Genomic DNA, 114921 nt, shown 5'->3' with positions numbered 1-114921 from the left:
GTCGCCCGGCGGCACCAGCCGGACTTCGACCACCCCCTCACCGGCTGGCACGGACACGCGGAGCCGTTCGCCATGGCGGGTACGTACACCCCTGGGGCGGACATCAGCCGGGCCCGGATCAGCACTCCCCCGCTGTTGTCACTCCTCGCCCTCGAAGCCGCGCTGACGGCCTTCGACGGCGTGGACATGACGGCCGTACGGGCGAAGAACCTCTCCCTGACCGGGTTCTTCCAGGAGTGCGCCGACGAACTCCTCGACGGCCTCGGCTTCACCATGGCGACCCCGCGCGACCCGGCCCGCCGTGGCAGCCAGGTCGCCCTGCGCCACCCGGAGGCGTACCCGCTGGTGGCCGCGCTCACCGCCCGCGGTGTGATCGGCGACATGCGGGCCCCGGACCTGCTCCGGTTCGGATTCAACGCCCTCTACGTCACCCACGCGGACGTCCTGCACGCCGTCCGCGAACTGCTCGCCGTCGTGACCGACGGCGACCACCACAACTCCGAATTCCGGCAGCGCCCCACCGTCACCTGATCGGCCCGCGCGCCCGCCCCCGTGTGTCCCTGGGGCGGGCCCGCGCGCCCGCCCCAGGGGCACACGGCACATCCCGCTCCCTTCCTGCTCCGATTGGACCGTCAGATGCGTCCCCTCCGCAGAAAAGCCGCCCTCGCCGCAGTGGTCGCCGCCGCCACCACGGCCACACTCCTCGCTCCCGGTGTCTCCGGCGCGGGCACCACCAGCGCCACGGCCGCCCCCGCTGTCGACCCCGACATCCTCGACGCGTGCGAGGACCGCCGCCCCGGGCCGGCCGACCCCGGTTCGTACGGCATGCAACTGGACGGCAGCTTCCGGCACCCCGCGCTCACCCCGGTCGACGAGCAGAACGAACACTCCTTCCCGGGCCGCAACGAGAAGTACGACACCCGTGCGTACATCAAGAACATGAAGGTCGAAGCCGCCTACGAGGGGGCCGGCTTCACCCCCGACTACTTCCACACCTGGCAGAACATCGTCGACTTCGACGGCCGCCGCTACCTCTTCCAGTACAGCCGCTCCGACGGCCGCGTCTACGACATCACCGACGTCAAGAAGGTCAAGGTGGTCGAGAGGATGAGCCGCGACGACGTGGGCGGCGACGAGGCCCGGGCGAACGGTGACTGGGCGGCACACGACTACTGGGGCGCGTCCACCATCCAGTGGAACAAGAAGCTGAACGCATACGTCATGGTCCAGAGCTTCGAGAGCAGGCGCCAGATCTCGGAACTCTCCGACCACCCGCCCAAGGACAAGTACAACAATCCGGAGGGCGTCGCGAAACTGCGGGCCAAGCCGGGGCTCAAGGGCTTCAAGGTGTTCCGCCTGGACGGCCCCCGCAAGAAGGACTGGAAGCTGCTGACGACGGTTTCCACCGACTCCACCCAGGCCGACCCCCTGAACACCGACCCGGCCACGGCACAGCAGGGCTCCGGCTCGATCGACGTGCCGCACTGGACCGGCGAGAAGTACATGTTCATCGCCACCGCGCCGAACGACACCTACTCCGGCACCGAGTACCCCACCAATCTGCACTCGGCCGGCTACCAGTCCTGGGACATGTCCGACCCGGCCCGCCCGAAGCTCCTGGACACCTGGCACCTGCCGGGCCAGCGCACAGGCGAGGAGGCCGCGTACCGGAACAACCCGCGCTGCGGGAACCGGACCAGCTGGATGGGCGCCCGGATGCCGCTCTTCCTCCCCAAACCCGTCGAGAAGGGCGGACGGTACGCCTTCGCCGCCATGGGCGGCTACGGCCTGACGGTACTGGACGTCTCGAACCCCTCGAACATGAAGACCGTCAGCCACCTGGACCTGCCGGCCTCCGTCGCGGGCACCGAGGGTGACAACATCGACGTCTCCCAGTACGAGAAGACCGGAATGATCTACTACTCGGGCTACCCGCTCACCGAGGACTGCTACGAGCCCTACAAGGACATCTACCAGATCGACGCACGGGACCCGAAGGAGCCCCGCGTCGTCGGCGTCCTTCCCCGCCCGACCCCGCCGAAGGCCGCCGGCATCAACGACTACTGCCAGCGCCGCGGCAGCTTCGGGCCCAAGCGCACCGGCTACTACACCAACCCGGGCCGGCACACCCCCGGTGTCCTGAGCTACGGCTTCTACAACGCGGGTGTGCAGTTCTTCGACGTCTCCAAGCCCGCGTCGCCGGAGATATCGGCGTACTTCGTCCCGAAGGCGTACGGTCCCGCCACCGCGGACTACGCGTACGGCAACCAGACCCACGGCGTGTACGTGGAGTGGGACCGCAACATCGCGTGGACGCTGACCAACCACGGCATCTACGCGCTGTCCTCGCGGAAGGTCTTGGGCAAGCCGGACCTGAACGCACCGGCGGAGCCGTTCCGCAACAGCGAGTTCTGAGTCGCTGTCCCTCTCCCACCCTCATCACCTTCCAGAAGGGCCCACCGCCATGGCCGCACCCAGCGACTCCGCACCGCTCGCCCCGTCCTCCGAAGCCGACGGCGCCAGACCGTCGGCCGCCGGTGGAGGGCTGGTCCGCTCCCTCACCCACCGGCAGACCACCATGATCGGGCTGGGCTCCGCGCTCGGCACCGGACTCTTCCTCGGCTCCAGCACCGCGATATCCGTGGCCGGCCCCGCCGTGATCGTCGCGTATGCGATCGGCGCGGTCCTGGTCGCCATCATCGCCGTCCTGCTCGGCGAGATGTCCGCCGCCCACCCGGTGCAGGGTTCCTTCGGCACCATCGCGCACCGCTACCTCGGCCCGTGGGCCGGGTTCCTCAGCCGGTACCTGTACTGGTTCAGCGCCGTCGTCGTCATCGGGACGGAGGTCGTCGCTTCCGCGCTCTACATCCGCTGGTGGTGGCCCGAGGTGCCGATGTCGGCGGCGATCCTGGTGATCGCCGCGATCGTCCTCGCGGTCAACATCATCAGTGTGAAGTCCTTCGGCACCACGGAGTTCTGGCTCTCCAGCATCAAGGTGGTCGCGCTCTGCGTGTTCATCCTCTGCGCCGCACTGCTGGTCTTCTTCGGTCTGCCCGACACGGAGGCTTCCGGCTTCGCCAACCTCTCCGACGACGGTGGCTTCATGCCGCACGGCCTGGAATCCATCTGGCTGGCCATGTCCGTGGTGATGTTCGCGTACGCCGGGTTCGAGGTCGTCGCCATCGCCTCCGCGGAAGCGGTCGACCCGCAGCGGACCATCCGTACCGCGATGCGCCAGCTGGCCTGGCGGCTGAGCTTCTTCTACCTTCTCGCCATCACCCTGGTCCTCGCCCTGATCCCGTGGCGCAAGCTGGCGGAGGGTGACGGGAGCGTCGAGGCGAGCCCCTTCGTGCGGGTCTTCTCCGAGGTCGGCGTGCCGGCCGCGGCGACCCTCACCAACGCGGTCGTTCTCATCGCGGCCATGTCGGCCGCCAACGCCCACCTGTACGGCGCGTCCCGGCTGCTGCACTCGCTCGGAGACGACGGCCTGGCCCCGGCGCCGACGGCCAAGCTGAGCAAGCGCGGCGTCCCCGCGATCGCCTTGGCCGTCTCCTCCCTGGGTATCGCCGTCGCCGCCTTGCTGGCCTTCTACGACGTCAGCGGCCTCTTCAACATCATGATGTCGATCGCCATCTTCGCCGTCCTCCTGGTGTGGCTGCTGATCGTCGCCTCGTACATCGCCTTCCGACGCCACCGCAAGGCGAACCCCGAGGAGTTCACCGGATTCAGCGTTCCGGGCGGTGGGAAGCTGGCGGTCGTGGCCGTGGTCGGAGTGCTGGCCGTCGCCGCCACGGCGGTGGAGGTCCCCGACATGCGCCAGGCCGCCGGTATCGGCCTGGCCTTCACCGCGGTGCTCTTCGCTTGCCACGGCCTGCTCACCTTGCGCCGGACACGGCAGAAGTAGGGCCCGCCCAAGGGGCACCACCAGCTGCACGGTTCACGTCTCGCACCTCGCAGGGCGTCGCTGTTCCCCGGCGGCGCCCCGCAGGACGTCCGGGCCGATAACGCGGCCGGATGGAGCCCACGCGGAGGGCCTGGGAAGTGGCCTTCCCCGGTCCCGCGAAGTAGCGGTCCAGCACCAGCTCGACCAGCTGGTCGATCGTGGACGGCACCAGCCCGGCCGCGCGTCGCGCCCAAGGAATGGCGCATTGGCTGGAGGGAGCGGGCGTGGTCACGGTGGGCCTGGCCGGCCACGGGGTGGGCAACGCGGACTTCGCCCTCGGTATCACCGAGCTCGGCTCGAGCACCACTTCGGTTCAACCGGAGTCGCGGTCGCACCCGCGTTCGGGCCGGTGTCCCCATCGGCTTCGGGGGCGCCACTCCTGCTCCTGTCTCCGGGGGCGCTGTCGCGGTGTGCGTTGTTTAGTGGGATCCGTACCGGAAACGCGATGTCCCGACGCCCCCGGGACGGAAGTGGAGGAGTACGCCATGCCGGCTGGATCCAGCAAGAAGCGTGAGCGGCAGTACGAGCACATCAAGGAGAGCCAGGAGGAGCAGGGCGCGTCGAAGAGCCGCGCGAAGGAGATCGCGGCCCGGACCGTCAACAAGGAGCGCGCCCGGTCGGGCGAGTCGAAGACGGCGAGCAAGACGTCGACGCAGGACAGGAAGTCCGCCTACGAACGCGGCGGCGAACGTTCCCACAAGGGCGCGCAGGGGCCCACCAAGGACCAGCTCTACGCGGAGGCCAGGAAGAAGAACGTCGACGGGCGCTCCTCCATGAACAAGGAGCAGCTCCGCAAGGCCCTCGGACGCTGACGCACCCACCGGCGGTCCGGAGCCGGCCGCCGCACGACGGAGGGAACAGGACATGCCCGCAGACGCACGCGGCGACGACGTGTACCAGCCCCAGGACGACGATGGCGGCGATCCGCCGAACGACGAGCTCGACCTGGAGAACACGCTCGACGAACGGGACCTGGACGATCGGATGGAAGAGGGTTACTCCCCACCCGACCGCCCCTTGGCCGTGAACAGGTTCGGCACGACCGGGGCCGAGGTGCGCCACGGTGAATCCCTGGACCAGCGGCTCGCCCAGGAGACCGACGACGTGGAACCGCCCGACGGGGACGGCATCGGCGACCTCGCCGAGGGTGAGGGCGAGCCCCTGGAACGGGCCGAGCGCGAGCCCCGGGCAGGCCGGCTCAGCGCGGCGGACGACGCGGCCGGGCGGGAGAACGACGTCTTCGCCGAGGACGTGGGCATCGACGGTGGCGCGGCGTCGGCGGAGGAGGCGGCCGTCCATGTCGCGGGCGAGGACATCCAGGGGCGCGAGGCCTGACGGCCGGTGAAAGCGGGAGACCATGACTGGCGCGGCGATCTTCGATGTGGACGGCACGCTCACCGATACCAATCACCTCCACGTGGTGGCCTGGTGGGAGGCCTTCCGGCAGGCCGGGCACACCGTGCCGATGCCGGAGATCCACCGGGCGGTCGGCCTCGGCTCCGGTGATCTGATCGAGCGGCTGCTGGGGCCCGACCGTGACGCGGGGCAGGACGCGGCCATCAGCTCCGCACACACGGTGCTCTACGCGACGTATTTCGACCGCCTCCCCGCCTTCCGGCACGCGGGCGACCTGCTGCGCACCTTGGCAGGCCGCGGTTGGCGGGTTGTCCTCGCCACTTCGGCGAGCGGGACGGAGCTCGCGGCTCTGCGGCGGGCGGTGGATGCGGACGAGGCTGTCCGGGCCACGGCGAGCTCGGACGACGTCGACCGGGGAAAGCCGTCCCCGGAGCCCGTGGAGCTGGCGTGCCGGCTGGCCGGAGTCAGTGCGGGGCAGGCGGTGTTCGTGGGCGACACGGTGTGGGACATGGAGGCGGCGGCCCGGGCCGGGGTGACCGCGGTGGCTCTCCTGTCGGGCGGCATCCCTCGCGCGGACCTGGAGCGGGCAGGAGCGGAAGCGGTCTACCAGGATGTCGCCGATCTGCTCGACCGCCTCGACGACAGCCCGTTCGGGCCGGGCTCCGACTGACGCGCGGACCCCGAACCTCCCGTCGGGTGGCCGTGCGGGCTGGACATGCCGGCCTCGCACGGCTGCCGCCGAGCATCACCCGGGCGGGCCAGGTCCCGGCCGTGTCGTCCCGCGCTGTCCACGCCTTTGACCGTTATGTACGGAGAACAGGGGGTACCCCTGTGCGGAAGATGCAGCCACGACGCGTGCGGAACGAGGATCACATGCAGGTGGGATACAAGCTGGCGGCGGAGGCGTTCGGCCCGGCGGAGCTGGTCAGGCAGGCCGTGCTCGCCGAGGAGGCGGGATTCGACTTCGTCGAGATCAGCGACCATTACCACCCCTGGCTCGACAACCAGGGACACTCACCGTTCGCCTGGACGGTGCTGGGAAGCATCGCGGCGAAGACGTCGCGGATCGGTCTGGCGACCGGGGTCACCTGCCCCACCGTGCGCTACCACCCCGCCGTCATCGCTCAGGCGGCCGCGACACTCGCCCTGCTCTCGGAAGGCCGCTTCGTCCTGGGTGTCGGCTCGGGGGAGCGGCTCAACGAACACGTCGTCGGTCCCGGATTCCCCGACGCGGTCCACCCCCGGCACGAGATGCTCACGGAAGCCCTGGAGATCATCCGGCTGCTCTGGAGCGGGGGGTACCGGTCCTACGAGGGAAAGCACCTGCGGCTGCAGGACGCCCGGGTCTTCGACCTCCCCGACGAACTGCCTCTGATCGCCGTGGCCGCCAGCGGTCACCTGTCGACGCGCATCGCCGCCGAGCTGGGCGACGGCCTGTTCGCCACGGAGGACAAGCCGAGCATCGTCCGGCATTACCGTGACGCCGGCGGAACCGGCCCGTGCTACGGCGAGGTTCCGATGGCCTGGGCGCCCGACGCGCACACCGCCGCGCGCGCCGCCCTGGAGACGTCGCGGTGGGCGCTGACCGGGTGGAAGGTGATGAGCGAGCTGCCCAATCCGGTCAATTTCGATGCCGCGACCACCACCGTGCGCGAGGAGGACATTCTGGAGAAGTTCGCCTGCGGAGCGGATCCCCAACGCTACATCGAGGTCGCCCAGAGCTACGTCGACGCGGGTTTCGACAGGCTGGTCATGCAGAACGCGGGCCCCGACCCCGACGGCTTCATCGACTTCTACCGGCGTGAGCTCGACGCGCGCATCCGACAGCTCGAGCCGGGCAGCGCGCGAACCTGAAAGCCGGCCCCCGGGCGGGTCGTTGTCCGAGGCGGCGCCCGCAGGTATGACACGAGGCCGCCCGGTGACAAAGGAGCGAGCATGACAGAGGCACCTCCGCGGATCCACACCCTCGTCATCGACGCTGACAGCCCCGAGCGGCTCGCCGCGTTCTGGTCCGAGCTGCTCGGCCGTCCGATCGTGGACCGTACCGGCCCCTATGTCTGGCTGCGGCGGGAGAACGGGCTGGGCCTGGGCTTCCAACAGGCCGGTGAGCCCAGGCCCGGGAAGAACCGCATGCACGTCGACATCTCCTCCCCCGATCCGGCAGCCGAGCAGCGGCGGGTCGAGGCGCTCGGAGGACGACGCCTGGAGGAGTACGCCGACGGCGGTTTCCTGGTGATGGCCGACCCCGAGGGCAACGAGTTCTGCGTCATCCCCGAGGGCCCCGGTTCCGTCGGCCTCGATGACCAGGGGCGCGCCCACTACCTCGATTGAACTCCGAGGTTCGGGACGGCCGGCACGCTGCGGGCGGGACGGCACCGCAGCGCCTTCGAGTACCGGTGTCAGAAGGTGACGTCGTCCGTGGAGGTGACCCGGGCTCCCATGTTGCGTTCCATCATGCGCAGAGCCGCGTCGGCGAGGTCGCTGTGGATGTGTGCCACGGCGTCCCTCGGGACGGTGACGTGCAGCTGCCGGATGTGGGCGTCGAGGGCTGAATACAGCACGCACTGTTCGGTGACCTGCCCGCAGAGCACAAGGTGGTCGGCGCCCAGTTGGGAGAGCAGATAGCTGAGCGGCGTCTCGTAGAAGATCGAGTGCCGGGCCTTGACGACGAAGAGGGACTCATCGTCCGGCAGGACGGGTTCGACCAGCTCCGCGTTCTTTCCCGCGAGCGTCTTCTCGACGATCTCTCCGTGGTGGGACCGCCATTCTCCGAAATTGTCGTTCACATAAATGACCGGTACACGCTCCGAGCGGGCGCGGGCGATGAGCCGCGCGATGTGGGGCAGTGCGCTGCGGACGGATGGAACGAGCAGGTCGGCATCGGCATGATCGTACGTATTGATCATGTCGACCACGATGAGCGCGTTGTTCCTCATCCATGCATCATCGCAAAAGGGCCACGCGTGTTCCGGCCCACGACCTGCCTGGGTGTTTCACGGTCGGCCGGGTGGGAACCCGGCACACCGGCCCACTGAATACCGGCGACGGAAGGAGCGGACCCGTGCGCGCACTGACCTACCAGGGAAAGCGGGACGTCCGGGTGGAGACGGTCCCGGACCCACGGATCCAGGAGCCGACGGACGTCATCGTCAAGATCACGTCGACCGGGATCTGCGGATCCGACCTTCACCTGGGCGAGGTTCTCGGGCCCTACCTCGACCCGGGCGACATCCTGGGCCACGAACCGATGGGGGTGGTGGAGGAGGTCGGCCGCGAGGTGACCGCCGTCGCTCCGGGGGACCGGGTCGTGATCCCCTTCAACGTGTCCTGCGGTCACTGCTACATGTGCGGGCAGGGGCTCCACTCGCAGTGCGAGACGACGCAGGTGCGCGAGCGCGGCATGGGCGCCGCCCTGTTCGGGTACACCAAGCTCTACGGGCAGGTGCCCGGGGGCCAGGCCGAGTACCTGCGGGTGCCCTTCGGCAACGACCTGCCCATCAAGGTCCCGCACGGCCCGTCGGACGACCGGTTCGTCTATCTTTCGGACGTCCTGCCGACCGCCTGGCAGGCAGTGGAGTACGCGGACATCCCGCCCGGCGGCAGCGTCACCGTCCTGGGCCTCGGCCCGATCGGCGCCATGGCCGCCCGGATCGCCCGCCACCGGGGCGCCGATCTCGTCATCGGCGTGGACCTGGTCCCCGAACGGCTCGACCGGGCAAGCAGGTACGGCGCCACCTGCCTCGACCTGCGTCGCTACGGCAAGAACCTCGGTGACGCCGTCCGCGACCTCACGGACGGGCGCGGCACGGACGCGGTGATCGACGCGGTCGGCATGGAGGCCCACGGCTCCCCCGTGGCCAAGGCGGCACACACAGCGGTCGGGCTGCTCCCCGACACCCTCGCGCAGCGCATGATGGAGACGGCGGGCATCGACCGCCTCGCCGCACTGCACATGGCGGTCGACCTGGTGCGCCGGGGCGGCACGATCTCCGTCTCGGGGGTGTACGGCGGCTCCGCCGACCCGATGCCGATGCTCACCATGTTCGACAAGCAGATCCAGCTCCGCATGGGCCAGGCCAACGTCAAGCGCTGGGTCGACGACCTGGTGCCCCTGCTCACCGACGACGACCCGCTGGGCGTGGACTCCTTCGCCACCCACCACCTCCCCCTCGAAGAGGGGCCCCAGGCGTACGACACGTTCCGGGAGAAGGCCGACGGCATGATCAAGACCCTGCTCATCCCCTGATCCGGAGACGGGGACCGGGCCGCTGCCAGGAAGGAGACCCGGGCATGGAGAACAGCAGCCGGCATCCCGGCAAGCGCGTGGTGGTCACGGGCGCCACCGGCAACGTGGGAACCAGCGTGGTCCGCGCGCTCGCCGCGGAACCGGACATCGGATCCGTCCTCGGGCTGGCCCGCAGAAAGCCCGCGCTCGAGATCACGAAGGTGGAGTGGGACACCATCGATCTGTCCCGGGCCGACAGCGAGGACCGGCTCGCGGGTCTGCTGCACGGTGCCTACGCCGTCGTCCACCTCGCGTGGCGTTTCCAGCCCACCCACGATCCTGTGGTGACGTGGCGGAGCAACGTGCTGGGCTCCCGGCGCGTCTTCGACGCCGTGGCACGCGGCGGGATCCCCGCCCTGGTGCACGCCTCGTCCGTCGGCGCTTACTCCCCGGGCCCCAAGGACGAACCCGGCGTCGACGAGCAGTGGCCCACGGACGGCTGGCCGGATGCGGCCTACTGCCGGGAGAAGGCCTACCTGGAACGTGTCCTCGACACCTTCGAGCTGCGCCACCCGCAGATCCGGGTGGTCCGGATGCGGCCCGGGTTCCTCTTCAAGGAGACCGCCGCCCCCGAGCAGCGGCGGATCTTCGCGGGCCGCTACGCCCCCGGCCCCCTGCTGCGGCCCGATCTGCTGCCCTTCGTACCCGACCTGGACGGGCTGCGTTTCCAGGTCCTTCACACCGCCGATGCCGCCGACGCCTACCGGCTGGCCGTGCTCCGCGATGTGCGGGGCCCCTTCAACCTGGCGGCGGACCCGGTCATCGACGCCCGCACGCTGGCGGACCTGTTCGACGCCCGGATCGTGCGGATCCCCAGGGCCCTGGTGCGCACCGCGCTCTCGGCCGCCTGGCGGGCCCGTGCCGTACCGGCCTCCCCGCACCTGTTCGACGCGGTGCTGCGACTGCCCGTACTGGACTCCACCAGGGCGCACGAAGTGCTGGGCTGGCAGCCCACCCGTACGGCGGAAGACGCGCTGAGCGCTTTTCTGCGCGGCGTACGCACCGGAGCGGGCGAGGACACCGCACCGCTGGCAGGCCGGAAGACCGGCTGAGCCAACCGGCCGTGCCGTCGGCAGAGCTCCAGCGGGCCGGCCCTCAGAGCCCGCGGGCTCCGGGCGCCTCCGGTGTACTGGGCTTCTGCGACGACGGACGACGTAGGAAGGACCATCATGGCGAGCAGTGAACAGCCGCAGGACCCCCAAACGCTCCATCCCCGCCCCGACTTCCCCCAGCAGGACCAGGCACCTCCCGGCTGGACCGGCCCGATGGACCCGCCGCCCGACCACGGCGAGGAGTCCTACCGGGGCTCCGGCCTGCTCGACGGCCGGAAGACCGTGATCACCGGGGGCGATTCCGGGATCGGCCGTGCGGTGGCGCTGGCCTTCGCACGCGAGGGCGCTGACGTCCTGCTGACCCACCTTCCCGAGGAGGAGCAGGAGGCTCGGGAGACCGTTCACCTGGTGGAGCAGGCGGGCCGCAGGGCGGTGCCCGTCGTCTGTGACATCCGGGACGAGAAGCAGTGCCGCTCGCTCGTCGAGCGCGCGGTGTCCGAGTTCGGCCGCATCGATGTCCTGGTCAACAACGCGGCGTATCAGATGTCGCAGCCCGACGGTATCTCCGCGATCTCGACCGAACAGTTCGACCGCGTGCTGCGCACCAACCTCTACGGCATGTTCTGGCTGTGCAAGAGCGCCCTGCCACACATTCCGGCAGGGGGATCGATCATCAACACCACCTCGGTGCAGGCGTACAAGCCGAGCCCCCATCTCCTCGACTACGCGATGACCAAGGGCGCGATCGTCACCTTCACGCAGGGCCTGGCCCAGATGCTGGCCTCCGACGGCATCCGCGTCAACGCCGTGGCGCCTGGCCCCGTCTGGACGCCCCTCATCCCGGCCACGCTGCCCGACACCACCGAGTTCGGGAAGCAGAGCCCGCTGGGCCGGCCCGCGCAGCCTGCGGAAATGGCGCCCGCCTACGTCTTCCTGGCGTCGGCCAATGCCTCGTTCATCACCGGCGAGATCATGAACGCCACCGGCGGTACACCGCTCCCCTGATCCGGGGAGGGGTGGCTGATTTGACCGCGCGTCGGCCGGGAAGGCGTGTCGTATGACCATGAACCATCACGAAACGCCGGTTCTCGACGCTCTGACCGCCTATCGTGACAGGGGCGAGCTGGGCTTCTCCCCGCCCGGTCACAAGCAGGCCCGAGGCGCTCCCCCAGCCGTGCGGGCCCTGCTGGGCGACGCGATGTTCTTCGGCGACGTCCTCGCCACCGGAGGGCTGGACGACCGCCGGGAGAAGTCCTCCGTACTGCAACGGGCCGAAGACCTCATGGCCGACGCCGTCCACGCGGAGCACACCTTCTTCTCCACCTGTGGCAGCTCCCTCTCGGTCAAGGCCGCCATGCTCAGCGTCGCCGCACCCCACCAGAAGCTGCTGGTCGGCAGGGACGCCCACAAGTCCGTCATCGCCGGCCTCATCCTCTGCGGCATCGAGCCCGTCTGGCTGGAACCCCAGTGGGACAAGGAGCGGCATCTCGCACACCCGCCCTCCCCCGCCACCCTGGAGGAGGCCTTCACCCGGAACCCGGACGCACGCGGCGCCCTGATCACCAGCCCCACCCCGTACGGCACTGCGGCCGACCTGCGCGCCATGGCCGACGTCTGCCACCGGCGCGCCAAGCCGCTGATCGTCGACGAAGCCTGGGGAGCCCACCTGCCGTTCCACCCCGACCTGCCGTCCTGGGCCATGGACGCCGGCGCCGACGTCTGCGTCACCAGCATCCACAAGATGGGCAGCGGCCTCGAACAAGGCTCCGTCTTCCACCTCCAGGGCGACCTGGTGGACCACGACACCCTCGCCTCACGGGCCGACCTCCTCGGCACGACCAGCCCCTCCGTACTGCTCTACGCCGGGATCGACGGCTGGCGCCGGCAGATGGTCCTGAACGGCCACGGACTGCTCTCCCGAGCGCTCGACCTCGTGGCGACGGTGCGCCGCCGCATCGAGGAGATCGAGGGAATGCACGTCAACGGGCCGGACGACTTCTGCGGACCCGGCGCGGCGGCGGAATTCGACCCACTGCCCGTGATCATCGACATCGAGGCCATGGGCACCACCGGCTACCGGGCCGCCGACTGGCTGCGCGAGCACCACCGCATCGACATGCACCTCGTGGACCACCGCCGGATCAGCGCCCAGTTCACCCACGCCGACGACAAGGACACCGCCGACCGGCTGCTGACGGCCCTGCGCGACCTGGCCCGCCACGCGCACACGCTCCGCCCCGCTCCGGAGGTGTGTGTGCCCACGCCCGCCGAACTCCGTCCCGACCAGGTGTGTCTGCCGCGTGACGCCTACTTCGCCCGGACGCAGGACGTCCCGGCGTCGGAAGCCGTGGGCCGCGTCGCCGCCGAGATGCTCACGCCCTACCCTCCCGGCATTCCGGCCGTGCTGCCCGGCGAGCGGATCACCGAACCCCTCGTCCGCTACCTGCGCTCCGGAGTCGAGGCAGGCATGAACGTTCCCGACCCCGCCGACCCCACCCTTCAGACCATCCGCGTCCGCACCGAGGACCCCTGAGAACCAGGCCCGATCAGCTCCGGGCCCGACCGACGCGCCCGTACCCGGGAACACCCGTGAGGGACCCAGCCTCCGGCCCGCCCCTTCAGATCAAGGAGAAGCCCCCGCCATGCGTGCTCTCGCCCTCGTCTGCACCCTGAACGCCTCACCCGCCCCCTCCAGCAGCCAGTACCTCGCCGAGCAGGTCATGGCCCGGTTCGCGCACCATGACGTCCAGGGAGAGGTCGTCCGGGTCGCCGACCACGACGTCCGTCCGGGGATCGGGGTGGACCTGGGCGACGGCGACGCCTGGCCGGCGCTGCGGGAGAAGGTCCTGGCCGCCGACATCCTCCTCATCGCCACCCCCATCTGGCTCGGGCACCCCTCCAGCGTCTGCCAGCTGGTCCTGGAGCGCCTCAACGCCGAGTCCTCAGAGACCGACGACCAGGGCCGCCCGCACACGTACGGCAAGGTCGCCGCCGTGGCCGTCGTCGGCAACGAGGACGGCGCGCACAAGGTGAGCGCCGACGTGTTCCAGGGACTCAACGACGTCGGCTTCTCGCTCGCCCCCGGCGCCGTGACGTACTGGGTCGGCGAAGCCATGCACGGCACCGACTACCAGGACCTGGACGAAACCCCCGAAGCCGTGGCCTCCACCACCAAGGCCCTCGCGGCCAACGCCGTCCACCTGGCCCGGCGGCTCACCGGCAGCCCCTACCCGGCAGCCTGATCCGCGCTCGCGGCGAGGACGAGGTCGTCGGGAACGCCAGGAACATCAAGGGGATGGTGGTGCACATGCCGGTGGACCGGATCGCTGAGCCGTGGGGGACGCGCACGCCGTACGGGCGGCACGAGACCTGGCCGACGAGGGTCGACACGTTCCTGGCCGAGGGGGTGAGGTCCTCGGACGTCGAGCGGTGGGTGCAGACCGCTTCGATCCTGCACTCCGACGGTGACGCCATGGACGTCGCCGTCAGGGACGGTTCGATGGTCGGCGTACGGGGCAGGGCCTCGGACCGGGTCAACCGCGGTCGGCTCGGCCCCAAGGATCTGTTCGGCTGGCAGGCCAACGCCTCACGCTCCCGGCTGACCAGGCCGCTCGTTCGCCGCGGCGGACGGTTGACCGAGTGCGACTGGGACACCGCGATGGAGGTGATCGTCTCGCGCTCGCGCGGGCTCCTCGAAAAGCGCGGTCCGGGATCGGTCGGCTTCTACACGTCCGGCCAGCTGTTCCTGGAGGAGTACTACACGCTCGCGGTTCTGGCCCGGGCCGGCATCGGCACCAACCATCTGGACGGCAACACCCGCCTGTGCACCTCGACGGCGGCCGAGGCCCTCAAGGAGTCCTTCGGCTGCGACGGCCAGCCCGGCAGTTACGACGACATCGACCACGCCGACGTCATCGCGTTGTACGGTCACAACCTCGCGGAGACGCAACCCGTGCAGTGGATGCGCATCCTCGACCGGCTCGACGGCACCGATCCTCCGCGGCTCATCTGTATCGATCCACGCCCGACAGCCGTCGCACGACGTGCGGCCGTCCATCTCGCTCCGCGCGGCGGGACGAACGTGGCGCTGCTCAACGCCTTGTTGCACGAGATCATCCGTACCGACCGCGTCGACCCCGGCTACATCGAGGCGCACACGGTCGGCTTCGCGGAGTTGTCGGAGGAGGTCGAGCCATGCACCCCCGAGTGGGCGGCCGACGTCTGCGACGTCCCCGCAGCGAAGATCCGGGAGGCGGCGGAACTACTCGGCACCGCCGACCGGCTCCTGTCCACCGTGCTCCAGGGCGTCTACCAGTCCCACCAGGCCACCGGCGCCGCCGTCCAGATCAACAACATCCACCTGATCCGCGGCATGCTCGGTCGGCCGGGTGCGGGCGTCCTGCAGATGAACGGGCAGCCGACGGCGCAGAACACCCGCGAGTGCGGCGCCGACGGCGACCTTCCGGGCTTCCGGAACTGGCAGAACGACGAGCACGTGGCCGACCTGGCGAGGGTGTGGAACGTCGATCCCGGGACCATTCCGCACTACGCACCGCCCACGCACGCCATGCAGATGTTCCGCTACGCCGAGCAGGGCTCGATCCGCATGCTGTGGATCAGCGGCACGAACCCCGCGGTCTCCCTGCCCGAACTGTCACGCGTTCGTTCGATCCTCTCCCAGGACCGGCTGCTGGTCGTGGTGCAGGACCTCTTCCTCACCGAGACCGCGCAACTGGCCGATGTCGTGCTTCCGGCCGCGACCTGGGGCGAGAAGACGGGGACGTTCACCAACGCCGACCGCACCGTGCACCTGTCCGACAAGGCTGTGGAGCCACCCGGGGAGGCCAGGCCCGACCTGGAGATCTTCCTCGACTACGCCCGGCGGATGGATTTCCGGGACAAGGACGGCGCTCCCCTGATCACCTGGCACGACCCGGAAACCGCCTTCGAGGCGTGGAAGCGCTGCAGCGCGGGGCGGCCCTGCGACTACACCGCGCTCACCTACGACAGGCTGCGCGGAGGCAGCGGTATCCAGTGGCCGTGCGACGATCGGGCGCCCGAGGGCACCGATCGCCTCTACACGGACGGTGTCGCGTGGGCCCACCCGGACGTGTGCGAGACGTACGGCAAGGACCTCGTCACCGGTGCCTCCACGTCGGAGACCGCGTACCGGTCCCGCAACCCGGAGGGCCGGGCCATGCTGAAGGCCGTCCCGTACCTGCCTCCGCACGAGGCCCCGAGTGACGCGTTCCCCTTCCAGCTGACCACCGGCCGCACCATCTTCCAGTTCCACACCCGCACCAAGACGGGACGTGCTCCCCAACTGAACGCCGCCGCACCGGACGTATGGGTGGAGATGTCCGCCCCCGACGCGGCTGAGCAGGGGATGGGCGAGGGCGATCTCGTCGAGGTCGCCGGACCGCGCGGCGCCATCAGGGCCCGGGTGCGCGTCACCGGCATCCGCCGCGGGCTGCTCTTCGTACCGTTCCACTACGGCTACTGGGACACGGTCTCGGGCTCCGGACCGGACAGCACGACACCGGGCCGGGCGGCCAACGAGGCCACCGTCACCGACTGGGACCCGGTGTCCAAGCAGCCACTGTTCAAGACCGCCACCGCGGCGGTGAGGCTGCTGGAGAAGAGCACGGGGCAACAGGCTCCCGCACCGACGAACACCGCGTCGGCGCCCACCCGCCGCGACGGCGTCCGAGCTACCCGCGGCGGTGCCTCGGCCCACGTCCAGGAGTCCCCCGGGGCTCCCGTCGACCGCACCCCGGGAGACACCCGATGAAGGGCGTCGCCCTCACGATGCACGCGCTCCACCGGGGCGAACAGGCCCTGGCTGAGCAGCTGACCGTCATCGCCGCACGGCACCCGCGTGAGCACGAGGTGTGCCACGTCACCAGGGAGCTGGCTCTCTGGTCGCACGAGCACTGCCGACGCCTGGCCGAGACCGGTCGGCACTACGGCTTGCGTCTCGACGGGCCGTCGCCGTCCCCATTGGAGCCGTCGGAGCCGTCGGAGCCGTCGGCGAACGACCGCCGCCGCGCCGAGGTTTTGAGCCGAACGCCGAAGTCCGTACCGGAGCTCCTTCGAGACCTGCGAGAACTGCATCTGGGCGCCGCCGGAAACTCACTGCACTGGGTGATGCTGGGCCAGGCCGCGCAGGCGGCGAGGGACACCCGCCTCCACGATGTCGTCTCCTTCTGCCATCCCCGGACGCTGCGCCAGATGCAGTGGTCCACCACCATGATCAAGAACCTGGCCCCGCAGCTTCTCACCGCCGGTGACGCGCAGGATGAGTGACAGGCGCGCCGCGCTACGCCGAGCGCGGCTCCGTGTTCGGCCCCGGCCCCGGCCCCCGTCGCCGTCGCCCGAGCTGCCGGCCCGGTTGCGTGAGCCGACTCTGCGCGTGACGGTGGTGCCGGGAGCGCGGCCCACAGCGGCGCGGTCGTCAGGAAGCGAGGAGAGTCGATGCACCACAGCCCAGACGGGCTCCGGGCTCGGAGTGCGCCCGACCACCCTCTGCGCGGGCGGGTCGCGGTCGTCACCGGCGCCGCTCGCGGTGTCGGCGAAGCGCTCGCCCGCAGCCTCTCCGGCGCCGGCATGCAGGTCGCCCTGCTCGGCCGGGAAGAGGCGACCCTACTGAGGGCCGCCGAGGCCCTCCCCGGCCGGAGCATGTGCGTCGAGTGCGACATCACCGACCGCACGGCGCTGGCGGACGCGGCACGCCGCGTGGAGAGGGAGCTCGGGCCGGCGAGCGTGGTCGTGGCCAACGCCGGCATCGCGGTGAGCGGCCCGTTCGACCGTACCGCCGCCGAGCTCTGGCAACGCGTCATCGACGTCAACCTCACGGGCTCCGCCAACACCGCCCGCGCCTTCCTTCCCCAGCTCACCACCACCCGCGGATACTTCCTCCAGATCGCCTCCACCGCCGCGTTCGGTGCCGCACCCATGATGAGCGCGTACTGCGCCTCCAAAGCGGGAGCGGAGTCGTTCGCGCTCTCCCTGCGCGGCGAGGTCGAACCGGACGGCGTCCAGGTCGGCATCGCCTACCTGCACTGGACCGGCACCAACATGCTCACCGGCATCGACGACGACCCCGTCCTCGCGGCACTGCGCCGCAATCAACCCCGCCCCGCCCGCCGCGTCCACAGCGCCGCCCAGGTCGCCCAGTGGCTCACCCGAGGCATCGCCCGCCGCAGCCGTCATCTCTACGCCCCGCCCTGGCTCCGCTGGTGCCAGCCCCTCCGGCCCCTGTTCCCGGCCCTGGTCGCCCGGACCACCCGCCGCGAACTACGGGATCACCCCGACGGCGCCGCGTCTTCCCGCGGCACGGTCCTGGGCGTCGGAGGGCGCGCCGACTGGAACTCCTACCGGGCCTCCCGCTCCGCTCCCCCGTCCGACCCGTAGAACGAGCAGCCCATGTCCACGACCACGGCCCGAGTCCTTGAGAACCCTGGACAGGTCAGAACGGGATGTTAGGGATAGGCCCGACGGGATACCCGCCTACCGGGCCATCTCTCGGCCGGCCCGGAAGCCGTGCCGACGGCAGGACGCGGAGGAGCGTGGTGAGCGCGATGGGAAGAAGGAACCTGTACCCGTTGAACCTCCTGCCGACGTCAGGGGCCGTATATGAATGACGCGTCGAAAGCGCCGACCGGCGGCGCCGCGGAGGCTCTTCGTTCCCCCGTCGCTTCGCACAATGAGTGGGATCCGCTCGAGGAGGTCGTGGTCGGCCGTCTCGACAGGGCCACCACCCCCTCACGGCATTCCGTCGTCTCCTGCAATGTCCCGCCGTGGGCCGCACGGTTCCAGCGGCTCACCGCCGGACGCAGATATCCCCAGGCCCTGATCGGGCCGGCTCAGCGGGAACTCGACCAGTTCGTCAGGCTTCTCCAGTCCCTCGGCATCACGGTGACCCGCCCCGACGCGGTCGACCACCGGCGGCGGTTCTCCACACCGAACTGGTCATCGCGCGGTTTCTGCAACACCTGCCCCCGGGACAGCATGCTGGTGATCGGGGAGGAGATCATCGAAACCCCGATGGCCTGGCCGTGCAGATACTTCGAGACCCACTCCTACCGTGCACTGCTCAAGGACTACTTCCGCAGGGGCGCCCGCTGGACCGCCGCGCCGAAACCCCAGCTCACCGACGCGCTCTACGACCCCGACTACCAGCCTCCCCGGCCGGGCGAACCCATGCGTTACCTCCTGACCGAGTTCGAGCCCGTGTTCGACGCGGCGGATTTCGTCCGTGCGGGCCGGGATCTGTTCGTCACCCGGAGCAACGTCACCAATCGCATGGGCATCGAATGGGTGCGACGCCACCTGGGACCGGACTACCGGGTCCACGAGATCGAGAGCCGATGTCGCACCCCCATGCACATCGACACCACCTTTCTGGTACTCGCCCCCGGCAAGGCCCTGATCAACCCCGAGTACGTCGACGTCGACCGCCTGCCCGACGTCCTGAGTTCCTGGGACATTCTCATCGCGCCCCAACCCGATCCGATTCGCGATCCGCTCCTGCGGCTCACTTCCCTGTGCGGAAAATGGCTCAGCATGAACATCCTCATGATCGACGAGAAGCGCGTCATCGCGGAACGGCATCACACCACCATGCTGCGCGCCCTGGAGAGTTGGGGATTCGAACCCATCCCGTGCGACCTGCTGCACTACGCGCCCTTCGGCGGATCCTTCCACTGCGCGACACTCGACATCCGTCGTCGTGGCAGCCTGGAGTCCTACTTCGACCGGTAGGCCGCTTCCTCACCGGTCCGGCTCCGGCGGGCCAGCAGTCGTTGCGCGGCGGAGAGCACGGTCGTGGTGCCCCGTCCGGAGCGGAGGGCGGCACGGGCGGCGTTGGCGCCCGGAGCGCCGTGCACCCCGCCGCCCGGATGCGCGGACGCGGACGCCAGGTACAGCGCCTTCACGGGCGTCTCGGGGCGGCCCGTTCCCGGCACCGGCCGGAACACCAACTGCTGGTGCATCGAGGCCGTACCTCCGTTGATGGCGCCGTTGCGCAGATTGGCGTCGGCGTCCTGCAACGACGCCGGGGACAGGATCCGCCGGGCCCGGATCCGGCTGCGGAAGCCGGGAGCGTAGCGCTCCACCTGGTCCTCCATCCGGTCGGCCATCCGCTCCCGCTCGTCGGCGTCCCACCCGCCGGTGAGCCCGTCGGCGCCGGCGTCCGCCTTCACCGCGTGGGGCACGTGGGTGTAGGCCCATGCTGATTCGGTGTCCAGCGGCGACCGGGTCGCGTCGGCGGTGGTCATCTGCCCAAGCAGGAGGAACGGGCGGTCCGGGATCAGACCGCGGGCGATCTGGGACGCGCATCTGGTGAGCTCGTCGACCCCGTCGGCCAGGTGGACGGTCCCTGCCGAGGCAGCGGCAGCGCTGCTCCACGGAACAGGGCCGTTCAGCGCCCAGTCCACCTTGAACGTGGCGAAGTCCCACTCGAACCGTCGCATGTCGCCCAGAAGCCGGCCGGGCAGGTGCTCGGCGGCGACCAACGCCCCGTAGAGGCTCGGGGCGGACACGTCGGCCAGCACGGCCCTGCGGGCGGGGACCGCCTCTCCGGTCGCCGTACGGACACCGACGGCGCGCCCCCGCCGCACGACGACCTCGGTGACCCGCTGCCCGCACCGCACGCTTCCTCCGCGCCGCTGCAAGCGGCGCACCAGCGCCTCGGTGAGAGCCCCCGCACCGCCGACGGGGACCGGGAAACCATGGAACTGCCCCAGCATCGACATCAGCCAGCCGAAGCCGCCGCTGCCCGCCGCCTCCGGCGCCAGATCGGCGTGCAGGGCGTTGCCCGCCAGCAGCAGCCGCCCGCCCTCCCCGGCGAACTCCTCCTCGCCCAGCCTGCGGACCGGGAGGAGGAGGCTCCGGGCCAGCCGCAGCCCGCCCGCCGCCCGGAGCCGTGCCGCGAGAGCGGTACCGGCCCGGACAGGGGGGAAGGGCGAGAAGAGGGCGTCGACGATGTCCTCGCCCAGCCGGTCCCAGATCCGGCAGAGGGCCAGCCAGCCCTCGCCGTCGCCGGGTGCGAAGCGGTCCAGGCCGGCGGCGGTCGCCGATCGGTCCCGGTCCAGCACCGCGCAGGCGCCGTCGAGCAGCGGGTGCGCGAGCACCTGGGGCGCGTGGCTCCAGCGAAGCCCCTCCCGGTGCAGGTCCAGCCTGGCCAGTACCGGAGAGGCCGCGGCCAGGGGGTAGAAGGAGCTGAACAGGTCGCTGACGTATTCGGGGTGGACACCGCGGTCGCTGCGGACCGCGCCGCCCGGCTCGTCCTGCGCCTCCAGCACCTCCACCGACCAGCCGGCGTCGGCGAGCAGATTGGCCGCGACCAAGCCGTTCGGACCGCTGCCGACCACTACTGCGTCGACCATGGGAGCGTCACCCTCCGTTTCGACGGGGCGAACCCTCACCGAGGGGTTCGCGTGCAGCGGGAACTCATGGGCGGTCGGCCGGCGCGACGATACGTCCGCCCGTCCTCGGCGTCGTGCGCTCGGTCAACCGGGCGAGGCGGGCCAGCATGGTGCGGTGGCGAATCTGGATCAGCGAGTCCAGCAGGACGTTGTGGAGCGTGCCGCCGATGCCGCGCAGCGGGTGTTCGTCGACGGTCACGAGCGTCTTGTCGCCCCACGGCCGGATGTCCAGGGCGATGCGCGCCGAACCCAGCGGGCCGGCTTCGGCCTCCAGCTCCAGGGTCCGGGGCCTCTCGACGCGCCGGACCACCGTGCGCCCGGTGAACTCCTTGGGCCCCAGCCGCACGCTGTAGGTGATCGAGGAGCCCAGCTCGGGCCAGTCGCCCTGCTCCCTGCGGGACTCGGATGTCCCCACCACCCAGTTGCCGTACAGACCTTCGTCCTCCAGCACCGCCCACACGGCGGACGGGGGGCGGTCGATGAGATGGTGCCGGGCGGCCATGTTCCTCCTCGGTTCGTCGGTCGGAGCGTCCCGAACGCCGGACGTCTTGCCGCTACTGGGTACCACCGATACGGGAGAACAAACCCGTCCCTCGCGGACCGGCGGGCCCGCTCATGATCGCGCGTGTTTCCGAACGCCCAGGCGTTTCACGACCCGCGATCGGTCTACCCGTACGGAACAGCGGCACTCCGCCGCACAGGAGACCTACTCGCCGGGAGGCGCTCATGACCACCGTGGTCGAGGACATGCTCAACACCTACCCCGCCGACCTGGGCGGGGTGGACCGCCGGAAACTCGCCCGCTGTATCGAGGAGTGCGTCACCTGCTCCCAGGCGTGCACGGCCTGCGCCGACGCATGCCTGTCGGAGGAGATGGTCGCCGAGCTGACCAAGTGCATCCGTACCGACATGGACTGCGCCGACGTCTGCGGAACGACCGCGGCCGTGCTCTCGCGCCACACGGGGTACGACGCGAACGTGACGCGCGCGCTCCTCCGAGCCTGCGCCACCGTCTGCAAGGCCTGCGCCGACGAGTGCGAGGCCCATGCGGACCGGCACGATCACTGCCGTGTCTGCGCCGAAGCATGCCGACGCTGCGAGCAGGCGTGCGACGACCTCCTGTCCACACTGGGCTGACCGCTCGTCGGTCCCGGGCGGACACGCGCCCGGCGGGCCGCCAGCAGCCATCGACGGACGATCCAGCGCAGAAGGGAGCGCACCATGGCGAAGAAGAAGCTGTCCAAGGGCGACGACGTCGTCTGGCGAAGCCACGGGCACGATGTCGAGGGCACGGTGACCGGGAAGATCGAAGGGCGGACCGAGAGGGCCGGCCGAACGGTCGACGCCTCCGAGAAGGAACCGCAGTACGAAGTACGGAGCGACAAGACGGGCAGGAAGGCCGTCCACCGCCCGGAGTCACTGGACAGGAAGAAGGGCGGAGGCCGGTCGCGAGCGACGAAGAACGGCAGGTGACCCCTCGACCGCTTGCCTGAGGCGGACGTCGGAGACAGCCCACCGGGGGCGGACGCGCGGATCGGGCCCGCCTCAGCCCGCCACCCCGGCTGCTCGACTGCTGCGGCGGAACGTCAGGTTCCCGGTTCCGTCAGCGGATGTTCGCCGTCCGTGGGCCAGCGCAGCAGCGCGCCCAGGCCCCCGACCGGTTCCGCCGGCATCGGTTCGGCAGCCCTGCGGTTGTCCGCTGCCAGATCCTCTTCGGGGGCACGGTCCTGAGCGGCCGCCGCACCGCCCACGACGACGGCGTCCGCTCCGGTCAACGCCGCCGACCTCAGGAGCGCATCGTCGGCGCGGACGGTGAAGGGTTCCGGCTCACCGAGCGAGCGGGCATCGGTCCGACGGAGCGCGAGCTGTTCCGGCGCGGGGCCGGCCCAGACCTCGCGATGGGTGTCCGGCCCGTCGGGCCGGAGCAGAAGGGTGTCGATCCGATGCTCACGTGCCGCGTCGACCAGTGCCGGGACGCCGTCAGCCGCGTCGGTCCGGCCGCCGTCGCGGGCCTTGGCCGCGGTGAACCGTTCCAGCGTGTCCGCCGCGTACCGACGGGAGTACGCGCGACGCTCTCGCGCGATCCACTCGTCGAGGCGGGTGGTGTCCGAGCCGGCCGCTCGCCCCCCGTGCTCCGTCTCGACGACGAGCGCCGGGAACCGGCCGGGCAGAGCCGCACGGACGGAATGCCGTTCCCGCGCGTCGCCGACCAGCACGATCAGGCGGGCGCCGGTCGTGCCGACGGCGTCCTCGACCGCCGCCGCCACGGTACGGGCGTTCTCCTCCCAGGTGTTCTCGACGCTCAGCTGGAAGTGGCGCTCGGACCAGTCGGCGGTGGCCGTACGGTGCACCGGCCAGTCGCGGCCCCGCACCGTACCGAGCGGGCTGCGTGCGGACGACGTCCGCAGCTCGATGTCGGCGCCGAGGCGATCGACGTGCACGACCAGTGTGTCCGGTTCATCGGGAGTCAGCTCCACGAGGGGAGCCACGTGCGGGAGAGGCGCCCAGACGCTGGAGGACTCGCCGGGCGGTGGAACGCTCAGCACGGGATCCAGTACGACCTGGCCGTGGGCGGCGAAGACCGCCCTGCCCGCGGTGTGCCGGCCGAAGTCGTACGAGTCGATCGTCCGGCGCACCGCCCGGCAGGTCTCCTGATCCGCCCCGTGCGCGGCCAGCTCCTCGCTGATCTGCCGTCCCGCGAGCTCGCGGCGGCTGAGCGTGGCCTCGTCGGCGACCGAGGTGTCGAGGTAGGCCGTGGCCCACGGGCCCGGGCGCTCGTACAGAGGTGTCAGGTGCGCGAGATCCATGATTTCCTCCCGGTTTGTCGAGGCAGGCTCGACCCTGCCGGGTACCCCGGTCGGCCGTAACCACACACCTGCCGAGTCGCACGCCGACGCAGTGTCCGGATGCGATGTTGATCCCGTTTGGGGTTCCCGCGGAAGGGAACTCGGCTTGGCGGCCGAGCGGTGGGCCGTGGGACCGGGTCGCGGAGCACGGGGTTCAGGGGTCGTGCCCGCGACCCGGCCTCGCACGGCGGCCGGACCGGGCGGTGCGCTTCCGCTTTCCGCACCTCGCTGAGGTGGGGCGCGTTTGGCAGGCATTCGTACGGGTATGCGAGTAATGTGCTTCGGACATGAGGTGCGCCCGTGGGAGTTCCGGGCGGCAGGTGTCCGGCCCCCGTGCCCTCCTACGGCGACTCAACGCAACGGCCGTCGAGGAGTGAAACGCGCATGCAGACTGCATCTGGCCAAGAATCACGCACGGACGGGGACGACTCGGCGGCGCACGAGGCTCTCCAGAGGCTGAGCGTGCTGCCTCCGGGCCAAGAGCGGGATGAGTTGCGCAGCGATCTGGTGTGTGCGTGGCTGCCGATGGCTCACCGGATAGCGTCACGGTTCCGCGACCGCGGGGAGGCGATGGACGACCTTCGGCAGGTGGCCGCCATGGGCCTCGTCAAGGCGGTGGACCGCTACGACCCGCTCCGCGGCAAGGCGTTCGAGACGTACGCGGTTCCGACGATCACGGGCGAGCTGAAGCGGCACTTCCGCGATCACACGTGGGATGTCCACGTACCGCGCCGTGTCCAGGATCTGCGCAACCAGGTCAGGACGGTCCGGCGTGATCTGAGCCAGACCTCGGGCGGGCGCGCTCCGACCTGCGCCCAGATCGCCTCCGCGGCCGGCCTCAGTGAGCAGGACGTGCTGCTGGGCATGGAGGCGCTGGAGAGCTACAGCGCCCTCTCCCTGGACGCCGAGCCGACAGGGGTAGAGGGCGGCAGCCCGCTGTCCGAACGGCTGGGCTCCACCGATCGGGCCCTGGACGTCGCCGTCGACCGGGAAGCCGTGAAACCGGGTCTGCGCAAGCTGCCGGAGCGGGAGCGCACGATCCTCTACCTCCGCTTCTTCCGTGACATGACGCAGGTGAGCATCGCCGCACGGCTCGGCATCTCCCAGATGCACGTCTCGCGGCTGCTCAGCCAGTCCTGCGAGCGGCTGCGCGACGACGCCCTCCAGGGAGCGGCATGACCGTCCCCGCCCCGCGTCCACGCCGACGGGGCGACCGGCGGCCGGTCGTCCCGCTCAAGCCCACCGCGCCGGCAAGCAGGCCATGAGGACGGCGCTCGCCCGCGTGACACCGCGCCTGCGCCGGCCCGACGCGTACCAGGTGACGCAGTCCCTGAAGGCTGCCGCCGCGGCCATCGTCGCCTGGGCGCTGACCGGCTGGTGGCTGACGGCACCCATGGCGCTGATGGCTCCCTGGGCGGCTGTGGCACTGGTGCAGGGGACCGTCTACCGGTCGGTGCGCACCGCGACCCAGCTCCTCCTGATGATCACGGCCGGGACCCTGCTCGCCGCCGGTGCCGCCGCCCTCACGGGCAACACGATGGCGGCCATGGTCATCGCCCTCCCCCTCACCGTGCTGCTCGGCAACCTGGCGCCCGTCGGCGGCCAGGGCTTGTACGCCCCGACCACCGCCCTCTTCGTGCTGGCCTACGGCTCGTACTCGTTGCCGGCCGTCGGGCACCGGCTGCTGGAGACGGCCGTGGGGGCCGCGGTGGGCATCGCGGTGAACGCCGCGGTCCTGCCGCCCGCCCACTCGCTCCACGTCAGCAGGCTGGCGTGTGCGCTGCCGCGCGACTGCGCCGAGCTGCTGCGCGACATGAGCGACGGCATGGGCGACGGCATGCGGAAGTACGACGCGCAGCGGGCGGAGCGCTGGCACCGGAGCGCGCACGACCTGTTGGGCGCGCTGTCCGAGCTCCACGTGGCGCGGGGCTGGGACGCCGAGAGCTTCCGGCTCAACCCGGGTCACCGGCTCCGTCGCCGGACGCCCACTCCGTCCACCGCGTGGGACATCGTCTGGGCCCGGGTGGCGAATCGGCTGCTCGCCCTCACCCTCACGCTGTGGGAGACCACCTCCGAGCAGCGATGCCTGCCGCTGCCGCCGCACCGCGCCCTGGCCGAGGTCGGCCGGCTCCTGACGGCCGTGGGGGAGGTCTGCTCGGCCGACGAAGCCATCATGGCGCACGGCACGGACGAGGAGCGGTGCGGCCGGAGGAACGACGCCCTGGCAGCCGCCCACCGGGCCCTCGCCGATCTGAAGGAACACCTGCACGGTCAGGGCCCCGAGGTCGGGGCCGCGCTCGGCAGCCTGACGGCCGACTGCCAGGCGCTGCTCGACGACCTGGCACCCGATGGAGCGGACACGGACGTTCCGCCCGCCCGTGCACGACGAGGAGAGGGACCCCTCTGATGCCGTCACCCTTGGACACCCGGTTGGACGACCTGCTCCGGCCCCGAGGCGAAACGGGGCGCGTCCTCGTCACCGGCTGGTTCAGCTTCCTGGACGGGGAGGTCACCGCCGGCGACGCTCTCGCCCAACGGGCGGTCTCGCCTCGCTCGACCGGCTGGGCATCGTGCACGACACGGCATGGAGCCCCGCATTCGTCCCGGGCGGACTGAGCCTCGACGAGGCGCTCCCATCGCGTTATGAGCAGCTGCTGTTCGTGTGCGGCCCGGTTCACGGTGCACCGTTCACGCGGCTTCACGAACGTTTCGCCTCCTGTCGTCGTGTCGCCGTCGGTGTGAGCGTGGTGGACCCCGACAGCCGGGCGGTCCGGGGGTTCCACCGCGTCCTGGCCCGCGACGGACCGGACGCCGCCGCGCTGCCGGATCTCGCGACGGATGCGCCGGCCTCGGCTGCCGCTCCCGTCGTGGGGGTGGCTCTCACGTACGGCCAGGGCGAGTACGGCGACCGCCGCGCCCACGACCGTACGGCCGAGGTGCTCCTCCCCTGGCTGGCCCATCAGGACTGCGCGAGGATCGACGCCGACACCCGTCTGGCCCACGACGACTGGCGCCATTGCCGCACGCCGGACCAGTACCTCTCCCTGATCGGACGGCTCGGCCTCGTGGTCACCGACCGGCTGCACGGCCTGGTGCTCGCTCTGCGGGCCGGCGTCCCGGCGCTGGCGGTGGACCCGGTTCTCGGCGGGGCCAAGGTCACGGCGCAGAGCGGGATCCTGCGCTGGCCGGCGACGGTGGGCAATGAGAATCTGTCCACCGTGCTGCTGGACCACTGGTGGAAGTGGTGCCTGTCCCCGGCGGGGAGCGCGGCCGCGCACCGCCGGAGTACACGCCTCTCCCCGAAGTCCGGTCGGCCGATGGAGACCGCGCGCTTCTCACGTTTGGCTCCGGCCGACGGTGGTACCCGCCCGACGCCCGGAGCGGGAGCGGGCCCCTGCCCTTCGCCGACACCGCCCATGGAGGAGACATGACCGACGACAGCGTCCCGGTCGCCCTGGTGACCGGGGCGGACTCGGGCATCGGCAGAGCGGTCGCCGTCCGGCTCGCGCGGCAGGGGATGGACGTGGGCATCACCTACCACCGCGATCGTCGGGGCGGCGAGGACACCGCCGCCGAAGTCCGCGCCGCCGGCCGACGTGCCGCGGTCGCCCGGCTGGACCTCACCGACCTGCCGGCCGCCGCCGACGTGGTGGATGACCTGGCTGACGAGCTGGGCCGGGTCGACGTACTGGTCAACTGCGCGGGCACCGGAACGTCCACCCGGTTCCTCGACCTGGACCACGCCACGGTGCGGCAGGTGATCGACGTGGACCTCATCGGCCCCTTCCTGTGCTCGCAGCGTGCGGCCCGCCGCATGATAGCCCAGGGGGACGGCGGGCGCATCGTGAACGTCACCTCGGTGCACGAGCACCAGCCCCGGGTCGGCGCGGCCCCCTACTGTGCCGCGAAGGGCGGGCTCGGCCTTCTGACGCAGGTGATGGCCCTGGAGCTCGCCGAGTACGGCATCACGGTGAACGCGGTGGCCCCCGGGGAGATCGCGACGCCGATGACAGGCCAGGAGGACACCGAGGTGGAGGGCGTGGACCGGCCGGGCATCCCGCTCGGGCGACCCGGCGACGCCCGGGAGGTCGCCGCCGTGGTCGCCTTCCTCGCCGGTCCGGAGTCGTCCTACACCACCGGAGCCTCCTGGGCGGTGGACGGCGGAATGCTGCGCATGGGGCCTCAGGCCGGCTCCCACCTGCGCTCCGACGACTGGCGCCGCCCCTGACGCGACCGCCCCCGCCGGCACCCCGTCCGCGCGCACCACGGAGGAAACCATGGCCGACAGCACTCTCCCGCTCCTTCTCCAGGGTTACGCCTGGCTTCCCGACCGCAGGCGCCGCAGCGGCGGAGCGCCTGTGCGTACACGCCTCCTGGGCAAGCGGGCCATCGCCCTGCACGGCCCGGCCGCAGTGCGGTTCTTCTACGACGAGAAGCACATCCTGCGCCACGACGCCCTGCCGCAACCGGTGATCGACACGCTGTTCGGCCGGGGCGCGGTCCACACGCTGGACGGCGAGCGCCACCGGGTGCGCAAGGCGCTGTTCACCGGCCTGCTCAAGGACCCGTCGGCGGTGCGGGACCTCGCGCGGCAGGTGGGCGGGGAACTGGAGCGGGCACGGCAGGAATGGTCGCGCGAGGACCGCGTCGTCCTCTTCGACGCGTTGGCGAAGGTGCTCACCCGCGCGGTGCACGCCTGGGCCGGCGTCCCCCTGGACGAGAACGCGCTGACGCGCACGTCGCGCGACCTGATCGCCATGGTCGACGGCTTCGCCGCCGTCGGCCCCCGCCATCTCGCGGCACGACGGGCTCGCGGGCGCCAGGAGGAGCGGCTGGCCTCCCTGGTGGAGGCCGCTCGTGCTGACGCCGGTCCTGGCGGCGGCCTCAGCCCCACGGTGTTCCGGACGATCGCGGCACACCGGAGTGCGGACGGGTCACCGCTCACGCCGCGCACCGCCGCGGTCGAACTGCTCAATGTGCTGCGGCCGACGGTGGCCATCACCTGGTTCGCCGTGTTCGCCGCGCACGCGCTGCACCGTCACCCCGAACACCGGGAGCCCCTGGCAGACGACGACGCCCCCGAGTCCGCGTGGGCGTTCGCCCAGGAAGTCCGCCGGTTCTACCCGTTCGCCCCCTTCGTGGGAGGCCGGGCCGCCGAGCGGCTGGAGTGGGCCGGGCAGACGATCACCCCCGGCACGATGGTGCTGCTGGACCTGTACGGGCTCGATCACGACGCGGATCTGTGGCCCGAGCCCTATCGCTTCGACCCGTCACGCTTCCTGGCGGGCCCCGCCCCGGCCGACGCGCTTGTCCCCCAGGGCGGTGGCCCGGCGGAGGGCCACCGTTGCCCTGGGGAGGACGTGACCGTCGCCGTCCTCGCGACGGTGGCCCGTTTCCTGGCGCGACTGCCGTACGTCGTCACCGAGCAGGACCTGCGGATTCCGCTGCGGAGGATCCCTACGGCCCCCCGCAGCGGATTCGTCATCAGCGATGTCGCGGCACCATCTGCCGCGGGCCCCACGGAGGGGGCGGCCCTCGCCTGACCCGTACGGAGCGGCCCGCTCCGTACGTCCGTGCCATCGGCTGTGTCGGCTCTGCGCGAGCATGCCCTCGCGGAGCTTGGCCAGGAGGCGGTTGAGGAACTGTGGGCGGGCAGACTTCGCGATGGAAGGAAAGACATATCCGTAGGGAACGAGAGCCGGATCCTGGTGGCCGACGCCGGGTCGTCCAGCCTGCGTCTGACGGTATTCGGCGACGGCGGCGAGATCCTGGCCGACCACCGCGGCGACTCACCGCCCGGTGACGACGCGGCGGGCCCGCTCCGAGGACTTCGGCGTACGACGCTACGGCTTCCACGGGCTGTCGTACGCCTGGGCTCTGGACCGGGCCGCCGAGCTCCTCGGCAGGCGACCGGAGGACCTTCAACCTGGTGATCGCACACCTCGTCCGCGACCGCGCGGCGGGAGACGAGCGCGCGGCCCTGGCTCTGGACGTCTTCACCCACCACTGCCGCAAGGGCGTCGCCGCGATGGCCGCCTCGCTGGAGCGGCTGGACGCCCTCGTCTTCACCGGGGAGATCGGCGAGGACCAGCCCGAGGTGCGCGAGGAGGTCTGCGCCCGGCTGCCCGCGCTCGGCCTCGCGGGCGGGCTGCGGGGGATCGTCGCCGAACGCCCCGAAGTCGTCAGTGGGCCGGGAGCGCGGATTCCCGTCATCGTCGTACCTACCGGAGAAGCTCAGCAGGTCGACCGTGAGACCCGGGCGCTTCTGGGCCGCCGGCACGGGGCCCGCGCAGCGGCTGACGGGCCGTCGACGCGTGGGGCGGTGGGTGGCGGAGCAGGGTACGGCGACCCCGTGCCATGCGCGCGCCACACCGAGTCGCCGTGTGGCGCTCGTCGAACCGCGGCGGGCGCTACCGGCCCGGTGTGCGGCCAGGAGCTCGGCGGCCCGGTCCATGACCCCGCCGGGGCTGTGGCCGATCGCCACACCGGGGCGGGTGGCCGGTGTGTCCCGCAGGTCCGGCCGGGCGCTCGATGGTTCGCAGAGGACCGGACCACCCGTGACCGCCCCCACAGTCGATCGTTGCCCATACGGTACTGGCGGCCGGAGCCGCGGAGGCCGACGAACGTGGACAGGACAGCGAAGCTGATGAGTGTGGACAGGAAAGTCTGCCCCGGACAACCGGTCGTGCCGCCCGGCACGGGGGTACTCGCCCCCTCCCGCGCCCTGCGGTTCTGGCTCGACCCGGCCAACCTCGCGGCCCGTCTGGAGCAGTCGGGTCCGGTCGTCCCCACCAGGACGGGCCCGACGACCGCCTTTCAGGTCAACGACCCGGCACTGCTGCGCAAGGTCGGCAGTGATGAGGACACGTTCCAGTTCTGGGGCCCTGACCCGAGCCTGCGCGACTTCAACGCGCACGGGGTGGTCGGCCTCGAGGGCGCCGCCCACCGGGAGCGGCGCGCACTGATGAGACCGGCGTTCACCGCGTCCCGGCTCACCGCTCTCGGCCCCAGTGTCCAGGCCCGTACCCGACAGCTGCTCGCCGAGCTGCCCGCGGACCGACCGCTCGACATGCGGGTGGAGATGAGCCGGCTCGCCTGCGGTCTCCTCGTCAGCTGTGTCCTCAACAGCGAGCTCGCTCCCGACACTCTGTCCAAGATCGCATCCGCCCGCTCCACCCTGTCCGGCGGCATCTTCTGGCGCTACGCCCTCGCACCCTGGCCCTGGGTGCCCGTGCCCCGGCGCCGCGCCAGCCGCCGTGCGCTCGCCGAGCTGGACGAAGCCGTCCGCCAGGTGCGAGCCCACCACCGGCCCGACCCGGACGGGCAGGACCTGGTGTCCGTACTCGAAGCCGCCGCTCCCGGGAACCCCCATGTGGTGCAGCGCGACATTCGTGCTCTGCTGATCGCAGGCATGGAGACCAGCGCCTCCACCCTCGCCTGGGCCTGCTACGAACTGGGCCGCCACCCGCACTACCAGCAGGCTCTCCAGGACGAAGCCGACGCGGCACCCGATACGGACCGCCTCCAGGCACACCAGCTCCCGCTCGCGACCGCCTTCGTCCAAGAGGTCACCCGCCTCCACGGCATTCCGTTCCTGGTCCGCCGCACCCGCCACGAGACCTGCCAGGGAGGTGTGCGCATCCCGGCCGGAGCCGTGGTCACGCTGCCCCTGGGGGCCCTGCGCCGCGACAGGAACCGCTACCGCGACCCGGGCGTCTTCGACCCGCAGCGCTGGCTCCCCCACGCCGAGCCGCCACCGGCCCCCACCGCGCTGCTCGCCTACGGCCTGGGTCCCCGATACTGCCCCGGCGCAGCTGCGGCCGATGCGATGCTGCCCGTCGCCCTGGCGACCCTGGCCGGCTCGCGCACGCTGCGCCCGGCGCGGCCAGGCCGCAAGATCGGCGTGAGCCTGGAACTCACACCGACGCCCAAGGGCCTGACCATGTACGCCACACCATGCGAGCTCCGGCGCTGAAGCGTGTTGCACAAAGCTGTTCGCGGACGACGAGCTCGGCGGCATCCTGGCCTTCTCCTCCACCCATCACACGCCTCCCGAACTGCTGCCGCTCGTTTGTTCGCCGAGTGCTGGCCACTGCCCGCCCCTGCGATCCTCACGGCGGGCCGGGCCGTCCCTCCACCGCTCGCCTCTGGCCTGCCTGCCCGGGCGCGGGCGACCGGTGCTGGGGGCTTGGGGCTTCTCCCGTGCCCGATTCAGGCGTCGTGTGCTCACGGATACGGCGGCAGGACTCCGTGATGAGGCGGGACACGCGAAGTGCAGGATGAGGTCGTAGGGGCCTGCCAGTTCGTCCGCAGCCCGGCCGGAAGAGACGTCGCAGCGAGTGAACCGGAACCCCTGACGGCCCTCCAGATGAGCGATGTTGTCCATGGACCCGGACAGCAGGTTGTCCGCGCAGTCGACTTCGACTCCTGCGTCCAGCAGCCGCTCGCACAGATGAGAGCCGAGGAATCCGGCGCCTCCGGTGACGACGGCGCGACGCCAGGGGGCTGGTGTCGTCATCAAGGACATGGGTCCGCCTTTCGCCCGTGCAGGGGTGTCACACACGACCCCTGGGCAGCACCAGGCCTCTGGCGGCCAAGGGGCGGCAAGGGCCGGGCCGGGATGCTCCGCCGAACAGTGCGGCACCATGGCAGGCGGTAACCCAGGACGCCCGCCGTGGTCCCGACGGGCACGGCGGGGTGAGTTCCCCGGCGCGTACGTTTCACACACGGAAGTCCGCCGGTTTCCGCGGTATCCCCCGAACGGCCCGCCGCGGTGGACATGTGCTTCGGCGGCGGGGCGCGTGGGGGCCCGCCTGCTCCCCGTCTGCGGCGGGTGGGGAACAGGCGGGCCCGTAGCGATCCGGCAGTGGCCTCAGTCGGTGGAAAGCGCCTCGATGAGGTCTCCGACCTGGGGGTCGGGCAGGGCGCGGGCGACGTCCGCGGTGGCGACCATGCCGACCAGGGTGTGGCCGTCGATGACCGGCAGCCTGCGGACCTTGTGCGAGGTCATCGTGCGCAGGATCTCCTCGGCGGGGTCGTCGGCGCCGATGGTCACCGCCTCCCCCTGGGCCAGCTCGCCGGCCGTGCAGTCCGCCGGGTCCTTGCCCGCGCCGAGCACCTTGATCACGATGTCGCGGTCGGTGAGGACGCCCTTCAGCTTGTTGTCGGTGCCGCAGATCGGGAGAGCGCCGACGCCGAGGTCCTTCATCTTCTTCGCGGCGTCCAGGATGTTCTCCTTCTCCCCGACGCACTCCGTGCCGCTGGTCATGATCTCGCGTGCGGTAGTCATGGGTCTCGTTCCCTTCCTGGGATAGTGCGGATCGTCCGTGGCGCGGCGGGTTCCCCATGGGAGACGTTCCTAACGCCCGGCTCTTCCGTTCGGGCGTATGCGACCCGCGGAGCCGCTACAGGGGGGTGCCGCCGCCGCGTCGACGACTCGGCGGCCCTGTGGCCCTGCGGGTCCTGTGGCCCGGAACGAAGCTCGGTTGCCGGAAAAGGCCGCTGCGTCCACGTGTGCCTCGGCGCGAAGGGGTACTCGGAGTGCATGAGCACAGGAAACCCGGACCCGGATCCGCGCGATACGCCAGGCCTGGAGCCCGGCGGCGGAATCACCCCCGGCGACACTCCCCCCGGTGAGAGCAGCACCTCCGAAGCGGGACCGCGTCACGCACCGCCCAAGGGCTGGGCCATGGGCCCGCTGATCGCGATCATCACGGTCACCGTGATGGTGGCTGCCTTCTTCCTTGTCTACGCCCTGCTCCTGTGACCGCGGTACCCGCTTCTGTAGGAAGCTCCCACCGACGACGGCTCTTCAGCCCTCGACGCCGGTGGCGTCGTGCGAGGCGCCGACCGGCTTGGATTCCGGGGAACCGCGCTGGCGCAGGTAGACCGACAGGATGACCATGGAGGCCACCGCGAGAAGTTCGGACTGCCAGTTCTGCAGCGTACGGCTCCAGAAGTCGGCCGACAGAAGGTACCCGCTCCAGCCGACGGGCGGCTGAAGGTTCCGGAGCCGCTGTTCGTTGTAGGCCGCCGTGCCCGCGACGGACTGGGCCAGCCACGACAGGAGGAACAGCGCGGCCATGACCAGGCCCAACGAGCGCGAGAACAGTTTCTGGCGGATTCCCCCGGCCGCCGCCCAGCGGGGGGAGTCGTCACGGGCGTGGGCTCCGACCCGCTGCGTCTCGTCGTCCTCCGGTCCCGCCCTGTCCATCTCCTTCGACTCGGGGGAGCCGCGCTGGAGCAGCCAGACGGTGCCGAAGATGTAGAGGAAGAACTGCAGGTACTCCGACTGCCAGTTCTCGGTCACATCGACGGCGAAGTCCGACGACATCAGGTAAGCGCTCAGGGACACCGGCGCCAGGGAGTCGACGAGCAGCCCGTTGTTGAACTCGGCGTGGCCCACGAGTGCCTGTCCGGCGAGGGTCAGCAGAAAGGCCGCGGCGAAAGCCAGCGTGAGCGAGTTGTCCCGCAGGAATCTACGCACCGGACGCGGCCTTCCCTCTCGCACGTCCTCGTCGACGAGGCGGCAGCCCCCTCATCTGTGCATCAGACCCAGCGCGGTGAAATAGGCGAGCCCGCAGACGACGACGGTGAGACAGAGGACGAACAGCGCTTTCGTCACGGTCACCCGCCTTCGACGACGCAGGTGTACGGCCGCCCCGGGTCCGGCGTACAGCCGGCGGCCACGATCTTCCACCCGTCGGGGAAGCGTGACAGGAACAGCGTGTCACCGTCGAAAACGGTACGGCCCTGGTTCCCGTACACGTCAACGCCGCGGACCGGGCCGGCCACCGGCAGCTCTTCGCCCGCGATGACCGCGACACACGGCTTGCCTTCGGAGGATTCGAGCGTGTCGCGGGTCGCGGGGGCCAGCAACGCGCACGTCGCCGCCGCATTTTCGGTGCGCAGCCCCTCTCGGAAGGCCACGGCCGCGTCCCGCACCTCGGCCGTGCGGCCGCCCGCCCCGCCGCACCCCGTCAGCAGGAGCGTCGCCGCGAGCAGGGGAGCCAGTAGCGGAGCCGCGCATGCTCCTGGGGAGCGGCAATACGCCATCGTGTCTCCGTCCGCCGACCGGCCCTCCGGGGACATCATGGGCGTGTGAGGACGCCCGCCGCCCCTCCGACACGCCTGGGCGCGGAATCCCGGGTCGGCCGCCGGCGGCGGCGCTCCCGACGGCCCCCGCGGCTCGGCCCCTGGGGCCGTCGGCCGGTACTGCGGGCGGGCCGTCACACAGGAGGCCACCGACGACTCCCGGGGAAGGCCCGATACGGCGCCGCTCCAGCAGTGCCGTCACGCACGGCGCCGGGGCGTCGCTCACGGGTGGTCCGGGCGCTCCTCGGGCGGGACCCCGCCGCCGGGGCCTCCGCCCTTGCCTCCCTTGTCCGTTCCGTGCGCGTGCGCGCCCCCGCCCCGGGGCGTTCCAGGCTCTCGCGCCTTCCTTTCGGCGCTGTCCTGCGGGGTTGCCCCACCCTTGTCGCTGCGCCGCTGTTCCGGTTGCTGCGGGTTCGACATCGCGATCGCTCCCTCCGCTTGGATCGGTGTGCCACCCGAGTCCCCGAGTGGCTTCCTCCCAAAACATGTCTCCGCCCTGATCCAGTCTCTGCCCGATCGAGGAGGACGTCTCACGCCTGCGCCTCTCCTGGCGCCCTTGCCGGCCGGTCCGGCTTCCGGCGTCTCGCGGAGCGGAGCGGCCTCCGCCCGGTCGGGAGGCATCTCGTTCGCCATGCCCTGAACCTGAATTTCGGTTCTGGCCGGCTTCCCGCGACTGCGTCCGGCCCCGCCGCGTTTGGCAGCCGACCACGGTGGTACCCGGCGACAGCAGGGCCGCTCGACGCGCACCACGTCGCGCGCACCACTGGTGGTGAGCTACCGCGCAGACGCCTCCACCGAGCCGCGACCGATCTGGGGAGATGACGTCATGACCGACCCCCGCCCCTTCTTCGGGCAGGACGAGTCCTACTGGATGGATACGACGGATGCGTCGCCCTACTCGCGCCTGACCGAGGACATCGCCGTGGACGTCGCCGTGGTGGGCGGCGGCATCGCGGGGCTGAGCACGGCGTGGGAGCTGGCCCGGGCGGGCCGGAGGGTCGCGGTGCTGGAGGCGGACCGCATCGCGTCCGGCGTCACCGGCTACACCACGGCCAAGGTGTCGGCGCTGCACTCGCTCGTGTACGACCGGCTGCGGCGGGCTCATGGCGCCGAGGCCGCCCGGCTGTACGCCGGCTCGCAGCTGGACGCGGTGGAGCGGCTGGCGGCGATCGTCGACGAGCTGGGCATCGCCTGTGATCTGGAGCGGGTGAGCGCCTACTCCTACGCGGCAGGGCCCGCCTCCCGCGCGGCCGTCGAGGCTGAAGCCCGTGCCGCTGCCGCAGCGGGTCTCGAGGTCTCGTACGTCACCGAGACGGAGCTGCCCTTCCCGGTCGGCGGCGCGGTACGCCTGGACGGACAGGCGCAGTTCCACCCGCGCGCCTACCTCCTGGCTCTGGCCGAAGACTTGCTGGGTCTCGGGGGCCTCGTCTTCGAACGGACCCGGGTCACCGGACTTTCGGAAGGGCAGCCGTGTCGTCTGACCACGGAGGACCAGCGGGTGGTGACGGCCCGGGACGTGGTCGTCGCCACCCACTACCCGGTCTTCGACCGCGCGATGCTCTTCGCGCGGCTGTCGCCCCGGCGGGAGTTGGTGGTCGCCGCGCCGGTGGCCACCGACCGGGCTCCGAAGGGGATGCACATCACCGAGGACGAGGGAAAGCGGTCGGTGCGTACCGCGCCGCTCGACGAGAGCCGCCGTCTGTTGATCGTCACCGGGGAGAGCTTCACGCCGGGCACGGGTGACCCGCGGGAGGGCTTCCGCCGTCTCGACTCCTGGATGCACGAACGCTTTCCGGTGGGCGCCACCACCTATCGGTGGGCGGCACAGGACAACGACCCCAGCGATACCGTGCCGCTCATCGGCCCCCTCCATATCGGGGCTCGTCATACCTACGTGGCAACCGGCTTCGGTGGCTGGGGAATGACCGGCGGCGTCCTTGCGGGCCGGCTGTTGACCTCTCTGATCACCGAGTCCGAAGCCCGGCCGGCCTGGGCGGAGCTGTACGATCCGCGACGTATCGCGGGTGTCCTCCGCGAGGGCGCGGCGCTGCTGAAGCAGCAAGCCGATGTGGCCAAGCACTTCGCCGGGGACCGGATGCGGGTGACCCACGTCGACTCGGTGAGTGACATCGCGCCGGGCACGGGCGCCGTCGTGCGGGTGAAGGGGCGGCGCTGCGCCGTTTACCGGCATCAGGACGGCACGCTGCGGGCCGTCTCCGCCCGCTGCACCCACCTCGGCTGCCTGGTGTCCTTCAACGACGCGGAAGTCACCTGGGAGTGTCCGTGTCATGGGTCCCGGTTCGGAACCGACGGCGCCGTGCTCCAGGGGCCGGCGACACGCGCTCTGGAAAGGCTGGAGGTCCCCGGCGAGGCGGAGTGAGCCCAGTCGGAGGGCGTCGGCTCCCACCGAACCGTGACCCGTCCGAGAGGCGGACCCATGCGATTCCGGGATCGAGAACAGGCGGGCCGTGAGCTCGCCGAACGGCTTCTGGCGTGGTCGGCCGACCACGGGATGACCGACCCCGTCGTCCTCGCGCTTCCCCGCGGCGGCGTCCCCGTGGCGGCACCCATCGCATCGGCGTTCCAGACCGCGCTGGACGTCCTGGTCGTACGCAAGATCGGGCTGCCCGGCCGGCCGGAGAACGGTATCGGTGCGGTCGTCGGCGACGACCCGCCGCTGTTCGACAGAGAGGCACTGGAGATGTTCGGCCTCTCCGAGGACCGTCTCGGCCCCCAACTGGCCCGGGAACGCGCGGAGCTGCGCCGTCGCGAGGAGCTCTATCGGGACGGCCGGCCCGAGCCCCGGGTCGCTGGCAGGACCGTGGTTCTGGTCGACGACGGCCTCGCCACCGGGCTCACCGCCCAGGCCGCGCTGCGTCACGTGCGCCGTCGGGCTCCGGGCCGGCTGATTCTCGCCGTACCGGTCGGCGCTCCCGGCAGCCGAGAGCGCCTGCGCGGGGATGCGGACGATGTCCTCTGCCTCCAACAGCCGCCGGGCCTCCGGTCGGTGGGCGAGTGGTACGACGACTTCGACCAGGTGACGGACGGCGAAGTCCTCGCCCTCCTGCGCGGCCGCTGAGAGCATCGGCCGTCCTCGGCGGCATCGGATGGACCTGCATGTGAGCGCGGACGAGCGCGTTCATGCAGGTCGCCGCAGTCGAAGTCGACAGGAGCTTCGGCTGACGGGGGCGGCCCGGCTGGGCGGGGCGCGATGCGCTGTGCGGCTGCGCCGCTGCGCCGCTGCGCCGCTGCGCCGCACCAGCTTTCGCAGCGCGGGCCGGTCGCCGATCTCCGGCCACCCGGGCGCGGCGACGGTCAGTTGGCCGCGCTGCGGGCTCGTCCCGTGGCTGCCGTGTCGACGAAGGCGCGCTCCTGCGCCCGCGGATACGCCACTCGTATGCTGCCTGCCGATCAGGGAACTTCCGTCGTGTTTTTCGTGTCTTATCTGACTTTCGTGACGATTCATGGCATGTCTTAGGCGATCAGGTGATCAGTACGACAATCATCTCGGCTTGAAGGAGCCTTCATGCGCATCTCCAGTTCCGTCCGCTCCCGCAGCGCCCGCACGGGCGCCAAGGTGGCCGTCGCAGTCGCGGTCGCCGGCGCCACCCTGGCCGGAGCACCCGCCGCCTACGCCCTCCCCGGCGACAGCGGCAACATCGACATCCGCTCGGTCAGCTGGCACTCGCGCAGTGACCGCGACGGGGTCGAGGTCTGCAAGTTCGTGCTGGCTGCGAGCAACTTCGAGTCGTTCCCCTCGGTCCCCTGGACGATCACCGAGCAGCCCCCGACCGTTCCGCCGGGCACCACCCTGATGGACAGGCTTCCGCTCATCAACGGCAGTGCGCGCAGCGAGACGTACCTGCTCCCGGAGGGCACGTACCAGCTGGTGTGGGTTGTCCCGGCGGGCCCGAAGCAGAAGAGCTTCAAGGTCGAGTGCCCCGACCGCGGTCACGGCGGCGGCAAGCCCCACAAGCCGCAGAGGCCGATCGGCGGTGTCCCCGCGGGCGGCGGCGGTGTCCCGGACATGGAGCCCGTCAGCTCCGAGAGCGACTCGAACGCCGGAGCGGCCGCCGCGCTGGCTGCCGGCGCCGCCGGAGCCGCGGGCCTGGTCATGATGCGCCGGTCCGCACGTCGCCGTGCCCGTGGCGAGGCGTAACGCCCGCTGCCGACGGCGACGACGAGGACCGACGCGCGCGTGCCGTCTCACCATGACGCTGTGCGTGACGTTCTCCCTGGTGACCGGCATCGTCTGGGTGTCCTCGGGCTCCTCCGAGGACACCCGGACGGTCGCCGCCGCCCGCGGCAGCGACGCCGCGGGCGGCGGGAGGGAGCCGTTCCGGCGGGCACCGCACGAACCGGAGAAGCACGTGCCCGCCTCGCACGCTCCCCTGGTGCCCTCCCGCCCGCTGAAGGTCGCCATTCCCGCCATCTTCATCGAGGCCGCGGTCACCGGACTCGGACTCGACGCGAAGGGCCGGCTGGGAGCCCCGCCGTTGAGCAAGCCCAAGCTGACGGGCTGGTACGAGAAGGGGCCGTCGCCCGGTGAGAACGGCACGGCGCTGCTCGTGGGCCACCGGGACACCAGGACCGGCCCCGCCATCTTCCTCAACCTCAACGCACTGCGCCGGGGCGACAAGGTCAACGTGGTGCGTGCGGACCGCAAGACCGCGGTGTTCACGGTGGATGCGGTGAAGACGTACACGAAGGACAAGTTCCCCGACGACAAGGTGTACGGGGAGACCGGGCGGCCTGAACTACGGCTGCTGACCTGCGGCGGGCGTTTCGACGAGAAGGCGGGCTACTCGGCGAACGTGGTGGTCTTCGCGCATCTCACGTCATGGAAGAAGGCGGCCTGAGCGCCGCTCGGGTCGGCCGGTACCTCGGGGACAAGGTGCCGGCCGCCCTCACGACCGAGGCGGGGCCCTCACTCAGAGGTTCCCCGCCCCGTACTTCAGCCGGGCGGGCGGCCGGCAACGGCCGGGTGAGGGCCGGTAGGACACGAGGGCCTCATGTCCGTCGCTGTGCCCGTGGCTGTGCCCGTGTCCGTGGCTGTGCCCGTGGTGCCATTGCGCCGGTGGGCGGCCCGAGCGCAGGGCCCGTACCGCCGTCACTACCAGGACCGCTCCCAGTGCCGCGATCAACGCACCGCTGATCGCGCCCAGCCATGCCAGTAGTCGTTCCCCGGCCAGGCCGACGCCCGCGGTGAGGATCAGGCCCATCGCCAGGACCCCGGCGGTGTGGGTGGCCGTGACGGTCGTTCCGACCGCGAGCGCGGCGCGTACCCCGCCCTCCCGTCTGGCCAGGCAGGCCGCGACCGCCAGTTTGGCGTGGCCGGGCAGTGCGGCGTGGCCCGCGCCCAGCAGCAGGGTCAGCAGGACGGCGAGAAGGCCCACCGACCACGTGAGGTCCCGGCCCGCGGTCAGACCGGTGAGCCGGCGCTCCAGAGCGAGGAAGAGCACGGTGCCCCGGTCCAGCGCCTGAACCGCCGGGGGCGCTCCCGGCGCACCCGCTCCCGGTGCGCCGGGAGCAGCGGCCGCGCCCCTGCCCGGCTCCGTACGCAGCTTCGCGGCGGCCACGGCGAGTGGCTGTTCGTTCCCCGCCGGGTAGTGGCGCAGGACGTCGCTCGGGCTGTCCGCGGGAACGGACGATGTGGCCAGCCCTACACGGTCACCCGGGACGGCGGTGATCTCCTTCCAGCCGGCCCGTTTCGCGTCCGCCCCCGAGGTGAAGGTGATGTCGGCGGGCCGGGAGAGATCGGCTTCGGCGCGCAGGGCACAGGTCAGCCGGGCTACGGGGACGCCGGCGGCCCCCTTCCCGTAGGTCAGGGTGGAGCGTGTCACGTGCCAGGCGACGCGCCTGCCGTCCACGGCGACGCGGGTGCGGTCGGCGAGCAGGGCGCATCGATCGGCTGCCCTGTCCGCCGCTTCGGCCGGTGCGATCGTGCCGTCGTGGTCGGTGTCCGTCGCTTCTTCGTCCTGCGCGGTGGGAATCTCCGCGCTGTCGACGACCGCGGTGTCGTCGATCCGGTCGTGCGACAGACGCAGTCCGTCGTAGTGGTTGACGCTGAAATTGCCCAGCGGGTGGGCTTGGGCCGTCGGTACCGCGGTGAGGCCGGACAGCACGAGCAGGGGCGCCGCGACGACCGCCGCACGGCAGGGAAACTTCATCGACTACCCATCTGCGTCGGGTCGGTACAGGGAGAGATACGGGTTCAGGGCATGGGCCTCGCTCAGGCGGCGGGTTCCCTCGGGCAGGGCGAGGGACTGCTCGATCGTGCCCCGGTGGTAGCGGAACAGAGCGTTCTTCCAGCCGGTGGCGGCCGCCCGGCGCGCATAGGTGAGGGCTTCGGTGTCGCGGCCCGCGCGATGCAGGGACCAGGCCAGCGCATCGGCGACGATGACGCTTCGGACGTGCTTCCACTCCCTGCGCGCGAGCTCCACCGCGACCTCGGGGTCGCCGTGGTCGGCCGCGTAGAGGATGAGATGCGGGTCGACGGGTCCGTCGTCCGCACGGGCCATCCGCAGCTGCGCCGCCAGGACCGCCCGCTCGCTTCCCCGGTGGGAATCTCCGCTCGCGCGCCGAAGGTCCAGGCTCTCCAGCAGGAACTGGGGCAGCGGCATCCGCTCGACGAGCCGTGTGTACAGATCGAGCGCCTTGTCCGGGTGGCCGCGCGCGGCGGCCACCCGGGCGAGTCCGGCCTGCCCGTAGGGGTGGGTCGGCACCACGCCCAGGGCGCGCCCGTAGTGTCGTGCCGCCCGGTCGATCTCGCCCCGGGACCAGGCCAGGTCGCCCAGGCGGGCCTCGGCGAAGGCTCGTTCGTCCTGGGTGACCGCGCTGTCCACGGCTCGCTGGAGTGCGATGGCGGCGTCCTCGGGTCGCCCGCCGGTCTCCAGGTCGTAGGCGGCTCTGCTGTAGGCGGCCGTGGCCGGGGCGATGTCGAGCATCCGCTGTACGGCGTGCCGCGCCTGCGGATAGTTCCCGAGCTGGATCTCGGCGTCCGCCAGTACGGCGTATCCGTCCGGCCGGTCGGGTGCCATCCGGGTGGCGCGCAGCCCGTGCAGGCGGCCCTCGCCGAAGTCGTGCCGGGCGTTGGCGAGCAGTCCCCGGCCTGTCACGGCCCGGTAGTTGTCCGTGCCGTCGAGGGCGAGGGAGCGGCGCAGCGCCGTGTCGGCTCCATCGAGCAGACCCGCGTCGAAGGTGGTGCGGGCCCGTTCGATCTCGGCGTGCGCCAGGTCGGCCCAGGCCGTCGGGTCGTCGGGGTGGGTCTCTGTCCTCTTGCGGATGGTGCCGACGGAGCCGGCGCCCTCACTGGAGGCGCCCGCGGGCGCGGTGGTGGCCGACGGCCGGGAGGTGTCGGGGCCGAGGAGGAGAAGTCCCGCCACGCACCCGGCCACGGCCGCCGCCGCGCCCGCGGCGGTGATCAGACGCCTCACGGGCCCGCGTGGGGCAGATTGAGGTACGGGAACGTGGCCTGCGCGTCGGCGGGTTGCAGGCTGAGGACCGGCCGCGGGAGCAGGTTCGCGGCGGACGGCCCGGCGGGCTCACCCTCCAGCATGCGGATCAGCGGCCCGTCGATGTTGTCGTTCAGCCGCCGCCCGTTCGGGAAGCCCTGGAGGTCGCCGTCGAGGACACCTTGGCTCTTCGGATCCGCGGTGACGGGAGTGCTGAGGTTGAGGCGCAACTGCTCGGCGAGCACGATGTGTTCGGGGTCCACGTCGGCGTTCATCGTGTGGGTGTTGAGGTCGAAGCCGAACGTGGATCCGTTGTCCTTGCCGATGCCCTTCATGAACAGGGCCTGGATGTCACGGCGCGGGGTGGCCGGCGCCGTACGGCCCTGGGCCCTCTCGATCCGGTGCGGCGGTACCGGGTCGAGGGTGGCGGCCAGGAAGTCGCCTTCCAGGTGGTCGTCCTTCGGCAGACGCGCCTGGAAGCGGTCTTCGGGCCCGCCGGGCCGGGCCAGGCCGACGGTGGAGCCGAACAGGGCGAACGCGATGTGCGGGGTGCCCTGCCGGGACACCTGCCGGAAGGTGGGGGCCTGCTTCGCAAGGCTGCGCTCCAGGTCCGCGCCCTGCCGGGAGACGGACGCCCACACGCCGACGACCGGGTTGCGTTCCGGGTCGCCCTTCAGGGCGATCTCCTTCTTGGGGACTTGCAGGATCAGGCTGTTCACGTTCAGCGCCGAGAGCGGCTGGGCGTCGGGCAGCCATCCGGGCACGGGTCCGCTGGTGCCGACCGTGTACAGGCCGAAGACCTGGGTGTCCGCCTTGAACGCCTCAGCCGCCTGGGTGGCCACGGTCCGTCCGCCGCCGGGGAGTTGGCGGGTCGCCTGCCTCCGCAGCTTGCCGTAGTCGGGCATCAGGGTCCGCCCGGTGTGGGTGGGTGAGGCGATCGCGTCCTTCAGGAGCGTCCGGCCGGCGCCGTCCGCGTCGATCTTCTCCAGAATGTACTTCTGGCGTACCCCGAGCGACCGGTCGTCGAGCGAGTTGACCGGCAGCGGCCCGACCTTCGGTCCCACCCCGAAGGGTCGGCGGTCCTCGTCCCGGAAGGTCCAGCGGTAGGTGGTGTCGGACGCACCGTCGCCGTCGGCGTCCGTGTGGATCTCGTACCGGGCGCCGGTCGCGAACGGGAAGTCCACCAGCGCGTTGGCCGCGGTGCCGGGGAGCTGGAAGGGGCGGACGTTCGCGATGAGCGTGACCATGTCCGTGTCGTCCGGGCTGGTGAAGGCGTACACGTCGGTCAGGTCCGCCGGGGAGTCCAGCACGGCCGAGGGGGCGTCGATGTGGCCGCCCGCTCGGCCGACGCCCATGAACTGTCCGGACAGGGCGGCTGCGGTGAGCGCGGCCGTGGTGGCGGCGAGGAGACCGATGCGTGGACGGGCCGGTGAGCCGCTCGCGGACGTTCTGGGGGTTGTGGGCACGCGAGTCTCCAGGGCTGTCGTGGGAGGGGAGTCACCACAGCCAACGGCGCGAATGATCTTGGAGTGACTGCTCCGCGTCGCTCGTCACTCGCCGCGTGGAACTTTCCCACCGGATGGACTAACGACCGGCCCGCATGGTCGAAAAACCATGCATGGGTAGGCATACTCATCGCGAAGTCGATCTTCGACCGGCTTGTCGTCCCGACGCCGAACTCTCTCTTGTTCCCGCGTTCGTGGACCCTCCGGGAAGAGCATCTGACGCCTTCCCCCCACACCCTCCTCACAGACTGGACCCCCCATGGGTACGCACGCGATCCGCCGTCTCATCGCCGTGGCCGCCGTGGCCGCGCTCTCCGTCCCGCTCGGCCTGACGTCGTCCGGGGCTGCCGCCCAGCAGCCGGCCGGCGCCGTCAGGACTGCTGCCGCCGCCCCGCTGCCGGGCGCCTACATCTCCCCGTGGGGCTCCGCGCAGGTGACGATCGGTGACGAGACCCTCGCCTGGATGGAGCGCGAGGGCATCGCCCTGGAGGCCATCAGCCCGTTCGTGATGGACGCCGACGGCCGGGGTTTCAGCATGCCCATCGGTTCGACGGCCGGTGACGGGCTCGACGCCAAGGGGCGCATTTTCTACCCCGGTGGACTCAGGATCAAGCACCAGGCGTCCGGCAAGAGCATCACCCTGCAGTCCACGTTCATCCGTGTCATGCCGACACCCGCCTACTCCGCGGGCGTGTCGATCGACGGCAAGAAGCTCCTTGAGGAAGTGGTGATCGCCGAGTCCACCTACGTCGAGGTCATGGCCGGCGCCCGTCCGAGCCCCACCGGTTTCCGCATCAAGAAGGCGCCGTTCTACGTCACTCAGGAGGCCGCTGACCTCTTCGCGACAGCCACCGGAGCGACGGCTCCCCGGGCCGGCAGCCTCTTCGGCACGCTCACGCCCAACTTCGACTACGTCCCGGGCGCGGCGACGCCGCCGGCGTTCCCGACCTTCCCGTAACCCGTAGCGCCAACGCGCAGCCTCGACCGGCGTCGTGGGTCACTGAACCGGACGACGCCGGTCGAGCAGCCGCTCAGACGGCGTGGACGACCAGCTTGTTCCGTTCGCCGTCGAACACCTCGCCCAGGGCACGGGCGTCCGGGTCGTTCGCGGCGAAGATCCCTGTCCGGTCGACGTGGACGGACAGGGTGCTGTGACGGTCGATCACGTCGGAGATGCCGCGTCCGTGGATGGTGTCCGCCCAGGCGTCGAGGTTCCGGCCGAACCAGTCGGGCAGCCCGCAGGGCCCGGTCACCGCGTCCCAGAAATCATCGAGCGTCTCGATCCGGCGGCCACGCAGGTCGATCAGCAGCTCACTTTCCGTCATATCGGCATCCTATCCGGACCGCCCTCTCCTCTGACCCGTACCAGGGGGACCGCCCGGTGGTAGCGCCGTTCGGGTTCCCTCTACGCCGATGACCAGCTCCGGAAGAAGTTCAGCCGGAGCGAGCCGTATCCCCGGCGCTCGCAGGCGGTTGCAGAAAGCATGACTACCCTGCGCAACCTTCGCCATGTGGCGGCCGCCGCCCTGATCCTGACCGTGTTCGCGGCCCCGGCCGCCTCTTCCGCCGCTCCCCTCCAGACCCCGGCACATCTCGCTGTGCGGTCGGCCGACATCATCGAACCGGCTCTGCCGGTCGAGGAGTTCCCCGGGCAGGTCCAGGAAGCCTGCGAGATCTGGAAGGACCTGACGTGGCCGCAGTCCTCCCGGCCCACCGACTACCCCGTCGCGGACACCCGTCTGGTCATCCGCGGCAGCAACGTCTACCGCAACCGCTCCGGGGACCTGCCCCTGGAGGGCCGCTACCGCGAGTACGACGTCAACCCCCGCGACCGGGGGGAGCACCGCGACGCCGAACGTGTCGTCCGTGACCAGGACACGCACACCGTCTGGTACACCGGCGACCACTACGACAACTTCCAGGAGATCTCCTCCGGTTGCGAGTGACGAGGACTACGGGCGCGGAGAGGGGGTCCCCACCGCGGTCTTCACCAGCTCCCTCACCTGGCTGACGATGTCCGCCCGGTTCCGCTCGAAGTCCGGGTCGGTGACCGTGCCCGTCCGCGGGTCCGTGTTCTCCGCGCCGAACCGCAGCACCGGAGTGTGGAGGTGACCGCCCGGCAGGTCGGGCAGGACCAGCCGGTCACGCAGCAGGGTGGCCCGGTAGGCGATCTCGTTGGAGAGGTAGTCGCCGCCGCCTCCGGCCCGCGACACCGAGCCGGCCGTGGGCCCGTCCGGCCTGGTCACCGGCTGGCTGCCGCCCGCCGGGATCTCGGTGACCTCGGTGTTGTCGTACACCGGGAAGCGGCCTGTGTCCGCTTCGGTGAGCTGCCGGTACGGGAGCGTGGTCGTCGTCCACTGCGGCTGCGAGCCGGGGTCGTCGACGGGGACGGTCCCGGTGCTCGCCACGTTCTCGTTGTCGGGGAAGCCGCCGCGCCAGGCGCCGTTGGTGCGCTCCACGTCGAAGCGGCCCTGGCGGCCCTGGCTGACGGTGGTGAACAGGTCCAGGCGGGGCAACTGCCGGGCGAGGGCCCGCTCGACGGCTCCCTCCGCGAAGTCCGCCCAGCGCACCGGGAAGACAACCGTCTCGATCCGGGCCGGTCCCTCCGCGGTCCGTATCAAGGTGCCGTCCAGGGCGAGCGCGCTCGCGCCCGAGGGATTGCCGATCCGGACGTCCCTGTCCAGGGTGAACGGGTCGAAGCCGGTGACGAGGACCCGCTTCACCCGGTGGCCCGGGAAGCGGATGTCGTGCTGGCCGCGCGAGGAGGTCTCCAGGGCGGTTTGCAAGGCCTTGCGTTGCTCGTCGCTCAGCCCGAACCAGGAGCCCCACGACCGGAGTTCACGGCCGAGCGCGAGTCGGGCCCAGTACAGCGGGCGGTCATCGCCCCGGCTCAGGTCGCCCGTGGCCGGCCCTCGGCCCTGAGCGCGGTCCACGGCACGCCGCCACAGCGCCGAGCCGTGGCGGGTGACTGCCCGCTCGGCCTGCGCGTAACCGCCGGAGTCCCGCAGGGCACGCTCGAAGCGCGGGGCGAAGGAGTCGAATCCGCTGCGCCGCAGGATCTCCTGCGGCGCGGTCCGATCGAGGCGCTGCTCCTCGACGGTCACCGCCGCGGGGGTGGGGGCGGCGTCCGCCGGGGAGGCGGCGGCGGGCAGGGTGGGCCCCGCGAGGACGAGCAGGAGCGCCACGCCGCCGAGGCCGAGGCGGGTGGTCGCGGAGAATGGGTGCGTCACGTGGGTCCCTTCGGGTCAACGGCTCGTCGCAGTATCGCGGCACCGCCGGAGACGAAGCCATGGGGCAAGAACCGCGCAAGTCCGTGGAGAAGGGGACGGAGTACGCAGAACATGCCCGCCCCCTCGCGGGCGGTGCTCCGCGGGCGCCGCCCGTCCCCCAACTCCCGCAACGCGTCGGCGGGAACCCGACCGGGCGCGGGGCCCGTTTCGGCCCCCTCCGTGCGCGCCGTCCCCTCGCTCCCGGGAGGACATCTGCCCGGCCGGGATGGACTCGGGCAGCGCGGCCCCTACGAGCGGCCGCAGCGCCTCACCGAGCTTCGGCACGGACCGGGGCGTACCGTACCTGGTCTACGAGGCGGGCGACCGGCTCGGGGGCTCGATCGCCGTCGCACGCGGCTGACGGCGGCAGGGGTGCGCCGGACGAACCGGCGCACCCCTGCCGTTCCCCGCCCTACCAGCCGACGCCGAGCCGCCGCGGACTGCGGGAGGTCGTCCCGGTCCGCCACACGACCGTGTCGACCGGGGCGGCCAGGCGCAGCTCCGGGAAGCGGGCGGCCAGGCGGTGCAGGGCGAGCTGGAGCTCCGTGCGGGCCAGCCATGCGCCGAGACAGTAGTGGGGGCCGGCGCCGAAGGATAGCGTGGGGGCCTCCAGTGGGGCGAACAGGTCATGGAGGGTGGCGGGCGGGAAGACCTCCGGGTCGCGGTTGGCCATGCCGCAGTCGGCGAGCACGATCGCGCCCGCCGGGATCGTCACTCCTCCCACCTCGACGTCCTCGGCGGCGTGGCGGGTGCTGCCCCGGTCGTCGCCCAGCGGGACGAGGTGGACGAGGCGGTCCACGAGACGCCCCGCGGCCTCCTCGTCGGCGCCGAGGCGGGACCAGGTCTCACGGCGTTCGCCCAGCAGGTAGAGCAGTGCGTTGCCGAGCATGGTCATCGTGCTGTCGTGGCCGCCGACGACCAGCCCGCACACCAGGGTGACCAACTGGGTCTCGGGAACGCCCCCTTCCTCGTCGGCCGCCGCGACCAGACCGCTGATCAGGTCCTCGCCCGGGATCCGGCGCCGCTCCTCCAGGAGGTGCGCGCCGAACGCGCTGAACTCCTTGAGGACCGCTGCCACCTGATCGCGCTCGTGGGTGCCGTCGGAGAAGGCGTGTTCGCTCCAGTGCCGTATCCGGTCCCACGCGGACTCGTCGAGCCCCATGAGGCGGCTGACCACCGCCGCCGGCAGCGGGAGGGCGAACTCCGCGACGATGTCGACCGGTTGGGGCCGGGTCTCCAGCCGGTCGAGGAGCTCCTCCACTATGGCGGCGATCCAGGGCCGCCAGCGGGCGACGGCCCTCGGGGTGAACGCGCGCCGCAGGGTGCGGCGCAGCCGGATGTGGTCGGGGCCATCCTGGTTGAACATCAGGTCGGGGTCGTTCACGAGGTCGGGTACGCCGGAGAGGGGCGGCGCGTCGGGGGCGTACAGCTGGGCCCGGCCGAACCGGGGGTCCGAGAGCACCTGGCGGACGTCCTCGTACCGGCTGACCAGCCAGGCGGGGCCGCCTCCCGGCAGCTCGGCGGGGCGGGGCGGCCCGGGTTCCTCGAAGAACAGGCGGTGGAGCGGTTCCGGGGGCTGGTGCGTGGGGTCGGTGGTGGTCAACGTGCCTCCTGGGCAGCACCGTTGGATCGAGCGGAGGGAGGAGGGCGCTCAGAGTTCGACGAGTACCTTGCCCCTGTTGGCCGCCCGGTCGCCGTAGAGGCTGCCGTAGGCGGCGGGGATCGCGTCGAAGCCGTGGTGCAGGGTGTGATCGCAGACGACCTCGCCGCGCCGGACGCGGCCGCCCAGGTCGGTGTGGAGGTCCTGCCAGTTCTGTTCGGTGAACCATTCCAGGGAGAAGATGCCGCGCACGGTGGCGCGCGGGAACATCAGGTAGGGCAGGAGCCGGGGGCCGGTGCCCTCGTTGCCGACCTGCGTCGCCCACTGCCAGCACACCGCCACCTGGCTCCCGATGTTGAGCAGGGAGAACACGGCGTCGGTGACCGCGCCGCCGAGGTTGTCGAAGTAGCGGTCGACACCGTCGGGGGCGGCCCGGACGAGTGCGTCGCGGACGGTCTCCGCACCGTCCCCGTGGCGGTAGACGATCACGGCGTCGAACCCGAGCCCGGTGAGGTAGTCCGCCTTCTCCGGGGAGGAGGTGGTGCCGACGACCCGGGCCCCGGCGAGCGCGGCGAGCTGGCCGACGAGGGCGCCCACCGAGCCGGAGGCCCCGCTGATGACGAGGGTCTCGCCGGGGCTGATCGTCATGTACTTGGTGAGGGTCCCCCAGGCGGTCATGCCGGGGCCGCCCATCACGCTGAGGGCGGTCGTCAGCGGCAGGGCGTCGTCGTACCACCGGGGGTCGAGCCTGCGGTAGGCGGGGAAGACCATGGGGAACGTGCCGGTCTGCCAGAGTTCGGGGACGCCGGTGCTGATCAGATGGGTGCGCCAGCCGCCGAAGCCCTGGACCAGGTCGCCGACGCGGTGGGCGGCACGTGGCCCGGCCTCCACCACCTCCATGATCGAGTCGGCGCCCATGTGCCGGCCGATCGGGGTGTCGAGGGCGATGCCCTGGAGGTAGGGGTCGACGGAGACGTACAGGGTGCGCAGGAGCATCTCGTCGGGGGCGAGGGTGACGTCGACGTTTTCGACGACTTTCTCGTAGACGCGGTCCACGTCGGGGACTCCTTCGACGTGTTCGCGGACCACCCATTTCGCGATCTTCATGGTTTCCTCTCGGTCGGTGCGGCGGGGCGCACGGGCACGGGGATGACGCGGTGGGTCGGTGGTGCTGCGGTGAGGTCGAGCGACGCGGTGAAGGGCCGGTCGTCGTCACGGCAGACGAACTGCATGACGTGGCGTCCGGCGGCGGCGGCCCGGATGAGCCCGCCGGTGGTGGCCCAGACGCCGGACTGGTAGAAGTCGCGCAGTCCGGGGAGGCCCGGGCCGTGCTTCTTGATCAGCTCTTCGAGGGTCTCGCCGCTCTCGACGAAAGGCTGCCAGCCCAGCACGGTGCCGTCGTAGTTGCCGGTGTAGCGGACCTGGGTGAGGGGGCTGGAGACGTCCCGGACGACGATCGCGTCCCGCAGGCCGGGGTAGCGCTCTTCGAGGAAGCCGACGAGTGTCTCGCGGGCCCGGCGTTTCGCCGCGTAGTAGCCGCGCCCGTGCCGGACGGGCAGGGTGTGCAGTTCCTGGCCGCCGCGGGTGCGGGTGATCTGTTCGGGGCCCTCGTCCAGGGCGCGCCAGGGGGCGATGTCGCAGAAGTAGGTGGCGTAGACGACGGTGGTGCCGTCCGGGGACAGTTCGGGGTAGTGACGGCTGCGGAACTGGACGTTGATGCTGGGGTGGCGGATGCCGGTCAGTTCGGCGGCCGTCGCCCCGTCGAGGAGGTAGGTGGTGCAGGGGTCTCCCTCGGGGAAGGGGCGGGAGAGACCGAGGAAGAGGGTGAAGTAGCCGGGGAAGACCATGCCGGGTTCGTGGATGGTCTCGGTGTAGAGCTTGCGGTAGTCCTCGCCCAGGTACTTGCCCTCCAGGAACTTCATGGTCGTGGTGTAGCCGTCGCAGGCCGACACGATGATGTCGGCGCGCAGTTCCTGACCGTCGCTGAGGCGGACGCCCACCGCCCGGTCGTCCTCGACGATCACCGTCTCGACCTTGGTGTTGTAGGAGACCTCGCCGCCGAGCCGGCGGTAGCGGGCCTCGATCGACTCGGCGAGGCCGAGGGAGCCGCCTTCGGGGACTCCGGCGGAGAGGTTGGCGTGCGAGGCGAGCTGGAAGTGGAAGGGGAGGACGGGAAAGGCCGGGTGCTTCTCGTACAGGATGAAGTTGAAGGCCTCCCGCAGGAGGGGGTCCTTGAACTTCTGGGAGAAGTCGCTCATCAGGACGGTGATCGTGGTGCGGACGGAGTTGAAGTACGGCAGGAACGAGGCGAGCATCCGCCAGCGCTCCCGGCGTCCCATCAGTCCGACGGGCTTGAGGAAGGGGTAGACCGCGAGCGCCTTGCGGAAGCTGCGCAGTTGCGCGCAGAACTTCCGTACGAGGCGGGCGTCGGCGGGCGAGATGCCGATGAGGTGGGCTTCTAGCCGGTCGGGGTCGGAGTAGAAGTGGACGGCCCGGCCGTCCGTGCCGCGCACGATGTTGAAGACGTCGAAGTGGCGGATCTCCTTGCCCTGGAGGGCGCCGAGCTCCAGCCAGATCTGGTGCATCTCGTTGCCGGGGCCGCTGCCGAGGAGCCAGCTGACGCAGGCGTCCAGGGTGAAGCCGCCGCGCTCCCAGGCGGTGCAGCAGCCGCCGGGGATCTCGTGCATCTCCAGGATGCGGGTGCGGTAGCCGTTCATCTGGGCGTAGCAGCCGGTGGAGAGCCCGCCGAGACCGGCCCCGATGATGATCATCGTCTCCCGGGGCCGGCGTGCGCCGTCGTCCCGGGGTCCGTTCGTGTCGCCGCTCATGAGCCCTCGCTCTCCCGTGCGGACCACCGGTCGAGCTGGGGCAGGTGTCCCAGCTTCCCGGGGTGCCAGGGTTCGGCGCCCTCGCTCTCCCAGGCCCGGAACTCCAGGCCCAGGTCGCGGCAGAGGTACTGGACGGCGAAGCGGCCGGTGGAGGCGGCGCGGATCAGACCGCCCATGCCGACCCACTGTCCGGCCATGGAGAAGTTGCTCAGTCCCGGCAGCCGCATCCGGTCCTTTCCGACGAGGCGCGCGGCGACGTCGTCGGCCTCGGAGAACGCCTTCCAGGCGAGGATGGAGCCGCCGAGGTTGCCGGTGTAGCGGTGGGTGGTGGCGGGCGTGGCGACCTCGACGATGTCGATGCGGTCCGCGATGCCGGGGGTGCGGCGCTCCAGGAAGTCGCGGACGAAGTGGGCGACTTCGCGCTTGCGCCGGCGGTACTCCTTGCGGTCCCTGGTGCGCAGGTCCTTCCAGTGGGCGTAGTCGCTGAAGTAGGTGCAGTGCAGGACGGAGTGGCCCGGCGGTGCGAAACCGCCGGAGTAGCGGGAGCGTGCCTGCACGACGAAGCTGTCCTGGAGGGCCCCGGGGAGGTGGGCCGCGTCGTCCGGGCCGAGGAGGTGCGTGGTGCTGTGCGCCTCCTCGGGTTCCAGGTCGCCGCGGAGGCCGACGAAGGCGGAGACGACGGCGGGGAAGAGGGTGCCGGGACGGTGGAGGAGGTCGGTGTAGAGCTTGTCGATCCGGTGGCCGGTGTACCGGCCGCCCAGGAGTCCGTAGACGGTGGTGTGGCCGTCGCAGGCGGAGACGACGTGCTCGGCGAAGTACCGTCTGCCGTTGCGGAGTTCGATGCCGATCGCCCGGTCGTCCTCGACCAGGATCCGCTCGGTGCGGGCCCGGTAGGTGACCGTTCCGCCCAGGCTCTTGTAGCGCTCCTCGACGGAGCGGGCGAGGCCGAGCGAGCCGCCCTGGGGGAAGCCCGCGTTGCCGTGGTGGGCGGCCGCCATGTTGAAGAGGTACGGCAGCATCGGGAAGCCCTCGGGGTCCTGGAAGAAGATGTTGCGGAACGCCTTGCGCAGCAGCGGGTCCTGGAACCGGTCGGCGAACACCTGCATCGGGGTGGCGGCGGTCCGCCAGAACAGCCGGAAGACAGGGAGCACCGTGCGCAGGGTCCGGGCCCTCTCCCCTACGGTCCTGAGCGCGGGCGCGGTCAGGAACGGGTACAGCTCGATGTCGATGAAGCGCCGCAGGTCCCGGGTGAAGGCCCGGATGAGCGGGGCGTCGGCGGGTGAGACCTCCAGGAGGTGGGCCTCCAGCCGGTCGGGGTCGTTGTAGAACGTCACCGACCGGCCCGAGGCGTCCTCGACCTTGTTGAACAGTTCGAAGTTGGTGACCGTCTTGCCGTCGAGTGCGCCGAGTTCGCTCCACACCCGGTGGGCGTCGTTGCCCGGGGCGGTGCCGATGAGCCATTCGATGCAGTAGTCGAAGAGGTACCCGTCGCGCGACCAGGCGGTGCAGCAGCCGCCGGGCAGCACGTGCTTCTCGAAGATGCGGGTCCTGGCTCCGCTCATCTGCGCGTAGACGCCGGTGGAGAGGCCGGCCACGCCCGCGCCGATGACGATGACGCGGGGCGGGGTGCCCGGAGCGCGTTCCCTGCTGGTCCAGTCGGTGGGGCCGTCATCCGCCATGGGCCGCGTCTCCCCTCAGGACGGAACGGACCAGCTCGGCGTTGCGGGGCAGGTGTTTGGCGTCGAGCATGTCGGCGTGGACGCCGGAGCCGCGCAGTACGGCGGTGGCGCCGGTGGAGCTGCCGTGCCAGGTGCCGTGCTCGCCGGCGGCGTAGAGGGCGGCCTTCTCCTCGTCGGTGATCACGCTGACCGTCGCGGCGACCGTGCCGGTGTTGGGGGTGCGGCCGCAGAAGGCGAGGTATTCGGCCGCGTGGGCGAGGGTCTCCCGGGCGACGGCCTCGGAGCCGGTGTGCTTGCGTACGTGGTCGGCGAGTTCACTCTCGAAAGCGGCGATGCCCGAGGCGTCCGGTTCGTAGGCGGCGAGGATGCGGCGGGAGTCGAGGATGACGACGTGGGCGACGTCCCGGCCGCGCCGCTCCAGCTCCTTGGCCGTCTCGAAGGCGAGGTTGCCGCCGAGGGAGTAGCCCAGGAGCAGATACGGGCCGTCGGGCCGGGCGGCCTCGATCAGGTCGGCGTACCGGCTGACCTTGTCGTCGCCGGGGAGGTAGTTGAAGCCGGTGACGGCGTAGTCGGGGAGCTGGGCGGCCAGCCCCCGGTAGACGAGTCCGTGGCCGCCGGCGGGCGGGAAGCAGAAGAGGGCGGGGGCCTGTCCGGCGTTGAAGGTGAGGCTGGGCAGTTCGTCGGCGGTGGTGCCGAGCAGGACGTCCTCCACGGTGGCGGCCATGCCGTGCAACGTGGTGACCTGGTAGAGCCTGCTGACGGGGACGCCGACGCCGAACTCGGTGCGCAGATGGTGGAGGAGTTCGATGAGCTTGATCGAGCTGCCGCCGAGTTCGAAGAAGTCGTCCTCCAGACCGATCTGTTCGCGGCCGAGCAGGGTCTTCCAGTGGCGGGCGACGCTGACCTCGTAGAGCGTCACGGGTTCCTCGTGCGGCCGGTCCCCCGCCCCGGCCCGGGGGGCGGGCAGGGCGGCCGTGTCGACCTTGCCGTTGGCCGTCAGCGGCAGGGCGGGCACTTCGGTGAAGTGGGACGGGATCATGTACGAGGGCAGCGAGCGGGCGAGGTGGCGGCGCAAGGCCCGGACGTCCAGGGACGCGCCGGGCGCGGGGACGCAGTAGGCGCAGAGTGTCGCCTCTCCCCCGGTGTCCGTGCGTACGGTGACGACGGCCCGGGCGAGCGGGGGCCACTGGGCGAGCTGCGCCTCGATCTCGCCGATCTCGATGCGGTGGCCGCGTAGTTTGACCTGTCCGTCGGTGCGGCCGAGCAGGTGGACCCGGCCGTGCGCGTCCCAGCGGGCGATGTCGCCGGTGCGGTAGAGGCGTTCGGGCCGGGCGTCGGCTCCCCGGCCGAGCGCCCGGGTGACGAAGCGCTCCTCGGTCTGTTCGGGGTCTCCGGCGTAGCCGAGGGCGACGCCGTCGCCGCCGATCCACAGTTCGCCGGGCACGCCGGGCGGGACGGGTTCGCCGTGGGCGTCGAGGACGTGGAGGGTGCTGTTGGGCAGGGGCCGGCCGATCGGGACCATCGCACCGGGTTCCAGGTCGTCGACGGGCCCCTCGAAGAACGCGCTGTCGATGGTGGCCTCGGTGAGGCCGTAGGAGTTGACGAGGCGGGTGCCGGGTCCGCACAGCTCGGCCAGCCGGCGGTACTCCCCCACGCTCCAGGCGTCCGAGCCGACCACCAGCAGGCGCAGGAAGTCCAGCCGCAGCCCTTCCCGTGTGCAGTGGTCCATCAGGCCGCGGACGACGGCGGGGACGAACTCCGCGCAGTCGACGCGTTCCTGACGCATCGTCCGGTACAGCCGGGTGGTGTCGAAGAGGAGGTCTCGGTCGGCCAGGACGAGGGTGCCGCCCGAGCACAGGGCGCGCACCAGGTCGCCGGTGAACACGTCGAAGGACGGTTCGGCCATCTGGAGGTGCGTGCGGACGTCGGTGTCCAGCCGGTACTCCTGGCGCCACGCGGCGTGGGCGGAGGCGAGGTTGCGGTGGCTGACGCGGACGGCCTTGGGGCGGCCGGTGGACCCGGAGGTGGTGATGACGTACGCGGGCGCTTCGGGGCCGGGCTCGGCGGGCGGTCCCTCCGGGTGCGGTTCGGTGCGTACGAGCGCGGCGAGGGTGAGCGTCGGGACGGTCAGGGCTCCGGTCTGCTCCGGCGTGGCGTCGTCCGCGACGAGGACGAGTGCCGCGCCGGTGGTCGTCACGAGGTGGGCGAGCCGGTCGGCGGGCTGGTCGGGCCGGAGCGGGAGGTAGGCGGCGCCTGCCTTGAGGACGCCGAGCAGGGCGACGATCAGCTCGGGCGACTTGTCGAGGCAGAGCACGACCACCGAGCCCTGGCCGACGCCGAGCGCCCGCAGCCGGGCGGCGGTGCCGGCGGCCCGCCGGTCCAGCTCGGCGTAGGTCAGCCGGTGCGCCCCGCCGTGTGCGGTGGGCAGGGTGACGGCGACGGCCGCGGGGTGTTCGGCGGCGACGCGGCCGATCAGCGTCTGGACCGGGACGAACGGCTCCGTCCCGGGTCCGGCGGACGGCAGGGCCGGGCGGCTCCACTCCCCGACGAGCCGCTCACGCTCCCGGTCGCCGAGCATCTCCAGCCGCGAGGCGGGCTGTTCGCCCGGCGCCCGGGTCATCCGGTCGAGGAGCCGGGTGTAGTGGGCGGCCATGCGGCGCATGGTCTCGGGGAGGAAGAGGTCGGTGTTGTACTTGAACACGCAGTGGAAGCGGCCCTCGGTCTCGTCCTCGTAGGCGGACAACGTTATGTCGAACTGCCCTTCCTCCTCCGGGAGTTCGATGTACTCCAGCCGGTAGCCGTACTGCTCGGTGGCCACCTTGTGGGTGAGGAGGATGAACATCGCCTGGAAGACGGCGGAGCGGCTGGGGTCGTGCTGGAGGCCCAGCTCCTCGACGAGGAGGACGAAGGGGTACTCCTGGTTGTCCAGGCCGCCGAGCACGGTCCGGCGGACCTGTTGCAGGAGTTCGGCGACGGTCGGGTCCTCGGACAGGTCGGCGTGCAGGGGCAGGGGGTTGACGAAGTAGCCGTAGACGGAGGCGAAGTCCTGCCGGGTGCGGCCGGTCACCGGGCTGCCGACGACGATGTGGTCCTGCCCGGAGTAGCGGTGCAGCAGGAGGTAGTACGCGCTCAGCAGCACCATGAACGGCGTGACGCCGTGGGCGCGGGCCAGGGCGTGGACGCGGGCGCTGAGGGCGTCGTCGAGGACGAAGAACTCGGAGGCCCCGTTGTGGGTCTGGACCGCCGGGCGCGGTTTGTCGACGGGCAGGTCGAGGAGCGGGACCTCGGCCGGCAGGTGGGAGCGCCAGTAGTCGAGCATGCCCGCCGCCCCGGGCCCGGCCAGGAAGGCGTTCTGCTGGTTGAGGAAGTCGAGGTAGCGGGCCTCGATCGGTGGGAGCTGGGGTTCCTGGTTGCGGCGCAACGCCTCGTAGACGGCGAGGAGTTCCTCGATGAAGGTGAAGGTGGAGATGGCGTCGGAGACGATGTGGTGGACGGCCTTCATGATGATCCAGCGGTCCGGGCCCCGCTTGAAGAGCCGGAAGCGGACCAGTGGGTCGTGGGCGAGGTCGTAGGGTTTGCGGTACTCCTGGACGATCGTCGCGTGGATGGACTCCCAGTCCTCTCCCTGGACGTCGAAGAGGGCGAGGTCCGTCGCGGCGTTCTCGGACACCCGCTGCACGGCCTGCCCGTCCGCCAGGAGGAAGTTGGTGCGGAGCGCGGGGTGCCGGGCGATGAGCCGGCGGACGGCCTCGAACATCAGGTCCGGTTCGAGCGTGACGGTCACCTCGACGGCGCCGCCGATGTTGTACGCGTAGCCGTCGGGGTTGAGGTGCTTGAGGAACCAGAGCGCTTTCTGGTTCTGCGTCAGTGGGTACTGCCCCTCGTCGCTGTGGAGTTCCACCGCTCCCGGGGCCCCGTCGGCGGCGTCGGTCGAGGCCAGGGCGGTGAGGCCGTCGTGGAGCTGGGCGGCGAGTTCCCCGGCCGGGGTGCCGCTGAGCAGGGCGACCACGGGGAGGGCGACGCCGAGCTCGGCGTGGATCCGGGCCCGCAGCTCCATGGCGAGGAGGGAGTCGAGGCCGAGTTCGCCGAGTCCGGTCGCGGGGTCGATGCGGTCCGTGCCGGTGCGCAGCACGGTGGCGGAGATCGCGGCGAACCGTTCGGCGACCAGGGTGCGGCGGCTCTCCTCGTCGGCGGCGCGGAAGGTGTCGAGGAATCCGTTGCCCGAGGCGGCGTCGGCCGGCGGGGCGGCGGCCGCGGCGAGGTCGGCGACCAGCGGCGGCGGGGACGGGTACCAGGCGAGGAAGACGGGCCAGTCGACGACGGTGGCGACGACCAGTTGGGCGTGGTCCTGGCCGATGACGCGTTCCAGGACGGCCATGCCGGCGTCCGGGGACAGCGAGCTCATGCCACGGCTGTGCAGATAGTGGTCGACCAGTCCGAGTTCCTCGATCATTCCGGTGGCCCAGGGGCCCCAGTCCAGGCTGAGCGCGGGCAGTTGCTGGGCGCGGCGGTGGTGGGCGAGGGCGTCCAGGAAGGCGTTGCCCGCGGCGTAGTTGGTCTGGCCGGCCGTGGTCAGGAGGGAGGCGATGGAGGCGAAGAGCACGAAGTGTTCGAGGGGCTCGTCGCGCAGGTGCCGGTGCAGGAGGTGGGCGCCGACGGTCTTGGGGTCGTGGACGGCGTCGAAGGCGGCCCGGTCCAGATCGGCGACGAGGGTGTCGCGGACCTGTCCCGCGAGGTGGAACACCCCGCGTACGGGGGGTGCCCCACTCTGCCGGTGGGCGTCGAGCCAGCCGGCCAGGGCGTCCTCGTCGGTGATGTCGAGGGTCGCGAGGACGGGCTGCGCGCCGAGCGCCTCCAGCTCGCGGAGCAGGGCCACGGCCCGGCCCTCGGCGGTGGCGGGGTCGGTGCCGGCCCACTTCTCGCGGGCCGGGGCGGGGGTGCGCCCGACCAGGATGATCCGGCGGGCCCCGCAGCGTACGAGGGTGCGGCACAGCAGTCGGCCGAGCGCGCCGAACGCGCCGGTGACCAGATAGCTTCCATCCGCCCGCAGGCGCAGCGGCAGCGGCCGGGTCAGACCCTCGGCGGGGCGGAGGCGGCTGGTGCGGCGGCCGCCGCCGCGCAGGGCGATCTCCTCCTCGTCTTCGCTGAGGACTTCGCCGAGGAGCGCTTCGGCCTCGGCCCGGTCGCCGTCGGGGCCCGGCTGCCGCCCGGGGTCGAGGTCGATGAGTTTGCCGGGGTGTTCGATCAGTTCCTGGTGCCGCAGTACGCGGCCGATGCCCCAGGCCGGTGCCCCGAGGGGTTCGGGCCCCTCACCGGGCAAGGCCGGTTGGGCGCCGCGGGTGACGATGTGCAGGCGGCCTCCGGAGCCCCGGGCGGACAGGAGCCGGGCGAGGGCGATCAGTGAGTACGCTCCCGCGCCGGTGTGGTCGGTCAGGGAGGCCCGGTCGCACGTGGCGAGGGCGGGTGCGTCGAGGTTCCACAGGTGCAGGACGGCCCCCCGGAAGGGCCCCCCGTCGCGGTCCAGGTCGGCGAGGAGCCGACGCAGATCGGCGTCGGACGCGGGGTCCACGGTGAACGTGGCGCCGTCGCCGGACGCGGTGTAGGCGGCGCCCCGGCGCACCAGGCGGCAGCGATCGCCCCGGGCGGCGGCCAGGACGGCGAAGGCGTCCGCGACGCCGCCGGTGTCGGCGAGGACGAGCCAGTCGTGGTAGCGGGCCGCGGGTGCCGGTCGGCGCCCGGCGGTGCTTCCCGACGCTTCGCCGCGTACGTTGTCGCCGCGCATGTCACCGTCGTTCGCGTCCTGCGGCAGGGCGGGGGCGTCCTCGGCGGGCAGCGGCGGGCAGTCGGTCCAGACGGGTTCGGCGAGCCAGGAGTCGATCGTGGTCCGGGCGACGGCGGTGGCCGCCTTCTCCACGTCGGCGGCGCGGAAGCCGAGGACGCGGCCGAGCGGCGCCCCGTCGTCCGCGTAGAGGGCGATGTCGCCGAGGGTGGTGTCGGCGTCGCCGGGGAGCAGGGTGGCGTGGGCCCAGAACGGCTGGTCGCCGATGGGTTCGAGGGCGACCTCGTCCAGGGAGAGCGGCAGCCTGATCCCGGTGACCGGTGCGGGATCTTCGGGGGCCGGCGGGATCAGCGGAGTCAGGAGAGTCTGGAAGCAGGCGTCGAGGAGGACGGGGTGGAGGTGGTGACCTGCGGCGTCGTCGCCGATCGCCCGGGGCGGGCGGATCCGGGCGAGGACCTCGCCGGCGCCGATCCAGACCTCCTCGATGGCCTGGAAGGCGGGGCCGTAGTGGTAGCCGAGGGCGGCCAGCGCGGTGTAGCAGTCGGGGCCTTCGAGGTGCCGCAGGGACCTGGCGCGGAGCGCGGGGACGTCGAGCGGCGGGGCGGTGCGGCGGCGTTGCCCGGTGCGGACGATCCCGCTCGCGTGCACGGCCCGTTCCCCGTCGTCCCCGGTCGGGGAGGCGATGGTGAAGGCGGCGTCCTCCAGGGAGAGCGACACCTCCACGGTCCGGTCCTCGCCGTCGGGCAGGAAGAGGGCCTTGCGCAGATCGATGTCGGCGAGGACGGCGGTGGTGCCGCCGGTGAGCTTCAGGACGGCCTGGGCGGCCATTTCCAGATACCCGGCGGCGGGGAAGACCACGGTGTCCTGGATGCGGTGGTCGGCGAGGTACGGCAGGTGCTCGGTGTCCAGGCGGGCCTGCCAGGTGGGCTCCGTACGGTCGGTGCGGCGGCCCAGGAGTCGGTGGTCGCGGTGGCCGAGCCGGACCTGGGCGACCGGCCGGGGTTCGGTCCAGTGACGGTCGCGCCGGAAGGGGTGGCGGGGCAGGGTGACCGGCCGGCCGGCCGGCTGGAGGACGCTCCAGTCGATGGGGACGCCCAGGTTGTGGAGCGAGCCGAGTGAGGCGGCGAAGCGCTCGCTCTCGTTCTCCCGGCGGCGGATCGAGGGCAGGGTGAGTCCGCTCGTCCCGCCCGTGTCGAGGCATTCGCGGATCGCGTGGCCGAGGACCGGGTGCGGGCCGATCTCCAGGAACACCTGGTGGCCGTCGTCGGCGATGCGGTCGACCGCGGAGCGGAAGCGCACCCGCTCGCGGACGTTCTTCCACCAGTACGCGGCGTCCAGTTCCTCGCCCCGGGCCCTTCCCTCGACGCCCGTCAGGTACAGCGGGACCCGGGCCGCTCGCGGCTCCAACGGAGCCAGCTCGGCGAGCAGTTCGTTCCTGATCCGCTCCATCACGACGCTGTGGTAGGGGACTTCGACGGTGAGGAACTTCGCGAACTGCTGCTCGGACCGCAACTCCTCGGCCAGCAGGGTCAGCGCGGACTCGTCCCCGGCCAGGGTGATCGCGGTGGGGCTGTTGACGGCGGCGATGGAGACCCGGTCGCTGTAGGGGCGCACCCGGCGCTCCGCCTCGTCCTCCGAGAGGCTGACGGCGAGCATGGCGCCGGTGCCGGCCAGGGTCTGCTGGAGGCGGCTGCGGTGCACGACGATCCTGGCCGCGTCCCGCAGGGAGTAGACGCCCGCCGCGTGGAAGGCGGCGATCTCCCCGGTGCTGTGGCCGACCACGGCGTCCGGGCGCACTCCGTGGGACCGCCACAGGGCCGCCAGGCCCACCTGCACGGCGAAGTTCGCGGGCTGGGCGAGCCAGGTCTCCGCCATCCGGGAGACGGACTCGTCGGCGGTCATCTCCTCGATGAGGGACCAGTCGGCGAACTCCCGCAGGGCCCGGTCGCAGGCGGCGACGGCGTCGCGGAAGACCGGCTCCTCCTCCAGCAGTTGGCGGCCCATGCCCCACCACTGGGGGCCCATGCCGGTGAAGACCCACACCAGCCGCCGGTCGGCGGCGTCCCGGGCACGGCCGTGGACGACCCGGGGGTGGGCCTCGCCGCGCGCGTGGGCGGCGAGGGCCTCGTCGAGGGAGGCGCGCGAGGTGTAGGCGACGGACAGCCGCTCGGGGAGGTGCTGGCGACGGTGGGCCAGGGTGTGGCCGAGATCGTCGAGGGCCACCGCCGGGCCGTTGTCGCCCGCCAGCTCGCCCCGGATCCCGGCCGCCATCTCCGTCAGGGCGTCGGGGTTGCGGGCGCTGAGGGGCAGGATGCTCCAGCGTCGCCCGGCGGGGCGGAGGTCCGGCAGGACCTCGGGGGCCTCCTCCAGGACGACATGGGCGTTGGTGCCGCCGAATCCGAAGGAGTTGACCCCGGCGCGGGCGGGCCCTTCGTGTTCGGGCCAGGCGGTGGGCCGGGTGGGGATCTCGTAGGGGAGGGTCGCCGGGTCGATTGCGGGGTTGAGGTTCTCCAGGTTGATGTGGGGCGGGATCGTGCGGTGCTTGATGCTCAGGACGGTCTTGATCAGCCCGGCGATCCCGGCGGCGGATTCGGTGTGGCCGATGTTCGTCTTGACCGAGCCGACGTAGGCACGGGCGCCCGGGGCGCGTCCGACGGCCAGCGCGCGGGCCAGGGCGTTCGCCTCGATCGGGTCGCCGACCGGGGTGGAGGTGCCGTGCGCCTCCATGTACTGGAGGTCGCCGGGGGTGATGCCCGCCTCGGCGCAGACCCGGCGGATGAGGTCGACCTGGGCGTCGGCGTTGGGCACGGTGATGCCGTTGGTGTGCCCGTCCTGGTTGACTCCGCTGCCGGCGATCACCGCGTGGATCCGGTCCCCGTCCCGTACGGCGTCGTCCAGCCGCTTCAGCGCGACCAGGCCGACGCCTTCGGCCCGTACGTAGCCGTCGGCGGCGGCGTCGAACGTACGGGAGCGGCCCTCGGGCGACAGGAACCCGCCCTTGGTCTCCGCGATGGTGTACTGCGGGGCCATGTGCAGCAGGGTGCCGCCGGCCAGCGCGAGGTCGCTCTCCCCGTTGTTCAGTGCCTGGCAGGCCAGGTGGACGGCGACCAGGGAGGAGCTGCACGCGGTGTCGATGGAGAGGCTGGGGCCGCGGAAGTCGAAGCAGTACGAGATGCGGTTCGACACCATCGTCATCATGGTGCCGGTCGCCGTGTGGGCGGCCAGCGAGGTGAAGTCCAGGTCGGCGAACTGCAGGATCTTGTAGTCCAGGGTGAACGCGCCGACGTAGACGGCGACGTTGCCGCCGGCGAGGTCGGCGGCACGCTGGCCACCGTCCTCCAGGGCCTCCCACGCCACTTCGAGCAGCTTGCGCTGCTGCGGGTCCATGTGGTCGGCCTCGCGGGGGCTGATGCCGAAGAACGCGGGGTCGAACTCGTCGAAGCCGTCGATGTATCCGCCGCGGCCGCCGACGAGGCGCCCTGGTTTGTCGCGGAACCGGCTGCCGAGCGTGCTGACGTCGTACCGGTCGGGCGGTGTGGGCGTGATGCAGTCCTTGCCCTCCACCAGGTTGCGCCAGTACGTGCGGTGGTCCGAGGCGCCGCCGGGCAGGCGGCAGCCCATCCCGATGATCGCCACCTTGTTCCGTAACGCCCGGTTGTTCGCGTCGGCCATGTCGAACTCCTCAAGTCGTGGTGGAGCAAGTCGGGGTGGAGCATCAGGAGGTGGCGGTCACTCCGGCCGGGAGGCCCGTGCCGGTCGGCGTCGCCAGGGATGTGCGAGGGCGGCGAGGATCTCGCCGGTGCCGGGGAATGACGTGGGGTCGTGCAGGCCCACGGCGGCGGGCTCGCGGCCGGGGGACCAGGTGAAGCTGCCGAAGAGGTGGTCCCAGCACGACAGGTCGGAGCCGTAGTGGCCGGCTTCGGACAGGTCGGTGCTGTGGTGCAGACGGTGCTGCTCGGGACTGGCCAGCAGATGGTTGAGCCGTCCGATGCGGACATCGATGTTGGCGTGGATGAAGTAGCCCTGGGCGGCGACGAAGAGTCCGACCACCAGCACCGCGGGTCGGGAGAATCCCGCGAACGCCAGAGTCAGCTGGACGAGGGCCTGCGCCAGGGCGATGTCCAGCACATGGTTGACCCCGTTGTTGGCGACGTTGACCTTCTCCGGCACGTGATGCACTCCGTGCAGCCGCCAGAGCAGGGCGTTCCGGTGGCCCAGCCGGTGCACCGTGTAGCTGACGAGAGATCCGGCGAGGAGCGCGACCGGGATCTCGACCCCGAGATGGCGGTCCGGTTCCGCGGGCGAGATCAGGCCGACGGCCAGCGCGACCAGGAGTTGCGCCAGTCCGCTTCCGGCCATGGAGAGCAGGAAGTAGATGCCGTACCAGCACCATTCGGCCTTTCCTGGGTGCCAGTCCCGGTCATAAGGAATCAGCCGCTCCAGGAGAGTGAGATAGGCGATGACCCCGACCAGGAAAAGCGAACTGACCCAGGCCGGATCCCACTCCAGCGACAATGCGGCCACACCCACGGATACGACCGCGAGGAGGAGAACCGGGTACGCAGCTACGCGAAGGAGCCGAGCGGGAGAATTACCGGCCCACCCCTTCCGGTCGACCGAATATCCGGCCGAATAGATTCCGCCATCGGCGGAGTGCTCGCGCTCGTCCATCCGTGACCCTCCACAAGTGACAGTGACGGGGAGAGAGACCCTCGCATCGCATCAGAGCAGGCCAGAGCACCCCTAGGACGTGACAGGAAACCCTGGGCGGCGGCCACGGCCCCCGCACTGGCGACTTTCAGACACCCGACCTCGATGAAATTCGGCCGTGGCGTGAACTGATGCCCCCGACCCCATCAGCCCAGATCATCTATTTCCCGTTCCCACCGCTTTAATCACGCCCGACCCGGAGAAATCATCCGGCGCATTTGTTCGTGCGGGAATGCGAGAAGGATCGCGTAACCGAGGCGAGTTCATTTGTGCGAACAATTCTTTCGTAGGATCATCGCGGCGTTTGAGGACGGCGCATTCCGGTGCGCCGGAGACGTAACCCCACGCTCCGGCGTATGTCGGAGCGGGAGCGGTGCGCCCGCGCGAAACCAGCTACCCGAAAGCGCCCCGAAGGAGGAGTTCCGGAGCGGGGATCCGCCGGAGGGCTCCCGCTCCTTCCACCGGGGGACACCGCCCTGCGATGATCACAGTGAGATCCGGCAGCACATCAGCGAACGAATCGAGGAGCCCCCTTGTCGTACGACGTCGGCGCGGTGCGCGCACAGTTCCCCGCCCTGCGGTCCGGTACGGCGCACTTCGACGGGCCCGGCGGCACCCAGACCCCGGCCTCCGTCATCGCCGCGATCGGCGGAGCGATGAGCGGGCCCCTGTCGATCCGGGGCGCCGAGCTGCCCGGGGAGGTGAACGCGGAGGAGATCGTCCGCGGGTTCCGGCAGGCGATGGCGGACCTGCTGGGCGCTGACCCGGGCGGGATCGTGTACGGCCGCAGCGCCACCCAGCTCACGTACGACTTCTCGCGCACCCTGTCCAGGGCCTGGAGCCCGGGGGACGAGGTGGTGGTCAGTCGGCTGGACCACGATGCCAACATCCGCCCGTGGGTGCACGCGGCCGAACGGGCGGGGGCGGTGGTGCGGTGGGCCGACTTCGATCCGTCGACCGGCGAGCTTTCCCCCGAGGCGGTCGGCGCGCAGCTCACCGGGCGGACCCGGCTGGTCGCGGTCACCGGCGCCTCCAACCTCATCGGCACCCGGCCCGACATCCCGGCCATCGCCGAACTGGTCCACCGGGCCGGCGCGCTGCTGTACGTGGACGGGGTCCATCTGACGGCCCACCACGCGGTGGATGTGGAGCGGCTCGGGGCGGACTTCTTCGTCTGCTCCCCGTACAAGTTCTTCGGGCCCCATCACGGGGTGCTCGCCGCCCGGCCCGAACTGCTCGGCACTCTCCGCCCGGACAAGCTGGCCCCGTCCACCGACGCCGTGCCGGAACGCTTCGAACTCGGCACCCTTCCCTACGAGTCGATGGCGGGCACCCGAGCGGCGGTGGACTTCCTGGCGGGCCTGGGCGCCGGCGAGGATGCGGCGGGCGGGCGTCGGGCGCGGTTGCGGTCGGCGTACGCGGCGATCGACGCCCACGAGACGGCACTGCGCGAGAGCATCGAGAAGGCGGTGCGCGAACTGGGCGGCGTGACGGTCCACTCCCGTGCCGCCGAACGCACCCCCACCCTGCTGCTCACCTTCGAGGGCCGGGACGCGGCGGACGCCTATCGCTTCCTCGCCCGCTCCGGGGTGCACGCGCCCGCCGGTTCCTTCTACGCCCTGGAGGCCTCCCGCCACCTGGGGCTCGGCGACAGCGGCGGCCTGCGCGTCGGACTCTGCGCGTACAACGACACGGACGACGTGGAGCGCCTCCTGACGGGCCTGGCGGACTGGCTGCGGTGACGGCGGTGACGGCGGACGCCGTCACCGCGCACCGAGTGCGGCCAGTGCGTCCACCGCGTCGGCGAGCCCGGACGGGTGCCGGGTTCCCGTCGGCTGCCGCCCGGCCCAGCCGGGCCCGGCGGTGAAGACCACAGGCCGCCTGCGCGCGCCCCGTACGCCCCACTCGATCGCCTGCACCCGGGCGGCGAGCGATCGGCTCGCCGTGCCGTGCGACTGAGCCCAGAGCACCACCGCGTCGGGTCCGGTGCGCCGGACCGCTTCCTCCAGCGCCTCGACGGGCAGGGCGGCGCCGAACATACGGACCGGCAGTCCGTGGCGGTCGAGCGTGGCGGCGAGTGCCTCCAGGGCCAGCGTGTGGGTCTCACCGGGTACGCAGGCCAGCAGGGAGAGGCCCGCACCGGGGGCGGGGGGTCCGGCGGCACGGACACCGCGCAGCGCGCCGGAGACGTGCCAGGACAGCAGGTGCTCGACCTCGATGTACCGCTCCCCCGCGGTCTCCCACTTGCGGCCCACCGCGTGCAGCGCCGGCACCATCACCTCGTCCCAGGCGGCCGGCAGCCCGTAGCGGTCGAGGACCTCCGTGAGCAGTTCCTCCATGGCCGGCGCGTCCAGCCGGAGCGCCGCCCTGGCCAGGCCCCGGCAGTCCCGGCGGGCGCTGCCGAGCGGAACCACGGGGGCCCGGCGTGGGTGCCCGCGCCGTGGCGCGGGCGTGGCGCGGGGGCCTCCGGCCAGGACGGCACGAGCGGCCTCGGCCGGCGGCAGGCCCGCGCTCGTCAGGCGGCACATGTGCCGCAGGGCGGCGATGTCGGCCCCGGTCCAGCGACGGTGCCGGCCGTCCTCCCGTGCGGCCGGGCCGATGCCGTAGCGGCGGTCCCACGAGCGCAGCGTCGTCGGCGCGACCCCGAGAAGGCGGGCCACCGCACCGGTGGTCAGCCCTCCGTCGGCCGGCGCCCGCGGAGGCCGGCCGCCGGCGCGGGGGCCCGCCGGGCCCCTCGCCGAGTCCGCCACGAGGTCCTTGGCAGGGGCCGTCACGAGGTCCATGAATTCCACGATACGACGCAAGAACGGTGCGTGTTGCCCCGTCTGTCGCCGCGCGGTTGGCTGGAGGCACCGGGGTCTGCGCGATGCCCACCCGCCGCATCGCCCCGCTTCACCCCTCAGCGGAATAGACACGGGACAGACAGGAGACGGCCATGAAACCGAGCGACGAACTCCCCGTCGATCACCGGCTGGCGAAGGTGTACCGGATCGGCGCGGGCCTCTGCGGCGCCATCCTGCTGGCCTTCGGCATCCTCGGCTTCACGAGTCGGCTGGGCTTCTTCGACACCAGCGGCGATCACATCGCCGGACTGTCGACCAACGGTCTGCTGAGCCTGATCTCGGTGGTCGTCGGCGGGCTGCTGATCGCCGGGGCCGCGGTGGGCGGAAACGTCGCCTCCACCCTGAACATGACGATCGGCGCGCTCTTCCTGCTGAGCGGTTTCGGCCACCTCTTCGTCCTGGACCGGGCCGCGAACATCCTGGACTTCGGGATGTCGAACGTCGTCTTCAGCTTCGTGATGGGGCTGCTGATCCTCACGTTCGGCATGTACGGACGGGTGACGGGCGGCCTGCCGCACGACAATCCGTACTGGCTCCGCCGCCACCCGGAGCAGGCGGACCGCGAGGCCGCCGCCGCCCGCAGGAGTGCGGCGGCGGGCGGACAGCTCGGACGGGGAGGCGCTCAGACCTTGCGGTAGCGGGCGTTGACCCAGGAGAACACGCCGAAGGCGACCAGTCCGAGGGCGATGACCACCAGGAGCCACGGGCCGACGGGGGTCTCGGTGAAGGAGCGCAGGGTGTCGTCCATGCCCTTGGACTCGTCCGGCTGGTGCTTGATCGCGGCGCCCACCGCGAATCCGCCCGCCGTGGCGAACACGATGCCGCGCGCCGTACCCCCGAAGACTCCGGTGAAGTCGACCGCCTGTCGGACCCGCTTGGACATCTCTGACATCTTCAGGTGCTTGTGGTACTTCCGCAGGAGCGCCCGGACGGCGATCCAGAGGCCGGCGCAGGCCACGCCCACACCCGCGATCCCGACGATCCACTGGCCTCCGGGCCAGCCGAGCGCCTTGGCGGTGATGTCCTTCGACTGCTGGTCCGACGATCCGCCCCCGCTGCCCGAGTCACCGGCGGCGAAGGACAGGACGGAGTAGGCGACGAATCCGTAGAAGACGGCACGGCCCGCCGCCATTGCCCGCTTGGTGGGCTTTCGGCCGTCGGCCCCGGCCCCGCCGAACAGGGCCTCCGAAAGCCGCCAGAGAGCCATTCCCACCAGGGCGATGCCCAGCACCCACAGCAGGATCTGCCCGAAGGGCTTCTCGGCTATCTCACCGATCGCGCCGCCCCGGTCGGCCTGCTTCCCACCTCCTCCGGACAGCGCGATGCGCAGGGCGAGGGCGCCCACGAGGACGTAGATCACCCCACGGGCCACGAAGCCCGCGCGGGCTCCTGCCTCCATCGCGGTGCTGTTCGCGGCTCTCTTGGCCTGGCCGCGTCCCTGCGCTGCTACTGAACGGGTATTCATGAATGCCAGGTGCCCCGGTCCTGCGGATCGATGTCATGAGCGCGCCGGGAGTGATTTTCGACGCAGAAACGACGCGGCGGGCGGTCGGGCCGGATGTGCGTCAGCGTGGGAGGGAAACAGAAGACCCACCCCCGCTCGCCGGAGGAGATATCATGACGATCACCCGTCTGCACCGCACCGCGGCGGCGGCCGCGGCACTGGCCTTCCCCGCCTCTCTGGCGTTCTTCGCCCCGCAGGCCCAGGCCGAGGCGCCCGCCGAACCGTACGGCCCCGCCTGCTCCTCCGTACCGAAGGAGGGCGCGGGCAGCCTGGAGGGCATGGCGAAGGAACCGGTCGCCACCGCCGCGTCCAACAACCCCGAACTCTCCACCCTCGTCAGCGCGGTGAAGAAGGCGGGCCTGGTCGACACGCTCAACAACGCGAAGAACATCACGGTGTTCGCGCCGACCAACGCCGCCTTCGAGAAGATCCCGCAGGCCGATCTGGAGGCGCTCCTCAACGACAAGGCCGAGCTCACCAAGGTGTTGACGTACCACGTGGTGGGCGAGAAGGTCACGACCCAGCAGATGGAGGACGGCACGTTCAAGACGCTGGAGGGCAGCGACCTCACGACGAAGGGCTCGGGCGCCGAGTTCACGGTGAACGACTCCTCGAAGATCGTCTGCGGCAACGTGCCGACGGCCAACGCCACGGTGAATCTGGTCGACACCGTGCTCATGCCGCCGTCGTAGGGACGGTCGCGGCGCCACCTCCGCGCACAGCGGATCCCGTGCCCGGACCCCGCGACGGTCCGGGCACGGCGCGACGGTCCGGGCACGGCCCCGCGCGCCTGTTCTATACGCTGAGGGCGTGACCAGCGCCGACGACCGACCGACCCGCAGCGGCACCCCGGAACCCGGGGCGCCGCTCGCGGACCTCCAGGCGTTCGCGGTGGAGCTCCGCCGGATGAACGGCGAGATCAACCGGATGACTCACGGTTTCGCGGCGAATCAGCAGCTGCATCCCACGGACGTGAGTGCGCTCGCGGCCATCCTCGACGCCCCGTCGCCCCTTACCCCGGGGGCGCTGCGCGAGCATCTGGGTCTCACCTCCGGCGCGGTGACCGCATGCCTGGACCGGCTGGAGCGGGCCGGTCATGTCCGCCGGGCCCGGGAGAGCACCGACCGCCGGGTCGTGCACGTGTACTACGAGGCGAGCGCCCGGACGGCCGCCCGCGACTACTTCATGCCGCTCGCCGAGGCCACGGCACGGGCGAGGGCGCGCTTCAGCGAGACGGAGCTGGCGACCGTCCTGCGCTTCCTCACCGCCATGAACGAGGAGCTGGGCGAGGTTCCCCCGGCGCGTCGCTGAGCTTTCCCGCTGACGGGTCGGGGGCACACGGGGAGGGACGGGGCGGCCGTCGAACCCACCCCCTGCGGCTGTCCGCACGAGCAGTCCCGTAATGTATTTCAACGATTGAGATTGTTCATCACTGAGATATCTCCACCCCCGGGAGAGACATGTCCACCCCTGCACGCTCCGCACGGTCGATCCGCTGGCTCGTCCCCGTCGTGCTGCTGATCGCGTGGCTCGGCGTCGGCGGCGGGCTCGGCCCGTACGCCGGAAAGCTCGGCGAGGTCGCCACCAACGACCAGGCAGCCTTCCTGCCCCAGAACGCGGAGTCCACCCAAGTCATCGACGCGCAGAAGGCGTTCCAGCAGAACGAGACCCTGCCGGTCATCGTCGTCTGGACCTCGGCGGATCAGGACGCGCCGCTGGGCGACGAGCAGCGGGAGGCCGCCACCGATGCCCTCGCGCCGCTCGCCGGGAGCGACGGCGTCGTCGGAGCGCCCTCCCCCGCACTGCCCTCGAAGGACGGCCTCGCGCTCCAGGGCATCGTCCAGTTGAGCCCCGGCCTCGGGGACGAACTGCCCACGGCGCTGGAGAGGATCGAGGAGGCCGGCTCGTCGGTGCCCGGCACGACGGTCCAGCTCGCCGGGCCCGCCGCGAGCCAGGCCGACCTGTCCGACGCCTTCGCGGGCATCGACGGACTGCTGCTCGGGGTCGCCCTGATCACGGTGCTCGTGATCCTGCTGCTGGTCTACCGCAGTGTGCTGCTGCCCTTGGTCATCATCCTCGGCGCCGTGTTCGCCCTGGCCCTGTCCTGCGCGATCGTCTACGTCCTCGCCGACCACGACATCGTGCGCGTGGACGGTCAGGTGCAGGGCATCCTGTCGATCCTGGTGATCGGCGCGGCGACGGACTACGCACTGCTGCTCACCGCCCGGTTCCGGGAGGAACTCGCCGTGCACGGCGACCGGTTCACCGCGATGCGCGTCGCGCTGCGCGAGTCCTTCGGCCCGATCACGGCCAGTGCCGCGACGGTGGCCGCGGGGCTGCTCGCCCTGCTGCTCAGCGACCTCACCAACAACCGGGCCCTCGGACCGGTGGGCGCGATCGGCATCGTCTGCTCGGTCCTCAGCGCCCTCACCTTCCTGCCGGCCGCCCTGGTGCTGCTCGGCCGGAAGGCCTACTGGCCGGCGAAGCCCAAGCCCGCCGACGACAAGGTGTCCGGCGGCCACGGCGTCTGGCACAAGGTCGCGGCCCTCGTCGACCGGGCGCCCCGCAAGGTGTGGGCGATCACCCTGGCGGCCCTGATCGCCTGTGCCGCGTTCGCCCCCACGCTCACCTCCAAGGGGGTTCCACTCGACGAGATCTTCGTCAACGACGCCCCGTCCGTGGCCGCCCAGGAGACGCTGAGCGAGCACTTCCCCGGCGGTTCGGGCAACCCGGCGGTGATCATCGCCGCGGCGGACCGCCTGCCCGAGGTCACCGAGGCCGCCGAACGCACCGAAGGAGTGGCTTCGGTCGCACCGGTGAGCGCGGGCGGGCGGCCGGGCGGCGAACCCCTCGTCGTCGACGGCAGGGTCCGCATCGACGCGACCCTCAAGGACGCGGCCGACAGCGACGAAGCCAAGGAGGCGGTGGCCGCGCTGCGCACCGCGGTCCATGCCGTGCCCGGTTCGGACGCCCTCGTCGGCGGCTACACCGCGCAGCAGTACGACACCCAGCGGACGGCGGAGGACGACCGCACGCTGATCGTGCCGGTGGTGCTGGTGATCATCCTGGTGATCCTGGTCTTCTTGCTGCGGTCGCTGCTGATGCCGGTGCTGCTGGTGGCGACCGTGGCGCTGAACTTCCTCGCCACCCTCGGCATCTCCTCACTGGTCTTCACCCATGTGTTCGGCTTCAGCGGCACGGACTCGTCGGTGCCGCTGTACGGATTCGTGTTCCTGGTCGCCCTGGGCGTCGACTACAACATCTTCCTGATGTCCCGGGTCCGGGAGGAGTCGTTGCGGCACGGCACCAGGGAGGGCATCCTGCGCGGGCTCACCACGACCGGCGGGGTCATCACGTCGGCGGGCGTCGTCCTGGCGGCCACCTTCGCCGCGCTGGGCGTGATCCCGCTGGCGTTCCTGCTCCAGATCGCGTTCATCGTGGCGTTCGGCGTCCTGCTGGACACGCTGGTCGTCCGGTCGCTCCTCGTCCCGGCGCTGGTACGGGACATCGGCCCGAAGGCGTGGTGGCCGGGGGTACTGAGCCGGGAGGGGTCGGACGGTCAGCGGGGCGCGGTCGCGGAGTCCGGGTCCGGGTCCGGGTCCGAGTCCCGGTAGGCGGCCAGGGCCCAGATGACGAAGATGTCCAGACCGATGACGATCACCGACCAGAGGGGCGCGTACGGCAGGAAGAGGAAGTGCGCGCAGAGGTTCAGGGAGGCGAAGAGGATGCCCGCCACCCGCGCCCAGCCCGCCCCCTTGAGCAGCGCGGCCCCGGTGACGGCCACGCAGACGCCGAGCACCAGGTGGATCCAGCCCCAGCCGGTGAGGCTGATCCGGTAGAGGTACGCGCCGACGTCGCCGTAGACGTCCCCGTCGGCGAGGGCCGCGATGCCCTCCAGGGCCGCCACGGCGCCCTGGCAGAGCATCAGGATCCCGGCGAAGAGCACCCCGCCGGTCACCCAGAGGCTGTCCGGATCGGGTGCCGGTGCGGGCCCGGACGGGCCGTCGGCGCGCTGCCACGGCGTGTCCCCCTGACCGGGCCCGCTCCGAGGCCCCTGCTCGAAGCCGTCCGGTGGCGTCGGGGCGCCGGGGCCGGTCGCGCCCGCGAGGCCGGACGGGCCGCCGGGGCCGGACGGGTCGGCGGCCCGGGAGGGGTCGGCGGCCCGGGAGGGGTCCTCGCCCATCAGGACTCCTCCTGCGCCCGGTCCGACTGCGCCTTCGTGCGCTTGCCGACCACCGCGGCGGCGGCGACCGCACTGCCCGCGAAGGCCAGCGCGACCATCCAGGCGCGGTCGAAGACATGGCAGGTGGCATGGTCCACGGAGTAGCGCCCGGGACCGGTCAGCCCGATGGCCGCCGCGGTGAAGCCGAGGAACGCCGGGTACTCGTAGCCGCCGCCCTGGGCGAAGAAGCCCGCGGGAGCGTGCACGGCCACCGCGCCGGCCATCGCCCCCGCGGCCGCCGCGCCCGCCGCCGGGGTGGCGAGGCCCAGGGCGAGCAGGACGCCGCCGCCCGCCTCGCCGAGCCCGGCGGCCACGGCGCTGTGCTTGGGCGGATGGAACCCCATCGCCTCCATCGCGGCCGTGGTGCCCTGGATGCCACCGCCGCCGAACCAGCCCGCCAGCTTCTGACTGCCGTGGGCGGCGAGCACCGCGCCGGTGCCGACGCGCAGGGCGAGCAGACCGAGATCACGCCGGTTGACGCAGACCATGAGGACTCCCGGGGTGGGGGGGGTGGGGTACGGATCCCACTCTCGTCGGCGGGTGGCGGGCGGGCGCGGCCGGGTACGCCGTCCGTGGCACGGACCCGTCACCCCAAGGGCGGGATGCGACGCAGATCATTATGCAACTTGTTGCATAAGGGCGTGGCGGTGGTCTACAACTGACCCGACGACCCTGTGCGGAGGAGACCTCGTGACCCTGTACCCGAACCTGCTGAGCCCCCTCGACCTCGGGTTCACCACCCTGCCCAACCGGGTGCTCATGGGATCGATGCACATCGGTCTGGAGGAGGCCGAGCGCGGTTTCGAGCGGATGGCCGCGTTCTACGCGGAGCGCGCCCGGGGCGGCGTCGGCCTCATGGTCACCGGCGGCATCGCCCCCAGCGAGCGGGGCTGCTCCTTTCCCGGCGGGGCCAAGATGACGACGGACGCGGAGGCGGAACAGCACCGGGAGATCACCTCGGCGGTGCACGCGGCGGGCGGCCGGATCGCGATGCAGATCCTGCACTTCGGGCGGTACGCGCACCACCCCGACCTGGTGGCGCCGAGCGCGCTCAAGGCCCCGATCAGCGGATTCACCCCGAACGCGCTCACCGATGACCAGGTCGAGGAGACCATCGAGGAGTTCGTGCGCGCGGCCGGTCTCGCACGCCTCGCGGGCTATGACGGCGTCGAGATCATGGGCTCCGAGGGCTATCTGATCAACGAGTTCATCGTCTCCGCGACCAATCACCGCACCGACCGCTGGGGCGGCGGTTACGAGAACCGCATGCGCCTGCCCGTCGAGATCGTGCGGCGGGTCCGCGAGCGGGTCGGCGACGACTTCATCCTGATCTACCGGCTCTCCATGCTGGACCTGGTACCGGGCGGCTCGACGCTGGAGGAGGTCGTGACGCTCGCGAAGGAGATCGAGGCGGCGGGCGCGACGATCATCAACACCGGCATCGGCTGGCACGAGGCGCGGATCCCGACCATCGCCACCTCCGTGCCGCGCGGCGCGTTCAGCTGGGTGACCGGGAAGGTGCGCGGCGCGGTCTCCGTACCGCTGGTGACGAGCAACCGCATCAACACCCCCGCGGTCGCCGAGGAGATCCTCGCCTCCGGCCGGGCCGACATGGTCTCCATGGCCCGCCCCTTCCTGGCCGACCCTGAGTTCGTCGCGAAGGCGGCGGCGGGCCGGGCGGACGCCATCAACACCTGCATCGGCTGCAACCAGGCCTGCCTGGACCACATCTTCAGCCTCAAGATCACCTCCTGTCTGGTCAATCCGCGCGCCTGCCACGAGACCGAGCTGGTTCTCGCGCCGACCCGGACCCGTAAGCGCGTCGCCGTGGTCGGCGCCGGCCCGGCCGGCCTCGCGTGCTCCGTCACGGCGGCCGAGCGGGGGCACACGGTGACCCTGTTCGACACGGCGGACGAGATCGGCGGGCAGCTGAACGTGGCGCGCCGGGTGCCGGGCAAGGAGGAGTTCGACGAGACGCTGCGCTACTTCCGTACACGGCTGGCCGAGTTGGAGGTCGACGTACGGCTGGGCGCCCGGGCGGACGCCGGTTCGCTGGACGGCTTCGACGAGATCGTGCTCGCCACCGGCGTCGAGCCGCGCACCCCGGCCATCCCCGGCACGGACCACCCGAACGTCGTCAGCTATCTGGACGTGCTGCGCGACGGGGCGCCGGTCGGCGCACGGGTCGCGATCGTCGGGGCGGGCGGCATCGGCTTCGACGTCGCGGAGTTCCTGACCGACGGCGGCGACGCGGCGAGCCTGGACGCGGACACGTTCTTCCGGCAGTGGGGCGTCGACACCGCCTTCGCGGAGCGCGGCGGGCTGCGCGCCCCCGAGCGTCCCGGGTCGCCGCGCACGGTCCACCTGGTCCAGCGCAGGACCACCAAGGTCGGTGCGGGGCTCGGGAAGACGACGGGGTGGATCCACTGCACCGAACTGCGCCACCGGGGCGTCGAGATGATCGCCGGAGCCTCCTACGACCTCATCGACGACGAGGGCCTCCACCTCACCGTCGACGGTGAGCGCCGAGTGCTGCCGGTCGACACGGTGGTGCTGTGCGCGGGCCAGGAACCGCGCCGCGAGCTGTACGAGGAGCTGCGTGCGGGGGCCGTCCCGGTCCATCTGATCGGCGGCGCGGACGTGGCGGCCGAGCTGGACGCCAAGCGGGCCATCCGCCAGGGCACGGAGCTCGCCGCCGCGCTGTGAGCTCCCTGGACGTACGGAGGCCGGGGGCCACGAAGGACGGCGCGCCCCCGGTCTCGTCGCGTCCTTAGGATGCACCCCATGTCACTGCCGCACGCGATTCTCACCGCTCTGCTGGAGAAGCCGTCCTCGGGTCTGGAACTGACCCGCAGGTTCGACCGGTCGATCGGCTACTTCTGGTCCTCGACGCACCAGCAGATCTATCGCGAGCTGGGAAAACTGGAGCAGGCCGGGCGGATCAGGGCGCTGCCCGCGGCGGCGCCGGCCCGGGGGCAGAAGAAGGAGTACGAGGTCCTGCCCGCGGGCCGCGAGGAACTGGCGGCCTGGGTGGCCCTCCCCGAGGATCCCCGGCCGGTCCGCGACCCGCTCCTGCTGCGGATGCGGGCGGCGGCGGTCGTCGGGGCGGACGGCATGGACACGGAGCTGCGTCGCCATCTCGCCCTGCACGAAAGGCAGTTGGCGGAGTACCGGGGGATCGAGGAGCGGAACTTCACCCCCGCGCCGACGACCGACGAGGACCGGCTGCGGTATCTCGTGCTGCGGGGCGGCATCGACCTGGAGACGTTCTGGATCAGCTGGCTGTCCCGGGCGATCGCCGACCTGGACGGCTGAGCGATCGGACCGGCCGGCCGGACGGCCCGCCGACGACTTCCGCTCCGCCGACCGCCGACCTCTTCCGCTCCGCGGCCGGTCAGCCGCTCGCGTGCGCGGGTACGGGTGCGGGTTCCGGGACGCCTGCCGGGGATGGGGTGTCCGCGCGCCGGGGGCTGCCGATGACGACCCTGGAGGGCACCTGCCCCTCCGGGACGGCGGCCTCGGGCGGGGCGGCCGGGTCCGTGTTCCGCGCCTGGGCCCGGCTGAGGAGGATCACCCCGCGCACGGCCGCCGCCGTGCCGAGGAGCGCGAGCACCAGGCTGACCGGCCCGCCCTGGAGGCGCTCGCCGAGGAGGGCCAGGCCGATCGCGGCGGCGGCGACCGGGTTGGCGAGGGTGACCACGGCGAGCGGGGCGCCGAGCCCGCCCCGGTACGCGGTCTGGGAGAGCAGCAGGCCGCCCATCGCGAAGGCGGAGACGAGCAGCGCCACCGTCAGCAGCCGCCAGCTGAACAGCGGGCCGCCGGAGTGGTCGGTGACCGCGACCGTGAGGGTCTGGGTGAGCGCGGAGGCGACCCCGGAGGTGATCCCGGAGGCCGCCGCGTGCCGCAGCCCCGGGCGGGCCCCGGGCCGGCCGAGTCCGGCGACGACCGCCATGGTCGCCGCGCCGACGCCCAGCGCCTCGGGAAGGCTGAGGGTCTCGTGGGGCGCGGAGCCGCCCGCGGTCAGGAGCAGCGCGCCGAGGCCGAGCAGGGTCAGGGCCGTGCCCCGCCACTCGACGCGGCCGACCCGGCGTCCGGCGGCGCGCGCCCCGAGCGGGACGGCCACGACTAGGGTGAGCGCGCCCAGCGGCTGGACCAGGGTGAGCGGGCCGAAGTTGAGCGCGGCGACGTGCAGCAGCGCGCCAGCGGCGTTGAGGCCGACCGCCGACCACCAGGCGCCCCGGCCCAGCAGCCGCAGGACTCCGGTGGACGGGTCGGTGCGGCCGGCGAGCCGGGACTGCGCCACGGCGGCGGCCGCGTAGGCGCCGGCCGAGACCAGGGAGAGCGCGACGGCGAGCAGCGTGGCGTTCATCGCACCGCTCCGGCCCGGGCGGGCGCCTGCGCTCCGGCATCCGCGCCGGTCACGGGCCCGGCGGCTCCGGAGCACGGCGACGGACCGGCCGCCACGAAGACCCCGGACACGGTGGCCGGCCCCGCGGAACCGGAGGACGGCGACGGACCGGCCGCCACGAAGGCCCTGGGCACGGTGGCGGGCCCGGCGGAACCGTAGGACGGCGACCGACCGGCCGCCGCGAAGACCCCGGACACGGTGGCCGACCCCGCGGACCCCGCCGGGACGGCCGACGCGAAGGCCCTGGACCCAGCGGCGCCCGCGTACGCCGGCACGGGAGACCCTTCACCACTCCCCCACGGGCCCGGCCGGGGCAGCCGCGCCGGGGCGGTCCGGGCGGACAGTGGCAGCCGGAAGACGGCGAGCGCGACGGCGAGCATGGCCCCGACGACGATCGCGTCGAGCCAGTAGTGGTTGGCCGTGCCCACGACCACGAGCAGGGTGAGAGCCGGGTGCAGCAGCCACAGGCCGCGCCACCGGGAACGAGTGGCGCCGATCAGGCCGACGGCGACCATCAGGGCCCAGCCGACGTGCAGCGAGGGCATCGCGGCGAACTGGTTCGCCATCGTGTCGGTCGCGGGCGTCTGTCCGTACACCGTCGGCCCGTAGACCTGGCCGGTGTCGACGAGTCCGGCGACCGGCAGCATCCGGGGCGGGGCGAGCGGGAACAGCAGGTGCAGGACCAGGGCGGCGGCGGTGAGCGCGGCGAGAACGCGGCGCGACCGCACGTAGTGGCGGGGGCGGCGCCAGTAGAGCCAGACAAGGAAGAGAGCCGTGGCGGGGAAGTGCACGGCGGCGTAGTAGGTGTTCGCCGCGTGGATCAGGGGCTGGCTGTGCAGCAGCAGCCCCTGGACCGCGCCCTCGCCGGGAAGGTGCAGGGCACGTTCAAGGTCCCATACGTTCCCCGCGTTGCGGAACGCCTCCTCCACATGACCGTTGGCGGCCTGGCGGCCGAACTTGTAGGCCAGGAAGAGTCCGGCCACGAGAAGGAACTCGCGGACGAGGGGCGGTCGGGCACGTATGTCCGGCTCCTGGTCCGTGGGCTCGGTGCGGGCGTAGGTCACCCGGTGCCCCCTTGGATGCGAAGCGGTGTCAGGACGGCCCGGTGAGCTCCACGCCGTATCGATACGCCAGTGTACCGATACGCCGACGTATCGGTACACGTGCGTATCGGTACACTGGCGTATCGAGAACCTCACCGCACCGCCGCAGGAGGTACAGCCCATGTCGTCGCCCGATTCCGCACAGGAGTCAGCCCTCACGTCCCGCCGGTCGAAGATCACCCCGGAGCGGGCGCAGGAGCTCTACGGGGCGGTGCTGGAGCTGTTGCGGGAGAGCGGTTACGAGTCGCTGACGATGGAGGGCGTGGCCTCGCGCACGCGGTGCGGCAAGTCGACGCTGTACCGGCAGTGGGGCTCCAAGCCTGAGCTGGTCGTGGCCGCGCTGCACGGCACCCGGCGGATGCGGCTCCCGAACATCGACACCGGGACGCTGGCCGGGGACCTGCTGGAGGCCGCACGGACGATCGGCGAGGCCTCGGGGAGCGACACCCCGCTGATGCACGCCCTCGGCCATGCGGCGCTCCAGAGCCCGGAGCTGCTGTGCGCGCTGCGCGAGGCGCTGATCCTGCCGGAGATCGCGGCGATCGACGCGATGGTCCGGCGGGGCCGGGAGCGCGGCGAGATCGCGGCGGACCTCGCGGGGGCCGAGTTCGTCGCGGCCCAGCTGCTCGGCGTGATGCGCGCCCGGCCGCTGTTGGAGGGGCGTTACGCCGACGCGGCGTATCTGACCAGGTTCGTGGAGATGGCGATCCTCCCGGGCCTCGGACTCACGGCGGGAGCGCCGGAGTCCTGACAGACGTGGACCGCCCGCCCCAGCGGATGGGGGCGGTCCACCCGCGCCGCACCGTGGGGACGGGGGCGGCGCACCGCCGGGCCGGCCGGTGACCTCCACGGAGGCCACCGGCCGCCCGTGTGTCCACACCTCTTCAACGGTCCGCCCCGATTTCCGGTCCGCCCACCCCCTGGATCACCTAACAATCGCTTGGTAGATTTCGCGTGGACGGTCCCGGAGTGATTCCCGGCCGGGCCCGCTGAAGGCGGCACCCCGGAACCAGAAGTGAAGGCGGACCATGGAGCAGCTCCACGCGATGGACTTCACCGGGCGTGCGGTGTTGATCACCGGCGGCACCAGGGGCCTGGGGGCCGCACTGGCGAGGACCTTCCTCGCGAGCGGCGCGGACGTCATGGTCTGCGGCCGCGGGGCGCCGGCCACCCTGCCGTCGACGGGCGGGCGCGAGGCCTCGTTCCGGGCCGCCGACCTGCGGGACCCCTCGGCGGCCGCGGATCTCGTCACCGCGACCGCCGAACGGTTCGGCCGACTGGACGTGCTCGTGAACAACGCCGGCGGCTCCCCGGACGCCGACGCGGCGACCGTATCGCCGCGCTTCGTCGAGAGAGTGGTCGCGCTCAACCTCCTCGCCCCCTTCTACACGGCCCAGGCGGCGAACCTGGTGATGCGGGAGCAGCCGGACGGCGGGTGCGTGATCAACATCGGCAGCGTCTCCGCCCACGACCCGCAGCCGGGCACCGCCGCCTACTCCGCCGCCAAGGCGGGCCTGCTCGGGCTGACCCGGGCACTGGCCCTCGAATGGGCGCCGCGGGTCCGGGTCAACCACATCACCGCGGGCCCCATCCGCACCGAGAACGCCACCGCACTGTACGACGACGGGGCCGCGGTGGCGGTGGCGGACATCGTCCCGATGGGACGACTGGCGGAACCGGACGACGTGGCGCGGGCCTGTCTCTGGCTGGCCTGCGACCTCTCCTCGTACGTCAACGGCGCCGATCTCGCCGTGCACGGGGGCGGCGAGATCCCGGCCAGGCATGCGGCCCGCCGGACCACACCCCCCTTTTCGTCACCTTGACTCTATTCACCCCTCCCCTTATCGTCGTACTGACGAAATCGAAGGGGTCCTCACCATGGCCGATATCACCCGGCGCTTCGGCTGGCGCCACCTGCGCTCCGCGCCCACCGCCCACATCCGCCACCACCACCGCGGCCGGCTCACCCACGACGGCCAGGGGCTCAGCTTCTGGTACCGGTCGCTGTCGGCGGCGCTCTCCGAAGTACCGGTCGACGACCGGGAGCTGGCCATGGCGTTCCACGCCCGTACGGCCGACTTCCAGGACGTCACCGTGCAGGCCACCGTCACCTACCGGATCAGTGATCCGGCCGAGGCGGCGAACCGGCTCGACTTCTCCGTGGACCCGGACACCGGGAGCTGGCGCGGCGCACCGCTGGAGCAGATCGCCACCCTCCTCACCGAGACCGCGCAGCAGCACACACTGGACGTACTGGCCCGCACCCCGCTCGCGGCGGCCCTGGTCGACGGCGTCGCCTCCGTACGCGAACGGGTCGCCACCGGACTCACCGCCGAGCCCCGCCTCCCGGCCACCGGCATCGACGTGGTGGCCGTGCGCGTCGTCGCGATCCGCCCCGAGGCCGAGGTCGAGCGCGCCCTGCGCACCCCGGCCCGCGAGCAGATCCAGCAGGAGGCGGACCGGGCCACCTACGAACGGCGGGCCGTGGCCGTCGAGCGCGAACGCGCCATCGCCGAGAACGAGCTGGCCAGCCAGATCGAACTGGCCCGGCGCGAGGAGCAGCTGGTCGACCAGCGCGGCACCAACGCGCGCCGCGAGGCCGAGGAGAAGGCCGCGGCCGACGGCGTACGGACCGAGGCGGAGGCGGCCCGCACGGTGCGCCTGGCCCGCGCGGAGGCCGAGGCGGCGCGCGAGACGGGCGCGGCGCGGGCCGAGGCCCAGGCCGCCTGGCTGCGGGTGCACGGCGAGGCCGATCCGGCCACGCTGCACGCCCTGGCGGCGACCCGGCTCGCGGAGAACCTGCCGCGCGTCGAGAGCATCACCCTCTCCCCCGACGTGCTCACCGGGCTGCTCGCCAAGCTCGGGCGCCCGGAAGGCGGGGCGGGCGCGTGAGCCTGGCGCCCCGGGCGGTGCTCGTCCACCGGCGGACGGAGTACGAGGAGCTGCTCGCCCGGCACGGGACGCACGGGCAGGCCGCGTTCTTCCTGTCCAGCCGGGGGCGCTCGATCGACGAGGTGGCCCGCCGCCACGAGGACAACCGGCGTGCGCTGCGGGAGGTGGCGGCGGCGGTGCCGCTCACCTGGCGCAGCTCCCGGGTGGAGCGGGCCGACCTGGACCGCTTCCTGTTCGCCCCGGAGGACGTGGTGGTCGTGGTCGGCCAGGACGGGCTGGTCGCCAACACCGCGAAGTACCTGTCCGGGCAGCCGGTCGTGGGCATCGACACCGACCCGGGGCGCAACCCCGGTGTCCTGGTCCGCCACCGGCACGCCGACGCGGCCGCCCTGCTGCGCGCCGCGACCGCCGGCGGCGGGAGCGCCGATGAGCTGACCATGGTCGAGGCCGTCGCCGACGACACGCAGCGCCTCCTCGCCCTCAACGAGATCTACCTCGGGCCGCCCGGCCACCAGACGGCCCGCTACCGCCTGGGCCCCGACGGCGAGAGCACCCCCGGGGAGGCGCAGGCCTCCTCCGGCGTGCTGGTCGGCACCGGCACGGGAGCCACCGGGTGGCTGCGCTCGCTGTGGCTGGAGCGCGGCGGCGCCCTGCCGCTGCCCGCGCCGTGCGACGCGCGCCTCCTGTGGTTCGTCCGCGAGGCCTGGCCCTCCCCCGCGACCGGAACGTCCAGGGTGGCGGGCGAACTGGGACGCGGGCAGGGGCTGCGGCTGACCGTCGAGTCGGACCGGGTCGTGGCCTTCGGGGACGGGATGGAGTCCGACGCCCTGGAGCTGACCTGGGGGCAGAGCGTACGGCTCGGCATCGCGGAGAGGTCGCTGCGCCTGGTGACATGAGCGCACCCGCGACCGCCGCCCGGGCCGCCCGGGTCGCCCGGGCCGCCCGAGTCGCTTCGCTACGGTGGTCCGGACCCGGCACCGAAGAGCGGAGAACCAGCACCATGTCAGCCGACCCTGTCACCGAGCCCGCCCGCAACACCCGCCCGCCCACGGCACAGGCGGCCCTCGGGGTCGGCGTGATCGTCGAGGACGGCCGGGGACGCGTACTGATGGGCCGGCACCACAGCGGTACGTGGGAGCTGCCGGGCGGGAAGGTCGACGCGACGCGCGAGTCGATCGCCGCGGCGGCCGCCCGGGAGCTGCGCGAGGAGACGGGCCTGATGGTCGACGAGGCAGCCGTGGACGTCGTCGCGATGGTCCACGACGTGATCGGCGGGATCAACCGCATCAGCATGGCGGCCGTCGTGCGGCTCGCCTCCGGCGTCCCCGAGGTGACCGAACCCCACCTGATCAGCACCTGGCGATGGACCGCGCCCGAGGAACTGCCGACTGCGCTGTTCGACCCGTCGGCCCAGATCCTCGCGGCCTGGCGACCGGAGCTGGGCATCACCCACCCGCCCGCGCATGTGCTGCGCATCGCCCCGGACGAGAACCGCGCCTGACGCACCGCTCCTCCGCCCGCGCACCTCTCCCCGTCTCACAGATGCGGCGCAATCGGACCCACTGTATGAATAAGGGACCATCCGTGCGATAGGGAGTAGGCCCATGGACGATTACCCGCTCCTGGACGTCTTTCTGACCATGCTGTACCTGTTCCTCTGGGTCATGTGGTTCTTCCTGCTGTTCAAGGTCGTCACCGACCTCTTCCGGGACCACTCGTTGAACGGCTGGGCCAAGGCGGGCTGGCTGGTCCTCGTCATCCTGCTGCCGTACGTGGGTGTGCTGATCTACCTCATCGCCCGCGGTCGCAGCATGCACGAACGCGACGAGAAGCTGGCCAAGGACTCGGAGGCGGCGTTCCGCAACTACGTGCGCGAAGCCGCGACGAGCCAGGGCGGATCCGGCGGCAGCGACCATGTGCAGGATCTGGCGAAACTCGCCGAGCTCAAGGACAAGGGCGCGCTCAACCCCGAGGAGTACGAGCGGGCCAAGGCGAAGCTGCTCGCCTGAGGCAGGGCTCCGGCCCTCGCCCGAGGCCGAGGGCCGGAGCCCTGCTCGCGTGTTCTATCGTGGGGTGACCTTCGAGGAAGAGCAGGCGTACATGAGGCGAGCGACGACCCCCGCGGCGGCCACCGTCGCGCTGCGCGGTCTGCTCGTGCTCCTGGTGGCCGTGGTCGGCCTGCTCTGTCTGGTCGGCCGGTCTGCGCCGCAGGAGGCGCTGCCGTCCGGCTCGATCTCCGTGGCGCAGGCGGCAGCGGCTACCGCCGTGCAGCCCTCGGCCGACGAGGGTTCCGCTCCGTGCGGCAAGAAACTGATGGTCGCCGAGGACGTCGCGCCGCGCTCCGACGCCGCTGCGGGGACCGCCCCGGCGGCCGGTTCGCCGCAGTGGACGGACGGGCCCGCGCCGGCGGCCGGTTCGGGCGCCTCGTTCTGCCGGGGCGGCCCGGCGCCACCTCATCCCGTCACCACCTTCTCCGTTCTGCGGATGTAGGCCGGCCCTCGCGGTCGCGTCCTTCATCTCTTCCATCCGGAAACGGAGATTTCCGCATGTCCTCTTCCCGGCGCTCCTGGAGCCGGGCGGGCGAGGCGCTGCGCGCGTGGCAGGCCAGGCAGTGGCTGGTGGCGGGGCTCGGCGCCCTGGCCACGGCCGTAGCCGTCGGCGTGCCCACCGATGTGGTGCCCACCCCCCTGTTCGGCCGCTCGGTCCCCGTGCAGTGGTGGAACTATCCCGCCCTCGCCCTCACCGCCGTCCTGGCCGGCCTCGTGCTGAGCACGTACGTCCGCCCGCCGGCCGCTTCCCCGGCCGCACCCCCGTCCACGCAGCCCCCCGGGACCGTCCGGGACGGCCGTATGGGGGCTCTCGGCGGGGTGCTGTCGTTCTTCGCCGTGGGCTGCCCCGTCTGCAACAAGCTCGTGCTCGTCCTCCTCGGGTCGTCCGGCGCGCTGAGCTACTGGGCCCCCCTGCAGCCGCTGTTCGCCGTCGCGTCCGTCGCGCTGCTCGCGGAAGCGGCGCTGCGGCGCCTCTCCACCCAGAGCCGGTGCCCGGTCACGGCTTCGGCCTGACGTCCGCGGCCACCCCCTCCTTCTTCCTCGCCCCTCTCATCCTCAGAGGCATCCCCATGACTGCATCACCCTCATCACCCTCCTCGCCGTCCTCCCCCTCCTCGCCGTCCCGCCGTGCCCGCCGAAAGACCTACGCGGCCGGAGCACTCCTCCTGGCGGCCGCGGCCACCGCCGCCTTCGCCCTCACACTCGACGGCTCCGACGGCTCCGACGACGAGCGCGATCGCGGCGCGCGGGGAGCCACCTCGGTGGAGTCCGGCTCCGCCGCCCCCGCTCCGGCCGACGAGAGTCTGCTCGCGCTCGCCCGCCGGGACGCCTCCGACGCGCTCGCGGTCGGCCGGGCCGACGCGCCGGTGGTGATGATCGAGTACTCGGACTTCCAGTGCCCCTTCTGCGGCCGGTTCGCCCGCGAGACCAAGCCGGAGCTGCTGCGGCCTTACGTCGACGAGGGCATCCTGCGCATCGAGTGGCGCAACTTCCCCGTCTTCGGCGAGGAGTCCCAGCAGGCCGCGCTGGCCGGGTGGGCCGCGGGCCGTCAGAAGAAGTTCTGGGAGTTCCACGACGTGGTCTACGCCGAGCCCCGGGAGCGCAATTCCGGCGAGTTCAGCGCTGACAGGCTGGCCGCCATGGCGCGCGAGGCCGGAGTGCCGGACCTCGCGAAGTTCCGCGCGGACATGGCTTCCGACCAGGCGCGCGAAGCCGTCGAGAAGGACCAGGACGAGGGATTCGGCCTGGGCGTCAGCAGTACTCCCGCGTTCCTCGTGAACGGCAAGCCCATTCTGGGAGCCCAGCCGACGGCCACTTTCAAGGACGCCGTCGAGGCGGCGGCGCGGTGAGCGACGTCGGCCTGGCCATGGCGTTCCTCGGGGGGCTGCTGGCCCTGCTCAGCCCGTGCAGCGCACTCCTGCTGCCGGCGTTCTTCGCGTACTCGTTCACCAGCCGAACGCGGCTTGTGGTGAGGACCGGCGTGTTCTACGCCGGTCTGTGCACGACGCTGGTCCCCCTCGGGGTTGCCGGTTCGTTCGCCAGCCGGCTCTTCTACGGGCACCGCGACGTCCTGATCGCGGTGGGAGGGTGGACGCTGATCATGCTCGGTGTCGCGCAGATCGCCGGCTTCGGGTTCGGCTCCCGGCGGCTGGCGCGGGCGGCGGGGAAGCGGCGCTCGGGATCGTCCCTGTCCGTGTTCGCCCTGGGGGCGGTGTACGGGCTGGCGGGCTTCTGCGCCGGACCGATCCTCGGCGGCATCCTGACGGTCGCCGCCGTGGACGGCGACCCCGTGCACGGTGGTGTACTGCTCGCGGTGTACGCCCTGGGAATGGCGGTGCCCGTCTTCGCCCTGGCTCTGCTGTGGGACCGGTTCGACCTCGGGCGCAGGCGCTGGCTGCGGGGCCGGGTGTTCAGGGTGGGTCCGCTGTCGCTGCACACCACGACGACCGTGGGCGGAGCCCTGTTCGTGGTCCTCGGAGTGGTCTTCCTGGCGTTCGACGGCACGTCGGCGCTGCCCTCACTGCTGAGCACCGAGACCGAGTTCGCGTGGGAGGAACGCCTGTCCGCGATCGGCGGGGCGGTCTCCGACCGGCTGCTGCTGTTGGTGCTGGCCGGAGTGGCCGCCCTCGGGGCCGCGGTCGTGCTCCTGCGCGGCACATCACGGCGGCGGGAGACGGAGGAGCGGGACGTAAAGGAGAAGGAGAAGGCGGTGGGGCCCGATACGGAGACGACGACAATCCACTGATGGTGACGGGACCTGCGCCACCGGGAGCGGCGATGCCTCTCCCGGTCGGCAGGCGATCGAACCATTTGTCCATGATGCTGGGAACTGTCACGGTTCATCTGTTATGCACTTCATGGAAGGTGGGCTGATCGTGCCCAGTGGTCTCCAAGCCGACACAGTCGGGCCGGTGGACGTCGCCGTCATCGCCTTCGAGGGCAACCGGTTCGACGGCCAGGTCGTTCCCGCACTGCGGGAACTGCAACAGAAGGAGACGGTGCGGATTCTCGATCTGGCCTTCGTCTCGAAGGCGTCGGACAGCTCGGTCACGGTGGTGGAACTCACCGATCCGGGGGTGGCCGAGACGCTGCGGCAGGTCACGGACGCCCAGTTCGACCTGCTCAGCGACGAGGACCTGCGGACCGTGTCCGACTCCCTGGGCAACGGGTCCTCCGCACTCGTCGTGGCCTGGGAGAACACGTGGGCGGCGCGGCTGGCGGCGGCGGTGCGGGGATCAGAGGGCGAGCTGGTGATGCTGGAACGCGTTCCGCGGGACGCCGTCGTCGACGCGATCGCATCACTCGACGGCAACTGACAGAGACGAAGGAGACGGCCAGTCATGCCTCAACGATTCGGACGGCCCGGCCTGCTGGGCACCATCGCCCGTACCGCGGTCATCTCGGGCACCGCCACCGCGGTCTCCAACCGGGTGGAGCGTCGCGACCTGCGGCGCCAGGGGGTTGCCCAGGCCCCGCAGATGCCGGCAGCAGCTCCCCCTCCCCCGGCGCCGGCGCCGGCGGGCACGGACCGGGTGTCCCAACTGACCCAGCTCGCCGACCTCAAGGCCCAGGGGCTGCTCACCGACGAGGAGTTCGCGACCGAGAAGGCCCGCATCCTGGGGTCCTGAACGGCCGTCCCGCGTCGGGCGCCAGAAGGTTTCGCAGGTGAACGGGCCGGCCCGGACCGTTCTCGGTCCGGGCCGACCCGTTCGGCTGCTCGTCGGTCTCCGGTGGCCCGGCCCTCAGCGGGCCTGTCCCGCGCCGACGTCTTCCCGGTCCGGTGTCGGGCCGGGAGGCAGGTCGGTTCCGGAGTCCCGCCGTACGGGAGGAGAGACCGGGTGGGCGCCCCGGTCGAAGGCGGCGCCGATGACGACCATGACGGCTCCGGCGACGAGGATGAGCGAGACGCCCCAGGTGGCGTTGGTCGCGCTGGCCCCGACGATGGCCAGGGCAGCCATCGGGGCGAGTCCGCCCGAGAGCGCGGCGCCGATCTCCCGCCCCGTGCCGACTCCACTGACCCGCACGTCCGGCGGGAACTGACGGGAGAGCAGAGAGCCTTGCGGGGCGAACATGGCCGGCGCCAGCAGACCCGTCGCGATGATCAGGCACAGCCAGATCAGGATCGAGCTTCCCGTGTCCAGCAGAACGAAGAACGGGAAGGCGAAGAGCGCCGAGGCGATACCACCGGCCGCCAGTACCCGGCGGCTGCCGAAGCGGTCGCTGGCCCAGCCGAAGATCGGCACGGTGACGAGGGCCGTGGCACTGGCCAGCGTGATCCCGAACGCCCCGACGCTCGCCGAGACGTTTTGGAAGTCCGAGAGGTAGGCCAGTGAGAAGGTCTTGAAGATGTAGCTGAGGGCGTTGTATCCCAACGAGACGGCCAGGACCACGAGAAGGCCGCGCCGCTCCTTGCGCAGCAGGGTGACGAACGGCAGCTGCGGGGCGGCGTCCCGCTCCTGCTTCTTCTGGCTGTCGTGGAAGTCGCGCGACTCCGGCACGCGGCGCCGGACCCACAGGCCGACGCCGGCCAGGGCGAAGCTCGCGACGAACGGGATGCGCCAGCCCCAGGACAGCAGCGCCTCCTCGTCCAGAGTCGTCAGCACCGTGACGGTCAACGACGACATCAGCAGCCCGAGGTTGAGCCCCAGGGCCGGCCAGGCGCCCTGGCGGCCGCGCCGGTTCTCGTCGGCATGCTCGTAGGCGACGACCGCCGCGCTGCTGTACTCGGCTCCGGCGCCGAGGCCCTGGAAGATGCGCAGGATCACCAGGGCGACGGGGGCCGCGAGTCCGGCGGTCCCGTACGTGGGAAGCAGCCCGATCAGCCCGGTGGAGACGCCCATCAGGACGAAGGTGATGATCAGCACGTTCCGCCGGCCGATGCGGTCCGCGAGGTGTCCGAACAGGATGCCGCCCAGCGGGCGGGCCAGGAATCCGGCCGCGAACGTCGCGAAGGCAGCCATCGTGCCGGTCGCGCCGTCGGTCTGCGGGAAGAAGATCTTGCCGAAGACCAGGGCGGCCATGGAGGCGTAGAGATAGAAGTCGTACCACTCCAGCGCGGAGCCCACGATGGTGGCGGTGGCCACGCGGCGGCGGGCGGTGGCAGGGGATGGTCCGGGGTCCTGCGTGTCTGTGTGCGGGGCGTTCGCCATGGGCTGTCCTCGATCACCGTTGAAGGAGAGGGGGGAAAGGGGAAGAGGGAAACGAAACGAAACGAAGGGAAGGGAAGGGAAGGGAAGGGAAGGCGGAGGCGGAGGCGGAGGCGGAGGCAGAGAGCGGGGCGGGGAGCGGTCAGGCCGCGGCGGACTCTTCCCGCACGGTCCGCGCGGACTCCTCGTGGCCGAGTTGCTCGAAGACGTCGGCCGCGATCCGGCCGCCGATGGGGAGACACGATGTGGCCGCGGGCGACGGCGCGTTGAGCACATGGACGGCGCGGGGGGTGCGGCTGATGACGAAGTCGTCGACCAGCCGCCCGTCCGCCGTGACCGCCTGCGCCCGTACGCCGCTTCCGTGCCGCCGCATGTCCCTGCTCTCGATCTCCGGGATCAGACGGCGGACGTCGCGGACGAACAGCGGCCAGATCAACGACCGGCCGATCTCGGTCACCCCGTGTCGCCAGAAGCGTCGCGCGAGACCGCGCAGGGCGGGGTCCCGCAGCAGCTCGCCCACCATGCGGGGGTCGACGTCGCGCCAGCGGTAGCCCTGACGGGCCAGCGCGGGCACGGCGTTGGGCCCCACATGGACCGAGCCGTCGAGCATGGGCGTGATGTGCACGCCGAGAAACGGCAGCTCGGGGTCGGGCACGGGGTACACCGGATTGTTGACCAGCCCCCGGCGACCGGGCCTGATCTCGGCGTACTCGCCGCGGAAGGGCATGATCCGTACCGTCGGGCGGTCACCGACGGCGGCCGCTACCTTGTCGCTGTGCAGGCCCGCGCAGTTGACCAGGATCCGGGCCCGGAGTTCCTCGCCGGGCGTGCGGATCACGGTACGGCCCTCGGCCTCGGCGAAGGAGAGGGCCGGTGACCGGGTGCGCAGGTCGGCGCCGAGTCCGGTCAGCTCGGCCGCCAGCGCGCGGCAGACCTGGCCGAAGTCGGTCATGGCGGTGTCGGCCACCGACAGTGCGGCCACCCCGGCGACATGCGGTTCCCGCTCGGCGAACTCGGCGCGGCTCAGCCGCTGTACGGTGACGCCGTTCGCCCGGCCGCGCTCCGCGAGTGCGTCCAGGCCGGGGAGTTGGGCCGTGGACGTGGCCACCACGAGCTTCCCGGTGCGCTTGACAGGTACCTCGTGCTGCTCGCAGTACCGGATCATCTCCTCGCCTCCGGCCCGGGCCAGCCGGGCCTTGAGGGAGCCGGGCGCGTAGTACAGGCCGCTGTGGATGACGTTGCTGTTGTGCCCGGACTGGTGGGCGCCCCAGTGCGCCTCCTTCTCCAGGACCGTGACGGACAGACCGGGCCGGGCCCGCAGCAGCGCCCGGGCCGTGGCGAGTCCGAGCAGCCCTCCCCCGATGACGGCGACATCTATGGCACGTGACATCCGACTGGCCTTTCTGGTGGCTCAGGTGGCTCTGATGGCTCTGATGGCTCTCTGACAACGCGAACAAGACACCGCAGCGGCTGTATACATTCGCTGCGAGAGAGGCGAATGTATACAGCCGCTGCGACAGTGCACAAGAGATAGAGTGAGACGGTGACCCGACCAGTCCGGCCCCCCAGCAGTACGAGGAACGGCGCCGCCGTCATCGCAGAACGGCTACGTACGTCCATCCGCGACGGCGAACTGCTCCCAGGCACCCGTCTGGTGCAGGAGAAGCTCGCGTCCGAGCTGAAGGTGAGCCGCATTCCGCTGCGCGAGGCCCTGCACACGCTGGCGGCCGAAGGTCTGATCGAGGTCCAGCCGCAGCGCGGCATGCTCGTGGCGGAGCTCAGCCACGGCGAGATCGCCGAACTCTTCGAACTGCGTCTGCAGATGGAACCGCCCCTGGCCGAAGAGATCGTGCGCGGCTGCCGCGACCGGGACATCGACGAACTCCAGGAGATCGCCGACGAGATGTGCCGCCGGGGTGCGGACGCCGCCGGCCGGGCCTCCCTCAACTACGAATTCCACCGGCGCGTCTACGCCCTGTCCGAACGACGGCTCACGCTGCGCTTCGTCGACCAACTGCTGCACCTCGTCGAGCCGTACAGCCGACGCTGGGTGCGCTCGGGTCACGACCTGGAGCGCATCGACGACGAGCACCAGCGCATGGTCGACGCGTTGCGCGACCGTGACGCGTCGGCACTACGCCACGTGATCGTCGCGCACGTCGAAGGCGCTCGCGATCACGTCATGGCCGCCCAGCAAAGACCGTGACCCCCGGCCCTCGGGTTCCGCGGGCCGGTTCGCCGGGTCAGGGAGGTGCTACGGGGTGACGATGGCGAAGTCGGGGTCGGGCGTGCCGAGATGGCCGAGGAGTGCGCTCAGGGCCCCGATGTCCCCGACGATCTCCACGTCCGGCCGTCCCGGCAGTTCGTCCGGCGGTACGACACCGAGCAGTACCCCCCGCAGGGTGGCTTCGTCGAGACCCACCGTGACGTCGGGTTCGGCGGCCGCCGGACCGGTGCCGGTCACATGGGTGAGCACGCCGTTGCGCAGCCGCAGTGTGAGGGGCTCGCTCCGGGGCAGTTTCCAGCGCACGGTGATGTCCGCGTCCCAGCTGCCCGGCCCGTCCACCCGGATGGCGAGGGCGTCGCAGAGCTGCTCAAGGGTCAGGGCCGCCAGCAGGTCGGGCGCGACGGTGGAGGTGGGGGTGCCGACGGAGCCATGGCGCAACTCCAGTGCGCCCATCAGGTAGAAGTTGCGCCACGTGCCGTTCTCACTGCCGTATCCGAGCTGTTCCAGCGCGTCGGCCTGCAGCTCCCGCGCCGCGGTGTCGCCCGGGTCGGCGAAGACCACATGGTTGACGACCTGGACCACCCAGCGGAAGTCGCCGTCGGCGTAGGAGCGGCGAGCACGCTTCAGCACCTCGTCCGCGCCGCCCATGAATTCCACGTACCGCCGGGCGGCCTCGGCGGGCGGGTGCTCCCACAGATGGGCCGGGTTGCCGTCGAACCAGCCCAGGTAACGCTGGTAGACCGCCTTGGTGTTGTGGCTCACGGATCCGTAGTAGCCGTGGGTGTGCCAGGCCCGTTCCAGGGCCGGGGGCATCACGATCTCCTCCGCGATCTCCGGTCCCGTCAGTCCCTGATTGAGCATGCGCAGGGTCTGGTCGTGCAGGTAGGCGTACACGTCGCGCTGTTCGGACAGGAACGCCAGGACGCGGTCGCGGCCCCAGACCGGCCAGTGGTGCGAGGCGAAGGCTACGTCGGAGGAGTCGACGAAGAGGTCGACCGATTCCGTCAGATACCGGGCCCAGACCCTGGGGTCGCGGACCTCCGCGCCCCGCAGGGTCAGCAGATTGTGCAGGTTGTGGGTGGCGTTCTCCGCCATGCACAGGGCCGCGTGGCCGGGGAAGTGGATGTTCAGCTCCGCCGGAGCCTCGGTGCCGGGGGTGAGCTGGAAGACCATCCGGATGCCGTCGACCGTCTCCGTCTGCCCGGAGCGGGTGATGTCCACGGTCGGGGGGATCAGGCCGACCGCGCCGGTGGAGAGGGTCTGGCCGAGACCGGCCCCGATCTGCCCGCGTGCGCTCCTGGGCAGGGCGGCGCCGTACATGTAGGCGGCACGGCGGTTCATGGCCGTGCCCGCGTAGACGTTCTCGCTGACGGCGTGCTCCAGGAAACCGTGCGGGGCGAGGACCGGGACGCCGTTCGCCACGTCCTCGTCGCCGATGACCCCCCTCACTCCGCCGAAGTGGTCGGCGTGGCTGTGGGTGTAGAGGACGCCGGTGACCGGCCGGTCACCGCGGTGCCCCCGGTACAGCGCGAGGCCGGCGGCGGCCGTCTCCGCGCACAGCAGCGGGTCGATGACCAGAATTCCGCGCTCGCCCTCGACGATCGTCATGTTCGACAGGTCGAAGCCGCGTACCTGGTAGATGCCCTCGGTCACCTTGAAGAGGCCGTGGTCGGAGCAGAGCCGACTCTGCCGCCACAGGCTCGGGTTGGCCGTGTCCGGGCACTCCTGGTCGAGGAATCCGTAGGCGCCCAGGTCCCACACCACGCGACCCTCGGCATTACGGATCACGTGCTCCTCGGCCGTACCCATGAAGCCGCGCCGCGCATCCTCAAGATCCTGGCCGTCGCCGAAGGGGTAGTTCCGCCGGACCGCCTCGTTCGCCTGCGCGACGGCCTGCTCGGCGGGCTTGGTGTCGGTGTTCCGAACCATCTCGAACTCCTTCGGGGCAGCGGACAGGGGCCCGGTCCGCCAGGACACGGCCAGTGCCAGCCTCACCCCGCGCATCCGTCGGCACGAGCGGGTGTAGGCCGTCCGGGGCACCGCCGCGGGCACCCGGCCGGTGCCCGCGGGAGAGGGGCCGCGCAGGGGTGAGTCTCGGCCGACCGGCCCTCCCACCGGCTCACCGCGGCGACGGCCGGCGGGTGTCGCCGTGGATGACGGGGTGTGGCCACTGTGTGATAATCGCGAGCGATCATTCATGTAACGCGCGGACAGGGTCCGGGGCCGTCCTGCGGGCACACCCCCCACCGGACCCTGCTTCCCCAGGGAGAGGACCGGCCCGATGGTGAACGAACAGGGGCCGGAGCCTACGGAGACTCCCTCGTCGTCCGACGAGCCGGCGGCGGGCACGACCGGAAAGCGGACGCCACCGGCGAGCACGGTGCAGATCGTGGACCACGCCCTGCTGGTGCTCAAGACGATCGCCGAGGCCGACCGGCCACGCGGGCTGCGTGAGCTGAGCCGGGACCTGGAGATCAGCAAGAGCTCCACCCAGCGGATTCTCGCCTCGTTGGAGCGCGTCGGGCTCGCCGTCGTCGACGAGAACTCCCGCAAGTACGTGATCGGGCCGGCCGCGCTCACCCTCGCCTGGCGACACGCCGCCAACAGCGACCTGGTGAGCGCCGCCTCCGAGGCGACGGCTCGCATCGCCGCGGCGACGGGAGAGACCGCGTGCGTCTCGGCCGTGGTGGACGGACGCCGGGTGACGGTGTACGAGGTGGAGAGTTCCCAGCCGCTCCGGCTGATCACGGGGGTCGGCAGGCCCTACTCCCTCTTCTCCGGCGCGACGGGTCGCGTACTGCTGTCGATGCTGCCCGAGGACCATCTGAAGCATCTGGTGGGCGAGCATGTCTCCGCGACCGGCGCGACGGACACGACGGAGATCGTCGACCGGGTCGCCGCCGCCCGCGACCGGGGTTACGCCTTCAGCCGCGGCGAGTGGATCATGGGCGGGTGCGGGGTGGCCGTGCCCATCGCGACCCAGGGCACCGTCACGGCGGCACTGAGCATCTACGGCCCCGAGGCGCGGCTCGCGGACCAGCGGATGGCCGACCTGGTCCCTCTCCTCCGGACGGCCGCGGCCCAGATCGCCATCCGCTGGCGCCAGCCCGCCTGATCCGCGCACTCCGATGCGTTTCCGCGGCGCGCCGGGCGGGTGGCGGCCTCCCGTCGGCAAGGCCGTGTGACGGCCGAGCCCTGTGCCGAGCCGGCGCGCCGACGTGGGACGCGCCCGGCCAGGTGGTGAGCTGGTCCCGGACGTGGCGCAACCCGTGGCGGTAGCGCTCAGATACGGCGGTCCGGGTGGGGCTATGCCTTTCCGAACTGGCATGTAGTGCCGACTCGCGACGAAGCGGCCGCCGTACTCCGGGGGCCCGCAGTGCCGCACCCACTACGAAGCTGTACTCCCGGAAGCTGAGGTGCCCGTGGGTACCCGTCTGACGGGAGTTACGAGGTAGCCCTTGCCGTCATGGTCGAGGGTCGTACTTTGCTTCTTTCCCGCCTGGACCCAGTTGATCGTAATGGTGAATCTGACCTCATCTCTCCTCGTCACGAACTCCAAAGAGAGCACTTCCGGATCGCCGGATGAGACCTTGTACGGGAACCCAGGCACCTCGTCGTCGTCCTTGCTCTTGGAGCGCACCAGCGTGGGATTTTCCTTATCCAGGTTCACAGAGAATGCGCGGACCTTTTGGGCGCTCACGCATTTCCCGACAGCCACGGGTGGCACTTGTCGCGACAGGACGTTTACCTGGGCACTTGTGATGATGATCGGCTCCTTCGCCTCCGATTGCAACGTTACCGTCACCGTGGCTGGGCTGATCACGCCTGGCATACGGGGCTTACTCTCCTCGGGAGCCAACGACGCCTTAGCGAGGACCGGTACTAGAATTTCACTCTTCCAGAAGACCCTGCCGCCAGAAGCTTCTCTATCCTCGGAGTTCTCGGCACCGCTTTCACGGCTGGCTTCCCGCCTTGTCCTGACGCGCCTGCTCCTGTTTGCTGAGGGGCTCTCGGCAGGATCGTTCGAGAGTTCAGCGGAAAGCGGGCCCGCCTGATCTTGTACGCCATCCGTCCTCTCATTGTTCTGAGTCCGGTGGTCCACATGCGATTGACCCGCAGTCTCCGCGTGTGGCTGGCGACTGCCTTCACCCCGCAGACGGCCCTGTTCCACGTCGTCCCCCATGCGTCCTCCTGCCGCCAACCCGTTTGCGCCGCCGGGCTCCTCGCCACTTGGCGACCGGAGCAGAGTGGGCGGCACCGCTATGGCCACTTATATGCCCCATCGGGCCGACGGGAACCCGATGGCTTCCGAGGCCGGAGGTTGCGCGCGGACGGCGCTGAAGACGTCGACGCGGTCACCCTCGAAGCCGGGCCGGCAGTCGTGGTGCAGCCGCTGTCCGGGACCGTATTCGCGGACCGGCTGCACCTGGTGGAGCAGTGACACAGCGGCGGGCGCATCACGTGGAACCCGATCACCGAGGGGTCTCTCGCGGGGACATGACCGCCCAGGCGCAGATCCGCGAACAAACAGGGGCACCACTCAGGCCCGACCCCGGAAGCCGCTACCGGGCGCCAGCGGATGACGTCCCGCCCGCGCTGACGGCCCCGATTGAACGGCCCCGCGTGGGCGAAGCGCGGACAGGACGCAAAGTGCATCAACAGCACGAGAAACTGGTCCGCGCTCTGGCCGATCAGCATGCTCTCACCGTCGCCCGGGACCACGACGAGCGTGTTCCGGACGAGGCGTTCGACGTCCTTATGGAACGCGCGCAGACGCTGATGGCGTACGAGAAGCAGATACCGACCCTCCTGGCCGAACCGGAGCGGGCACGCAGCAAGAAGATCATCTTCTGGTCCTGGCGGGCCCAGAGCGTGGCGGCGATCGCACTGATCACCGCCTTCCGCCTGCTGGGGTACCCGGACGACTGGTACGCCCCGGTCGTGCCCCCTGGTGGCCGCCTTCTCCGACTGGCCACTCAAGGCGACCGTGAAGAACCACCTCGCCCGCCGCACCGCATCCGTCGCCTTGCCACGGTGGAGGCGCTGCTCGTCCCGGCCCCCGCCAGGGGTGACTTTGCACGCCGCAGTGCTCGGCGGCAGGGCCGTTTACTCCTATGTTCCCATAAGGTAACTTAGCTCACTAAAGCTACGATTCGCCCAAATAGCCCTTTGCGTTCACGGTCAAGGAGTGGCGTCGGTACCAGGAGAGTTCCGGGCCTTCCTCCGGCGTGGCCGCATGCACGCGGGCTGTCTGCGGCCTTGGTGAGGTTCGGTCACCAGCAGTTCCGCAGTGTCACAGAGCCCGCCCCGGGCGCCGGCTCCACGACTTTCTGGAGGACCACGTGAAGAAGAAGGTCGCCGACCGCTCAGCCAAGCCCGTCGTCGAGCCCTCGTTCTCGCCGGTTTCGTATTTCTGGCGGCTGTCCCGTCTGCTGCCCGTGGTCCTGCTGCTCGTCGGGATCGTCTTCCAGTTCCTCACGCCCCTCCGTCTCAACGGTTCGCCGTTCTTCGTGGCCGCGCCGCTGGTCGCTGCACCGATCTTCAGCCTGGGCAGAACTGTCGCCTTCGGAGGTGCGGCCTTCGTCTCCGCCGCCACGCTCCGGTTCGTGGCGGACATCAGGGGAGAGGACTCCGTCGTGCAGAGCATGGCGCCGCAGCTCACCACGATCGCCTTCGCCACGGCCATCGCCGCGCTGGTGAACGTCTTGGTGCGCCTGCACAGTGAGCAGCTCACCTCTGCACACGAGGTGGCCGAGGCCGCCCAGCGCGCCGTCCTGCCCACTCCGTCCAAGCATGTGGCAGGGCTGCATGTGGCCGCCCGGTACCAGGCAGCCCAGCGCGAGGCGCTGATCGGCGGCGACCTCTACGGCGCCCGCTCCACCCCTCATGGCATTCGCCTGGTGATGGGCGATGTCCGGGGAAAGGGCATGGGCGCCATCGAGACCGTCTCCGTCGTCCTCGGGGCCTTCCGGGAAGCCTCGGAACAGGAGGAGACACTGTCCGGGGTGGCACGGCGGCTCGAGGGGGCTCTCGTGCGGGACCGCGCGGACCGAGACAACAGCGATGAGGAAACGTTTGTCACCTGCGTCCTCGCGGAAATCCCCACCGGCCACCAGGTCGTGCACCTCCTCAACTGCGGCCACCCCGCGCCACTGCTCCTCGGCGGAGACGGAAGCGTCACCCCCCTCATGCCGAGCACGTTCCGGCTGCCACTGGGCCTACTCGAACTCGCCCCGTCACCCGGCCGGCACGACACCTGGGAGTTTCCCCCGGACAGCACACTGCTCCTGTACACCGATGGCCTCTCCGAGACCCGGGACGCGACCGGAACCTTCTACGACCCGGCAGCCAGGCTGACCGGCCGGACATTCCCGACCCCCGCCCGACTGCTCAGCAACCTTGTCGACGACGTACAAGACTTCAGCGGCGGACTCACCGAAGACGACATGGCCCTGCTCGCTGTGCACCGGCCCCCCACCGATGCCCGGCAAGGCGATAACGCAGCAGACAGGGCTTCACCGACCGCCCGCTGACCTCACACCGGCCGAAGTCGCCGGCAGGACTCTTTTGTGCTGTATCAGCCGGTCGGCCAGGAGCGCGGCAGCCATGGCGGCCCGGGCGGCCGCAGGAGCCCCTGACTGCGGGCACTGAACTTGTCCCACCTGTTTCAAGCGGGCCGGATTTGAGCAGGTCGAGCCAGGAGGTGCGGCGGCGGGTGAGCCGGGGTGAATCCGGCCCCAGCTATGGGCAGTGGTCGCGAAGAAGACCACGAAGAAGACGGCAGCGAAGAAGCGCAGTGCTTCCCGACCCACTCCACCGCGCTGTCGAGGATCGAGCCGATGCTCGCGACGACCGACGGGGTGGTGATGCAGCCGTGAGCGGACAGCCTGTCGAGTTCGAGGCCGATCATCCGGTCGTAGCAGCCGAGGTCGAACAGCGTCAGCGCCTCCGTCACACCGGCCGCGATCCATTCATCACGCCGGCGGGGCAGGGTGGTGGCGGAACAGAGACGGTCGGCTGCGCGCTCGTATCCACAGCCGAAGACCAGGACCTGCACCAGACGGTCGAAAACCACCGCGTCACTGATGCGTGGATTGTGGCAGCCCCACGGATGGCGGTCCTCGCGGGCGGGCAGCGAGGCAAGGACCTGGCCGCAGATCGGGGAAAAATGCATGATGGGACGGCAGGCATGGATCCCCCGGTGGTCATGAAGGGTAGAGAACTCCACGTACGCCTGCCGACGCGTGAGGTCGGCGGTCTATAGATCACTCTGCGCTACACGCCACCTGGCCGTAGTTATACGAGAACAGGGTCCTGAGTCCTGCGGGTTCACGCAAACTGAGGGGTTCTTGGTGGCAACCCAAGGGTCGGTCGCCGCGCTTCACGGTGCTGGTGCCGCGAGTTTGACTCCGACTCACGACCACGCCGCTTCCTGGCTCTCTGGGCGGCCGAGAGAGTAAGCGGGTCAGCCAAGAGGGTGGCCGTAGCGCAACTTGTTGAGGGCGGCCCCGCCGGTGGTGTCCACCGCTGCCGCGCCGTCGGGGCGCCAACCGGCGGCCTCGTAGAAGCGCCGGGCTCGTTCGTTGTCTTCGAGTACCCACAAGACGGCCTTTGCGTAGTCCGCCTGCCTGAGAGTCATCAACGCTGCCGCCATCAACTGCTTTCCGATCCCAGCGCCCCAGACCTCGGGCACCGCGTAGAGCGTGCCGATTTCCGCGGTGGCAGAGATCTCCTCAGACGCGCTGAAACTTGCGAACCCGACGATCCCGGCCTCGGTTTCCGCTACCAGCAGTCCCGACGATGGCCACTGTGCCGCTGCGATACGTGACTTCCAGCCGGACTCTTCGTGGCTTGGGTCCATGGTGTCGAGGTAGTGCTGCGGAACAAGACCGGCAAAGGCCACCTGCCAGGAGCGCACGTGGACACCAGCGACCGCCGAGGCGTCATCAGGCCCTGCCTGTCGAATCCGCATGGCCGTCATTCTTCAAGGCTTCGCGCTCCGGGCCAAGTTCTTTTGCTGAGGGCACTCTTGAGTGCTCGGCTGCCTGTTCCAGCAGTGCCCGCGCCGAGTCCGCGCAGCGGATGGCGGTCTTCTCGTCGATGCCGAGGACGAGCGCGAGGTGGAGCGGGTCGGCGCCGTGGGTGAGGGCCTCTTCGAGCTGTCGGTCGACGCGGAGCCGTTCCCGGGTGGCGGTGAGGTTGCGGGTGGCCCGGGTGGTCCAGAGTTTGCCTGCCGGGCCGAGTTCGACGGCGGTCTTCTGGGTGATCAGGAGGTGAGGGTTGGCCGTGTTCGGCCAGCGGTTGCGGCGATGGTCGAGCCGGTCAAGGACCGCACGGCGGGTGAGGTCGTCGAGTGGGCGGACGTGACCGTCGACGGCGATGCGCCTGTTGCCCAGGCCGACGTCCTCCAAGTACATGGTGCGGATCATCTTCGGCCGTGCCGCGTGGACGGCGGCCAGGGCGACGATGAGCCGGATGTCCGGGGGTGGCGATGGCTTCGTCGATGTCCGCCTGGACGAGGGCTTGGAGGACGCCGCCGGTCTTTCAGGGGACACGGATGCGGATCGTGGGGTTGCGGAAGGTCTGGCCGCTCTTCTTCGCGTGTCGGAACGGTGACCGCAGGGCGACGATCCGGCTCTCGCGTTGCTTGCCGGTGACAGCGTCCCGGACCGCGATGATGTCTTCCCGGGTGACCTCTCGCAGGTGGTCGTAGCGGCTGGACCAGCAGCTTGCAGAGCACCCCAAGGAGACAGAACACCCTGGCCACGGGGGTAAGGGCTCAGCGGGACTCAGAGGAACTCACGGGATGTCGCACATCCAGGCGCCACCGCGCCCAGCCGCTCCCCCCGCGAACTGCCCGCCGGGCTGACGACTGACGGCTGACGGCTGACGGCTGACGGCTGACGGGAATCGTCCGGCGCAGGTCCTCGCAGGTCCTTGCAAGCCCACGCAGGCCCACGCAACCCCGCGCACGCCCATGTGGAGGCCTGCGCTCCGCCGCGCCGCCATCGCACGTCCAGCGGCACCTCTTCGAGCCAAAAACCTACCCATTGACCTGACCAAAACGTGTGGGTACATTGTCCCAAACAATCTGGTCCACTGTCCCAGATCGTTCGACGAGACCGCCGACCTCGGCTGATCGCCAGGAAACGCGGGACCTTTGCCGCTGTACGGGCGACGTTCGCGCAGCAAGAATCCATGCACCATTTCAAGCCACTGCGAGCTCGCTCTACGCCTCACCCTTTCCGTATCTACAGCCCATTTCAGGAGAAATGCCTTATGATGCTCGGCTGGCGTGCACGAATCGGACAGATCCGCCCGGCGACCGCGATCGAAGGCGCGGAGGAATGGCGCTCGGTCGCGCCCACCGGAGTGGCCTTCGCCGACGCCCGGACCATCGTTCCCCGCGTCGACGCCGAGGGCCTGCGCGAGATGATGAGCCAGGTACTCGAAGCCTCCCGGCAACTCGCCACCGCGAAGGTGGACCTGATCGTGCAGTGCGGCGCGCCCGGCACCTTCATCCCGGGCCCCGGCACCGACGAGAAGGTCACGGACGAGATCAAGGCCGAGACCGGGATCCCGGCGATCACCATGATGCAGGCGACCGTCGACGCCCTGCGCGCCGTCGGCGCCACCTCCGTCGCCGTCGGCAGCATCTATACCGACGAGGTCAACGAGGCGCTGCGCGCGTACCTCACCGCCGTCGGCTTCGAGGTGCCGGTGATGGAGGGGCTCCAGATGACCGACCCCTACGAGGCCAGCGTCCACGACGCGGACAGTGCCTACCGGCTCGGTCGCAGGCTGCACAAGGCCGCCCCCGACGCCGACGCGCTGCTGATCTCCTGCGGCACCTACCGGACCTTCGAGATCCTGCCCTACCTCGAAATGGACACCGGCCGCCCGGTGGTGACCAGCAATCAGGCGTCTCTCTGGAGCGCCCTGCGCACCCTGGGCCTCCGCGACGAGATCCCCGAGCTCGGCCGCCTCGGCCGCGAGGTCTGACCCCGGACCGAACGCACCACCGCACGGCGGTGGCACCGCCCACCGCACCCCACCGCACCCCACCGTCCACACCGAGTCGTACGGCCGGGCCGTCATCGCCCGGACCACGCGGCTCACCTGCGAAGAGGAAAGCACGTGCTGGTAGACGCATTGCAGTTCGTCAAGCCCGCCCGCGAGCGTTTCGAGGAGTGGCACGCCGCCGGAATAGCCGGCGTCCACGCCACCGTCGCCATCTGGGAGGACTCCACCGAGACCATGCGCGAGGTCGGCCGCTGGCAGCGGCTGCTCGCGGAGAACCCCGACCTCCTCACGGAGGGCCGTACCGCCGACGACGTCCGCGCGGCCGGGAACGACGGCCGTACCGCCGTCATCCTCGGATTCCAGAACAGCAGCCCCTTCGAGGACGACCTCGACCTGGTCGGAGCCTTCCACCAGGCGGGGGTACGGATCTGCCAACTCACCTACAACACCCAGAACTCCGCCGGCGCGGGCTGCTGGGAGAGCGACGACGCCGGCCTCTCCCGCACCTACGGAGTCAACCTGATCCGGGAGATGAACCGGGTGGGCATGCTCATCGATGTCTCCCACTGCAACGAGCGCACCTCCCTGGAAGCCCTGGAGGCGTCCGAACGACCCGTGGCGATCACGCACGCCAACCCCCGGGCTTTCGTGGGCGAGAACGTCGAGCTGGCCTTCCGCAACAAGTCCGACACGGTCCTCAAGAAGGCGGCCGAGTCCGGCGGCGTCGTGGGTCTGAGCATGTACCCGCGCATCGCTCCCAGCGGTGTCGGCTGCACCGTCGACGAATTCTGCGACATGGTCGCCTACACCGTCGACCTCGTCGGCGTCGACCACGTCGGACTCGGCTCCGACTACTACGCCGGCCAGGGCGACGAGGAACTCCACTGGTGGCGGCAGGGGCGCTGGAGCCGCAAGCCCATGGTCCCCATCTCCGGACCGGTCGAGTTCCCCGAATGGTTCGCCGCGGGCAGTGGTTACGCCACCGTCCTGGAGCACCTGTGCAAGCGCGGGTTCAGCGAGAGCGAGGTCGAGCGGATCGCCGGCGGCAACTGGCTGCGTCTGTTCGACGCCGGCTTCGTGGCCGATCCCCGTAACTGACGGCCGCCGAGAAGACGGCGTGGACACGGAGAGGAGCGGTGGGCATGAACCGGTTTGACGTCGTGGTCGTCGGGGGCGGTCACAACGGGCTGGTGACAGCCGCCTATCTGGGCCGGGCGGGACTGCGCGTCGCCGTGGTCGAATCCCGGCAGCGCCTGGGCGGGCCCTGCGGAGGATACGAGTTCCTGCCCGGCCGCAGCCTGGCCTTCACCAACTCGCCCGGGTCACTGAACCCGGCGGTCGTCCATGAACTCCGGCTCGCCGACCACGGTCTCCGGTTCGTCCGGGCCGACCCGACGGTGGTCCAGCAGTTCGACGGCCGGTGCTTCCTGGGCTGGCGCGACCCCGCCCGCGTCGACCGGCAGCTCGACGCCTTCGCGCCGGGCGAGGCCGACCGCTACCGGGAGCTGATCAGCGGTCTGGAACGGCTTGGGGCGAGCCTGCGGGTGTCCCTCGACGATCCGCCGCCCGCGCTCTCCGCCCTCCGGGAGCGGCTGACCGACCCGGAGGAACACAAGCTCTTCACCGCCGTCTTCGAGGGCAGCCTCACCGGGCTGCTCGACGAGCGCCTCGTGTCGGACCAGGCCAAGGCGCTGCTCGCCCTGCTGGCGCTCAACGCTCAGCTCGTGCCGCCCTCGACGCCCGGCAGCGCCGTCGGACTGATGATGCGCCCGTTCGCCCTGGCCGCGGCGGGCGCACCCCACTCCGGCGACGCGGCCGAGCGGGTCGCGCTCCGCGGCTCCACCGGTCTCCCGGTCGGGTCGATGAGCGCGATCGTGGACGCGCTGGAGGACTGCTGCCGCGCCCACGGCGTCACCCTGCGCACCGGTTCCCCGGTGGTCCGGATCCTGCACGGGGACGGCGGGGCCCGGGGCGTGGTCACCGCGTCCGGCGAGGAGTTCACCGCCGGCCGGGTGGTGTCGGCGGTCAACCCCGTCCACCTCTTCCGCGATCTGCTGGACGACGCGGCGATGGGGCCCGAGATCCGGGCGGAGGTCACGGACACCGCGATGCGCGGATCGGCCTTCAAGATCGTCCTGGAGGTGGACTCGCTGCCCGCCTACGCGGGGCTCCCCGAGGACGCGGATCCCGAGCGGGTGCGGGCCTGCCAGTTCCGGGTGGGCTCCTCGCTCGGGCAGATCGAGGAGTCGATCTCCGGGGCGTTGCGGGGCCACGCCAGCGACCAGCCCCTGATGTGGGGGCTGATACCGACCCTCACCTCTCCCGGTCTCACCCCGGGGAGCACCCATCTCATCAGCGTCAACGCCTGGCACGCCCCCTACCGCCCGCACGACGGGCCCTGGGACGCCGAGCGCACCGAGCGCTTCGGCCGACGGTGCGTCGAGGAACTCTCCCGGCTGATGCCGGGACTCGCCGACCGTGTCGTCGATCACCGGTTCATGAACCCGGTCGAGATCGAGAGCGAACTGGGGTTGCTGGAAAGCAACATCACGCACGGGGACATGCTGCCGGGAAACCTCTTCGGGGCCCGCCCGCACCCCGAGGTCGCCGGCTACCGCACCCCGCTCCAGGGCTTCTACGTCAGTGGCGCCGGGACCTGGCCGGGCGGCTACATCACCGGAACACCCGGCAGGAACACGGCCCAAGCGGTGCTCCACGACCTTCACCACGAGCAAAGGCGACAAGCATGAGGCTTTCGCGCCGCGATGGGCCGCAGCGCCCACGCACAGGAACACTTCGCCGGGCGGTGGGCTCTCTGGCCGTCGTGGGCGTCCTGCTCACCGGCTGCAGCGCCAATCCGTCCTTCGGCCGCGACGAGCAGACCCTGATCATCGGCGCCGAGGGAGAGATCCCCACCCTGGATCCGCACCGCGCGTCCGGCACCCCGGTGCTCCGGGTCATCGACGCCCTCTTCGATCCGCTGATCCGCGAGGACCTCGGCTCCGAGACAGCCCAGGCTCCCGAACTCCGGCCCGCGCTCGCCGAATCCTGGCAGGCCTCACCGGACGCGCGGACCTACACCCTCAAGCTCCGCGAGGGGGTCGAATTCGCCGACGGCTCGCCCTTCGACGCCGCCGCCGTGAAAGCCAACTTCGACCGGATCATGGACGAGGACTCCGCCTTCCACGACCCGACGGCCGCCGGGAACATGAAGTTCCTGACCCGCTGGATCAAGAAGGTCGACGTCCGCGACCCGCACACGGTCGTCCTCGGACTCACCGAACCGTACGCCGGGCTCCCCCGGGTGCTCACCGACCGCCGGATGTCGATCATCAGCCCCAAGGCGCTCCGCGCCCACCGGCCCGACGACATCGGCCTGCATCCCGTCGGCACCGGCCCCTTCACCCAGCAGTCCGCCGACCGCGGCAAGCGCATCACGCTGAAGCGGAACGCGGCCTACTGGGGCGGATCTCCCAAGACGCCCTCCATCATCGTGGAGTCCGTCACCGACCCCACGACGCTCGCCATCGCCGCGCAGACCGGTGAGGTGGACGCGATCCTCAGTGCCGGGGCCCAGCAGGTCCAGCAGCTCGCCGACGGCGGCACCATGACCGTGCAGTACCCCGAACCCGCCAATCAGTACTTCATCCGCCTCAACACCCGAATCGCCCCCACCGACAACGCCGTCTTCCGGCGGGCGCTCAACCACGCCGTCGACCGCCGGGCGATCGCCACCCTCACCGGCCGGCAGGTCGCCCCGTCCACCGGGCCGTTGCCCCGGGGCAACGAGGCGTACCAGGAAAGCCCCGGGGCCGCCGCGGACTCCTACGACCCCGAAGAGGCCCGCCGGCTCATCCGTGAGAGCGGGGTGCCCACCCCCGTACGGCTGCGGATGCTCGCACCCGACAGCGGCCCCGGCTTCTCCCAGGCCACCGAGATCATGTCGCTCATCCAGCAGGACCTCAAAGCGGTCGGCGTCCGCCTGGACACCCAGTACATGGAGTTCGCCTCGCTCGTCGCCGAGGAGGGCAACGGCTACAACGACACCACCCACGGCTCGTTCAACGGATGGACCACCGGTGCCGACGCCGCCGACTTCCTGGAGCGGATGTTCAGCGGGGAGCTGCATCCCCCCGGCGGAGTCAACCGCGGCTGGTACCGCAACCGGGACGTCGACGCCCTCTTCGACCGTGCCAGGGGCGAACCCGACCCGGACCGCCGCACGGCGCTCTACCGGGAAGCCGCCGACGGCATCGCGGCCGACGCGCCCTGGGTGTTCCTCTACCAGGACCGGCTGCCCCGCCTGCTGAGCCGGAAGGTCGACGGAGTCGTGCCCGCCGCGTCCGTCTACATCGACTACACCACCATCCGCCGCCGGTGAGGAGACCACAGCCATGAAGGCCACTGCGGCACCACCCCGCCCCGCCGACGTGCGGGCCGCGCCCCCTCGGCGGCGCATCCGCCTCCGCGCTCTGCTGGGCTCCGGCAACGCCACCGCCCTCATCGGCGGCACCATCGTCGCCGCCACGATCCTCGTCGCGCTCCTCGCTCCCCTGATCGCCCCGGACGACCCGCTCGCCACCAACCCCTCGTCCATCGGGCTCGGCCCCTTCAGCGGCGGCCACCTCCTCGGCACCGACGAGGTCGGCCGCGACATCCTCAGCCGGCTGATGTACGGCACCCGGCTCGCCCTGCTGGTCGCCGTGGTTCCGACCCTGGTGGCGCTCGCCATCGGCGGCTGCCTCGGACTGCTCTCCGGCTATGTCGGCGGCTGGCTCGACAGCACCCTGATGCGCGTCTTCGACGTGATGTTCTCCTTCCCCGGGATCCTGCTCGCCCTCGGCATCGGGGTCGCCCTCGGCCCCGGCATCACCTCGATGGTCATCGCCATGGTGGTGGTCACCGTCCCCGAGTTCGGCCGGATCGTCCGCGGCAACGTCATCGCCCTGCGCCAGGAGCAGTACGTCGAGGCCGCCGGCGCCCTCGGCTACAGCCATCTGCGCATCGCCTTCCGCCACATCACCCCGAACCTGCTCGGCGGCGTGGTCGTCTTCGCCACCCTCCAGACCGGCCGCAACGTCATCCTCAGCTCCAGCCTCGCCTTCCTCGGACTGGGCGCACAGCCGCCCACCCCCGACTGGGGCCAGATGCTCAGCGGCGGGCGCGCCCTGCTGGTGACCGCGCCGCACGTCGCCACCATCCCCGGCCTCGCGATCGTCGTACTCGCCGTGGGGTTCAACCTGCTCGGGGACGGCATCCGCGACCGTCTCGACCCGCGCAGCCGCAAGTCCCGGGCCGTGCGCGGCGGCGAACGCACCCCCCGGACCCGGTGGAGCCGGTCATGAACAGCCCTGGAGATTCGCCATGCTGACCTTCACGCTGCGCCGCGCGCTGCACATGCTCCCGGTCATCCTCGGGGTGACCATCGCCACCTTCGGCCTCGGCCAGATCATCCCCGGCGACCAGGCCAGCGCCCTGCTCGGCCCCACGGCCTCCGAGGCCGACCGCCAGGCGCTCCGCGAGGACCTCGGCCTGGACCAACCGGCCGTCTCCCGCTACTTCACCTACCTCGGCAGTCTGTTCAACGGCGATCTGGGCCGCTCGCTCTCCTTCGGCCGGCCGGTCTCCGAAGTCCTCTCCGACCGGCTGCTCAACACCCTGCTGCTGTCGGGCACCGCGATCGTCGTCGCGGCGGTCGTGGGCGTCGCCATCGGCACCTGGGCCGCGCAGAAGCCCGGCTCGCCCCGGGACCGGAGCCTCACCGTCGGCGTGCTGTTCTTCAACTCCGTACCGTCGTTCTGGTTCGGACTGGTGCTCATCATCGTCTTCTCGCTCCAGCTGAGGATGCTTCCCGCCACCGGGATGACCTCCATCGGCGGCGGCGGAGCCCTCGACGTGGCGGCCCACATGGTGCTGCCGGTGATCACCCTCGCCGCGTGGTCGCTGGCGGTCATCGCCCGGATGACCCGCTCCTCGGTGCTGGAGGTCATCGGCAACGACTACGTCCGCACCGCCCGCTCACGCGGTGTCGGCGAGTTCCGGGTGATCGTGCGCCATGTTCTCCCCAACGCCATGCCGTCCGTCATCACGGTGATCGGCCTTCAGGCGGGCTTCCTGCTCAGCGGCGCGGTGCTCACCGAGACGGTGTTCTCCTGGCCGGGCATCGGCCTCGCCCTCCACCAGGCCATCTCCACCCGGGACATCCCCCTCGTACAGGGCGGGATCCTCGTGATCGCCATCGCGTTCGTACTGATCAACTTCCTGGTCGACGTGCTCCAGGCGTACTTCAACCCGAAGATCAAACTGGCTTAGAGGGAGACGTCACCGTGACCGTACTGGAAGTCGAACACCTCAAGGTCGCCTACCGCGGCCAGAACCAGGGCGACGACGCCCCCCTGGAGACCGTGCGCGACGTCTCGTTCGGCGTCGCCGCCGGCGAGTCGCTCGGCGTCGTGGGCGAGTCCGGCTGCGGCAAGAGCCAGACGATGCTGGCGGTCCTGCGGATGCTCGCCCCCGCCGGCGTCGAGATCTCCGGCCGGGTGACCTTCGACGGAAAGGACCTGACCGCGCTCACTCCCCGCCAGATGCGGACCGTCCGCGGCTCCGGCATCGGGCTCGTCTCCCAGGACGCGCTCTCCGCCCTCAACCCGGCCATGACCATCGGCCGGCAGATGGCCGAACCCCTCATCCACTACGACGGGTTCAGCCGGCGGGCGGCCGCCTCCCGGTGCGCCGAGCTCCTGGACCTCGTGGGCCTCCCCGCCGCCCGCGAACGGCTCCGCAGCTATCCGCACGAGCTCTCCGGCGGCATGCGCCAGCGCGTTCTGATCGCCATGGCCATCAGCCGCGAACCCCAGGTCCTGATCGCCGACGAGCCCACCACCGCCCTCGACGTCACCATCCAGTCCCAGGTGCTCCAGCTCATCGACCGGCTCCGCAAGGACCTCCGGATGGCGCTCATCCTCATCACCCACGACCTCGGGGTCGTCGCCGGGGTCACCGACCGGATCGCGGTGATGTACGCGGGCCGGATCGTGGAGACGGCCCCGACCACCGCGCTCTTCGACCGTCCGAGCCACCCGTACACCAGGGCGCTGATGGAGTCCATTCCCCGCATGGACCGCGAACGGGTCGAGCGGCTGCCCGCCATCCCCGGCTTCCCGCCCGACCCCGCCGCTCCGCCGCCCGGCTGCGCCTTCCAGCCCCGGTGCTCCGCCGCCCGCGCGGCCTGCGAGGACTCCGTCCCGGAACTCCTCCCCCTCACCTCCACCGCCCCCGGCCACCTTGTCCGCTGCCCCTACACCGCACCGGTCCTCGTCGGGGCGGACCACCGAGAGGAGCGCACATGAACGCCGCCGACGCCCTGCCCCCCGTCACCACCGGGCCACCCGAAGCCGGCACCGACGCCGTCGCCGTCACCGACCTCCGCGTCCACTTCCCTCTCCGCACCGGGGTGCTGCGCCGGGTCACCGGCACCGCGCACGCCGTGGACGGGGTCTCCTTCACCGTGCCCGCCCGGAGCATCGTCACCATCGTCGGCGAGAGCGGCAGCGGGAAGACCACCACCGGGCGGGCCCTGGTCGGTCTCTCGCCCGTCACCTCGGGCCGGGTCAGCGTTCACGGCCGGCCCCTGGAGGAGATCCGCCGCACGGGGGCGCTGCCCCGGCTCGCCCAGATCGTCTACCAGGACCCGTACGCCAGCCTCAACCCGCGGATGACGGTCAGGGCGATGATCCGCGAGGTCATCACCGTTCACCGCACGACGCCCCGCGAGAAGGCCGGGGAGCGCGTCGAGGAGCTCCTCGCGCAGGTCGGCCTCCGTACGGAGCTGGCCGACCGCTATCCCCATGAGCTCTCCGGCGGCCAGCGCCAGCGCGCGGCCATCGCCCGCGCCCTGGCGGTCGAGCCCCGCTTCATCGTCTGCGACGAGATCGTCTCCGCGCTCGACGTCAGCATCCAGGGGCAGATCGTCAATCTCCTCAAGGACCTCCGCCGCGAACAGGACGTCAGCTTCCTGTTCATCTCCCACGACATGAGCGTGGTGCGGCACATCTCGGACCACGTCATCGTCATGTACGGCGGTCTGATCATGGAGAGCGGCCCCTGCGACGAGGTGTTCTCCGCGCCCCGCCACCCCTACACGCACGCGCTGCTGGCTGCCGTGCCCGTGCCCGACCCCCGCGCCCCCGGCCTCCGCAGCGAGATCCGCACCCGGGCGGAACCCCCGGACCCGGCCGCTCCGCTGGCCGGCTGCCGCTTCCAGCGCTCCTGTCCGTTCGCCACCGAGGTCTGCCGCGAAGGCGCGCCGCCCCCGACCGTCGCCGCCGGGGCCACCGGACACACGCTGGCCTGCCATCACGCCGACGCCCCCGAGGTACGGGCCGCACTGTCCCGGAACAGCCCGCCCCTGGAAACCCCGGCCTCAGAAACCCCTCCCCCGGAAAGGACCACCGCTCCATGAACACCCCCGACAACACCTCCGAGAACGCTCCCGGCGGCCCGCGCGCCATGGAGGACTACACCTCCCACACGGGCGGGGCACGGCGCGCGCCGGCCGGCACGGCGGTGCCGCTGACCGACCCGGCGACCGGGGAGGTCTGGGCCCGTGCGTACCAGGACCCGGACGCCGTGGACGCCGCTGTCGAGGCCGCCCGCACCGCCTTCCTCGCCCCGTCCTGGGGCGCGCTTCCCGCCCACGCCCGCGCCGACCTGCTGTACCGCCTCGGCGATGTGCTGGTCGCGCACACCGAGGAACTCGCGGTACTGGAAACCCGGGCGAACGGCAAACCCCTCACCGCCACCCGGGGCGAGGTCGGCGCGCTGGCCCGTTGGTACCGCTACTTCGCGGCCGTGGCGGAGACCATGGAGGACGTCTCCCGTCCGCTCAGCGGCACGGCGAGGGCGCTCATCACCCAGGAACCGCTGGGCGTCGTCGCCGCGCTCACCCCCTTCAACGGCGCGCTCTCCCTGGGCTCCTGGAAGCTGGCCCCGGCGCTGGCCGCCGGCAACACCGTGATCCTCAAGCCGCCGCCGCACGCCCCGGCCTCCTCGGTGCGCCTGGCCGAACTGGCCCTGGAGGCGAGGTTCCCGCCCGGGGTGATCGGCGTCGTCATCGGCGGCGCCGACGAGGGCCGCCGCCTCACCGAGCACCCCGACGTCGCCATGGTCACCTTCACCGGCAGCACCGCCGTAGCCCGGGCCCTCGGGGCGCGCGCGGCCGAGCGGATGAAGCGCTACGTCTGCGAGGCCGGCGGCAAGTCCGCACACATCGTCTTCGCCGACGGCGACCTCGACGCGGCCGTCGTCGCGGCCCGGCAGGGCGCCTTCTCCGCGGCCGGCCAGACCTGTGTCGCGGGCTCCCGGATCCTCGTCCAGCGCGAGGTGTACGAGGAGTTCCTCCGCAGGTACGGGGAAGCGGTCGGGCGGCTGCGGGTCGGCGACCCCCGCGATCCGCGCACCCACGTCGGGCCGGTGGCCTCGGCAGCGGCTCTGGAGCGGATCGAGGGGTATGTGGACGACGCACTCGCGAAGGGCGCGCGGGCCGTCACCGGCGGGAAGCGGGCCACCGTCGCCGCGCCGGTCGAGGCGGGCTTCTGGTACGAGCCGACCGTGCTGGCCGACGCCGCGCCCGACCTCGCGGTCTGCCGGGAGGAGGTCTTCGGCCCGGTGGTCACGGTGCATCCCTTCGACACGGAGGACGAGGCGGTCGAGCTCGCCAACTCCGTCGAGTACGGCCTGGCCGCGGGCTTCTGGACCCGCGACGCGGCGCGCGCGCACCGGGTGGCCCGACGGCTGGAGGCGGGCGTGGTCTGGGTGAACACCTACCGGCTGCTGCACTGGAGCGTGCCGTTCGGCGGCTACAAACAGTCCGGCCTGGGCCGGGAGAACGGCGTCGAGGCCGTCGCCGAGTTCCTCCAGACGAAGTCCGTCATCACCGAACACGGCACCCCGGCCGACCCGTTCGGCGACTGACCGTCACCCGCCCCCTCACCGCCGGCCCATCGGCCTGCCCGCCTACGGAATCTCTCAGCCCCAGGAACAGGACGCGTCCCATGGAATTCCTCGTCAACATCCGCATCACCTGGCCCGAAGCCATGGACCCCGACCTCAAGACGAAGGTCTCCGACGACGAGCGCCGCCGCGCCGCCGAACTCGCCGCGTCCGGGTCCCTGGTCCGCATGTGGCGGGTGCCCGGCCGGACCGAGAACTGGGGACTGTGGTGTGCGGCGGACCCCACCGAACTCCACGCCATCATCTCGTCGCTGCCGGTCTGGCCCTGGATGGACGTCACGGTGCACGCCCTGGCCGATCACCCGGTCGACCCGGGGCCGACGGCATGATGGCACGACGGCACCCGCGAGGGTGACGGGAAGTCCGTCGACCGCGTCGGCGTTCAGCCGGAGCTGCCCCCGGCGGACGCACGCACCGCGACACCTGCCCGCCGGTCCCGTCCCCTCCGAGTACCAAGGAGCCGAGGTGCGCCACCTGGGGCGGTTGCCGCCGGGCGCCGGGGAACGCGACCCGTCGCGGAAGGCGGCGGCGGCCGCGTGACCGGGCCCCGGCGCCCGGTCACGCGGCCAACGACGCGAGCTCCGCCTTGTGCAGCCAGTCGACGTACCAGCGGGTGAACGTGACCGGCTTCCCAGCCTGGTCGAGGAGCGGGGCGAGGTCGGCATCGTCCGCCCGGCAGTCGGACCAGATGGCGCCGCGGTGGGCGCCGGTGACGATCAGCCACTCTGCTGCGCGGGCACGATATGCCGGCGGTCGATGCTGGGCGAGAAGAAGACTTCCCTGCGGCCGGGCATCAGCATGAACATCCCGCCGGTCCCGGCTTCCTGGGTGATGGCGACCCACGATGGCTTTTCATGCCCCGTAGTGCACGTGCGCGCCCCACAACGTGGGAGTGTCGGGGTTCTGTTCGCGTCGGGCGCGGACCGCCTCGTGGAGGGCATGGGCGGCCCCCACCGCGCCGGAGCCGCTGGAGAAGGCCGGATCAGTCGTCACATGGGCGTAGAAGTGATGCGCGATCTCGGCGGCCTCCTCGTCGTCCACGGGCCACAGCGTCCCGATCACTTGGGTGAAGCCCGCCGTGTGGAAGGCGCCGGTGATGTGCATCGCCTCGTCGGCCAGTGCGGCGCGCCCGCGCAGCGTGTCGCACGCGGAGAGGTACGCCAGCTCTGCGCGGTCCAGCCGGAGCCGGGCGATGTCCGCCGTGGTCAGCAGGTGTTCGGCATGGTCGTGGAGCAGCAGGTGGCCCCCGGAGTCGGCGTCGGCGGCGCTGACCGCGTGGCAGGCGATGTGGGCCCATGTGTGGCGGGGCAGGGCATCGAGCACGTTCCGGTGGTTCGCCCGGGGGCCGGTCAGGGTCAGCTCGACCGGCAGGTGCTGCGCCAGTGCGCGCGTCTCGCTCTCGGCCCGGCCCAGTTCGGCGGCCCCGGGAGTGTGGCGCAGGGCGACGGCGAGCGTGCGGCGGGTGGGAGAGGAGGGACGTGTGCGGGCGCGCACCAGCTCGCGGACTGTGGTGGTGTACGAGGACACGACGCGGTCCAGCGTGTTCGCTCCCGGTGTCGCCGGCAGACCGGCGGCGTGCAGCGGCAGGACGGTGAGCGGCCCGGTCGGGACCCACCACATCCGGGGTGGTGTCCGGCCATCGGGTGGGGCCCCGGTGAAGCCGAGTACGTCCAGAACCGGTTCGGCAACGGCTTCCCAGAGCCAGGCGAGCGTCCGGACGATGTCCTGCTGCGCCGCCGCCTGTTCGGTGAGGGGCAGTCCGGTGCCGGTTGCCTTGCGCAGGTTCTCCGTGAAGGCACCGGATCTCCTCAGCAGGTCGTCGTAGTGCACGCGCGGCAGCGGCAGCGACCGCAGGCGCCCGTGCTGGAGCAGTAACGCGTGGCATCCGAGAGCACTGACGTTGATGACGGCGACGGCACCGTGCGCGCCCGCCTCGGCCACCATCCGGACAGGGTCGGGGGGCTGGAGGAAGTCGGAGAATCCGGGCGTGTCACGCACCGCGCGGATGAGGTCGTCCCACTGGGCGGCCAGCGCGTGCCGTTCCTCACCCGCCAGTGGAACGGCACCGTGCGACACGTCGGCGGCGAGAGGCGGCGGCGAGAAGCCGGCCGCCTCCGGGCGGTCCAGCTCGCGGCACAACTCTTCGTAACGCTCTGCGAGTCGGGGATGGCGGGCACGTAACTCGGTCACATCGGTACGGGCGTCGAGAGCCTGGCCCAACATGACGCCACGGCCCTGTTCCAGCTGGCGCAGCGCGGCGTACGGGTCGGCCGGGAGCAGGCTGAGTGAGCAGGCGGCGGCATCACGGGCGAGGCCGACGCTCTGCCCCAGTTGCCGCTCCCGGTCGCCGCGCGGCAGGGACTGCGTGCTCAGGCGCGGCATCAGTTCGAGGGCGAGATCGAAGGCCGTCTGTGCCTTCTGTCGTGCCCGGTGGGCCCGTGCGCCCGAGTCCGACATCGCCTTCAGCATCCACAGGGCGGCCAGCAGCCGAGCCGCGTGGACACGCAGCCGGACGGCCAGGGTGGTGTCGTGAGCGGACGAGTCGATGTCGTCCGCGAGCCGCCGCGGGAAGGTGCTCTTGCTCGCGCCGCTCAGGCCCGCCTCGGCGAATCTGGCCGAGGTCAGATGGGTCTGGATGATTCCGTACATGACGTGACCGGGCGGTGTGGCGGCGGCCGCCTCCTCGGCCGCACGGACCGAAGCCCTCAGCCGGTCCCGGTTCTCCTTCGACAGCCCTTGCGAGAAGGTGAGTTTCAGGAACTCCGGGAGCGGCATCAACAGGGCTTCGGGGTCGGACAGATGGCGCAGACCCGCCGCGTGTTCGAACTCGGCGCGGGTGGCGGCGGCGTGCGCCGCGAGCCGTTCGACACGGTTGGGGTGACTCCGGGGAGTGGCAGCCAGCGCGCCGCGGGACGCCGAGACGGCCGCGGTGAGGTCGCGGAGGTCCCCACGCGCACGGTAGAGATCCTGCAGAACGAGGCTGAGGTTGGACTGGAAACGCGCCCACGTGGGATGCGTCGGCGCCGTCCCCGCCAGGGCCTCACGGGCCAGGTCGGCGGCGCGGGCCAGTGTCCGGGCGTCTTTGTCGCGTGCCCACGCATGGTGCATGCGCAGCGCTTCCGCGAGGTTGGAGGCGGCCATGGTGACGTCGCTGCGTTGGCCGCCCGCCCGGGCCAGACTCAGTGACTCCTCCAGCGTCCTGATGGCCTCGCCGAGTGCCGAGGAGTCCTGGTATGCCTCGGCCTTCGACTTCAGGACGTTGGCCAGGGTGTTGAGCCGCGACACGCGGATCGGGTCGCCGGACGAGGTGTGCCGCAGTGCCGTGCGGATCTCCTCAATGGCTTCGTCCAGGTCGGCGGGGCCGGTGGCGGCCGACCAGCGGGTGACCAGCGCCCCCGTGAGGTTGGCCCGGCAGGCGGGCACCATGGGGTGGTACGGGGGCGCGGCGGCAACGGCTTCGCGCAGGTGGGCGACGGCCTGGTCGATGTCCGCACGCCGGCCGAAGCGTTCGTAGCGCGACCAGCCGCACTTGCCCAGCCCGTTCAGCGCGGCGGCGCGCAGCTCCCCCGGGGCGGCCGTGCGCAGCACGCGGGTGAAGAGCCGTACCGCCTCGTCGAGGTGGCGTGGTTCGTGTGTGACGTCGAACATCTCGTGCAGTTGCTCGCCGCGTCCGATCGTCTCGATCGCCTCGTCCGAGGAGCCGGATCCCGGTGTCCGGAACGGACCGGCCGGCGGCGTCGGGCCGCCGAAGTCCGGAGGAACGGCAGGACGGCCGTCGGGCCCCGTGCCGAAGAGCGCCATCAGGGCGGCCAGGGCCTCTTCCTCCTCGCGCCGCTTCGCACGCCTGCGCTTTCCGCCGCGCCTTCCGAACATGGCCGCGCCCCCGTTCGCCCGCGCTCCTCAGTGTCGGGACAGTGCCCCGGTCACCCAACTAGCATTGAAACAGCGGGCGCTGAGGAAACACAGGGGGTCGTGTGACAGCAACAGCGGCATCGGACGACGGTGGCACGACCTCCTCCAGGGCCGTGCTCGCGCGGATCTGCGCCGAGCTGGAGGAGATCCGAGCGCTCGCCGGCGCTGCGGGAGAGGCGGCGGGCCTGGAGGCCGAGCGCATCCTCGGCGTACTGCGCGAAGGCGATGACGTCACTGGCGCGCAGGGCGACCTGCACCGGCTGCTGCGGCGTGCCGGCGTCGCCGCAGGGCTCAACGGCATCACCCGCGGCGCGGGCATCGGCGGTCTGCCGGCCGTACGGGGACACCCGGTCGCGCCGCCCGTGCTGGTCTGCCCGGTCGGCCGCTGCTCGCGCGCCGTCCTGCTCGACGACCCGCCGCAGGTGCCCCGTGAATGCCGGCTGCACGCGCAGCGGCTGCGCCGACTCGACTCCCCCACGTGAACAGCCTGCTGTCGGAGCTGGGCAAGAGCCTGGCCACCCGCTGGCTCAGCTACCTGGTGCCGACGAGTCTGCTTTTCCTGGGGGCCGTGGGGACGGGGGCGGTCCTTGGTCACCAGCGCTGGTACGACCTGCCGGTGGTCGTGCGCCGCCTCGACACCCTGGCCTCCCGCCCCGGCGAACGGTCGCTGGGCACGGCACTGGCGGTCGCGGCCGGAATCGTTCTGCTGGCCGTGGCAACGGGGCTGCTGGTACGGGCGCTGGGCGGAGGCGTC

Annotated in this window: 99 protein-coding genes and 5 pseudogenes (2 of these 104 cut by a window edge); 70 read left to right on the top strand and 34 right to left on the bottom strand. The window is 71.6% G+C overall.

Going from position 1 to position 114921, the window contains the following annotated elements; translation table 11 throughout:
* The 8 genes from kynU to D581_RS0102375 form a co-directional block, all read left to right on the top strand.
* Positions 1–531, top strand: the 3' portion of a protein-coding gene (kynU, locus tag D581_RS0102410; protein WP_018955633.1) for a kynureninase. Its footprint begins 705 nt before the window's first position; the window shows 531 of its 1236 coding nt (coding positions 706–1236); the start codon falls outside the window, past its left edge; it ends in the stop codon at positions 529–531.
* Positions 532–636: 105 nt separating this feature from the next.
* Positions 637–2415 carry a hypothetical protein gene (locus D581_RS0102405; protein ID WP_026290112.1) on the top strand — a complete coding sequence of 593 codons (1779 nt, stop codon included), beginning with the start codon at positions 637–639 and terminating at the stop codon, positions 2413–2415.
* 49 nt (positions 2416–2464) lie between these two features.
* Positions 2465–3904 (top strand): amino acid permease, encoded by a 1440-nt coding sequence (locus D581_RS0102400; protein WP_018955631.1) that lies wholly within the window; start codon positions 2465–2467, stop codon positions 3902–3904.
* 524 nt (positions 3905–4428) lie between these two features.
* A complete protein-coding gene (locus D581_RS0102395; RefSeq protein ID WP_026290111.1) occupies positions 4429–4755 on the top strand; it encodes a hypothetical protein in 327 nt (108 codons plus the stop codon).
* Positions 4756–4807: 52 nt separating this feature from the next.
* The gene (locus D581_RS0102390; RefSeq protein ID WP_018955629.1) at positions 4808–5278 is read left to right on the top strand and encodes a DUF5709 domain-containing protein; all 471 of its coding nucleotides are present in this window, start codon (positions 4808–4810) and stop codon (positions 5276–5278) included.
* Between the two features lie 22 nt (positions 5279–5300).
* A complete protein-coding gene (locus D581_RS0102385; RefSeq protein ID WP_018955628.1) occupies positions 5301–5969 on the top strand; it encodes an HAD family hydrolase in 669 nt (222 codons plus the stop codon).
* 203 nt (positions 5970–6172) lie between these two features.
* Complete coding sequence (locus tag D581_RS0102380; RefSeq protein WP_018955627.1) at positions 6173–7153, top strand: TIGR03557 family F420-dependent LLM class oxidoreductase; 981 nt, start codon at positions 6173–6175, stop codon at positions 7151–7153.
* Between the two features lie 81 nt (positions 7154–7234).
* On the top strand, positions 7235–7630 hold the full coding sequence (locus D581_RS0102375; RefSeq protein ID WP_018955626.1) for a VOC family protein: 396 nt from the start codon (positions 7235–7237) through the stop codon (positions 7628–7630).
* A gap of 68 nt (positions 7631–7698) precedes the next feature.
* Here the strand turns inward: D581_RS0102375 and D581_RS0102370 are convergent, their stop codons facing one another.
* The gene (locus tag D581_RS0102370) at positions 7699–8235 is read right to left on the bottom strand and encodes a cysteine hydrolase family protein (protein ID WP_018955625.1); all 537 of its coding nucleotides are present in this window, start codon (positions 8233–8235) and stop codon (positions 7699–7701) included.
* A gap of 125 nt (positions 8236–8360) precedes the next feature.
* Between D581_RS0102370 and D581_RS0102365 the strand changes: the two genes are divergently transcribed.
* The 9 genes from D581_RS0102365 to D581_RS0102325 all read left to right on the top strand — a co-directional run bounded on the left by D581_RS0102365 (position 8361) and on the right by D581_RS0102325 (position 19399).
* On the top strand, positions 8361–9545 hold the full coding sequence (locus tag D581_RS0102365) for a zinc-dependent alcohol dehydrogenase (protein ID WP_018955624.1): 1185 nt from the start codon (positions 8361–8363) through the stop codon (positions 9543–9545).
* Between the two features lie 44 nt (positions 9546–9589).
* Positions 9590–10636 carry an NAD-dependent epimerase/dehydratase family protein gene (locus D581_RS0102360; protein WP_018955623.1) on the top strand — a complete coding sequence of 349 codons (1047 nt, stop codon included), beginning with the start codon at positions 9590–9592 and terminating at the stop codon, positions 10634–10636.
* Between the two features lie 117 nt (positions 10637–10753).
* A complete protein-coding gene (locus D581_RS0102355; RefSeq protein ID WP_018955622.1) occupies positions 10754–11641 on the top strand; it encodes an SDR family oxidoreductase in 888 nt (295 codons plus the stop codon).
* A gap of 52 nt (positions 11642–11693) precedes the next feature.
* Positions 11694–13169, top strand: coding sequence for an Orn/Lys/Arg family decarboxylase (locus D581_RS0102350; protein ID WP_018955621.1), 1476 nt, complete (start codon positions 11694–11696; stop codon positions 13167–13169).
* A 109-nt stretch (positions 13170–13278) separates the two neighbouring features.
* Positions 13279–13878, top strand: a complete 600-nt coding sequence (locus tag D581_RS0102345; RefSeq protein WP_018955620.1) for a flavodoxin family protein — start codon at positions 13279–13281, stop codon at positions 13876–13878.
* Between the two features lie 53 nt (positions 13879–13931).
* Positions 13932–16427 (top strand): nitrate reductase, encoded by a 2496-nt coding sequence (locus D581_RS0102340; RefSeq protein WP_018955619.1) that lies wholly within the window; start codon positions 13932–13934, stop codon positions 16425–16427.
* The gene (locus D581_RS0102335; RefSeq protein WP_018955618.1) at positions 16424–16942 is read left to right on the top strand and encodes a hypothetical protein; all 519 of its coding nucleotides are present in this window, start codon (positions 16424–16426) and stop codon (positions 16940–16942) included. The genes D581_RS0102340 and D581_RS0102335 overlap by 4 nt, the downstream gene beginning before the upstream one ends.
* Positions 16943–17110: 168 nt before the next feature.
* A complete protein-coding gene (locus tag D581_RS0102330) occupies positions 17111–18049 on the top strand; it encodes an SDR family oxidoreductase (RefSeq protein WP_018955617.1) in 939 nt (312 codons plus the stop codon).
* A gap of 222 nt (positions 18050–18271) precedes the next feature.
* On the top strand, positions 18272–19399 hold the full coding sequence (locus D581_RS0102325) for an amidinotransferase (RefSeq protein ID WP_018955616.1): 1128 nt from the start codon (positions 18272–18274) through the stop codon (positions 19397–19399).
* On the opposite strand, the gene D581_RS0102320 is transcribed toward D581_RS0102325, so the two are convergent.
* Positions 19384–21024: a phytoene desaturase family protein gene (locus D581_RS0102320; RefSeq protein WP_018955615.1), complete on the bottom strand. Its 1641-nt coding sequence runs from the start codon at positions 21022–21024 to the stop codon at positions 19384–19386. The two genes, D581_RS0102325 and D581_RS0102320, sit on opposite strands and share 16 nt — an antisense overlap.
* Positions 21025–21088: 64 nt before the next feature.
* Positions 21089–21565 carry an SRPBCC family protein gene (locus D581_RS0102315; RefSeq protein WP_018955614.1) on the bottom strand — a complete coding sequence of 159 codons (477 nt, stop codon included), beginning with the start codon at positions 21563–21565 and terminating at the stop codon, positions 21089–21091.
* 224 nt (positions 21566–21789) lie between these two features.
* Here D581_RS0102315 and D581_RS0102310 point away from each other — a divergent pair, with 224 nt between their 5' ends.
* The gene (locus tag D581_RS0102310) at positions 21790–22200 is read left to right on the top strand and encodes a four-helix bundle copper-binding protein (protein ID WP_018955613.1); all 411 of its coding nucleotides are present in this window, start codon (positions 21790–21792) and stop codon (positions 22198–22200) included.
* Between the two features lie 84 nt (positions 22201–22284).
* Positions 22285–22536 (top strand): hypervirulence associated TUDOR domain-containing protein, encoded by a 252-nt coding sequence (locus tag D581_RS0102305; protein ID WP_018955612.1) that lies wholly within the window; start codon positions 22285–22287, stop codon positions 22534–22536.
* Positions 22537–22649: 113 nt separating this feature from the next.
* On the opposite strand, the gene D581_RS0102300 is transcribed toward D581_RS0102305, so the two are convergent.
* Complete coding sequence (locus D581_RS0102300) at positions 22650–23870, bottom strand: baeRF2 domain-containing protein (protein ID WP_018955611.1); 1221 nt, start codon at positions 23868–23870, stop codon at positions 22650–22652.
* Between the two features lie 423 nt (positions 23871–24293).
* Here D581_RS0102300 and D581_RS0102295 point away from each other — a divergent pair, with 423 nt between their 5' ends.
* The 8 genes and pseudogenes from D581_RS0102295 to D581_RS0102270 all read left to right on the top strand — a co-directional run bounded on the left by D581_RS0102295 (position 24294) and on the right by D581_RS0102270 (position 31884).
* The gene (locus tag D581_RS0102295; protein ID WP_078625550.1) at positions 24294–25088 is read left to right on the top strand and encodes a SigB/SigF/SigG family RNA polymerase sigma factor; all 795 of its coding nucleotides are present in this window, start codon (positions 24294–24296) and stop codon (positions 25086–25088) included.
* A gap of 82 nt (positions 25089–25170) precedes the next feature.
* Positions 25171–26316 (top strand): aromatic acid exporter family protein, encoded by a 1146-nt coding sequence (locus D581_RS0102290; protein ID WP_032752456.1) that lies wholly within the window; start codon positions 25171–25173, stop codon positions 26314–26316.
* A 337-nt stretch (positions 26317–26653) separates the two neighbouring features.
* Positions 26654–27340, top strand: a complete 687-nt coding sequence (locus D581_RS1000000139100) for a polysaccharide pyruvyl transferase family protein (RefSeq protein ID WP_486585781.1) — start codon at positions 26654–26656, stop codon at positions 27338–27340.
* Positions 27337–28137, top strand: coding sequence for an SDR family oxidoreductase (locus D581_RS01000000136730; protein ID WP_018955608.1), 801 nt, complete (start codon positions 27337–27339; stop codon positions 28135–28137). Before D581_RS1000000139100 ends, D581_RS01000000136730 begins: the two co-directional genes overlap by 4 nt.
* Before the next feature lie 49 nt (positions 28138–28186).
* Positions 28187–29452: a cytochrome P450 gene (locus D581_RS0102275; protein WP_018955607.1), complete on the top strand. Its 1266-nt coding sequence runs from the start codon at positions 28187–28189 to the stop codon at positions 29450–29452.
* Between the two features lie 256 nt (positions 29453–29708).
* Positions 29709–29783, top strand: a pseudogene (locus tag D581_RS1000000141830) (hypothetical protein); the annotation flags it as partial.
* 55 nt (positions 29784–29838) lie between these two features.
* Positions 29839–30087 (top strand): annotated as a pseudogene (locus tag D581_RS1000000141825) (acetate kinase); the annotation flags it as partial.
* A gap of 468 nt (positions 30088–30555) precedes the next feature.
* Positions 30556–31884, top strand: a complete 1329-nt coding sequence (locus tag D581_RS0102270) for a cytochrome P450 (RefSeq protein WP_026290109.1) — start codon at positions 30556–30558, stop codon at positions 31882–31884.
* Between the two features lie 279 nt (positions 31885–32163).
* Here the strand turns inward: D581_RS0102270 and D581_RS1000000141820 are convergent.
* Both D581_RS1000000141820 and D581_RS0102265 read right to left on the bottom strand, forming a co-directional pair.
* A pseudogene (locus D581_RS1000000141820) lies at positions 32164–32436 on the bottom strand (NAD-dependent epimerase/dehydratase family protein); the annotation flags it as partial.
* 345 nt (positions 32437–32781) lie between these two features.
* Positions 32782–33198 carry a CBS domain-containing protein gene (locus tag D581_RS0102265; protein WP_018955605.1) on the bottom strand — a complete coding sequence of 139 codons (417 nt, stop codon included), beginning with the start codon at positions 33196–33198 and terminating at the stop codon, positions 32782–32784.
* Between the two features lie 255 nt (positions 33199–33453).
* On the opposite strand from D581_RS0102265, the gene D581_RS0102260 reads away from it, so the two are divergent.
* Positions 33454–33675 carry a DUF6480 family protein gene (locus D581_RS0102260; protein ID WP_026290108.1) on the top strand — a complete coding sequence of 74 codons (222 nt, stop codon included), beginning with the start codon at positions 33454–33456 and terminating at the stop codon, positions 33673–33675.
* 45 nt (positions 33676–33720) lie between these two features.
* On the opposite strand, the gene D581_RS0102255 is transcribed toward D581_RS0102260, so the two are convergent.
* Together D581_RS0102255 and D581_RS0102245 are read right to left on the bottom strand one after the other, a co-directional pair.
* Positions 33721–34395 (bottom strand): DUF6766 family protein, encoded by a 675-nt coding sequence (locus D581_RS0102255; protein WP_018955603.1) that lies wholly within the window; start codon positions 34393–34395, stop codon positions 33721–33723.
* Between the two features lie 140 nt (positions 34396–34535).
* Complete coding sequence (locus D581_RS0102245; protein WP_078625586.1) at positions 34536–34964, bottom strand: hypothetical protein; 429 nt, start codon at positions 34962–34964, stop codon at positions 34536–34538.
* Between the two features lie 865 nt (positions 34965–35829).
* Between D581_RS0102245 and D581_RS0102240 the strand changes: the two genes are divergently transcribed.
* The 4 genes from D581_RS0102240 to D581_RS0102225 all read left to right on the top strand — a co-directional run bounded on the left by D581_RS0102240 (position 35830) and on the right by D581_RS0102225 (position 39862).
* Positions 35830–37383 carry an FAD-dependent oxidoreductase gene (locus tag D581_RS0102240; protein ID WP_018955600.1) on the top strand — a complete coding sequence of 518 codons (1554 nt, stop codon included), beginning with the start codon at positions 35830–35832 and terminating at the stop codon, positions 37381–37383.
* 57 nt (positions 37384–37440) lie between these two features.
* A complete protein-coding gene (locus D581_RS0102235; RefSeq protein ID WP_018955599.1) occupies positions 37441–38082 on the top strand; it encodes a phosphoribosyltransferase in 642 nt (213 codons plus the stop codon).
* Between the two features lie 447 nt (positions 38083–38529).
* The gene (locus tag D581_RS0102230) at positions 38530–39162 is read left to right on the top strand and encodes a hypothetical protein (RefSeq protein WP_018955598.1); all 633 of its coding nucleotides are present in this window, start codon (positions 38530–38532) and stop codon (positions 39160–39162) included.
* 52 nt (positions 39163–39214) lie between these two features.
* On the top strand, positions 39215–39862 hold the full coding sequence (locus D581_RS0102225; protein ID WP_018955597.1) for a class F sortase: 648 nt from the start codon (positions 39215–39217) through the stop codon (positions 39860–39862).
* 72 nt (positions 39863–39934) lie between these two features.
* On the opposite strand, the gene D581_RS01000000136725 is transcribed toward D581_RS0102225, so the two are convergent.
* From D581_RS01000000136725 to D581_RS0102210, 3 genes are read right to left on the bottom strand one after another with little or no spacing between them, the layout of a single operon-like run.
* Complete coding sequence (locus D581_RS01000000136725; protein ID WP_018955596.1) at positions 39935–41173, bottom strand: hypothetical protein; 1239 nt, start codon at positions 41171–41173, stop codon at positions 39935–39937.
* 3 nt (positions 41174–41176) lie between these two features.
* Entirely contained in the window at positions 41177–42439 is a 1263-nt protein-coding gene (locus tag D581_RS0102215; RefSeq protein WP_018955595.1) for a tetratricopeptide repeat protein, read from the bottom strand.
* Entirely contained in the window at positions 42436–43923 is a 1488-nt protein-coding gene (locus tag D581_RS0102210) for a DUF4331 domain-containing protein (RefSeq protein ID WP_018955594.1), read from the bottom strand. The genes D581_RS0102215 and D581_RS0102210 overlap by 4 nt, the downstream gene beginning before the upstream one ends.
* A gap of 298 nt (positions 43924–44221) precedes the next feature.
* Between D581_RS0102210 and D581_RS0102205 the strand changes: the two genes are divergently transcribed.
* Positions 44222–44920, top strand: coding sequence for a hypothetical protein (locus D581_RS0102205; protein ID WP_018955593.1), 699 nt, complete (start codon positions 44222–44224; stop codon positions 44918–44920).
* A 73-nt stretch (positions 44921–44993) separates the two neighbouring features.
* Here D581_RS0102205 and D581_RS0102200 read toward each other — a convergent pair whose 3' ends face one another.
* The gene (locus D581_RS0102200; RefSeq protein ID WP_018955592.1) at positions 44994–45287 is read right to left on the bottom strand and encodes a barstar family protein; all 294 of its coding nucleotides are present in this window, start codon (positions 45285–45287) and stop codon (positions 44994–44996) included.
* A 159-nt stretch (positions 45288–45446) separates the two neighbouring features.
* Between D581_RS0102200 and D581_RS0102195 the strand changes: the two genes are divergently transcribed.
* Positions 45447–45908: a ribonuclease domain-containing protein gene (locus D581_RS0102195; RefSeq protein ID WP_486585780.1), complete on the top strand. Its 462-nt coding sequence runs from the start codon at positions 45447–45449 to the stop codon at positions 45906–45908.
* A 6-nt stretch (positions 45909–45914) separates the two neighbouring features.
* Here D581_RS0102195 and D581_RS0102190 read toward each other — a convergent pair whose 3' ends face one another.
* Complete coding sequence (locus D581_RS0102190; RefSeq protein WP_018955590.1) at positions 45915–47192, bottom strand: hypothetical protein; 1278 nt, start codon at positions 47190–47192, stop codon at positions 45915–45917.
* A 265-nt stretch (positions 47193–47457) separates the two neighbouring features.
* Here D581_RS0102190 and D581_RS1000000141815 point away from each other — a divergent pair, with 265 nt between their 5' ends.
* Complete coding sequence (locus tag D581_RS1000000141815; protein WP_018955589.1) at positions 47458–47592, top strand: hypothetical protein; 135 nt, start codon at positions 47458–47460, stop codon at positions 47590–47592.
* Between the two features lie 51 nt (positions 47593–47643).
* Here D581_RS1000000141815 and D581_RS0102180 read toward each other — a convergent pair whose 3' ends face one another.
* From D581_RS0102180 to D581_RS0102155, 6 genes are read right to left on the bottom strand one after another with little or no spacing between them, the layout of a single operon-like run.
* On the bottom strand, positions 47644–48834 hold the full coding sequence (locus D581_RS0102180) for a cytochrome P450 (RefSeq protein ID WP_018955588.1): 1191 nt from the start codon (positions 48832–48834) through the stop codon (positions 47644–47646).
* Positions 48835–48882: 48 nt separating this feature from the next.
* A complete protein-coding gene (locus tag D581_RS0102175; protein WP_018955587.1) occupies positions 48883–49938 on the bottom strand; it encodes an MDR family NADP-dependent oxidoreductase in 1056 nt (351 codons plus the stop codon).
* A complete protein-coding gene (locus D581_RS0102170; protein WP_018955586.1) occupies positions 49935–51659 on the bottom strand; it encodes a phytoene desaturase family protein in 1725 nt (574 codons plus the stop codon). Before D581_RS0102170 ends, D581_RS0102175 begins: the two co-directional genes overlap by 4 nt.
* The gene (locus D581_RS0102165; RefSeq protein ID WP_018955585.1) at positions 51656–53338 is read right to left on the bottom strand and encodes a phytoene desaturase family protein; all 1683 of its coding nucleotides are present in this window, start codon (positions 53336–53338) and stop codon (positions 51656–51658) included. The genes D581_RS0102170 and D581_RS0102165 overlap by 4 nt, the downstream gene beginning before the upstream one ends.
* A complete protein-coding gene (locus D581_RS0102160; RefSeq protein WP_018955584.1) occupies positions 53328–62789 on the bottom strand; it encodes a hybrid non-ribosomal peptide synthetase/type I polyketide synthase in 9462 nt (3153 codons plus the stop codon). The genes D581_RS0102165 and D581_RS0102160 overlap by 11 nt, the downstream gene beginning before the upstream one ends.
* A gap of 57 nt (positions 62790–62846) precedes the next feature.
* On the bottom strand, positions 62847–63788 hold the full coding sequence (locus tag D581_RS0102155) for a sterol desaturase family protein (protein WP_026290107.1): 942 nt from the start codon (positions 63786–63788) through the stop codon (positions 62847–62849).
* A gap of 572 nt (positions 63789–64360) precedes the next feature.
* Here D581_RS0102155 and D581_RS0102150 point away from each other — a divergent pair.
* Complete coding sequence (locus tag D581_RS0102150; protein WP_018955582.1) at positions 64361–65569, top strand: cysteine desulfurase-like protein; 1209 nt, start codon at positions 64361–64363, stop codon at positions 65567–65569.
* 21 nt (positions 65570–65590) lie between these two features.
* Here D581_RS0102150 and D581_RS0102145 read toward each other — a convergent pair whose 3' ends face one another.
* Positions 65591–66610 (bottom strand): MerR family transcriptional regulator, encoded by a 1020-nt coding sequence (locus tag D581_RS0102145; RefSeq protein ID WP_018955581.1) that lies wholly within the window; start codon positions 66608–66610, stop codon positions 65591–65593.
* Between the two features lie 152 nt (positions 66611–66762).
* Here D581_RS0102145 and D581_RS0102140 point away from each other — a divergent pair, with 152 nt between their 5' ends.
* Complete coding sequence (locus tag D581_RS0102140; RefSeq protein WP_018955580.1) at positions 66763–67308, top strand: DUF4383 domain-containing protein; 546 nt, start codon at positions 66763–66765, stop codon at positions 67306–67308.
* Here D581_RS0102140 and D581_RS0102135 read toward each other — a convergent pair.
* Entirely contained in the window at positions 67293–68135 is an 843-nt protein-coding gene (locus D581_RS0102135; RefSeq protein WP_199787760.1) for a DUF1206 domain-containing protein, read from the bottom strand. The genes D581_RS0102140 and D581_RS0102135 overlap by 16 nt on opposite strands.
* Before the next feature lie 152 nt (positions 68136–68287).
* Between D581_RS0102135 and D581_RS0102130 the strand changes: the two genes are divergently transcribed.
* The 3 genes from D581_RS0102130 (at position 68288) to D581_RS0102120 (ending at position 71788) form a co-directional block, all read left to right on the top strand.
* Complete coding sequence (locus tag D581_RS0102130) at positions 68288–68866, top strand: fasciclin domain-containing protein (RefSeq protein WP_018955578.1); 579 nt, start codon at positions 68288–68290, stop codon at positions 68864–68866.
* 118 nt (positions 68867–68984) lie between these two features.
* Complete coding sequence (locus tag D581_RS0102125) at positions 68985–69485, top strand: MarR family transcriptional regulator (RefSeq protein ID WP_018955577.1); 501 nt, start codon at positions 68985–68987, stop codon at positions 69483–69485.
* Positions 69486–69634: 149 nt separating this feature from the next.
* Positions 69635–71788, top strand: coding sequence for an MMPL family transporter (locus tag D581_RS0102120; RefSeq protein ID WP_018955576.1), 2154 nt, complete (start codon positions 69635–69637; stop codon positions 71786–71788).
* Here the strand turns inward: D581_RS0102120 and D581_RS1000000141535 are convergent.
* Together D581_RS1000000141535 and D581_RS0102110 are read right to left on the bottom strand one after the other, a co-directional pair.
* Complete coding sequence (locus D581_RS1000000141535; RefSeq protein WP_018955575.1) at positions 71734–72357, bottom strand: DUF7144 family membrane protein; 624 nt, start codon at positions 72355–72357, stop codon at positions 71734–71736. The two genes, D581_RS0102120 and D581_RS1000000141535, sit on opposite strands and share 55 nt — an antisense overlap.
* On the bottom strand, positions 72357–72884 hold the full coding sequence (locus D581_RS0102110; protein ID WP_018955574.1) for a DoxX family protein: 528 nt from the start codon (positions 72882–72884) through the stop codon (positions 72357–72359). Before D581_RS0102110 ends, D581_RS1000000141535 begins: the two co-directional genes overlap by 1 nt.
* A 202-nt stretch (positions 72885–73086) precedes the next feature.
* On the opposite strand from D581_RS0102110, the gene D581_RS0102105 reads away from it, so the two are divergent.
* Both D581_RS0102105 and D581_RS0102100 read left to right on the top strand, forming a co-directional pair.
* On the top strand, positions 73087–75102 hold the full coding sequence (locus tag D581_RS0102105; RefSeq protein WP_018955573.1) for an NADPH-dependent 2,4-dienoyl-CoA reductase: 2016 nt from the start codon (positions 73087–73089) through the stop codon (positions 75100–75102).
* 78 nt (positions 75103–75180) lie between these two features.
* Positions 75181–75711 carry a PadR family transcriptional regulator gene (locus D581_RS0102100; RefSeq protein WP_020679162.1) on the top strand — a complete coding sequence of 177 codons (531 nt, stop codon included), beginning with the start codon at positions 75181–75183 and terminating at the stop codon, positions 75709–75711.
* 79 nt (positions 75712–75790) lie between these two features.
* Here D581_RS0102100 and D581_RS0102095 read toward each other — a convergent pair whose 3' ends face one another.
* Both D581_RS0102095 and D581_RS0102090 read right to left on the bottom strand, forming a co-directional pair.
* The gene (locus D581_RS0102095) at positions 75791–76765 is read right to left on the bottom strand and encodes a DMT family protein (RefSeq protein WP_018955571.1); all 975 of its coding nucleotides are present in this window, start codon (positions 76763–76765) and stop codon (positions 75791–75793) included.
* Between the two features lie 283 nt (positions 76766–77048).
* Positions 77049–77868 (bottom strand): annotated as a pseudogene (locus D581_RS0102090) (phosphatase PAP2 family protein); the annotation flags it as partial.
* Positions 77869–78028: 160 nt separating this feature from the next.
* On the opposite strand from D581_RS0102090, the gene D581_RS0102085 reads away from it, so the two are divergent.
* The 12 genes from D581_RS0102085 to D581_RS0102030 all read left to right on the top strand — a co-directional run bounded on the left by D581_RS0102085 (position 78029) and on the right by D581_RS0102030 (position 86476).
* Positions 78029–78658: a TetR/AcrR family transcriptional regulator gene (locus D581_RS0102085; protein ID WP_018955569.1), complete on the top strand. Its 630-nt coding sequence runs from the start codon at positions 78029–78031 to the stop codon at positions 78656–78658.
* 277 nt (positions 78659–78935) lie between these two features.
* On the top strand, positions 78936–79730 hold the full coding sequence (locus D581_RS0102080; RefSeq protein ID WP_018955568.1) for an SDR family oxidoreductase: 795 nt from the start codon (positions 78936–78938) through the stop codon (positions 79728–79730).
* Between the two features lie 55 nt (positions 79731–79785).
* Positions 79786–80799, top strand: coding sequence for an SPFH domain-containing protein (locus tag D581_RS0102075; RefSeq protein ID WP_018955567.1), 1014 nt, complete (start codon positions 79786–79788; stop codon positions 80797–80799).
* Entirely contained in the window at positions 80796–81695 is a 900-nt protein-coding gene (locus D581_RS0102070) for a hypothetical protein (RefSeq protein WP_018955566.1), read from the top strand. The genes D581_RS0102075 and D581_RS0102070 overlap by 4 nt, the downstream gene beginning before the upstream one ends.
* Before the next feature lie 104 nt (positions 81696–81799).
* Positions 81800–82300, top strand: coding sequence for an NUDIX domain-containing protein (locus D581_RS0102065; protein WP_018955565.1), 501 nt, complete (start codon positions 81800–81802; stop codon positions 82298–82300).
* A gap of 103 nt (positions 82301–82403) precedes the next feature.
* Entirely contained in the window at positions 82404–82808 is a 405-nt protein-coding gene (locus tag D581_RS0102060; RefSeq protein ID WP_018955564.1) for an SHOCT domain-containing protein, read from the top strand.
* A 64-nt stretch (positions 82809–82872) separates the two neighbouring features.
* A complete protein-coding gene (locus D581_RS0102055; RefSeq protein WP_018955563.1) occupies positions 82873–83289 on the top strand; it encodes a hypothetical protein in 417 nt (138 codons plus the stop codon).
* Positions 83290–83345: 56 nt separating this feature from the next.
* Entirely contained in the window at positions 83346–83861 is a 516-nt protein-coding gene (locus D581_RS0102050; protein WP_018955562.1) for a hypothetical protein, read from the top strand.
* Between the two features lie 56 nt (positions 83862–83917).
* Positions 83918–84697, top strand: coding sequence for a thioredoxin domain-containing protein (locus D581_RS0102045; protein ID WP_026290104.1), 780 nt, complete (start codon positions 83918–83920; stop codon positions 84695–84697).
* Entirely contained in the window at positions 84694–85593 is a 900-nt protein-coding gene (locus D581_RS0102040; protein WP_018955560.1) for a cytochrome c biogenesis CcdA family protein, read from the top strand. The genes D581_RS0102045 and D581_RS0102040 overlap by 4 nt, the downstream gene beginning before the upstream one ends.
* Positions 85594–85759: 166 nt before the next feature.
* Positions 85760–86164, top strand: coding sequence for a DUF6325 family protein (locus D581_RS0102035; RefSeq protein ID WP_032752501.1), 405 nt, complete (start codon positions 85760–85762; stop codon positions 86162–86164).
* 24 nt (positions 86165–86188) lie between these two features.
* A complete protein-coding gene (locus D581_RS0102030; protein ID WP_018955558.1) occupies positions 86189–86476 on the top strand; it encodes an SHOCT domain-containing protein in 288 nt (95 codons plus the stop codon).
* A 114-nt stretch (positions 86477–86590) separates the two neighbouring features.
* Here the strand turns inward: D581_RS0102030 and D581_RS0102025 are convergent, their stop codons facing one another.
* Together D581_RS0102025 and lhgO are read right to left on the bottom strand one after the other, a co-directional pair.
* A complete protein-coding gene (locus D581_RS0102025; RefSeq protein WP_026290102.1) occupies positions 86591–87997 on the bottom strand; it encodes an MFS transporter in 1407 nt (468 codons plus the stop codon).
* 139 nt (positions 87998–88136) lie between these two features.
* On the bottom strand, positions 88137–89384 hold the full coding sequence (gene lhgO / locus D581_RS0102020; RefSeq protein ID WP_018955556.1) for an L-2-hydroxyglutarate oxidase: 1248 nt from the start codon (positions 89382–89384) through the stop codon (positions 88137–88139).
* Positions 89385–89537: 153 nt separating this feature from the next.
* Here lhgO and D581_RS0102015 point away from each other — a divergent pair, with 153 nt between their 5' ends.
* Complete coding sequence (locus tag D581_RS0102015) at positions 89538–90200, top strand: GntR family transcriptional regulator (RefSeq protein WP_026290101.1); 663 nt, start codon at positions 89538–89540, stop codon at positions 90198–90200.
* A 48-nt stretch (positions 90201–90248) separates the two neighbouring features.
* Here D581_RS0102015 and D581_RS0102010 read toward each other — a convergent pair whose 3' ends face one another.
* Entirely contained in the window at positions 90249–92150 is a 1902-nt protein-coding gene (locus tag D581_RS0102010) for an alkyl sulfatase dimerization domain-containing protein (RefSeq protein ID WP_026290100.1), read from the bottom strand.
* Positions 92151–92502: 352 nt separating this feature from the next.
* Between D581_RS0102010 and D581_RS0102005 the strand changes: the two genes are divergently transcribed.
* Positions 92503–93336, top strand: a complete 834-nt coding sequence (locus D581_RS0102005; RefSeq protein ID WP_018955553.1) for an IclR family transcriptional regulator — start codon at positions 92503–92505, stop codon at positions 93334–93336.
* Between the two features lie 273 nt (positions 93337–93609).
* Here the strand turns inward: D581_RS0102005 and D581_RS1000000141180 are convergent, their stop codons facing one another.
* Positions 93610–94404, bottom strand: a complete 795-nt coding sequence (locus D581_RS1000000141180; RefSeq protein WP_158688572.1) for a hypothetical protein — start codon at positions 94402–94404, stop codon at positions 93610–93612.
* Positions 94405–94718: 314 nt separating this feature from the next.
* Here D581_RS1000000141180 and D581_RS0101995 point away from each other — a divergent pair, with 314 nt between their 5' ends.
* The gene (locus D581_RS0101995) at positions 94719–95357 is read left to right on the top strand and encodes a hypothetical protein (RefSeq protein WP_158688571.1); all 639 of its coding nucleotides are present in this window, start codon (positions 94719–94721) and stop codon (positions 95355–95357) included.
* A 206-nt stretch (positions 95358–95563) separates the two neighbouring features.
* On the top strand, positions 95564–96754 hold the full coding sequence (locus D581_RS0101990) for a PP2C family protein-serine/threonine phosphatase (RefSeq protein WP_018955550.1): 1191 nt from the start codon (positions 95564–95566) through the stop codon (positions 96752–96754).
* Between the two features lie 329 nt (positions 96755–97083).
* On the opposite strand, the pseudogene D581_RS1000000139245 reads toward D581_RS0101990, so the two are convergent.
* The 4 genes and pseudogenes from D581_RS1000000139245 to D581_RS1000000141175 all read right to left on the bottom strand — a co-directional run.
* Positions 97084–97412: pseudogene (locus D581_RS1000000139245) on the bottom strand (IS5/IS1182 family transposase); the annotation flags it as partial.
* Positions 97413–97686: 274 nt separating this feature from the next.
* Entirely contained in the window at positions 97687–98193 is a 507-nt protein-coding gene (locus D581_RS0101980; RefSeq protein ID WP_026290098.1) for a GNAT family N-acetyltransferase, read from the bottom strand.
* Positions 98168–98776: a hypothetical protein gene (locus D581_RS1000000138910; RefSeq protein WP_158688570.1), complete on the bottom strand. Its 609-nt coding sequence runs from the start codon at positions 98774–98776 to the stop codon at positions 98168–98170. The genes D581_RS0101980 and D581_RS1000000138910 overlap by 26 nt, the downstream gene beginning before the upstream one ends.
* A complete protein-coding gene (locus tag D581_RS1000000141175; RefSeq protein WP_158688569.1) occupies positions 98766–98966 on the bottom strand; it encodes a hypothetical protein in 201 nt (66 codons plus the stop codon). Before D581_RS1000000141175 ends, D581_RS1000000138910 begins: the two co-directional genes overlap by 11 nt.
* Positions 98967–99500: 534 nt before the next feature.
* Between D581_RS1000000141175 and D581_RS0101965 the strand changes: the two genes are divergently transcribed.
* The 10 genes from D581_RS0101965 to D581_RS0101920 all read left to right on the top strand — a co-directional run bounded on the left by D581_RS0101965 (position 99501) and on the right by D581_RS0101920 (position 110584).
* Positions 99501–100223, top strand: coding sequence for a maleate cis-trans isomerase family protein (locus D581_RS0101965; protein ID WP_018955545.1), 723 nt, complete (start codon positions 99501–99503; stop codon positions 100221–100223).
* A 135-nt stretch (positions 100224–100358) separates the two neighbouring features.
* Positions 100359–101342 carry a membrane dipeptidase gene (locus D581_RS0101960; RefSeq protein WP_026290097.1) on the top strand — a complete coding sequence of 328 codons (984 nt, stop codon included), beginning with the start codon at positions 100359–100361 and terminating at the stop codon, positions 101340–101342.
* A 44-nt stretch (positions 101343–101386) separates the two neighbouring features.
* Entirely contained in the window at positions 101387–102994 is a 1608-nt protein-coding gene (locus D581_RS0101955; RefSeq protein ID WP_018955543.1) for a phytoene desaturase family protein, read from the top strand.
* Positions 102991–104625: an ABC transporter substrate-binding protein gene (locus tag D581_RS0101950; RefSeq protein WP_026290096.1), complete on the top strand. Its 1635-nt coding sequence runs from the start codon at positions 102991–102993 to the stop codon at positions 104623–104625. Before D581_RS0101955 ends, D581_RS0101950 begins: the two co-directional genes overlap by 4 nt.
* Positions 104626–104638: 13 nt before the next feature.
* The gene (locus tag D581_RS0101945) at positions 104639–105589 is read left to right on the top strand and encodes an ABC transporter permease (protein ID WP_018955541.1); all 951 of its coding nucleotides are present in this window, start codon (positions 104639–104641) and stop codon (positions 105587–105589) included.
* 19 nt (positions 105590–105608) lie between these two features.
* On the top strand, positions 105609–106556 hold the full coding sequence (locus D581_RS0101940; protein ID WP_018955540.1) for an ABC transporter permease: 948 nt from the start codon (positions 105609–105611) through the stop codon (positions 106554–106556).
* A 14-nt stretch (positions 106557–106570) separates the two neighbouring features.
* Positions 106571–107593 (top strand): ABC transporter ATP-binding protein, encoded by a 1023-nt coding sequence (locus tag D581_RS0101935; protein ID WP_018955539.1) that lies wholly within the window; start codon positions 106571–106573, stop codon positions 107591–107593.
* Positions 107590–108705 (top strand): ABC transporter ATP-binding protein, encoded by a 1116-nt coding sequence (locus D581_RS0101930; RefSeq protein ID WP_018955538.1) that lies wholly within the window; start codon positions 107590–107592, stop codon positions 108703–108705. The genes D581_RS0101935 and D581_RS0101930 overlap by 4 nt, the downstream gene beginning before the upstream one ends.
* The gene (locus D581_RS0101925; protein ID WP_018955537.1) at positions 108702–110216 is read left to right on the top strand and encodes an aldehyde dehydrogenase family protein; all 1515 of its coding nucleotides are present in this window, start codon (positions 108702–108704) and stop codon (positions 110214–110216) included. The genes D581_RS0101930 and D581_RS0101925 overlap by 4 nt, the downstream gene beginning before the upstream one ends.
* Before the next feature lie 80 nt (positions 110217–110296).
* Complete coding sequence (locus tag D581_RS0101920) at positions 110297–110584, top strand: muconolactone Delta-isomerase family protein (RefSeq protein WP_018955536.1); 288 nt, start codon at positions 110297–110299, stop codon at positions 110582–110584.
* A 523-nt stretch (positions 110585–111107) separates the two neighbouring features.
* Here D581_RS0101920 and D581_RS01000000136705 read toward each other — a convergent pair.
* A complete protein-coding gene (locus D581_RS01000000136705; protein WP_018955534.1) occupies positions 111108–114128 on the bottom strand; it encodes a CHAT domain-containing protein in 3021 nt (1006 codons plus the stop codon).
* A gap of 101 nt (positions 114129–114229) precedes the next feature.
* Between D581_RS01000000136705 and D581_RS01000000136700 the strand changes: the two genes are divergently transcribed.
* Both D581_RS01000000136700 and D581_RS0101900 read left to right on the top strand, forming a co-directional pair.
* The gene (locus D581_RS01000000136700; protein WP_158688568.1) at positions 114230–114649 is read left to right on the top strand and encodes a hypothetical protein; all 420 of its coding nucleotides are present in this window, start codon (positions 114230–114232) and stop codon (positions 114647–114649) included.
* A protein-coding gene (locus D581_RS0101900) for a hypothetical protein (protein WP_018955532.1) crosses the window boundary here: on the top strand, positions 114646–114921 show its start. It continues 645 nt past the right edge of the window; 276 of the gene's 921 nt are visible here — the first part of the coding sequence; its start codon is at positions 114646–114648; the stop codon falls past the right edge of the window. The genes D581_RS01000000136700 and D581_RS0101900 overlap by 4 nt, the downstream gene beginning before the upstream one ends.

It is taken from the genome of Streptomyces sp. CNB091, assembly GCF_000377965.1.
The sequence above is the reverse complement of the archived record's forward strand: the minus strand, read 5'-3'. Positions and strand labels throughout refer to the sequence as shown.

Coding starts and splice junctions, on each gene's coding strand:
- D581_RS0102405 (WP_026290112.1), top strand. CDS start 637: ATGCGTCCCCTCCGCAGAAAAGCCGCCCTCGCCGCAGTGGTCGCCGCC.
- D581_RS0102400 (WP_018955631.1), top strand. CDS start 2,465: ATGGCCGCACCCAGCGACTCCGCACCGCTCGCCCCGTCCTCCGAAGCC.
- D581_RS0102395 (WP_026290111.1), top strand. CDS start 4,429: ATGCCGGCTGGATCCAGCAAGAAGCGTGAGCGGCAGTACGAGCACATC.
- D581_RS0102390 (WP_018955629.1), top strand. CDS start 4,808: ATGCCCGCAGACGCACGCGGCGACGACGTGTACCAGCCCCAGGACGAC.
- D581_RS0102385 (WP_018955628.1), top strand. CDS start 5,301: ATGACTGGCGCGGCGATCTTCGATGTGGACGGCACGCTCACCGATACC.
- D581_RS0102380 (WP_018955627.1), top strand. CDS start 6,173: ATGCAGGTGGGATACAAGCTGGCGGCGGAGGCGTTCGGCCCGGCGGAG.
- D581_RS0102375 (WP_018955626.1), top strand. CDS start 7,235: ATGACAGAGGCACCTCCGCGGATCCACACCCTCGTCATCGACGCTGAC.
- D581_RS0102370 (WP_018955625.1), bottom strand. CDS start 8,235: ATGAGGAACAACGCGCTCATCGTGGTCGACATGATCAATACGTACGAT.
- D581_RS0102360 (WP_018955623.1), top strand. CDS start 9,590: ATGGAGAACAGCAGCCGGCATCCCGGCAAGCGCGTGGTGGTCACGGGC.
- D581_RS0102355 (WP_018955622.1), top strand. CDS start 10,754: ATGGCGAGCAGTGAACAGCCGCAGGACCCCCAAACGCTCCATCCCCGC.
- D581_RS0102350 (WP_018955621.1), top strand. CDS start 11,694: ATGACCATGAACCATCACGAAACGCCGGTTCTCGACGCTCTGACCGCC.
- D581_RS0102345 (WP_018955620.1), top strand. CDS start 13,279: ATGCGTGCTCTCGCCCTCGTCTGCACCCTGAACGCCTCACCCGCCCCC.
- D581_RS0102340 (WP_018955619.1), top strand. CDS start 13,932: ATGGTGGTGCACATGCCGGTGGACCGGATCGCTGAGCCGTGGGGGACG.
- D581_RS0102335 (WP_018955618.1), top strand. CDS start 16,424: ATGAAGGGCGTCGCCCTCACGATGCACGCGCTCCACCGGGGCGAACAG.
- D581_RS0102330 (WP_018955617.1), top strand. CDS start 17,111: ATGCACCACAGCCCAGACGGGCTCCGGGCTCGGAGTGCGCCCGACCAC.
- D581_RS0102325 (WP_018955616.1), top strand. CDS start 18,272: ATGAATGACGCGTCGAAAGCGCCGACCGGCGGCGCCGCGGAGGCTCTT.
- D581_RS0102320 (WP_018955615.1), bottom strand. CDS start 21,024: ATGGTCGACGCAGTAGTGGTCGGCAGCGGTCCGAACGGCTTGGTCGCG.
- D581_RS0102315 (WP_018955614.1), bottom strand. CDS start 21,565: ATGGCCGCCCGGCACCATCTCATCGACCGCCCCCCGTCCGCCGTGTGG.
- D581_RS0102310 (WP_018955613.1), top strand. CDS start 21,790: ATGACCACCGTGGTCGAGGACATGCTCAACACCTACCCCGCCGACCTG.
- D581_RS0102305 (WP_018955612.1), top strand. CDS start 22,285: ATGGCGAAGAAGAAGCTGTCCAAGGGCGACGACGTCGTCTGGCGAAGC.
- D581_RS0102300 (WP_018955611.1), bottom strand. CDS start 23,870: ATGGATCTCGCGCACCTGACACCTCTGTACGAGCGCCCGGGCCCGTGG.
- D581_RS0102295 (WP_078625550.1), top strand. CDS start 24,294: ATGCAGACTGCATCTGGCCAAGAATCACGCACGGACGGGGACGACTCG.
- D581_RS0102290 (WP_032752456.1), top strand. CDS start 25,171: ATGAGGACGGCGCTCGCCCGCGTGACACCGCGCCTGCGCCGGCCCGAC.
- D581_RS01000000136730 (WP_018955608.1), top strand. CDS start 27,337: ATGACCGACGACAGCGTCCCGGTCGCCCTGGTGACCGGGGCGGACTCG.
- D581_RS0102275 (WP_018955607.1), top strand. CDS start 28,187: ATGGCCGACAGCACTCTCCCGCTCCTTCTCCAGGGTTACGCCTGGCTT.
- D581_RS0102270 (WP_026290109.1), top strand. CDS start 30,556: ATGAGTGTGGACAGGAAAGTCTGCCCCGGACAACCGGTCGTGCCGCCC.
- D581_RS0102265 (WP_018955605.1), bottom strand. CDS start 33,198: ATGACTACCGCACGCGAGATCATGACCAGCGGCACGGAGTGCGTCGGG.
- D581_RS0102260 (WP_026290108.1), top strand. CDS start 33,454: ATGAGCACAGGAAACCCGGACCCGGATCCGCGCGATACGCCAGGCCTG.
- D581_RS0102245 (WP_078625586.1), bottom strand. CDS start 34,964: ATGGCGTATTGCCGCTCCCCAGGAGCATGCGCGGCTCCGCTACTGGCT.
- D581_RS0102240 (WP_018955600.1), top strand. CDS start 35,830: ATGACCGACCCCCGCCCCTTCTTCGGGCAGGACGAGTCCTACTGGATG.
- D581_RS0102235 (WP_018955599.1), top strand. CDS start 37,441: ATGCGATTCCGGGATCGAGAACAGGCGGGCCGTGAGCTCGCCGAACGG.
- D581_RS0102230 (WP_018955598.1), top strand. CDS start 38,530: ATGCGCATCTCCAGTTCCGTCCGCTCCCGCAGCGCCCGCACGGGCGCC.
- D581_RS0102225 (WP_018955597.1), top strand. CDS start 39,215: ATGACGCTGTGCGTGACGTTCTCCCTGGTGACCGGCATCGTCTGGGTG.
- D581_RS01000000136725 (WP_018955596.1), bottom strand. CDS start 41,173: ATGAAGTTTCCCTGCCGTGCGGCGGTCGTCGCGGCGCCCCTGCTCGTG.
- D581_RS0102205 (WP_018955593.1), top strand. CDS start 44,222: ATGGGTACGCACGCGATCCGCCGTCTCATCGCCGTGGCCGCCGTGGCC.
- D581_RS0102200 (WP_018955592.1), bottom strand. CDS start 45,287: ATGACGGAAAGTGAGCTGCTGATCGACCTGCGTGGCCGCCGGATCGAG.
- D581_RS0102195 (WP_486585780.1), top strand. CDS start 45,447: ATGACTACCCTGCGCAACCTTCGCCATGTGGCGGCCGCCGCCCTGATC.
- D581_RS1000000141815 (WP_018955589.1), top strand. CDS start 47,458: ATGGACTCGGGCAGCGCGGCCCCTACGAGCGGCCGCAGCGCCTCACCG.
- D581_RS0102175 (WP_018955587.1), bottom strand. CDS start 49,938: ATGAAGATCGCGAAATGGGTGGTCCGCGAACACGTCGAAGGAGTCCCC.
- D581_RS0102170 (WP_018955586.1), bottom strand. CDS start 51,659: ATGAGCGGCGACACGAACGGACCCCGGGACGACGGCGCACGCCGGCCC.
- D581_RS0102165 (WP_018955585.1), bottom strand. CDS start 53,338: ATGGCGGATGACGGCCCCACCGACTGGACCAGCAGGGAACGCGCTCCG.
- D581_RS0102160 (WP_018955584.1), bottom strand. CDS start 62,789: ATGGCCGACGCGAACAACCGGGCGTTACGGAACAAGGTGGCGATCATC.
- D581_RS0102155 (WP_026290107.1), bottom strand. CDS start 63,788: ATGGACGAGCGCGAGCACTCCGCCGATGGCGGAATCTATTCGGCCGGA.
- D581_RS0102145 (WP_018955581.1), bottom strand. CDS start 66,610: ATGGACCTCGTGACGGCCCCTGCCAAGGACCTCGTGGCGGACTCGGCG.
- D581_RS0102140 (WP_018955580.1), top strand. CDS start 66,763: ATGAAACCGAGCGACGAACTCCCCGTCGATCACCGGCTGGCGAAGGTG.
- D581_RS0102135 (WP_199787760.1), bottom strand. CDS start 68,135: ATGAATACCCGTTCAGTAGCAGCGCAGGGACGCGGCCAGGCCAAGAGA.
- D581_RS0102130 (WP_018955578.1), top strand. CDS start 68,288: ATGACGATCACCCGTCTGCACCGCACCGCGGCGGCGGCCGCGGCACTG.
- D581_RS0102120 (WP_018955576.1), top strand. CDS start 69,635: ATGTCCACCCCTGCACGCTCCGCACGGTCGATCCGCTGGCTCGTCCCC.
- D581_RS1000000141535 (WP_018955575.1), bottom strand. CDS start 72,357: ATGGGCGAGGACCCCTCCCGGGCCGCCGACCCCTCCCGGGCCGCCGAC.
- D581_RS0102110 (WP_018955574.1), bottom strand. CDS start 72,884: ATGGTCTGCGTCAACCGGCGTGATCTCGGTCTGCTCGCCCTGCGCGTC.
- D581_RS0102100 (WP_020679162.1), top strand. CDS start 75,181: ATGTCACTGCCGCACGCGATTCTCACCGCTCTGCTGGAGAAGCCGTCC.
- D581_RS0102095 (WP_018955571.1), bottom strand. CDS start 76,765: ATGAACGCCACGCTGCTCGCCGTCGCGCTCTCCCTGGTCTCGGCCGGC.
- D581_RS0102085 (WP_018955569.1), top strand. CDS start 78,029: ATGTCGTCGCCCGATTCCGCACAGGAGTCAGCCCTCACGTCCCGCCGG.
- D581_RS0102080 (WP_018955568.1), top strand. CDS start 78,936: ATGGAGCAGCTCCACGCGATGGACTTCACCGGGCGTGCGGTGTTGATC.
- D581_RS0102075 (WP_018955567.1), top strand. CDS start 79,786: ATGGCCGATATCACCCGGCGCTTCGGCTGGCGCCACCTGCGCTCCGCG.
- D581_RS0102065 (WP_018955565.1), top strand. CDS start 81,800: ATGTCAGCCGACCCTGTCACCGAGCCCGCCCGCAACACCCGCCCGCCC.
- D581_RS0102060 (WP_018955564.1), top strand. CDS start 82,404: ATGGACGATTACCCGCTCCTGGACGTCTTTCTGACCATGCTGTACCTG.
- D581_RS0102050 (WP_018955562.1), top strand. CDS start 83,346: ATGTCCTCTTCCCGGCGCTCCTGGAGCCGGGCGGGCGAGGCGCTGCGC.
- D581_RS0102045 (WP_026290104.1), top strand. CDS start 83,918: ATGACTGCATCACCCTCATCACCCTCCTCGCCGTCCTCCCCCTCCTCG.
- D581_RS0102030 (WP_018955558.1), top strand. CDS start 86,189: ATGCCTCAACGATTCGGACGGCCCGGCCTGCTGGGCACCATCGCCCGT.
- D581_RS0102025 (WP_026290102.1), bottom strand. CDS start 87,997: ATGGCGAACGCCCCGCACACAGACACGCAGGACCCCGGACCATCCCCT.
- lhgO (WP_018955556.1), bottom strand. CDS start 89,384: ATGTCACGTGCCATAGATGTCGCCGTCATCGGGGGAGGGCTGCTCGGA.
- D581_RS0102010 (WP_026290100.1), bottom strand. CDS start 92,150: ATGGTTCGGAACACCGACACCAAGCCCGCCGAGCAGGCCGTCGCGCAG.
- D581_RS0102005 (WP_018955553.1), top strand. CDS start 92,503: ATGGTGAACGAACAGGGGCCGGAGCCTACGGAGACTCCCTCGTCGTCC.
- D581_RS1000000141180 (WP_158688572.1), bottom strand. CDS start 94,404: ATGGGGGACGACGTGGAACAGGGCCGTCTGCGGGGTGAAGGCAGTCGC.
- D581_RS0101995 (WP_158688571.1), top strand. CDS start 94,719: ATGACCGCCCAGGCGCAGATCCGCGAACAAACAGGGGCACCACTCAGG.
- D581_RS0101980 (WP_026290098.1), bottom strand. CDS start 98,193: ATGCGGATTCGACAGGCAGGGCCTGATGACGCCTCGGCGGTCGCTGGT.
- D581_RS0101965 (WP_018955545.1), top strand. CDS start 99,501: ATGATGCTCGGCTGGCGTGCACGAATCGGACAGATCCGCCCGGCGACC.
- D581_RS0101955 (WP_018955543.1), top strand. CDS start 101,387: ATGAACCGGTTTGACGTCGTGGTCGTCGGGGGCGGTCACAACGGGCTG.
- D581_RS0101950 (WP_026290096.1), top strand. CDS start 102,991: ATGAGGCTTTCGCGCCGCGATGGGCCGCAGCGCCCACGCACAGGAACA.
- D581_RS0101945 (WP_018955541.1), top strand. CDS start 104,639: ATGAAGGCCACTGCGGCACCACCCCGCCCCGCCGACGTGCGGGCCGCG.
- D581_RS0101940 (WP_018955540.1), top strand. CDS start 105,609: ATGCTGACCTTCACGCTGCGCCGCGCGCTGCACATGCTCCCGGTCATC.
- D581_RS0101930 (WP_018955538.1), top strand. CDS start 107,590: ATGAACGCCGCCGACGCCCTGCCCCCCGTCACCACCGGGCCACCCGAA.
- D581_RS0101925 (WP_018955537.1), top strand. CDS start 108,702: ATGAACACCCCCGACAACACCTCCGAGAACGCTCCCGGCGGCCCGCGC.
- D581_RS0101920 (WP_018955536.1), top strand. CDS start 110,297: ATGGAATTCCTCGTCAACATCCGCATCACCTGGCCCGAAGCCATGGAC.
- D581_RS01000000136705 (WP_018955534.1), bottom strand. CDS start 114,128: ATGTTCGGAAGGCGCGGCGGAAAGCGCAGGCGTGCGAAGCGGCGCGAG.